The sequence below is a fragment of the Bradyrhizobium sp. AUGA SZCCT0176 genome, from assembly GCF_018130145.1.
GTDB lineage: Bacteria > Pseudomonadota > Alphaproteobacteria > Rhizobiales > Xanthobacteraceae > Bradyrhizobium.
On the sequence record NZ_JAFCMB010000016.1, the window covers coordinates 1 to 114957 of the forward strand.

At 62.7% G+C, this 114957-nt stretch carries 104 protein-coding genes and 1 tRNA gene (1 of these 105 only partly in view); 38 read left to right on the forward strand and 67 right to left on the reverse strand.

Annotation, left to right across the window (positions count from 1 at the left end; all coding sequences use genetic code 11):
• Positions 1-524: 524 nt before the first annotated feature.
• Positions 525-1409, forward strand: coding sequence for a Ku protein (locus tag JQ600_RS27740; protein ID WP_212389983.1), 885 nt, complete (start codon positions 525-527; stop codon positions 1407-1409).
• Positions 1410-1539: 130 nt separating this feature from the next.
• On the opposite strand, the gene JQ600_RS27745 is transcribed toward JQ600_RS27740, so the two are convergent.
• From JQ600_RS27745 to JQ600_RS27780, 8 genes are all read right to left on the reverse strand, one after another.
• The gene (locus JQ600_RS27745; RefSeq protein ID WP_212389984.1) at positions 1540-1770 is read right to left on the reverse strand and encodes a DUF6496 domain-containing protein; all 231 of its coding nucleotides are present in this window, start codon (positions 1768-1770) and stop codon (positions 1540-1542) included.
• A 64-nt stretch (positions 1771-1834) separates the two neighbouring features.
• The gene (locus tag JQ600_RS27750; RefSeq protein ID WP_212266099.1) at positions 1835-2275 is read right to left on the reverse strand and encodes a PTS sugar transporter subunit IIA; all 441 of its coding nucleotides are present in this window, start codon (positions 2273-2275) and stop codon (positions 1835-1837) included.
• A gap of 125 nt (positions 2276-2400) precedes the next feature.
• Positions 2401-3090 (reverse strand): response regulator, encoded by a 690-nt coding sequence (locus tag JQ600_RS27755; RefSeq protein WP_212266098.1) that lies wholly within the window; start codon positions 3088-3090, stop codon positions 2401-2403.
• On the reverse strand, positions 3087-5810 hold the full coding sequence (locus JQ600_RS27760; RefSeq protein ID WP_212389986.1) for a sensor histidine kinase KdpD: 2724 nt from the start codon (positions 5808-5810) through the stop codon (positions 3087-3089). Before JQ600_RS27760 ends, JQ600_RS27755 begins: the two co-directional genes overlap by 4 nt.
• Before the next feature lie 41 nt (positions 5811-5851).
• Positions 5852-6457 carry a K(+)-transporting ATPase subunit C gene (locus JQ600_RS27765; RefSeq protein ID WP_212389987.1) on the reverse strand — a complete coding sequence of 202 codons (606 nt, stop codon included), beginning with the start codon at positions 6455-6457 and terminating at the stop codon, positions 5852-5854.
• A 110-nt stretch (positions 6458-6567) separates the two neighbouring features.
• On the reverse strand, positions 6568-8682 hold the full coding sequence (gene kdpB, locus JQ600_RS27770) for a potassium-transporting ATPase subunit KdpB (protein WP_212389988.1): 2115 nt from the start codon (positions 8680-8682) through the stop codon (positions 6568-6570).
• Positions 8683-8707: 25 nt separating this feature from the next.
• Entirely contained in the window at positions 8708-10411 is a 1704-nt protein-coding gene (gene kdpA / locus JQ600_RS27775) for a potassium-transporting ATPase subunit KdpA (protein WP_212389989.1), read from the reverse strand.
• 116 nt (positions 10412-10527) lie between these two features.
• Positions 10528-10617 carry a K(+)-transporting ATPase subunit F gene (locus JQ600_RS27780; RefSeq protein ID WP_212266093.1) on the reverse strand — a complete coding sequence of 30 codons (90 nt, stop codon included), beginning with the start codon at positions 10615-10617 and terminating at the stop codon, positions 10528-10530.
• A 515-nt stretch (positions 10618-11132) separates the two neighbouring features.
• Here JQ600_RS27780 and JQ600_RS27785 point away from each other — a divergent pair.
• The 6 genes from JQ600_RS27785 (at position 11133) to JQ600_RS27810 (ending at position 15703) form a co-directional block, all read left to right on the forward strand.
• A complete protein-coding gene (locus JQ600_RS27785) occupies positions 11133-11600 on the forward strand; it encodes a hypothetical protein (protein ID WP_212389990.1) in 468 nt (155 codons plus the stop codon).
• A gap of 44 nt (positions 11601-11644) precedes the next feature.
• Positions 11645-11938, forward strand: a complete 294-nt coding sequence (locus JQ600_RS27790) for a hypothetical protein (RefSeq protein ID WP_312011051.1) — start codon at positions 11645-11647, stop codon at positions 11936-11938.
• Positions 11935-12135 (forward strand): hypothetical protein, encoded by a 201-nt coding sequence (locus tag JQ600_RS27795; RefSeq protein ID WP_212389991.1) that lies wholly within the window; start codon positions 11935-11937, stop codon positions 12133-12135. The genes JQ600_RS27790 and JQ600_RS27795 overlap by 4 nt, the downstream gene beginning before the upstream one ends.
• Positions 12136-12317: 182 nt before the next feature.
• Positions 12318-13334 carry a magnesium and cobalt transport protein CorA gene (locus tag JQ600_RS27800; RefSeq protein ID WP_212266089.1) on the forward strand — a complete coding sequence of 339 codons (1017 nt, stop codon included), beginning with the start codon at positions 12318-12320 and terminating at the stop codon, positions 13332-13334.
• A 94-nt stretch (positions 13335-13428) separates the two neighbouring features.
• Entirely contained in the window at positions 13429-14613 is a 1185-nt protein-coding gene (locus JQ600_RS27805) for a LysM peptidoglycan-binding domain-containing protein (protein ID WP_212389992.1), read from the forward strand.
• A 295-nt stretch (positions 14614-14908) separates the two neighbouring features.
• Complete coding sequence (locus JQ600_RS27810) at positions 14909-15703, forward strand: Crp/Fnr family transcriptional regulator (RefSeq protein WP_212266087.1); 795 nt, start codon at positions 14909-14911, stop codon at positions 15701-15703.
• Positions 15704-15859: 156 nt separating this feature from the next.
• Here JQ600_RS27810 and fdhF read toward each other — a convergent pair whose 3' ends face one another.
• The 5 genes from fdhF to mobB all read right to left on the reverse strand — a co-directional run bounded on the left by fdhF (position 15860) and on the right by mobB (position 22682).
• Positions 15860-18625 carry a formate dehydrogenase subunit alpha gene (fdhF, locus tag JQ600_RS27815; protein ID WP_212389993.1) on the reverse strand — a complete coding sequence of 922 codons (2766 nt, stop codon included), beginning with the start codon at positions 18623-18625 and terminating at the stop codon, positions 15860-15862.
• Positions 18622-20331: an NADH-ubiquinone oxidoreductase-F iron-sulfur binding region domain-containing protein gene (locus JQ600_RS27820; RefSeq protein ID WP_212389994.1), complete on the reverse strand. Its 1710-nt coding sequence runs from the start codon at positions 20329-20331 to the stop codon at positions 18622-18624. The genes fdhF and JQ600_RS27820 overlap by 4 nt, the downstream gene beginning before the upstream one ends.
• Positions 20332-20612: 281 nt before the next feature.
• Complete coding sequence (locus tag JQ600_RS27825; protein WP_192740147.1) at positions 20613-20852, reverse strand: sulfurtransferase TusA family protein; 240 nt, start codon at positions 20850-20852, stop codon at positions 20613-20615.
• A gap of 42 nt (positions 20853-20894) precedes the next feature.
• Positions 20895-22148, reverse strand: coding sequence for a gephyrin-like molybdotransferase Glp (gene glp, locus JQ600_RS27830; protein WP_212389995.1), 1254 nt, complete (start codon positions 22146-22148; stop codon positions 20895-20897).
• Between the two features lie 6 nt (positions 22149-22154).
• Positions 22155-22682, reverse strand: a complete 528-nt coding sequence (mobB, locus tag JQ600_RS27835) for a molybdopterin-guanine dinucleotide biosynthesis protein B (protein WP_212389996.1) — start codon at positions 22680-22682, stop codon at positions 22155-22157.
• A 92-nt stretch (positions 22683-22774) separates the two neighbouring features.
• Here mobB and JQ600_RS27840 point away from each other — a divergent pair, with 92 nt between their 5' ends.
• Positions 22775-23665, forward strand: a complete 891-nt coding sequence (locus JQ600_RS27840) for a formate dehydrogenase accessory sulfurtransferase FdhD (protein ID WP_212000353.1) — start codon at positions 22775-22777, stop codon at positions 23663-23665.
• A gap of 1 nt (position 23666) precedes the next feature.
• The gene (gene mobA / locus JQ600_RS27845) at positions 23667-24278 is read left to right on the forward strand and encodes a molybdenum cofactor guanylyltransferase MobA (RefSeq protein WP_212390089.1); all 612 of its coding nucleotides are present in this window, start codon (positions 23667-23669) and stop codon (positions 24276-24278) included.
• 24 nt (positions 24279-24302) lie between these two features.
• Here mobA and JQ600_RS27850 read toward each other — a convergent pair whose 3' ends face one another.
• The 3 genes from JQ600_RS27850 to JQ600_RS27860 are packed head-to-tail and all read right to left on the reverse strand — an operon-like array spanning position 24303 to position 28523.
• Positions 24303-25433 carry an FAD-dependent monooxygenase gene (locus JQ600_RS27850; RefSeq protein ID WP_212389997.1) on the reverse strand — a complete coding sequence of 377 codons (1131 nt, stop codon included), beginning with the start codon at positions 25431-25433 and terminating at the stop codon, positions 24303-24305.
• Positions 25434-25447: 14 nt separating this feature from the next.
• Positions 25448-27397 (reverse strand): molybdopterin biosynthesis protein, encoded by a 1950-nt coding sequence (locus JQ600_RS27855; RefSeq protein WP_212389998.1) that lies wholly within the window; start codon positions 27395-27397, stop codon positions 25448-25450.
• A 13-nt stretch (positions 27398-27410) separates the two neighbouring features.
• A complete protein-coding gene (locus JQ600_RS27860) occupies positions 27411-28523 on the reverse strand; it encodes a molybdopterin-binding protein (RefSeq protein ID WP_212389999.1) in 1113 nt (370 codons plus the stop codon).
• A gap of 205 nt (positions 28524-28728) precedes the next feature.
• Between JQ600_RS27860 and JQ600_RS27865 the strand changes: the two genes are divergently transcribed.
• The gene (locus JQ600_RS27865) at positions 28729-29940 is read left to right on the forward strand and encodes an ABC transporter substrate-binding protein (protein ID WP_212390000.1); all 1212 of its coding nucleotides are present in this window, start codon (positions 28729-28731) and stop codon (positions 29938-29940) included.
• 174 nt (positions 29941-30114) lie between these two features.
• Here JQ600_RS27865 and JQ600_RS27870 read toward each other — a convergent pair whose 3' ends face one another.
• Complete coding sequence (locus JQ600_RS27870) at positions 30115-31092, reverse strand: TAXI family TRAP transporter solute-binding subunit (RefSeq protein WP_212390001.1); 978 nt, start codon at positions 31090-31092, stop codon at positions 30115-30117.
• A 140-nt stretch (positions 31093-31232) separates the two neighbouring features.
• On the opposite strand from JQ600_RS27870, the gene JQ600_RS27875 reads away from it, so the two are divergent.
• Positions 31233-32210, forward strand: a complete 978-nt coding sequence (locus tag JQ600_RS27875; protein WP_249132825.1) for a tripartite tricarboxylate transporter substrate binding protein — start codon at positions 31233-31235, stop codon at positions 32208-32210.
• Positions 32211-32291: 81 nt separating this feature from the next.
• Positions 32292-32367: transfer RNA gene (locus JQ600_RS27880), tRNA-Ile, on the forward strand.
• Positions 32368-32607: 240 nt separating this feature from the next.
• Here the strand turns inward: JQ600_RS27880 and JQ600_RS27885 are convergent.
• The 3 genes from JQ600_RS27885 to JQ600_RS27895 form a co-directional block, all read right to left on the reverse strand.
• Positions 32608-34818 carry an autotransporter domain-containing protein gene (locus JQ600_RS27885; RefSeq protein WP_312017266.1) on the reverse strand — a complete coding sequence of 737 codons (2211 nt, stop codon included), beginning with the start codon at positions 34816-34818 and terminating at the stop codon, positions 32608-32610.
• A 158-nt stretch (positions 34819-34976) separates the two neighbouring features.
• Positions 34977-36140, reverse strand: coding sequence for a hypothetical protein (locus JQ600_RS27890; protein ID WP_212390002.1), 1164 nt, complete (start codon positions 36138-36140; stop codon positions 34977-34979).
• A gap of 181 nt (positions 36141-36321) precedes the next feature.
• Positions 36322-39861 (reverse strand): autotransporter domain-containing protein, encoded by a 3540-nt coding sequence (locus JQ600_RS27895; RefSeq protein ID WP_212490174.1) that lies wholly within the window; start codon positions 39859-39861, stop codon positions 36322-36324.
• A gap of 324 nt (positions 39862-40185) precedes the next feature.
• Between JQ600_RS27895 and JQ600_RS27900 the strand changes: the two genes are divergently transcribed.
• On the forward strand, positions 40186-41391 hold the full coding sequence (locus tag JQ600_RS27900) for a TIGR03032 family protein (RefSeq protein ID WP_212390004.1): 1206 nt from the start codon (positions 40186-40188) through the stop codon (positions 41389-41391).
• Positions 41392-41751: 360 nt separating this feature from the next.
• On the opposite strand, the gene JQ600_RS27905 is transcribed toward JQ600_RS27900, so the two are convergent.
• The 10 genes from JQ600_RS27905 to urtA form a co-directional block, all read right to left on the reverse strand.
• The gene (locus JQ600_RS27905; RefSeq protein ID WP_212266073.1) at positions 41752-41985 is read right to left on the reverse strand and encodes a hypothetical protein; all 234 of its coding nucleotides are present in this window, start codon (positions 41983-41985) and stop codon (positions 41752-41754) included.
• Between the two features lie 55 nt (positions 41986-42040).
• Positions 42041-42481: an SgcJ/EcaC family oxidoreductase gene (locus tag JQ600_RS27910; protein WP_212266072.1), complete on the reverse strand. Its 441-nt coding sequence runs from the start codon at positions 42479-42481 to the stop codon at positions 42041-42043.
• A 481-nt stretch (positions 42482-42962) separates the two neighbouring features.
• Positions 42963-44003 carry an aliphatic amidase gene (locus tag JQ600_RS27915; RefSeq protein WP_212390005.1) on the reverse strand — a complete coding sequence of 347 codons (1041 nt, stop codon included), beginning with the start codon at positions 44001-44003 and terminating at the stop codon, positions 42963-42965.
• Between the two features lie 144 nt (positions 44004-44147).
• Positions 44148-44489, reverse strand: a complete 342-nt coding sequence (locus JQ600_RS27920; protein ID WP_212390006.1) for a zinc ribbon domain-containing protein — start codon at positions 44487-44489, stop codon at positions 44148-44150.
• Positions 44490-44577: 88 nt separating this feature from the next.
• Entirely contained in the window at positions 44578-45807 is a 1230-nt protein-coding gene (gene fmdA, locus JQ600_RS27925; RefSeq protein ID WP_212390007.1) for a formamidase, read from the reverse strand.
• A 31-nt stretch (positions 45808-45838) separates the two neighbouring features.
• A complete protein-coding gene (urtE, locus tag JQ600_RS27930; protein ID WP_212390008.1) occupies positions 45839-46528 on the reverse strand; it encodes an urea ABC transporter ATP-binding subunit UrtE in 690 nt (229 codons plus the stop codon).
• A 70-nt stretch (positions 46529-46598) separates the two neighbouring features.
• Entirely contained in the window at positions 46599-47354 is a 756-nt protein-coding gene (urtD, locus tag JQ600_RS27935) for an urea ABC transporter ATP-binding protein UrtD (RefSeq protein ID WP_192735046.1), read from the reverse strand.
• 11 nt (positions 47355-47365) lie between these two features.
• Positions 47366-48514 carry an urea ABC transporter permease subunit UrtC gene (gene urtC, locus JQ600_RS27940; RefSeq protein ID WP_212266068.1) on the reverse strand — a complete coding sequence of 383 codons (1149 nt, stop codon included), beginning with the start codon at positions 48512-48514 and terminating at the stop codon, positions 47366-47368.
• Positions 48515-48532: 18 nt separating this feature from the next.
• Positions 48533-49459 carry an urea ABC transporter permease subunit UrtB gene (urtB, locus tag JQ600_RS27945; RefSeq protein WP_212266067.1) on the reverse strand — a complete coding sequence of 309 codons (927 nt, stop codon included), beginning with the start codon at positions 49457-49459 and terminating at the stop codon, positions 48533-48535.
• Positions 49460-49596: 137 nt separating this feature from the next.
• Complete coding sequence (gene urtA / locus JQ600_RS27950; RefSeq protein ID WP_212266066.1) at positions 49597-50856, reverse strand: urea ABC transporter substrate-binding protein; 1260 nt, start codon at positions 50854-50856, stop codon at positions 49597-49599.
• A gap of 198 nt (positions 50857-51054) precedes the next feature.
• Here urtA and JQ600_RS27955 point away from each other — a divergent pair, with 198 nt between their 5' ends.
• The 3 genes from JQ600_RS27955 (at position 51055) to JQ600_RS27965 (ending at position 56424) form a co-directional block, all read left to right on the forward strand.
• Complete coding sequence (locus tag JQ600_RS27955) at positions 51055-54426, forward strand: ATP-binding protein (protein WP_212490175.1); 3372 nt, start codon at positions 51055-51057, stop codon at positions 54424-54426.
• A complete protein-coding gene (locus JQ600_RS27960) occupies positions 54416-55339 on the forward strand; it encodes a response regulator transcription factor (RefSeq protein WP_212266064.1) in 924 nt (307 codons plus the stop codon). Before JQ600_RS27955 ends, JQ600_RS27960 begins: the two co-directional genes overlap by 11 nt.
• 290 nt (positions 55340-55629) lie before the next feature.
• Positions 55630-56424 carry a hypothetical protein gene (locus JQ600_RS27965; RefSeq protein WP_212390011.1) on the forward strand — a complete coding sequence of 265 codons (795 nt, stop codon included), beginning with the start codon at positions 55630-55632 and terminating at the stop codon, positions 56422-56424.
• Between the two features lie 185 nt (positions 56425-56609).
• Here the strand turns inward: JQ600_RS27965 and ald are convergent, their stop codons facing one another.
• Positions 56610-57722 (reverse strand): alanine dehydrogenase, encoded by a 1113-nt coding sequence (ald, locus tag JQ600_RS27970; protein WP_212266062.1) that lies wholly within the window; start codon positions 57720-57722, stop codon positions 56610-56612.
• A gap of 134 nt (positions 57723-57856) precedes the next feature.
• Here ald and JQ600_RS27975 point away from each other — a divergent pair, with 134 nt between their 5' ends.
• Positions 57857-58360 carry an Lrp/AsnC family transcriptional regulator gene (locus JQ600_RS27975; protein ID WP_212266061.1) on the forward strand — a complete coding sequence of 168 codons (504 nt, stop codon included), beginning with the start codon at positions 57857-57859 and terminating at the stop codon, positions 58358-58360.
• 121 nt (positions 58361-58481) lie between these two features.
• Here the strand turns inward: JQ600_RS27975 and JQ600_RS27980 are convergent, their stop codons facing one another.
• From JQ600_RS27980 to JQ600_RS28010, 7 genes are all read right to left on the reverse strand, one after another.
• The gene (locus JQ600_RS27980; RefSeq protein WP_212390012.1) at positions 58482-59636 is read right to left on the reverse strand and encodes an ABC transporter substrate-binding protein; all 1155 of its coding nucleotides are present in this window, start codon (positions 59634-59636) and stop codon (positions 58482-58484) included.
• A 22-nt stretch (positions 59637-59658) separates the two neighbouring features.
• Positions 59659-60510 (reverse strand): amidohydrolase, encoded by an 852-nt coding sequence (locus JQ600_RS27985; RefSeq protein WP_212390013.1) that lies wholly within the window; start codon positions 60508-60510, stop codon positions 59659-59661.
• A 26-nt stretch (positions 60511-60536) separates the two neighbouring features.
• The gene (locus tag JQ600_RS27990; RefSeq protein ID WP_212266059.1) at positions 60537-61379 is read right to left on the reverse strand and encodes a shikimate dehydrogenase; all 843 of its coding nucleotides are present in this window, start codon (positions 61377-61379) and stop codon (positions 60537-60539) included.
• 302 nt (positions 61380-61681) lie between these two features.
• The gene (locus tag JQ600_RS27995) at positions 61682-62752 is read right to left on the reverse strand and encodes a TetR/AcrR family transcriptional regulator C-terminal domain-containing protein (RefSeq protein WP_212390014.1); all 1071 of its coding nucleotides are present in this window, start codon (positions 62750-62752) and stop codon (positions 61682-61684) included.
• Positions 62736-63398: a TetR/AcrR family transcriptional regulator C-terminal domain-containing protein gene (locus tag JQ600_RS28000; protein WP_212390015.1), complete on the reverse strand. Its 663-nt coding sequence runs from the start codon at positions 63396-63398 to the stop codon at positions 62736-62738. Before JQ600_RS28000 ends, JQ600_RS27995 begins: the two co-directional genes overlap by 17 nt.
• Before the next feature lies 1 nt (position 63399).
• Positions 63400-65007 carry an MFS transporter gene (locus JQ600_RS28005; RefSeq protein WP_212390016.1) on the reverse strand — a complete coding sequence of 536 codons (1608 nt, stop codon included), beginning with the start codon at positions 65005-65007 and terminating at the stop codon, positions 63400-63402.
• Positions 65004-66032 carry an HlyD family secretion protein gene (locus JQ600_RS28010; protein WP_212266055.1) on the reverse strand — a complete coding sequence of 343 codons (1029 nt, stop codon included), beginning with the start codon at positions 66030-66032 and terminating at the stop codon, positions 65004-65006. Before JQ600_RS28010 ends, JQ600_RS28005 begins: the two co-directional genes overlap by 4 nt.
• A gap of 82 nt (positions 66033-66114) precedes the next feature.
• Here JQ600_RS28010 and JQ600_RS28015 point away from each other — a divergent pair, with 82 nt between their 5' ends.
• Positions 66115-66741: a TetR/AcrR family transcriptional regulator gene (locus JQ600_RS28015; RefSeq protein ID WP_212390017.1), complete on the forward strand. Its 627-nt coding sequence runs from the start codon at positions 66115-66117 to the stop codon at positions 66739-66741.
• A 108-nt stretch (positions 66742-66849) separates the two neighbouring features.
• Here JQ600_RS28015 and JQ600_RS28020 read toward each other — a convergent pair whose 3' ends face one another.
• The 11 genes from JQ600_RS28020 to JQ600_RS28070 all read right to left on the reverse strand — a co-directional run bounded on the left by JQ600_RS28020 (position 66850) and on the right by JQ600_RS28070 (position 77644).
• Positions 66850-67632, reverse strand: coding sequence for a 3-hydroxybutyrate dehydrogenase (locus tag JQ600_RS28020; protein ID WP_212390018.1), 783 nt, complete (start codon positions 67630-67632; stop codon positions 66850-66852).
• A 45-nt stretch (positions 67633-67677) separates the two neighbouring features.
• Positions 67678-68853, reverse strand: coding sequence for a patatin-like phospholipase family protein (locus JQ600_RS28025; RefSeq protein ID WP_212390019.1), 1176 nt, complete (start codon positions 68851-68853; stop codon positions 67678-67680).
• Between the two features lie 30 nt (positions 68854-68883).
• Positions 68884-69684, reverse strand: coding sequence for an acetoacetate decarboxylase (locus tag JQ600_RS28030; RefSeq protein ID WP_212390020.1), 801 nt, complete (start codon positions 69682-69684; stop codon positions 68884-68886).
• Between the two features lie 108 nt (positions 69685-69792).
• Positions 69793-70722 carry an MBL fold metallo-hydrolase gene (locus tag JQ600_RS28035; protein WP_212390021.1) on the reverse strand — a complete coding sequence of 310 codons (930 nt, stop codon included), beginning with the start codon at positions 70720-70722 and terminating at the stop codon, positions 69793-69795.
• 95 nt (positions 70723-70817) lie between these two features.
• On the reverse strand, positions 70818-72035 hold the full coding sequence (locus tag JQ600_RS28040) for an NAD(P)/FAD-dependent oxidoreductase (RefSeq protein WP_212390022.1): 1218 nt from the start codon (positions 72033-72035) through the stop codon (positions 70818-70820).
• 121 nt (positions 72036-72156) lie between these two features.
• Positions 72157-72480 (reverse strand): hypothetical protein, encoded by a 324-nt coding sequence (locus tag JQ600_RS28045; protein ID WP_212390023.1) that lies wholly within the window; start codon positions 72478-72480, stop codon positions 72157-72159.
• Between the two features lie 105 nt (positions 72481-72585).
• Positions 72586-73542, reverse strand: coding sequence for an AraC family transcriptional regulator (locus JQ600_RS28050; protein ID WP_212390091.1), 957 nt, complete (start codon positions 73540-73542; stop codon positions 72586-72588).
• Positions 73543-73592: 50 nt separating this feature from the next.
• On the reverse strand, positions 73593-74543 hold the full coding sequence (locus JQ600_RS28055) for an AraC family transcriptional regulator (RefSeq protein WP_212390024.1): 951 nt from the start codon (positions 74541-74543) through the stop codon (positions 73593-73595).
• 219 nt (positions 74544-74762) lie between these two features.
• Positions 74763-76355 (reverse strand): ATP-binding protein, encoded by a 1593-nt coding sequence (locus JQ600_RS28060; protein ID WP_249136126.1) that lies wholly within the window; start codon positions 76353-76355, stop codon positions 74763-74765.
• Between the two features lie 143 nt (positions 76356-76498).
• Positions 76499-76912 carry a response regulator gene (locus tag JQ600_RS37650; protein WP_212390025.1) on the reverse strand — a complete coding sequence of 138 codons (414 nt, stop codon included), beginning with the start codon at positions 76910-76912 and terminating at the stop codon, positions 76499-76501.
• An 81-nt stretch (positions 76913-76993) separates the two neighbouring features.
• Positions 76994-77644: a response regulator transcription factor gene (locus tag JQ600_RS28070; protein WP_212266107.1), complete on the reverse strand. Its 651-nt coding sequence runs from the start codon at positions 77642-77644 to the stop codon at positions 76994-76996.
• A 441-nt stretch (positions 77645-78085) separates the two neighbouring features.
• Here JQ600_RS28070 and JQ600_RS28075 point away from each other — a divergent pair, with 441 nt between their 5' ends.
• Positions 78086-79018 (forward strand): AraC family transcriptional regulator, encoded by a 933-nt coding sequence (locus JQ600_RS28075; protein WP_212390026.1) that lies wholly within the window; start codon positions 78086-78088, stop codon positions 79016-79018.
• 26 nt (positions 79019-79044) lie between these two features.
• Here the strand turns inward: JQ600_RS28075 and JQ600_RS28080 are convergent, their stop codons facing one another.
• Positions 79045-79971 (reverse strand): catalase family peroxidase, encoded by a 927-nt coding sequence (locus JQ600_RS28080; protein WP_312017267.1) that lies wholly within the window; start codon positions 79969-79971, stop codon positions 79045-79047.
• Positions 79972-80362: 391 nt separating this feature from the next.
• On the opposite strand from JQ600_RS28080, the gene JQ600_RS28085 reads away from it, so the two are divergent.
• Positions 80363-81010, forward strand: coding sequence for a sigma-70 family RNA polymerase sigma factor (locus JQ600_RS28085; protein WP_312011056.1), 648 nt, complete (start codon positions 80363-80365; stop codon positions 81008-81010).
• A 219-nt stretch (positions 81011-81229) separates the two neighbouring features.
• The gene (locus JQ600_RS28090) at positions 81230-82540 is read left to right on the forward strand and encodes an ABC transporter substrate-binding protein (RefSeq protein WP_212266042.1); all 1311 of its coding nucleotides are present in this window, start codon (positions 81230-81232) and stop codon (positions 82538-82540) included.
• 25 nt (positions 82541-82565) lie between these two features.
• On the opposite strand, the gene JQ600_RS28095 is transcribed toward JQ600_RS28090, so the two are convergent.
• From JQ600_RS28095 to JQ600_RS28110, 4 genes are all read right to left on the reverse strand, one after another.
• The gene (locus tag JQ600_RS28095) at positions 82566-83027 is read right to left on the reverse strand and encodes a hypothetical protein (protein WP_212390028.1); all 462 of its coding nucleotides are present in this window, start codon (positions 83025-83027) and stop codon (positions 82566-82568) included.
• 49 nt (positions 83028-83076) lie between these two features.
• Positions 83077-84246 (reverse strand): Gfo/Idh/MocA family protein, encoded by a 1170-nt coding sequence (locus JQ600_RS28100; protein ID WP_212390029.1) that lies wholly within the window; start codon positions 84244-84246, stop codon positions 83077-83079.
• A 43-nt stretch (positions 84247-84289) separates the two neighbouring features.
• Positions 84290-84799 carry a hypothetical protein gene (locus JQ600_RS28105; protein WP_212266039.1) on the reverse strand — a complete coding sequence of 170 codons (510 nt, stop codon included), beginning with the start codon at positions 84797-84799 and terminating at the stop codon, positions 84290-84292.
• A gap of 86 nt (positions 84800-84885) precedes the next feature.
• Entirely contained in the window at positions 84886-88065 is a 3180-nt protein-coding gene (locus JQ600_RS28110; protein ID WP_283814742.1) for an AAA family ATPase, read from the reverse strand.
• A 1054-nt stretch (positions 88066-89119) separates the two neighbouring features.
• Here JQ600_RS28110 and JQ600_RS28115 point away from each other — a divergent pair.
• The 6 genes from JQ600_RS28115 to JQ600_RS28140 all read left to right on the forward strand — a co-directional run bounded on the left by JQ600_RS28115 (position 89120) and on the right by JQ600_RS28140 (position 95321).
• Positions 89120-90376: an amino acid ABC transporter substrate-binding protein gene (locus JQ600_RS28115; RefSeq protein WP_212390031.1), complete on the forward strand. Its 1257-nt coding sequence runs from the start codon at positions 89120-89122 to the stop codon at positions 90374-90376.
• Between the two features lie 237 nt (positions 90377-90613).
• A complete protein-coding gene (locus tag JQ600_RS28120) occupies positions 90614-91495 on the forward strand; it encodes a branched-chain amino acid ABC transporter permease (RefSeq protein WP_212390032.1) in 882 nt (293 codons plus the stop codon).
• The gene (locus JQ600_RS28125; RefSeq protein WP_212390033.1) at positions 91492-92451 is read left to right on the forward strand and encodes a branched-chain amino acid ABC transporter permease; all 960 of its coding nucleotides are present in this window, start codon (positions 91492-91494) and stop codon (positions 92449-92451) included. Before JQ600_RS28120 ends, JQ600_RS28125 begins: the two co-directional genes overlap by 4 nt.
• On the forward strand, positions 92448-93194 hold the full coding sequence (locus JQ600_RS28130; protein WP_212390034.1) for an ABC transporter ATP-binding protein: 747 nt from the start codon (positions 92448-92450) through the stop codon (positions 93192-93194). Before JQ600_RS28125 ends, JQ600_RS28130 begins: the two co-directional genes overlap by 4 nt.
• On the forward strand, positions 93184-93921 hold the full coding sequence (locus tag JQ600_RS28135; RefSeq protein ID WP_212390035.1) for an ABC transporter ATP-binding protein: 738 nt from the start codon (positions 93184-93186) through the stop codon (positions 93919-93921). The genes JQ600_RS28130 and JQ600_RS28135 overlap by 11 nt, the downstream gene beginning before the upstream one ends.
• 62 nt (positions 93922-93983) lie before the next feature.
• Positions 93984-95321, forward strand: coding sequence for a cytochrome P450 (locus JQ600_RS28140; RefSeq protein WP_212390036.1), 1338 nt, complete (start codon positions 93984-93986; stop codon positions 95319-95321).
• Here the strand turns inward: JQ600_RS28140 and JQ600_RS28145 are convergent.
• The gene (locus JQ600_RS28145; RefSeq protein WP_212390037.1) at positions 95299-96999 is read right to left on the reverse strand and encodes an NAD(P)/FAD-dependent oxidoreductase; all 1701 of its coding nucleotides are present in this window, start codon (positions 96997-96999) and stop codon (positions 95299-95301) included. The two genes, JQ600_RS28140 and JQ600_RS28145, sit on opposite strands and share 23 nt — an antisense overlap.
• A gap of 166 nt (positions 97000-97165) precedes the next feature.
• Between JQ600_RS28145 and JQ600_RS28150 the strand changes: the two genes are divergently transcribed.
• Both JQ600_RS28150 and JQ600_RS28155 read left to right on the forward strand, forming a co-directional pair.
• Positions 97166-98755, forward strand: coding sequence for a gamma-glutamyltransferase family protein (locus JQ600_RS28150; RefSeq protein ID WP_212390038.1), 1590 nt, complete (start codon positions 97166-97168; stop codon positions 98753-98755).
• An 82-nt stretch (positions 98756-98837) separates the two neighbouring features.
• On the forward strand, positions 98838-100388 hold the full coding sequence (locus tag JQ600_RS28155; protein ID WP_212490177.1) for a lysozyme inhibitor LprI family protein: 1551 nt from the start codon (positions 98838-98840) through the stop codon (positions 100386-100388).
• A gap of 32 nt (positions 100389-100420) precedes the next feature.
• On the opposite strand, the gene JQ600_RS28160 is transcribed toward JQ600_RS28155, so the two are convergent.
• The 6 genes from JQ600_RS28160 to JQ600_RS28185 form a co-directional block, all read right to left on the reverse strand.
• Positions 100421-101194, reverse strand: a complete 774-nt coding sequence (locus tag JQ600_RS28160) for a sensor histidine kinase (protein ID WP_212266029.1) — start codon at positions 101192-101194, stop codon at positions 100421-100423.
• A 109-nt stretch (positions 101195-101303) separates the two neighbouring features.
• Entirely contained in the window at positions 101304-101741 is a 438-nt protein-coding gene (locus JQ600_RS28165; RefSeq protein ID WP_312011054.1) for a response regulator, read from the reverse strand.
• Between the two features lie 242 nt (positions 101742-101983).
• On the reverse strand, positions 101984-102262 hold the full coding sequence (locus tag JQ600_RS28170) for a DUF1488 domain-containing protein (RefSeq protein WP_192740012.1): 279 nt from the start codon (positions 102260-102262) through the stop codon (positions 101984-101986).
• A gap of 48 nt (positions 102263-102310) precedes the next feature.
• Positions 102311-102499: a hypothetical protein gene (locus tag JQ600_RS28175; RefSeq protein ID WP_212390040.1), complete on the reverse strand. Its 189-nt coding sequence runs from the start codon at positions 102497-102499 to the stop codon at positions 102311-102313.
• 85 nt (positions 102500-102584) lie between these two features.
• A complete protein-coding gene (locus JQ600_RS28180) occupies positions 102585-102884 on the reverse strand; it encodes a hypothetical protein (RefSeq protein WP_212390041.1) in 300 nt (99 codons plus the stop codon).
• Positions 102881-103147 carry a hypothetical protein gene (locus JQ600_RS28185; protein WP_192739933.1) on the reverse strand — a complete coding sequence of 89 codons (267 nt, stop codon included), beginning with the start codon at positions 103145-103147 and terminating at the stop codon, positions 102881-102883. The genes JQ600_RS28180 and JQ600_RS28185 overlap by 4 nt, the downstream gene beginning before the upstream one ends.
• 191 nt (positions 103148-103338) lie before the next feature.
• Here JQ600_RS28185 and JQ600_RS28190 point away from each other — a divergent pair, with 191 nt between their 5' ends.
• From JQ600_RS28190 to JQ600_RS28205, 4 genes are all read left to right on the forward strand, one after another.
• Complete coding sequence (locus tag JQ600_RS28190) at positions 103339-104148, forward strand: transglutaminase family protein (RefSeq protein ID WP_212390042.1); 810 nt, start codon at positions 103339-103341, stop codon at positions 104146-104148.
• Entirely contained in the window at positions 104145-104336 is a 192-nt protein-coding gene (locus JQ600_RS28195) for a hypothetical protein (RefSeq protein WP_192739931.1), read from the forward strand. The genes JQ600_RS28190 and JQ600_RS28195 overlap by 4 nt, the downstream gene beginning before the upstream one ends.
• Positions 104337-104535: 199 nt before the next feature.
• On the forward strand, positions 104536-104940 hold the full coding sequence (locus tag JQ600_RS28200) for a DUF4864 domain-containing protein (protein WP_212390043.1): 405 nt from the start codon (positions 104536-104538) through the stop codon (positions 104938-104940).
• Between the two features lie 140 nt (positions 104941-105080).
• The gene (locus tag JQ600_RS28205) at positions 105081-105458 is read left to right on the forward strand and encodes a rhodanese-like domain-containing protein (protein WP_212000484.1); all 378 of its coding nucleotides are present in this window, start codon (positions 105081-105083) and stop codon (positions 105456-105458) included.
• 154 nt (positions 105459-105612) lie between these two features.
• Here JQ600_RS28205 and JQ600_RS28210 read toward each other — a convergent pair whose 3' ends face one another.
• Both JQ600_RS28210 and JQ600_RS28215 read right to left on the reverse strand, forming a co-directional pair.
• Entirely contained in the window at positions 105613-106848 is a 1236-nt protein-coding gene (locus JQ600_RS28210; RefSeq protein WP_312011055.1) for an MFS transporter, read from the reverse strand.
• A gap of 209 nt (positions 106849-107057) precedes the next feature.
• Complete coding sequence (locus JQ600_RS28215) at positions 107058-108614, reverse strand: amidase family protein (RefSeq protein ID WP_312011057.1); 1557 nt, start codon at positions 108612-108614, stop codon at positions 107058-107060.
• On the opposite strand from JQ600_RS28215, the gene JQ600_RS28220 reads away from it, so the two are divergent.
• Positions 108505-109302, forward strand: coding sequence for a hypothetical protein (locus JQ600_RS28220; RefSeq protein WP_312011058.1), 798 nt, complete (start codon positions 108505-108507; stop codon positions 109300-109302). The genes JQ600_RS28215 and JQ600_RS28220 overlap by 110 nt on opposite strands.
• 224 nt (positions 109303-109526) lie before the next feature.
• A complete protein-coding gene (locus tag JQ600_RS28225) occupies positions 109527-110753 on the forward strand; it encodes an SMP-30/gluconolactonase/LRE family protein (protein WP_212266020.1) in 1227 nt (408 codons plus the stop codon).
• A gap of 402 nt (positions 110754-111155) precedes the next feature.
• On the opposite strand, the gene JQ600_RS28230 is transcribed toward JQ600_RS28225, so the two are convergent.
• The 3 genes from JQ600_RS28230 to JQ600_RS28240 form a co-directional block, all read right to left on the reverse strand.
• A complete protein-coding gene (locus JQ600_RS28230) occupies positions 111156-111410 on the reverse strand; it encodes a DUF3551 domain-containing protein (RefSeq protein ID WP_212390049.1) in 255 nt (84 codons plus the stop codon).
• 144 nt (positions 111411-111554) lie between these two features.
• Entirely contained in the window at positions 111555-111737 is a 183-nt protein-coding gene (locus tag JQ600_RS28235) for a hypothetical protein (protein ID WP_212390051.1), read from the reverse strand.
• Positions 111738-111782: 45 nt separating this feature from the next.
• Complete coding sequence (locus JQ600_RS28240) at positions 111783-111950, reverse strand: hypothetical protein (protein ID WP_212266017.1); 168 nt, start codon at positions 111948-111950, stop codon at positions 111783-111785.
• Positions 111951-112185: 235 nt separating this feature from the next.
• Here JQ600_RS28240 and JQ600_RS28245 point away from each other — a divergent pair, with 235 nt between their 5' ends.
• Positions 112186-112365, forward strand: a complete 180-nt coding sequence (locus JQ600_RS28245) for a hypothetical protein (RefSeq protein WP_212266016.1) — start codon at positions 112186-112188, stop codon at positions 112363-112365.
• A gap of 191 nt (positions 112366-112556) precedes the next feature.
• Positions 112557-113561, forward strand: coding sequence for a dihydrodipicolinate synthase family protein (locus tag JQ600_RS28250; RefSeq protein WP_212390052.1), 1005 nt, complete (start codon positions 112557-112559; stop codon positions 113559-113561).
• A 10-nt stretch (positions 113562-113571) separates the two neighbouring features.
• Here JQ600_RS28250 and JQ600_RS28255 read toward each other — a convergent pair whose 3' ends face one another.
• The gene (locus JQ600_RS28255; RefSeq protein WP_249136127.1) at positions 113572-114675 is read right to left on the reverse strand and encodes a SecDF P1 head subdomain-containing protein; all 1104 of its coding nucleotides are present in this window, start codon (positions 114673-114675) and stop codon (positions 113572-113574) included.
• Between the two features lie 138 nt (positions 114676-114813).
• Between JQ600_RS28255 and JQ600_RS28260 the strand changes: the two genes are divergently transcribed.
• Positions 114814-114957: the beginning of an amidohydrolase family protein gene (locus JQ600_RS28260; protein ID WP_212490178.1), read on the forward strand. Its footprint extends 1062 nt past the window's final position; 144 of the gene's 1206 nt are visible here — the first part of the coding sequence; its start codon is at positions 114814-114816; its stop codon lies beyond the right edge, outside the window.

Genomic DNA, 114957 nt, shown 5'->3' on the forward strand with positions numbered 1-114957 from the left:
TGCACACGAGCATACAGGGCAGCGGAGAACACCCGGCCTTCCCTGCGCAATGGCTTTACGGCTTATGCCGTGATCTCCCCGGAGACGAGTTCTGGGTTGACTCCGTCGCTGCGGTTCAGCTCTCGCCTACCCGACAGCTTGACACCTGCAACGGGTGCCAGGACCACACGGTTTTGCCGTACGCTTATCCACGCCATCGTCGAGGCGTAAACCAGCGTCCACCGCAACCCGCCCAACGTCCGTGACGACGGCCGACGCCCTTCTGAGTAGGACGGGATGGCCAAACACATACCTCTGATTTTCTTTCTGGGAAACAGAAATATTTTTAATTCTGGGGCTTGACATTAATTCCGAAAATTCGAAGTGATTTGCCCGTCGGGTTGTTTTGTCGCACTCAACTGTCATTGCGAGCCAACGGGTCGCAATGACGGAAAGGCGGCGTTGCTCTTGCACAGCAGCAACAGGAACCAAACCCAGCACCAACCGTTGAAGCTCCGAAACCAAAATCCTCGCCGGAGATTGTCATGGTCCCTCGCGCCTATTGGAAAGGCTCGCTGAAGCTTTCCCTCGTGTCATGCCCGATTGCGCTGTACCCGGCCTCGACCTCCGCCGAGAAAACCCGCTTCCACATGATCAACAAGGACACCGGCAACCGGCTGAAGCAGCAGATGGTCGATAGCGAGACCGGCGATGTCGTCGAGAGCGACCAGAAGGGCCACGGCTACGAGTTGAAGAAGGGCGAGTATGTCGAGGTCGAGAAAGAGGAACTGGAGGCGGTCCAGATCGAGAGCAACCACACCATCGACATCGACAGCTTCGTGCCCCGTGACGAGATCGACAAACGCTATCTCAACAACCCCTATTATATCGTGCCGGACGGCAAGGCCGGTATCGACGCCTTTGCCGTGATCCGCGACGCCATGAAGGACCAGGACCGCGTCGCGCTGGCGCGCATCGTGCTCACCAACCGCGAGCACGTCATCGCGATCGAACCGCTCGGCAAGGGCCTGCTCGGCACCACGCTGCGCTACCCCTACGAACTGCGCGACGAGGACAGCTATTTCGACGACATCAAGAGCCCCAAAATATCGAAAGACATGATCGAACTGGCCAGCCACATCCTGGATACCAAGGCGGCGCATTTCGATCCGTCGAAATTCAAGGACGAATACGAAAACGCGTTGAAGGCGCTGGTCCGCCGCAAGGCCTCCGGCAAGCCCGTGAAGGCCGCCCCGCGTGAGGAGAAGGTGGATAACGTCATCAACCTGATGGACGCGCTGAAGCAGAGCCTGAAAGGCAAGGCAGCCACCAAGCGCCGAGCCGGCGCCCCGGCATCGCGCCGGGCCCCACAACGACGCGCGGCCAAGAAGGCGCACCGCTCGGCGGCGCGAGCCCGCAAGGCGGGGTGATTTCGAGAACGCAGCCCACTCATCCGTCATGCCCGGGCTTGACCCGGGCATCCACGACTTCCTTTGGCTTGCAGCAAAGACGTGGATGGCCGGGTCAAGCCCGGCCATGACGAGAATGGGAACGCGACAACTACTTCTTCGCTTTCCGCTTCTTCGACGCCTTTCGCTTCTTGGCGGATTTCCTGGCCTTCTTCGGCACCTTCTTGCCCTTGGCGCGCGCCTCGGAAAGTCCGATCGCGATCGCCTGCTTCTTGCTCTTCACCGTCCTGCCGGAGCGGCCACTCTTCAAGGTGCCAGCCTTGCGTTTCTTCATTGCGCGCTTGACGTCGGCCGAAGCCTTCTTGGAATATTTTCGTGCCATGGATTACCTACCGGTGTTCGGGAAAATAATCGTCGCATTGCACGAAGGTTCCAGCCCGCAACCCTCAGGCCACCGCGGCATGGAGTTCGGCTGAGGTCTTCGCGGCCCGCAGTCGCGCGAGCGTATCCGGCGATCTCAACGTCCGGGCTACCAGCGCCAAAGCGGTGAGCGCTTCGCTCTCCACTGCCGCAGGCAACAGCAGGACGAACACCACGTCCACCGCCCGTCCGTCGATGGCATCAAATTCGATGCCCTGCTTCAGCTTTGCAAGCAGCCCATAGGGCCGCTTCAAGCCCGTCAGCCGGGCATGAGGAATGGCGATGCCATTGCCGGTCCCCGTCGATCCCAGTTCTTCCCGCTTCAGGAGATGCGACGTGACCTGATCAACTGCCAAGCCGAGATTGGCGGCGGCCATGGCCGCCAATTCCTGCAACAGCGGCCCCTTCTGCGAGGCCCGAACGTCGATCATGACGTCGGTTGGCGATAGCAGATCGGAAATCTTCATCGTAACTCCGGGCGGATCGCCGCGTTAGAGCGGGATGACTTCTCTTCGTTTCGTCATCCCTCTCTAACTCTTTGTTTGAGCATGATCTCATCGGAAAACCGGTACCCACTTTTCCGGATCATGCTCTAATCCGGCGCGCGCAGCCGATAGCCTATTCCGGTTTCAGTCAGAACGAATTGCGGGCGCTCCGGATCCGTCTCGATCTTCTGTCGGAGCTGCCGCACATAGACGCGGAGATATTGCGCGTCGGTCAACTCATCCCACAGCTCCTTCAGCAGGAACCGGTGGGTCAGCACCTTGCCGGCATGCTGCACCAGCACGCGCAGCAATTCATACTCCTTGGGCGACAATTTGACATCCTTGTCACCCACCTTGACGATCCGGCGCACAAGATCGACCGAAAGATCGCCCGATCGGAATACCGGTCGTTCGCCATGGACCTGCAACTGGTGCCGAAGTGCTGCGCGCATGCGGGCGAGCAGTTCGTCCATCCCGAACGGTTTGGTGAGATAATCGTCGGCCCCGAGATCGAGCGCCTGGACCTTGCCGGCCTCGTCGCCGCGGCTCGACAGCACAACGACCGGAACGCTGTCGTTACGCCCGCGGATCATGCGCAGCAATTCATGGCCCTGGATATCCGGCAATCCGAGATCGAGAATGATCAATGCAGGATCCTGCGCAAGCAATTCGAGCCCGATCTTGCCGTTGGAGGCTTCCAGGATCTCGTAGCCCTGCGTGCTCAGCCCCATCCGCAGCAGCTTGCGGATCGGCGGCTCATCGTCGATCACCAGGACCTTGATCGGCGCGGCACTCATGCGGCGGTGTCCAGTGCATCTGATACTGCCGGGACCGGCAAGCGGATAGTCAGCACGGCGCCGCTCCGGTCAAGCCGGTTGGCGGCCGAGATCGTGCCATGCATCGCCTCGACAAAGCCGCGCGAAATCGCCAGGCCAAGGCCGGTGCCCGGGCGGACGTGATCGCCCTTTTGCGCGCGATGGAACTTGTCGAATATCATATCCAGTTCCTCGGGCGGTATACCATCGCCTTCGTCAATGATTTGCAGGGATACCCAATCCCTTTCCCGCGAACTCCTGATCGAAATCGTGGTGTCGGCCGGCGCATATTTCGCCGCGTTGTCCAGCAGATTAAAGAGCACCTGTTCGAACAGCACCGCGTCAAGCTGCAGCATCGGCAAGTCCGCGGCAAGCTCAAGCGAAACCTTGTGGCCTCCAAGAATCTTGCTGGCGCGCCGCAGCACGCTGCCGACGATCTCGCCGATATCATGCAGCGCCGTGTTCGGCACCACGGCGCCGGATTCCAGCTTTGTCATGTCGAGCAGATTGGCGATGAAGCGGTTGAGCCGTTCGGACTCGTCGATCACGGTTGCCAGCAGGTCGCGTTTTTCGGTGTCGCTCAGGCCGCTGTCAAGGTCCCGTATCGCGCTTGCGGCGCCGAGCACCGAGGCCAGCGGCGTCTTGAGATCGTGCGAGATCGAGGTCAACAGCGCCGAGCGTAGACGATCCGACTCCACCGTGCGTTTGACGCGGTCCATATCCTCCACCAGCAACACGCGCTCGATCGCCAGCGCGCCCTGATCCATCAAGGCGTCGAGCAACCGGCGCTGATCCGGGGTGAGCAGCGGCCCGGTCTTGTCGTCATCGATGCCGATGACGCCGATCGGTCCGCGTCCGGTTCGCATCGGCAGGAACAGGCGCTTTGCGCCCGGCAGCGTATCGGCGCCGCGCCCCGCGGCTCGGTCGTTGCCCCATGCCCAGTTCGCGGCGGCGAGATCGGCCTTGTCCAGTTGATCTTCGGGCGGATAGCCGGCCTTGACGGTAATGATGCCGTCCTCCGGCAACAGCAGCACCACCCGCACCTTCAACATCAAGGCCGTCTGGTAGGCGGTCGCCCACAACACGTCGTCGAGGGTCGCGGTGCCGGCGAGCTTGCGGCTGAAGGCGTAGAGCGATTCCGTGGTGCGGACCCGGCCAGTCGCAGTCACGGCCTGCGTTCGCACCCGCGCCGCGACGTTGGAAACCAGGATCGCAATCAGCATAAAGAAGAAGAAGGCGGCGATATTGGTCGGCTCGGTGATCGTGAAGTTATAGAGCGGCGGCAGGAAGAAGAAATTGTAGCAAAGCGAGCCCACCACGCTTGCAAATATCGAAGGCAACAGCCCGTAACGGACGGCGGCCCCGACCACGGCCGTCAGGAACACGAGGTCGACGTTTTCGATGCCCAGCCGCGGATGAACCAGCAGGCCGGCACCGAGCGCGATGGCGACGAACAGCAGGGATATTGCATAGGGCAGTGGATCGAACGGCTCCTGCCGTTCGGCCGTGTGCACCGTCTTCTTCGGAACGGGCTCGGCCGCGAGTTCCTCGCCGGCGATGACGTTGACGGTGATATTGCCGGCGCGGCGCACCAGATCGTGCACGACCGAGCCGCGCGTGAGTTCAAACCACAGGGAACGCGTCGACTTGCCGATGATGATCTGGGTCACATTGTTGGCTTGCGCGAATTGGACCACGTCATCGGCAATGCGCCGCCCGACGCCGGGAATGGTGATAGCCTCGCCACCGAGCGCTTCGGCGAGCCGCATCGTATCGGCGAGCCGGTCGCGCTGCTCGTCGGTCAGTTGCAGGCTGCGCCGCGTCTCGATGCTGATCGCCGTCCATTGCGCGTGCAGCCGGTCGGCCAGCCGCTTGGTGTAGCGCACCAGCCCCGCCGATCGCGGATCCTCACTGATGCAAACCAGAACACGCTCGCCTGCGGCCCAGGGCCCGGCGATCGCGTTGGCCTGCATGTGGGTCAGCAGTTGCTCATCGACCCGTTCGGCGGTGCGTCGCAACGCCAGTTCGCGCAGCGCAGTCAAATTGCCCGGTGAGAAATAGTGTTCGAGCGCGCGTTCGGCCTGCTTGGGGACGTAGACTTTTCCCTCCTTCAGCCGCTGGATCAGGTCGTCAGGTGTAAGGTCGATCAGCTCGATGGCATCGGCGCGGTCGAACACCTTGTCCGGCACGGTCTCGCGCACCCGCACATGCGTGATCTGCGCGACCACATCGTTGAGGCTTTCGATGTGCTGGATGTTGACTGCGGTGTAGACATCGATGCCGTGGGACACCAGTTCCTCGACGTCGAGGTAGCGCTTGGGATGGCGGCTGCCGGGCGCGTTGGTATGAGCGAGTTCGTCGACCAGGGCGATCTGAGGGCGCCGCGCAATCAGGGCGTCGAGGTCCATCTCCTCGAGGATCTGGTCCTTATACTCCAGCTTCTTGCGCGGAATGACTTCAAGGCCGTGCAGCAGCGCTTCGGTCTCTGCCCGCCCATGGGTCTCGACCACGCCGACCACAACATCGACGCCGGCCTTGCTCCTGGCGTGCGCGCTCTGCAGCATTTCGTAGGTCTTGCCGACACCGGGGGCGGCGCCGACGAATATCTTGAGCTTTCCGGCCTGATCGCTCTCGCGCCGGGCGGCCTCCAGCAGCGCGTCCGGCGACGGTCTTTTTTCATGATCTTGGCGCTGATTAGCCATGCGGCAATATAGTCATCTCATCCGGCGCGGCCTAGCTCCCGTCATTTGGTTGCGGCGGCATCCAGCGCCAGATTCAGCACCAGAACGTTAACTCTGATCTCGCCGAGCAATCCAGCCATGCGGCCCTGGCTGTGCTCCGTGACCAGCTGGCGAACACGCTCTTCCGGCATCTTCCGCGCCTTGGCCACCCGCGGCACCTGAAATAGCGCCGCGTCCGGCGAAATATCGGGATCGAGGCCGCTGGCAGAGGTCGTGACGAGATCGACGGGGACGGGAGCGTTGGGGTTTTCGGCCTTCAGCTTGTCGACATCCTCCTTGATCCGATCGTTCAGCGCCTTGCTGGTCGGGCCGAGGTTGGAGCCACCGGAATTGGCGGCGTTGTAGGGGGCCGATACCGTCTTGCTGGAATCGGCCGGGTCCGGCGCCGACGTCGCCGAGGGCCGGCCGTGGAAATATTTGTCTTCCCTGAACTCCTGCCCGATCAGGGCCGAGCCGATCACCTTGCCGTCCTTCTCGATCAGGCTGCCTTGCGCCTGCTTCGGAAAGATCACGCCGGCAATCGCGGTCATCGCGAGCGGATAGGCGAGGCCTGTGATGGCGGTCAGCAAGAGCAGCAGGATGATGGCGGGGCGAATTTCGCGAAGCATGATGTGTCTCCTATTTTTCCGTCATTGCGAGCGAAGCGAAGCAATCCATAGTGAGGGACGGGAGAGATGGATTGCTTCGTCGCTTCGCTCCTCGCAATGACGGTTGGGGGTTAAGCCAGGTTCAAGGCCGCGACCACGAGGTCGATGGCCTTGATGCCGATAAAGGGAATGATGATGCCGCCGAGGCCATAGATCAGCAGGTTACGGCGCAGCAGTGCCCCTGCCCCGACGGCGCGATAGGCCACGCCTTTCAACGCCAGCGGGATCAGTGCGATGATGACAAGCGCGTTGAAGATGATCGCCGACAGGATCGCGCTTTGCGGGCTCGCCAGATGCATGACGTTGAGCACCTCGAGCTGCGGATAGAACGCGAGGAACATCGCCGGGATGATGGCGAAGTATTTCGCGACGTCGTTGGCGATCGAGAACGTGGTCAGCGCGCCGCGCGTCATCAGCAGCTGCTTGCCGATCTCGACCACCTCGATCAGTTTTGTGGGGTTGGAATCGAGGTCGACCATGTTGCCGGCCTCGCGCGCGGCCTGGGTGCCGGTGTTCATGGCGACGCCGACGTCGGCTTGCGCCAGTGCGGGCGCGTCGTTGGTGCCGTCGCCGCACATCGCCACCAGCTTGCCCTTGGCTTGCTCGTCGCGGATCAGCTTCAGCTTGTCCTCAGGCGTTGCCTGGGCCAGGAAATCATCGACGCCGGCCTCGGCCGCGATTGCCGCTGCGGTCATCGGGTTGTCGCCGGTGATCATCACCGTGCGGATGCCCATGCGGCGGAGTTCAGCAAAGCGCTCGCGGATGCCGCCCTTGACGATGTCCTTGAGGTGGATGACGCCGAGCAGGCGGCCGTTCCTGGCGACGGCGAGCGGCGTGCCGCCGGCCTTGGCGATTTCGTCTGCGATGGCCTGGAGTTCGCGGGCCGCTTCCGTACCTATAGTCGGCTGGATCGCACGAACCGCGTTGCCGCTGGCCGTGGTCTGCACCGTGCCGCCGCCGATGTAATTGAGGATCGCCTCCACCGCGCCCTTGCGGACCGACGATGAACCGGCGTCGATGCCGCTCATCCGGGTTTGCGCGGTAAAGGGCACGAATGTCGCGGCGAGCTCCTTCATGTCGCGGCTTCGAATGTTGTATTTTTCCTTGGCCAGCACCACGATGGAGCGGCCCTCCGGCGTTTCGTCGGCGAGCGAAGCCAGTTGCGCCGCATCCGCCAATTCCTGCTCGGTCACGCCGCGGACCGGGCGAAAAGCCGTTGCCTGGCGGTTGCCGAGGGTAATGGTGCCGGTCTTGTCGAGCAGCAGCGTGTCGACGTCGCCGGCGGCCTCGACCGCGCGGCCGGACATCGCCAGCACATTGAAGCGCACCAGCCGGTCCATGCCGGCGATACCGATCGCCGACAGCAACGCGCCGATCGTGGTCGGGATCAGCGTCACGAACAGCGCCACCAGCACCACCACCGAAATCGAGCCGCCGGCATAGGCGGCATAGCTCGGGATCGTCACGGTAGCAAATACGAAGATGATGGTGAGGCCCGCAAGCAGGATGTTGAGCGCGATCTCGTTCGGCGTCTTCTGCCGCTCGGCGCCTTCGACCAGCCTGATCATGCGGTCGATGAAGGTCGAGCCTTGCGCCGCGGTGATACGGACCCGGATCCAGTCGGACAGCACCTGGGTGCCGCCGGTCACCGCCGAACGGTCGCCGCCGGATTCGCGGATCACGGGCGCGGATTCGCCTGTTATCGCGGCCTCGTTGACCGAAGCGACGCCCTCGATCACTTCGCCATCGGACGGGATGTTGTCGCCGGCTTCGACCAGAACGATATCGCCGACTTTCAGCGCAGTGCCGGGCACCAGGCGAAAAGTCTTGTCCGAACCCGTCAGCAGCTTGGCCTGGCTTTCGGTGCGGGTCTTCTTCAGCGATTCGGCCTGCGCCTTGCCGCGGCCTTCCGCGACCGCTTCCGCAAAATTGGCGAACAGCACCGTGAACCACAGCCAGAGAATGATCTGGAACGTGAAGCCGAGGTTTGCACTGCCGGTGACGAGGTCACGCACAAATATGATTGACGTCAACGCCGCGACAATCTCGACCACGAACATCACCGGGCTCTTGATCATCAGCCGCGGGTCGAGCTTGACGAACGACGACCTGATCGCCGGGAGCAGGATCTTCGGGTCTGATATCGCCGAGGCCGTCGCTTTTTTCTGCAGTCTTGTGGTTTCCATGGACGTAACTCCGACGAGAGATTGATCAGAACAGATTGTTGGCATTCATGGCGAGGTGCTCGACGATCGGCCCGAGCGCCAGCGCCGGGAAGAAGGTGAGACCGCCGATGATCAGGATCACGCCGACGACGAGGCCGACGAACAGGCCACCGGTGGTCGGCAGCGTGCCGGCCGATGGCGGGATCGACTTCTTGGCCGCCAGCGAGCCCGCAATCGCCATCGCCGGCACGATCATGAAGAAGCGGCCGACGAACATCGAACTTGCCAGCGTCAGATTGTAGAAGAAGGTGTTGCCGGTCAGGCCGCCGAACGCCGAACCGTTGTTGCCGGTCGCCGAGGTGAACGCATAGAGCACCTCCGTAAAGCCATGCGGGCCGGCATTGGCCATCGACGCCACCGCCGGCGGAAACACCACGGCGACCGCGGTCCAGCCAAGATACATCAACGGCAGCACCAGGATCGCGAGCATCGCCATCTTGACCTCGCGCGCCTCGATCTTCTTGCCGACATATTCCGGCGTGCGGCCGACCATCAGGCCGGCCACGAAGATCGCCAGCACGACGAACAGCAGCATGCCATAGAGGCCGGCGCCGACGCCGCCGACGATGATCTCGCCGAGCTGCATGTTGATCAGCGGGATCATGCCGCCGAGCGCGGTAAACGAGTCATGCATCGCGTTGACCGCGCCGCAGGAGGCCGCGGTTGTGATCACCGCGAACAGGCTGGAGGCCACGATGCCGAAACGGACTTCCTTGCCTTCCATGTTGCCGCCGGTGAGCCCGAGCGCACTGAGCGTCGACGTGCCGTTGGCCTCGGCCCAATAGGTGATGGCGACGCCCGCGAGGAACAGCACGCCCATGACGCCGAGGATCGCCCAGCCCTGGCGCTGGTCGCCGACCATGCGGCCGAACACGTTGGTAAGCGCCGCGCCGAGCGCGAAGATGGAAATCATCTGCACGAAGTTCGACAGCGCGGTGGGGTTCTCGAACGGATGCGCGGCGTTGGCATTGAAGAAGCCGCCGCCATTGGTGCCCAGCATCTTGATCGCGACCTGCGAGGCGACCGGGCCGACCGCGATGGTCTGCCTGGCGCCTTCCAGCGTGGTGGCGTCGACATAGGCCCCTAACGTCTGCGGCATGCCCTGCCAGACCAGGAACAGCGTGTAGACCACGCAGATCGGCAGCAGCACATAAAGGGTACAGCGCGTGACGTCGACCCAGAAATTGCCGATGGTGCGCATCGAGGAACGCGAGAAGCCGCGGATCAGCGCCACCGCGAGCGCGATACCGGTCGCCGACGACAGGAAATTCTGGTGCGTCAGTCCCAGCATCTGGACCAGATAGGACAGCGTGCTTTCGCCGCCGTAGTTCTGCCAGTTGGTGTTGGTGATGAAGGAGATCGCGGTGTTGAACGACAGATCCGGGGCGACCGCGGATTGATCCTGCGGATTGAACGGCAACAACGCCTGCAGCCGCATCAGCCCATAAATGATAAGGAAGCCGCCGACATGGAACAGCAGCATCGCGACCGTATAGGTCAGCCAATGCTGCTCGCGCTTCTCATCGACGCCGCCGATCCAGTAAAGCCCGCGCTCGACCGGCCGCAGCACGGGCGACAGAAAGGTGGACTCGCCGTTGAAGACGCGAGTCATGTACCAGCCGAGCGGTTTGACCAGCGCGACCACGATGGCGCAGTACAGGAAAATTTGAATCCAGCCGATGACGGTCATGGTCGGGAACCCTTCAGAATCTCTTTGCAGGCAGCAGCAGGTGAATGAGCGCAATCAGCAGCGCCGAGGTAACGACAAACGCCAGAACGACTTGGACCAGCGTGATCATGGCGTCCTCAGAAGCGCTCGGGCCGCAGCAGCGCGTAGGTCAGGTAGAACAGCAGAGCCAGCGACACGAGCCCGGCGAGCGAATAATCGAAAATCATGTTCCCCTCCCCTCACAACCGTTCGCAGGCATAGGCGTAGCCGATGCCTGCCAGGAAGAAGCCTGCGCCTAGCGCCAGCATGACAATGTCCAGCATGGGATGTTCCTGTGCGAAATGAGCCGCGGACCGAATGGACGGCCTCGCTTTGGATGGCTGAAGTGCCACCTTGCGCATAGGTTTTCGAGATGGGGGCAATGGCGACGTTATAGGAATCTCATAAGTGCCGGTCGTCTTGGCCACTTTACTCTGGCGTCGTCCCGGCGAACGCCGAAACCCATACCGCGTTGTCCCATCGAAAGGGTAGAACGGCAGAGACCTGTCGCAAAATTCTGACGGTGGCTATCGGTCCCGGCCTTCGCCGGGACGACGTGGGGAGGGAGCGCGCCAACATCCCACCCACCACTTATGAAATCTCTATTTCTCTGCTCCTCACCTCATCTCGTTTTCAAATGGCGTTTTGACCACCTTGGGGGGCACGGCTGCCGTATCAGCCGCCCCACAAGTGAGATCACGCCATGTCACTACTTGTAGAATCCCAGAACCCCACAGAACCCGGCGACCGGCTGCGCAATGCCTATGCCGTGACCACTGAATTCCTCTCCGACATCGTCGACCAGACCTGCCGGCGCTTTCCGTCCGTGAGCCAGAGCGGCAAGACCGCCCGCATTGAGCGGCTGATTCAATCCGGCGCCTGGACCGATGCCGCCCTGGCGCTGATCGATCTGGAATTGCCGCAATGGCAGCTGCGCCGTATCGCCTATGACGAAGGCGAGTGGCATTGCGCATTGTCGCGCGAACGCGAATTGCCGGACTGGCTCGATCAATCGGCCGAGGGCCGGCACGCCGACCTGGCGCTGGCTATCCTGAGCGCGTTCGTCGAGGCGCAGCGCCTCAGCGTGCCGTTGCGCCGGCCCAGCGTCCCTGCCGTGCGCAGCGATGCCGGCGCGCTCTATGAGCCGGTCCTGAGCGACAATTTCGGCTGAACGAGCCGGGAATACACAGCTCGCCAAAATGAAAGAATACCAACGTGAAGCTCATCGAACCTCCATCGTGCCGCGCGCCATCCGCAATCGTCTTCATCGGCAGAAACCGCCGCGGCCATTGGGTTGCCCAGGAACAAAACGGCCTCTATGGCGGCCTGTTCGTCAATCGCGCACAGGCCATCAAATACGCGTTGTTCGAGAACGGCCACCATCCCGAAACGATCGTCGAACTGGCCTGCGAAATCGAGCTCGACATGGGTAGCCGCCCAGGCGCGCGGTGCATGTCGCCGCGACAGATTCGCCCGCACATCCGATCTTCAGAAGGAGTGATGACATGACCATGCTGACGCATCCCGGCAGCCGGTTCAAACCGGCTTCCCATCGGTCGGGACGCCGTGCCCCAACCACCACCGCGAACCTTGCGATGCTCAAGCTGATCTGCCTTCGCGCGATTGGTCCCCTGCTGACAGCTGTCGCGATCGCCGGCGTCATCGTCCTCAAGGCTGCGGTCTTCCTTTCGCGCGTCAGCCATTGAGAACGGCCGAACGACCCGTGCGCAAGAATCTGCTACGACATCTGCGTTTGGTCTGACCGGCATCAACGATAACGACATGTGAGGCCGAACATACATTTGACGACAAATTCCCCGGTAGCTAGCCTTGCCGAGAACACGGCGTCGGCGCAGGTTTCAGCTGCGATCATTGAGGGATGGAAACCATGAACATAGCGCCGCAAGCGGACATGCCGAGCGATCCCGTTGCTTCCGAAGGTGTGGTCGCGGCCGGGGCCTATGTCGACGGCCGGCGGGTCGCCAATATCGCCATCGAGGAATCCTCGAGCTGGCGCAGCAAGCCGGGCCATGTGGTCTGGATCGGGCTGCACGAACCAGACATGACGATCCTGACGAGCGTGCAGCAGCAGTTCCAGTTGCATGATCTTGCCATTGAAGACGCGAACAACGCCCACCAGCGGCCGAAGATCGAACAATATGGCGACGGCCTGTTCATCGTGGCACGCACCGCGCAACTCGTAGGCGACAGCATCGCGTTCGGCGAAACCCATCTGTTCGTCGGCGAAGGATATCTCGTCTCCGTTCGCCACGGCGCCTCGACGTCCTACGCGCCGGTGCGCGCGCGCTGCGAAAGCTGCCCGCGGGCGCTGGCCCGCGGCGAGGATTATATCCTCTACGCCATCCTCGATTTCATCGTCGATAATTACTCGCCGGTGCTCGAGACCATCCAGGAAGAAGTCGAAGCGATGGAGGAGCAGGTGCTCGCCAGCGCGATGACGCGGGCGCAGATCGAGCGGCTCTATCTGTTGCGGCGCGATCTGTTGCGCCTGCGGAACGCGGTGGGACCCCTGGTGGAGGTCTGCCGCCGGCTTGAGCATGACAATCTGCCGATGATCCGCCCCACCATGCAGCCGCTGTTCCGCGACGTCACCGACCACGTCCGCACCGTTCAGGAACAGATCGACTCGCTCCGCGAAGTCCTCGCTTTTGCCTTCGAGGCCAGCCTTTTGGTCGGCCAGGCCCAGGAGACCGCGGTCTCCAAGAAACTCGCCTCATGGCTTGCCATCATCGCGGTCCCGACCGCGATCGCCGGCATCTACGGCATGAACTTCAAGCACATGCCGGAACTCGAGTGGGAGTATGGCTACTTCGCCATTATTGGCACGATCCTGACCGTGTGCGCGGGCCTGTTCTGGCGCTTCCGGCGTGCCGGGTGGCTGTAAGCTGGCCGGCCTACCCCTTTTTCTCAACGCAAACGAGTACCAACTTTGCCCGAGACGCTATAGAATGCCGTCGAGCCAGTGATTTGGCTGATGGATGAGCATCATGATTGCGACATCGATGAGTCGAATAGTCGTACCGTCCATGGTTGCGGCATGTAGCGTGGCGGCTATCTTCGCCGTCTATTACGTCCGCCAAGAACCGCGGGTCGATACCAAGGCCGTAACCGCCGCGCCGGCGGTCTCAAAGCCGGCATTGGGTGCCCCAAAGCAGGGTGCGCTCGCAGCGGCGCAAGCAGAAGCAAACGCCGTGACGGCCACGCTGGGCGGACCACCCCCACTGCCGGACAGCGTGCCGTCGTTCGACATTGCCCGCATCGAGCCGACGGGCGAAGCTGTCATCGCCGGCCGGGCCACGCCGGGCGCAGCGGTGGAACTGCTGCGCAACGGCGAGATACACGATCGCGTGGTGGCGGATCAATCCGGACAATTCGTCATGGTTCCGCCCCGGCTTCCCTCAGGGACGTATGACCTGACGCTGCGGGCCAAGGAGCCGGACGGCAAGCAGACCTCATCCAAGCAGAGCGTGACGGTGGCGCTTGAGCCGAAATCAACCGATCGGCCGGTCGTAGCGTTGATGGCGCCGGACAAACCCACCGTCGTGCTGTCGCAGCCGGCTGTGCCAAAGCCGATGGCCGGCGCAGTGGTTGCGGAGACGGTTGAGATCGAACCGGGCGGCAAGCTCCATGTCAGCGGCCGCGCTCGCCCCGGCGCCGCGGTGAAGCTTTATCTCAACGACAGCTTTATTGCGTCGGCAACGGCTGGCGCGGACGGACGTTTTGCGGTCACGATCAATGAGGGGGTCGCCTCGGGCAGCTACCGCGTGAGGCTGGACGAGGTGGAGCAGAATTCCGGCGCGGTGCGCGCACGCGCCGAGGTGCCTTTCAACGTTCCCGACACGATGGTCACGGCCTCCGTGCCGGCACAGGCCACCGCGGCCAAGCGGCTGGACGTTGCCGCTGCACAGCCGCCGGAGCTGGCGGCCGCCATGGCCGCCGTTCTGCCAGACAACAAAGGCTCGCCCTCCACCGTGGTCGTGCCGAAGATCACCACCACCACCGTCTCGCGCGGCGACAGCCTCTGGCGCATCAGCCAACTCTCCTACGGAGCGGGCACGCGCTACGCCGTTATCTACAAGGCGAACCGGGAACAGATCCGCAATCCCAACCTGATTTATCCCGGCCAGGTTTTTGTCGTTCCGGTGCAGGAAGCGCGGCCATAGCGTCTGAGCGAGAGATTGCGCGGCTTTTTAGCTCGCGCTCGATTATGTGCGGCGGTTCTGCTGGACGCGCACGACGACCGTCACGTCGCGGTTGAACGATTATCTCGCTTCACTCCGCCGCGGTCCCAGCTCGGCCTTTTCGGCCCGCACGGCGCGTCGCAGACCTTTCGTGCTTTTAATCATTTGTGACAAGGCGCCTGCGCCTTGGCACGCTTCCCTGCGGGGCTTTGAGGCGGTACAACCCGCCTGTATTCTTGTGTGTAGCGGCTAGAACGAAGTGTAGCGGTGCAGACCAGTGACAATATTTGATCGAATTCTCGACGCGGCCGCGGATAATCTCAGGATAGCGAAAATCCTGGTCCAGCTGGGCCTCGACCCCAACAACATCACCTACGACGCGCTGTTCAATCGCCTGCTGGAGATTTTTCTCCACAATATCACGCTGGCCAACATGTTTGCCCTGGTCGGCGCCATCTTCTTCGTCGCCACCTTGCTGACGCAGACCATGGTGCCGCTCCGCGTCGCCAACATGATCGGTTGCGCATTCTTCGCCCTGTTTGGCGCGCTCACGGCATCCGTCACGACCTTCCTGTTGTATCTCCTGATGGTCCCCATCAATGCGTATCGCCTCCGACAGATGCTCGTTCTGGTGAAGAAGGCCCGCAGCGCAACGAAAGGCGATACGTCGCTGGAATGGCTCAAGCCGTTCATGACCGAACGCAAATATCGCAAGGGCGATATTCTGTTCAAGAAAGACGATGCCGCCCATGAGATGCTGCTGACCGTCACCGGAAAATTCCTGGTGAAGGAAATCAGCGTCGAGCTTCCGCCGGGACGTTTAATGGGCGAATTTGGTTTCCTCACGCCGGATAACCGGCGCACGGCGACGATCGAATGCATCGAGGATGGTCATGTGCTGACCATCACTTATGACAAGCTGCTCGAGATCTACTTTCAGAACCCGCAGTTCGGCTATTACTTCCTGGTCCTGACCAGCCAGCGCCTGTTGGAAAACATTGCGCGACTCGAAGGGATTGTCGCGCAACACAAGTCCTTGCAGCAGGCCGCGGCTGCGAACGGCCCCAACTGAGCAGCGGGACACGCGCGCCGGGGGGCTTTCTAGAGCGGCATGGCTTTTGGTTGAATCCATCGAGCCACGAGTCCCCTCAACCTCTCCCGCTTGCGGGAGAGGGAGTACACCGTCTTCGTGGCAACCAACCCAGCCTAACCTCATCAGGCTTTAGGTCTATTCCGCCGCGGTTCGCAGCTCTGCCCTTTCGGCGCGCACCGCGCAGAACTTGAACTCGGGGATCTTGCCGAACGGATCGAGCGCCGGGTTGGTTAGCAGGTTCGCCGCCGCCTCGGCGTAGCAGAACGGCATGAACACCATGTTCTCCGGCACGTCGCGGTCCGAGCGAACCTTGACCTCGACCGCGCCGCGTCGGGTTTCCAGCTTGATGAAATCGCCGGGCCATACGCTCAGACGGCGCATGTCCTTGGGCGACATGAACGCCACCGCCTCCGGCTCGATCTGGTCGAGCACGCTGGAGCGGCGGGTCATCGAACCGGTGTGCCAGTGTTCGAGCACGCGGCCGGTCGACAGCACCATCGGATACTCGCCGTCCGGCAGTTCGTCCGGCGGAATGACCTTGGCCGGCACGATCTTGCCGCGACCGCTCTCGGTCGGGAAGCCGGTGGTGAAGATGATCTCGTTGCCGGGCTTGTTCGGGTCATCCGCCGGATAGGTGACGGCGCCTTCACGGACCAGCCGCTCCCAGCTGATGTTCTTGAGCGACGGCATCAGCTGCGCCATCTCGGTGTAGACGTCGCCGGGGCCCGAATAATTCCACGGCAGCCCCATACGCTTGCCGACCTCCTGGATGATCCAGAGATCCTGTCGCGCGTCGCCCGGCGGCTTGATCACCTGGCGCGCAAGCTGCACGCGGCGGTCGGTGTTAGTGAAGGAGCCGTCCTTTTCCGCAAAGGCCGAGGCCGGCAGGATGACGTCGGCGTGGAATGCGGTCTCGGTGACGAAGAGGTCCTGCACCACGAGATGATCGAGCATGGCGAGCGCTCCGCGCGCATGCTGAAGATCGGGATCGGACATTGCGGGGTTTTCGCCCTCGATATACATACCCTTGATCTCACCGGCGTGGATCGCGTTCATGATCTCCACCACGGTCAGGCCGCGTACCGGATCGAGTTCCTGGCTCCACAGCTTCTCGAAATTGCCGCGCAGGTCGTCGCGGGAAACCGGCTGGTAGTCCGGCAGGAACATCGGAATCAGGCCGGCGTCGGACGCGCCCTGCACGTTGTTCTGGCCGCGCAGCGGATGCAGGCCGGTGCCGGGACGGCCGACTTGCCCGGTGATCAGCGCGAGAGCGATCAGGCAGCGGGCATTGTCGGTGCCGTGAACATGCTGGCTGATGCCCATGCCCCAGAAGATGATCGACGATTTGGCGCGCGCATAGGTTCGCGCCACCTCGCGCAGGGTTTCGGCCGGGACGCCGCAGATCGGCGCCATCTTCTCCGGCGTGAACTCCTTGATCTTCTCCTCGAGATCCTGAAAGCCCTCGGTGTAGCCCGCGATGTACTGATCGTCGGTCAGGCCTTCGGTGATGATCGTGTTGATCATCGCATTCAGCATGGCAACGTCGGAGCCGGGCTTGAACTGCAGATGTTTGGTCGCGTGGCGCGACAGCGACTGCCGACGCGGATCCAGCACGAAGAGCTTTGCACCCTTCTTCGCCGCGTTCTTAATGTAGGTTGCAGCGACCGGATGGTTGACGGTCGGATTTGCGCCGATCACGATGATGACTTCGGCGTCCATCGCCGCCGCGAACGGGGCCGACACCGCGCCGGAGCTCAGGCCTTCGAACAGCGCCGCCACCGAGGAGGCGTGACACAGCCGCGTGCAGTGATCGACATTGTTGGAGCCGAAGCCGGTGCGCACCAGCTTCTGGAACAGATAGGCCTCTTCGTTGGAGCCTTTGGCGGAGCCGAAACCGGCCAGCGCCTTGACGCCCTTCTCGTCGCGGATCTTCACGAGGCCGTTGGCGGCGATATCGAGCGCCTCTTCCCACGACGCTTCGCGGAAATGCGTGAACGGATTGGCCGGATCGACCTGGTCGTTGGAGTCCTTCTTCGCGTTGGGCAGCCGCACCAGCGGCTTGGTGATGCGATGCGGGTGGTGGATGTAGTCAAATCCAAAGCGGCCCTTGACGCAGAGCCGGTTGTGGTTGGCCGGGCCGTCGCGGCCTTCGGCGTAAATGATCTTCTCGTCCTTGACCTGATAGGTGACCTGGCAGCCGACGCCGCAGAACGGGCACAGCGAGTCGACTTCCTTGTCCGGATAGGTCACGCGGGTCTGGTTCTCGTCCAGCATCACCGACGGCATCAATGCGCCGGTCGGGCACGCCTGCACGCATTCGCCGCAGGCCACGCAGGTCGATTCACCCATGGGATCATCGAAGTCGAACACGATTTTCGAGCCGTGACTGCGATAGGCCATGCCGATGACGTCGTTGACCTGCACTTCCCGGCAGGCGCGCACGCAGAGGCCGCACTGGATGCAGGCGTCGAGATTGACGCTCATCGCGGGATGGCTGACGTCGCTTTCCCAGCGCTCGGCCGCGGGAAAACGGCTTTCGGTGACCTCGACCTTCTCGGCCCAATGCCAGAATTTTGAGTCGGGATCGTGGGAGGTCTCGCGCGCCGGCTGGTCGGCGACCAAGAGTTCCATCACCATCTTCTGCGCCGCGACCGCGCGCGCGCTTTCGGATTTCACCTTCATGCCGACGGTGGGCGTGCGCTTGCAGGATGCTGCCAGCACGCGCTCGCCCTCGATCTCCACCATGCAGGCGCGGCAATTGCCATCGGGCCGATAGTCCGGCGCGGGCGAATAGCACAGATGCGGGATTTCCTGGCCCTGACGCTTCGCCACCTGCCAGATGGTTTCGCCTGCGTTGGCCTCAACCTGCTTGCCGTCGAGTTCGAACTTGATCTTGGTCATTCCGCGGCTTCTTTCGGCACGAATTCTTCCGGAAAATACTTAATCACTGACGTCAGCGGATTCGAGGCCGCCTGCCCGAGCCCGCAGATCGACGCATCGCGCATCGCCTGGCTCAACTGGTCGAGCAGTTCGCGGTTCCAGACCGGGCGCTCCATCAGGATCGTCGCCTTCTGGGTGCCGACCCGGCACGGCGTGCACTGGCCGCAGCTCTCATCCTCGAAGAAGCGCATCAGGTTCAGCGCCGCGCCCCGCACGCTGTCGTGTTCGGACAGGATCACGACCGCCGCCGAGCCGATGAAGCAGCCGTATTTTTCCAGCGTGCCGAAATCGAGCGGGATATTGTCCATCGACGCCGGCAGGATGCCGCCGGATGCGCCGCCCGGCAGGTAGGCGTGGAACGTATGTCCGTCCGCCATGCCGCCGCAGAACTCGTCGATCAGTTCGCGCACGGTGACACCCGCAGGCGCCAGCTTCATGCCGGGGTTCTTGACGCGGCCCGACACCGAGTAGCTGCGCAGGCCGTGGCGGTCGTTGCGGCCGTTGCCCTTCCACCAGTCCGCGCCCTTCTCGACGATGTCGCGCACCCACCACAGCGTCTCGATATTGTTGATCAGGGTCGGCAGGCCGAACAGGCCGACCTGGAACGGATATGGCGGCTTGTGGCGGGGCAGACCGCGCTTGCCTTCAATGCTTTCGAGCAGCGAGGATTCCTCGCCGCAGATATAGGCGCCGGCGCCGCGGCGCATGTGCAGCACCGGTCCGCCCGGCGGCAGTTTTGCGATCTCGCGTTCTAGAATTTCACGCGAGGCCGGATATTCGTCTCGCAGGTAAATATAGACATCGGTCGCCTCGACCACGTGCGCGCCGATCAGCATGCCCTCGAGGAAGCGATGCGGGTCGGTCTCGAGGTAAAAGCGGTCCTTGAAGGTGCCGGGTTCGCCCTCGTCGCCATTGATCGCCATCAGCCGCGGACCGGGCTCGCCGAGCACCGCGCGCCATTTGCGCCCCGTCGGGAAGCCGGCGCCGCCGAGCCCGCGCAGCGAGGCGTCGTCGAGCGCCTTCAGCAAATCTTCCTTTGAAAGCGCACCCGAGCGCAGGCGATTGAGCAGCGCGTAACCGCCGCCGGCGACATAGGCGTCGTAACCAACATAGTCAGGCAGATGCGCATGGGTCTCGCCGGCTTTCGCCGCGGCCAGCACGTTCGAGACGGTGGCGTGATCGACAAAGTGATGGCCGACTTCAGCGGCGGGCGCGGTATCGCAGCGGCCGACGCAGGGCGCGCGCACCACGCGAATGCCGGGGCCTGCCTTGTCCTGCAATTCATGCAGCAATTTTTCGGCGCCCAGCATCGCGCAGGTCAGCGAATCGCAGACGCGAATTGTCAGCGGCGCAATATCCGGCTCGCCTTCCTTCACGATATCGAAATGCGCGTAGAAGGTTGCGGTCTCGAACACTTCGGCAAACGACAGCTTCATCTCGTCCGCGAGGGCGGCGAGATGGGCTGCGGAAATCTGGTGATACGTGTCCTGGATCAGATGCAAATGTTCGATCAAGAGATCGCGCTGCCGCGACCGGTCGCCGAGCAGCTGTTCAATCTCGTACGCGGCGGTCGGATCGACCTGGCGGCCCTTCGGCGTCGCCTTGGCCCGCTTCCGCCCGGCGCCGGGGTGATCGAACGAGCGGACTTTCTGCACGTCTTGAACCATGGAAAACGTCTCGTTCCTGCCTGCATGTTTCCGCGATCATAAATCGTGGCATGCCAGATGCCAAGAGAATTGTCGCGTTTTGATAAGCATTTAAGGCGACACGTCCGGCGCGGTCATGCCGCTCGCCGCCCGGACGAGGCTTCGCGTCGAAGCCATCTTTTCGATCAGCGAATGAGAACTGGAATCGATCTAAAGATCAATAAAGCTGTCTCATGATGCGATAGGGAATGCGCATCGATTTGGTTTTGCAATCAGTCGATACATATTCGAAATGAACTGTCTCAACTGACGCCACCGTCCGCCTTCTCGATCAGGAATACGATTCGGGCCTCCGCCCGCTCCGTGATCTCGACCTTGTCACCGGTTTCGCGGATCAGATTCGGGATATCGATCACCGACAGCGGATCGGTGCAGTGGACTTCAAGCCGCTCGCCAGGTTTGACCGACTTCAGCGCCTTGCGCGTCTTCAGCGCCGGCAATGGGCATTTGAGGCCGGTGAGATCGAGCTTTGTCGTGGTCATCCCGGGAACATGGCGAAGCGGATGCGCATCGTCAATGAGCCTTCAGATCAAGCTGGCATAGGACAGGAAGCCGACGGTCTGGCCAGGCTCGACAAGCGTGATCTCTTCGCCGAGTTCGACAAGGCCGTCGGTGTCGACCAGCGAGGACAACAACCCCGCACCCTCGCGCGGAAACTTCACCGCTTCGAGCGCACCATCCCCGGCCTTGCGCAGGGTGACGCGGACATATTCGCGGCGGGCGATTTTCTTCTTGTAGGCGAAGGCGGCGCGAACCGGCATCGGAACCAGCTTCTGCTGCCGCGCGCCCGACAGGGCAAGAATCGTCGGCCGCACCACGTGAGCGAAGGTGACAAAACTCGCCACTGGATTGCCCGGCAGGCCGATGAACGGTGTGCCGCCGATGATCCCCATCGCCACCGGACGTCCCGGCTTGATCGCCATCCGCCACAGCACGAGCGAGCCCACGCTTTCGACGCTGGCCTTGACGTGATCTTCTTCGCCGGTCGACACGCCGCCGGTGGTGAGGATCAGATCATGGGCGCTGGCGACTTTCCTTAGTGCGGCAGCGAGCGTGGTAGGCTCGTCCCTGATAATGCCGAGGTCGCTGACCTCGCAGCCGAGCCGCGCCAGCATCGCCATGAGCATGAAACGGTTTGAATCGAACAGCTGCGCCGCCGCGCGTGGCTCGCCCGGCGAGACCAGCTCATTGCCGGTAGAGAACACCGCGACGCGGATGCGCCTGTTGACGCCAAGTTCGGTCAGGCCGAATGCGGCTGCCAGCGCCACATCCTGCGGCCGCAGTCTTTGTCCGGCCTTCAATGCCGCGTGACCCAACGGGATATCCTCGCCCGCGGGACGCACATTGGCGCCGGGTTTCAGCCCCGCTGGAAGCACCACCTTGCCGTCGTCGAGGCGAACGTCTTCCTGCATGAACACGGTGTCGGCGCCGTCGGGCATCGGCGCACCCGTGAAGATGCGGACCGCCTCGCCCGGCGTGATCGGCGCGCCTGCGGAAGCGCCGGCCTGAACGCGGCCGGACACCGCAAACGCCTGCTCCTTGTCATCAGGCAGATCGCGGCTCGACACCGCGTAGCCGTCGACGGCGGAATTGGTGAAGGGCGGCAGCGGCAGCGGCGCCGAAACATCCTGCGCGAGTACGCGTCCGTCGGCATTGGCGAGCGGGACGGTCTCCACCTCCTGCACAGCCGTGACCCGCGCTGCAATGATGCCGACGGCCTCATCGACCGACATCATCGGACCGCCGAAGGCAAAGCAATCGTCGGACAATTGCGCCATCGCGAGTTAGCTCTCCGCTTCGCTCTTTGCCAGCACCTCTTCGACCGAAATCGCCGAGCGCAGCATCATTGCGGCAATCGCCTCGATATCATCGAGATGGGCGGTGGGAAGCCTGGTTTCAACCGCGGTATCGGTGGCGAGGCCGACCACGCCGGGATCCTCGGGGAACAGAAACGGCTTGCCGTTGGCGGCGCGGAAAACCTCGATCTTGCGGTGCGGCTCGCGCTTGAAACCCTCGATGACGACCAGATCGACCCGCGACATCCTGGCCAGCAGTTCCGGCAGACGCGGCTCTTCGGCGCCGCGCAATTCATGCATCAGCGCCCACCGCCGCGCGGAAGACACCAGCACCTCGGTGGCGCCGGCCTCGCGATGGCGCCAGGAATCCTTGCCGGGAATATCGACGTCGAAGGCGTGATGGGCGTGCTTGATCACGGAAACCCTCAGGCCGTCTTTCAGCAAATGCGGGATCACCCGCGCCAGCAAGGTGGTCTTGCCGGCGCCGCTCCATCCCGCGAGGCCAATCACTTTCATTCCATTCTCCGCACCCCAGCCGGAACCAGGCTGGGCTTTCTCCTGAGGTGCTTTATATCGGCTGCGAGCCAATGTCATGCTAACCTGCGGAAATGATGAAGATCGACAAAGCCCCCGTCCCCCTGATCGTGCCCAATCCTGATGATCCCAGGCTGACCGAGCGCGTCACCGGGACCGACCAGACCGGCGCCACGGTCGAAATCAGGGTGCCGGTGGAGCGGCCGCTGACGCTGTATTTGAACGCGCAGGAGATCGTCACCATGATGACGATCGGCGACTATCCGGAATATCTCGCGCTCGGCTATCTGTTGAACCAGAACATGCTGAAATATGACGACGTCGTCACCGAGGTCGAATATGACGACGATCTGCAGGTGGTGGTGGTGCGCACCGAGCACCACACCAATTTCGAGGCCAAGCTGAAGAAGCGCACGCAGACCTCGGGCTGCGCGCAGGGCACCGCGTTCGGCGACCTGCTGGAGGCCGTGGAAAGCGTCGCACTGCCGAAGGCGGAACTGCGCACCTCCTGGCTCTACGAGATGACGCATGCGATCAACACCATGCCTTCACTGTATCTCGAGGCCGGCGCGATCCATGGCTGCGTGCTGTGCAAGCAAGGCACCCCGGTCTGCTACACCGAGGATGTCGGCCGTCACAACGCCGTCGACAAGATCGCTGGCTGGATCTATCGCCACGGCGTCGATCCCGGCGACAAGATTCTCTACACCACGGGCCGGCTGACCTCCGAAATGGTGATCAAGACGGTGCGGATGGGAATTCCCATCCTGGTGTCGCGCTCGGGTTTTACGGCATGGGGCGTCGAGCTGGCGCGGCAGGTCGGGCTAACGCTGGTCGGACGCACGCGGGGAAAGCGGTTCATCGCGCTGTCAGGCCAGGAGCGCATCGTGTTCGACCAGAATCTCGCCTTTGTCGAAGAGGAATCGGCGCGGCACAAACGCAAGGGCGAAGACCGTGACGACTGAAATGATTCCCGGCGTGCTGCTCGCCGGCGGCCTGGCGCGGCGGATGGGCGGCGGCGACAAGCCGATGCGCACGATCGGCGGCCGCACCATCCTCGACCGCGTGATCGCGCGGCTGCAGCCGCAATGCGATGGCCTCATTCTCAACGCCAACGGCGATCCCGCGCGCTTTGCGGCGTTCGGGCTGCCGGTCGTCGCCGACGGCGTCGCCGATTTTCCCGGACCGCTGGCCGGTATCCTGGCGGCGCTGGATTGGGCCGCGGCCAACCGGCCGGAGGTCAAGTGGGTGTTGAGTGCCGCGGCAGACTGCCCGTTCCTGCCGCGCGATCTCGTGGCGCGTCTCGGTGCGGCGCTACGCAATGAGAACGCGGAGCTCGCGGTCGCCGCTTCCGACGGCCAGTCGCATCCGGTGATCGGGCTGTGGAGCGTGGCTTTGCGCGAACAACTCCGCCACGCGCTTGTGGTCGAGGACGTCAGGAAGATCGACCGCTGGACCGCGCGCTACCGCCTCGCCACGGTGACCTGGCCGGTCGAACCGATCGACCCGTTTTTCAATGCCAACACCATGGATGACATCGCCGAGGCGGACCGGCTGGCCGCGCTGGATGGCGGTTAGACTGCAGCTCTCTCCACGTCGTCCCTACGCCGCCAGCGGCACGGTCCAGGCATCGTAGCCATAGACCCAATCGGTATCGGTCTTTCCGCTGAGCCATGTATTGGTGCGCGAGGTTTGCTGGATCCGCGCGGTTCGATCCTTGCGGGTTGCCTCAAATCTTCGAAACGCATTTGGCACGCCATCCCGCTCGACGCCGTCGAGGCAGCGCGACAGCACGGCGGCGTCCTCGATCGCCATCGCCGCCCCCTGCGCCATATAGGGCGTCATCGGATGGCAGGCGTCGCCGAGCAGCATCACGTTGCCCTCGCCCCAACGCTCCAGCGCATTGCGATCGACGATCGCCCATTTGTGCACGTCCGGGCAGGCGGCCAACACCTGCTCGACCTGGCGATCGAAGCCCGCAAAAGCCTTGCGCAATTCCCTGACGTCGCCCTTGGCCGACCACGACTCGATCCGGAAGTCCGGCTCCGGCTGGCTGGTGACGAGGTAGATTTCGCTGCGGTCCGGCTTGACGTAGTAGATGACGATGTGCCGGTCCTCGCCCCACCATTTGGTGCAGTCGTCGATTTTTTCACCGCCGAGCAACGCAGCCGGATAAGTGGTTCGGTAAGCGATGCGCCCGGTAAAGTGCACCGGCGAAGTATCGAACAGGATGTCTCGGACGACGGAGTGGATGCCATCGGCGCCGATGACGGCGTCGGCGATCGCAACCTCGCCGTTGGCAAACGAAAGCCGGACGCCCTCGCCGGTCTCGTCGAGTCCGACCAGTTTGTGGTTCAGCTTGACGCATTCATCGGGAACGGCGCTCGCCAGCGCCGCATGCAAATCGCCGCGATGCGCCAGCAGATAGGGCGCGCCAAATTTCTGTTCGGCGCTCTCGCCAAAAATCATGTCGAACTTGACTTCGCCGGTGCGCCAGTCGCGGTTGTTCCAGGAGCGCGGGTAAAACGACTGGCTGCGCAATCTTTCCTCGAGCCCCAGCCCGCGCAGCACCTTCATGGCGTTGCAGCCGATCTGGATGCCGGCGCCCAATCGCGCGAATTGCGAGGCCTGTTCATAGACGGAGACGTCGATGCCGACCCGGCGCAGCGCTGCTGATGACGCGAGGCCGCCCATGCCAGCGCCTATGATTGCAATCGAAAGACGCCGCGTCATCGCCTCCCCGCCATTCAGGCCGGTCGAAACCCGGCTCTTTCCAGCGCCGCGCGGCCTTCCTCCGACGCCAGCGCGTCGAGGAAAGCCTGTACCGCCGCCCGCTGCTTGCGCGCCGTCACCAGCGCGAAATCATAATGCTCTTCGGCAAAGGGAATGAAACCCAGGTCGGACGCATGGGCCACCGGCGCGATGGTCATGCCCCAGTCGGCGCGATGCTGCGCCACGGCGGCGGCGACCGCGTTGTGCGAGCGCGGTTGATTCCAGTAACCGTCGGGCCTGGCACCCGCCAGCAGCCGGTCGATCAGGATGCGCGTGCCGGCGCCCTGGTTGCGGTTGACCATGATGCAGGCGGGATCGGCGAGCGCCGCACGCACCGCGGCCTCGGCGCTCAGGCCCTCGAAGCGCGCATCGCCCTTGCGGAACACGATGCCCTGCATCCGCCGCCAGCCGGGCACCAGTTCAAGTCCGTCGGTGAGATAAGGCGTGTTGTAGGTTTCGGTCTTGTCATCGAACAGATGGATCGGCGCAAAATCGCATTCGCCGCGCTTGGCCGCCGTCAACCCGCCGAGGCTGCCGACCGCGATCGATCGTACCGAAAGCCCGGTGCGCGCCAGCGGCGCGGTGACGAGATCGAGCCCGGTGCAGTGGCTGCCGACGATCACGAGATCCGGCACCCGCACATGCGGCGTGAACAGCGTCACTTCGGCATCAGTGCCTGCCGGCATCTGGTCGGCCAGCGCCTCGATGCGCAGAAAACCATCGGCCTGCGCGAATGAGGTGATCGCGCCCGAGCCCTTGCCGGTGGGATAGGCGATCAGACCGTCCGTTCCCTCGACCAGCGAGACCATGACGAATTCGGTGCGCCCCAGTTCGGAGGCGATCCGCACCGGAATTCTGGCGCTGACCTTGGCGTCCAAACGCGGCGGCAGGCCCGCCATGCGCCGCAGCACCGGCACGATCATGTCGTGGAAGGTGAACATCGCCGAGGTCGGAAATCCCGGCAGGATCACCACCGGCTTGCCGTCGCAAACCGCGAGGCAGAGCGGCTTGCCCGGCTTCAGCGCGACGCCATGCGCAATAATGCCGGGCTTGCCGAGCCGCGCGATGATGCGGTGGGTCACATCTCCCGCACCTTTCGAGGTGCCGCCCGAGAGTACCAGCATGTCGCTGATTTGCAGCGCACTGCGCATCGCAGATTCAAGCTGCGCCTCGTCGTCGGGAATGGCGCCGAGAAATATCGCCTCGCCGCCATTCTCCGACATCGCCGCGGTGACGATCGCGCCATTGGTGTCGTAGATCGCGGCCGGGCGCAGCGGCGAACCCGGCTGCACCAATTCGTCGCCGGTCGAGATAATGGCGACACGCAGCCGGCGCGCGACGGCAACTTGCGCGATACCGCAGGCTGCCAGCATCCCGATCTCGCGCGAGCCAATCATAGTGCCGGCGCGCAGCAGCGCCTCGCCGCGCGCGATGTCGGAGCCGGCATAGGACACGAACTGACCGGGCGAAGCGGCGCGGCGAATTTCGATCGCGCGGGTTCCCGCCGGCTGCGTGTGCTCGACCATTACGATGGCGTCGGCGCCGCGTGGCACCGGACCGCCGGTCGCAATCGACGTGGCGGTGCCCGACAGCACCGGCCGCGTCGGCGCGGTGCCGCAGGCGATCACCTCGTCGTTCAGCATCATCCGCACCGGCGTTGCTTCACCGGCGGAAGCGAGATCGGCGGAACGCACCGCAAAACCATCGACGTTGGAACGATCGAACGGCGGCACATCGATCGGTGCCACGATATCTTCGGCCAACGCGCAGCCGAGTGCATCCGCGAGCGGCCACCGCTCGATGGGCACCGCGCGCGGAAACAACGCGGCTTCAAACCGCGCCAACGCTTCCTCGCGCGACAGGATGATCAAGAACTGGTCCTGATCGACGGGTTCACGGTCTTTCGGCGAGGGTGTACGGGTCATGCCGGCATCCATATCATTCCCGCAGCATATAGCCATCGACGCCGCTGCCTGCAGCAAATCCTTCCGCGCCGCCCGGTACGGTTAACCAGGCCTCGGCGCGGGCGATCGCATCGAGCGACAGTTCGCCGACCGCCAGCGTCACCCAGGCGTCCGCTTTTCGCTCCAGCAGCACGACTTCCGCAATGCCAACCCCGGAGGCGATCTTGCGCGCCAGCGGCAGGTTGAGCGTCTTGCGCGGCCGCCGCCCCGACAGCCGGTCGAGTGCGGGCAACGCCAGCGTCCACCACGCCGCGAACGCCTGATCAGGCGCGCCCGGCAGCACGACCACAGGCGTGTTGCCGATGCGGCCCACCGCCGAGGTGCGGCCGGGCTGCACGGCGATGCCATGGGCGAGAACCTCGCCACACCCGGCCAATGCCGACACCGTCGCGTCGGTGCGGCCGACGCCGCTGCCGCCGACAATCAACAGCAGGTCGCATGCGCCGACGTCGATCGCCGCGACAATCGATGCGGCATCGCGGCCAACAGCGGTAACGGACACCACATCGGCGCCGGCGGTGCGCGCGCTCTCCGCGATCAGGTCCGACGTCACCGAGCCGCCGGGAATATTGACGAGGCGCAGGCGAGGCTGGCGCACCTTCAGCCGCTCTATTCCCGCCGCCCGCGCGATCATGAGGTCACGTGCCAGCACGCGCCGCCCAGCCTCGACCACACTGCTGCCAGCGGCAATGTCACCACCGGCCCGGCGCACGCCCTGCCCCGGGATCGCTTCCGCCAGCACCTGCGGCATCGGGCCTGATAGCTCGACGGAATCGGCATCGAGCACGCAGTCGCAGCCGTCGGGCATCGCATCACCCACTTCGACCCAGAGCGGCAACGCCGCCAATGACAATGGCGAATAGGACGACGCGCCGACGAGATCGCGGGCGCGCAACGCAAAGCCGTCGCTGGCGGCGATGTCGTGCGGCGGCAACGCGTCCGATGGCGGCATGTCGGCGGCAATACAACGCAGCGCCTCCGCTAGCGGCAGTTCCGCAGGCGTTACCGGCTCGACGCCGTGCAACAGGGCGGCGAGCGCCACATCGAGCGGCGTAAGCGAAGTCGGCAGGCGCTGGTTCGGGGTCATGGCCCGCTATGCCCTGAATCGGCCCGAAAATAAACAGAACCCGATACCGCTGGCGGTCGGCCCCTCCTTTCGACCAAGTTGACGTCTGCTCAAATTAGTTGCAATCGGGACCAATTAGCTTTAGTTGCAGATGGGACTAATTGGCGGAAAGCAACCGCCTGAAGACACACACGGCCAACGTGCCGATGCACAGGGAGAAGAGGGGATGTTCGTCAAAAACCTATCCATGCTGGGCGCGCTTGCCGCTGCGATGCTGGTATCTTCAGCGGCGCTCGCACAAGTGTCCGATGAGATCGTCAAGATCGGCGTTCTCACCGATATGAACGGCCCGGCGGCGACGCCGACCGGTCAGGGCTCGGTCACGGCCGCGCAGATGGCGATCGACGATTTCGGCGGCAAGGTGCTGGGCAAGCCGATCAGCCTGATCGTCGGCGACCATCAACTGAAGCCGGATATCGGCGGCGGCATCGCACGGCGATGGTACGATGTCGACCAGGTCGACCTGATCGTCGACGTGCCGGTCTCGGCGGTCGGGCTGGCGGTGCAGAACGTCGCCAACGAGAAGAAGAAGCTGTTCATCACGCATTCGACCCTGGCCGCGGATTTCCACGGCAAATTCTGCTCACCTTACGCGATGCAGTGGGTGATCGACACCCGCTCGCTCGCGGCCGGCACCGCGCAGGCGGTGGTGAAGCGCGGCGGCGATAGCTGGTTCTTCATCACCGACGATTATGCATTCGGCCACGCGCTCGAACGCGATGCCGCTGCGGTGGTCACCGCCAATGGCGGCAAGGTGCTGGGTTCGGTGAGGCCGCCGCTCGCTACTTCAGACCTGTCGTCCTTCGTGCTGCAGGCGCAGGCGTCCAAGGCCAAGATCATCGGCATCGCCGCCGGCCCGCCGAACAACATGAACGAGATCAAGACCGCCTCGGAGTTTGGCGTCTTGAAGGGTGGCCAGCAGATGGCAGCGTTGCTGGCGCTGATCACCGACATTCATTCGCTCGGATTGCCGGCGGCGCAGGGCCTGCTGCTGACGACCTCATTCTACTGGGACATGGACGACAAGACCCGCGAATGGTCGAAGCGCTATTTCGCCAAGATGAACCGGATGCCGACGATGTGGCAGGCCGGCGTCTATTCCTCGGTGATGTATTATCTCAACGCCATCAAGGAGTCGGGTACCGACGAGCCGTTGAAAGTGGCGGCAAAGATGCGCGAAAAGCCGATCGAGGACTTTTTCTCGCGCAACGGCAAGCTGCGCGAGGACAATCTGATGGTGCATGACCTCTGGCTGGTCGAGGTCAAGAAGCCGGAAGAATCAAAGTATCCGTGGGACTATTACAAGATCCTGGCAAAAATTCCGGGCGACGAAGCATTCGGGCCCATTGATCCGGCATGTTCGATGGCGAAGAAGTAGATTCTCGGCGTCGTTGCAACAATACACACCATCGTCGTCCCGGCGAACGCCGGGACCCATAATCCCGGTCATCTGTTGTTGGAAAAAGCCCGTCGAGTATTGTGCTTAACAATAACTGCCGCGGCGTATGGGTCCCGGCTCAAGGCCGGGACGACGTGTTGAGAGAGCAGCGCTCTACTTCACCACCCCAACTTCACGGAAATATTTCAGCACGCCTGGATGAATCAACCCCACATTCGGCGCGGCCGCGGCCGTGTTCACCGCCGTCGTCTCGCAGGCCGGCGGCAGCTTCTTGCACAACGACCCCTCCGCGCCGTGCAACGTCTTCGCCAGCCGATAGGCAACGTCATCCGGCAGGCTTTCGCGCGCGAGGACAAAACTCCATGAGCCGATCGAATCGATCGCCGCCGGCTGGTTCGGGTAGCTGTTGGCGGGCACCGTCAACGGCTTGAGGAAGGTGTGCTTGGCGCGAACCTTGGCGATCTCGCCGGCGTCGGGCGCGATGAAGCGGGCGCCGCCGGGGCTTTCCGCCATGCTCTTGAAGCCAGGCCAGCCGATGCCCGCGCCCCATAGCGCCGCGGCACGGCCGTCCTGCACCATGGCCGGACCGTCGCCGGCGCGGTCGAGATAGATCGACTTGAAATCCTCGTCCTGCTTCAGCCCGATGCCGTCGAGCATGTAGCGCGACAGGATCGGCAGACCCGAACCCCTGGCGCCGAACGCCACCGGCTGGCCGACGAGATCGCGAATGGTCTTGTAGGGGCTGTCGGCGCGCACCACGAACATACCCGGACTGGAATACATCGCGGTCAGGATCTTCAGCCTGGTCGGCGCCCGCCCGATGCCCATGAAGGCCTCGTAGGAAGGCTCCCCGGCTACCAGCGCGATATCGAGCCCGTCTGATTCCAGCAGCGGAATGTTCTCGCTGCTGCCCTTGGTGTTGCGCGGCTCGATCGACAGCGTCGGATCGGCGGCATTCATGACTTCCGCGAACGCATTGCCATACACCGGGAAGCCGCCGCCCGGTGTCGCGGTTCCAAGACTAATCGGGGTACTGATTGTTGTTCTTGTAATGGCCTTGCCTCCGTCTTGCGCCGCAGCGCCGCCCGCCAGCAGAACAACGCCGGCGCAGACAATATGAGCGAGTTTCATGTTTGGCCTCAAGCGTGTTTTCAAGAGCAAGTCTGCTCCCGGGAGGAATGACCAATCAACGCGCATTGGAGGTTGTAGGCAAGCTCGGGCTTTTATGAAAGCATGGCCGCAACGGTAACAAGAAAATGACGGGAAGCATAATGATCCGATTTTCGCGAAAAGCATTGTTTGGTCTGGTTTGCCTTTTCAGCTTTGTGGCCAACACCTCCCCTTCCGCCGCCGCCGATTACCCCACCCGTCCGGTGAAATGGGTGATCGGCTTTGCCGCCGGAGGCCCGGTCGATATCGTCGCGCGTATCATGAGCCAGTGGTTGTCGGACCATTTCAACCAGCAATTCGTGGTCGAAAACCGCACCGGCTCCGGTGGCAATATCGCCGCGGCTGCGGCGATCAGCTCGCCGCCGGACGGCTACACACTGCTGTTCGTCGCGCCCAACAACGCGATCTCGACCTCGCTCTACAAGAAACTGCCGTTTGACTTCCTGCGCGATACCGCGCCGGTCGCCAGCATCATGCAACTCACCAATATGTTCGTGGTGTCGAACGCGACGCCGGCGAAAACCGTTCAGGAGTTCATCGACTACTGCAAGGCGAACCCCGGCAAGATCTCCTATGCGTCATCGGGCAATGGCACGTCGGTGCACATGTCGGCAGAACTGTTCAAGGCGATGACCAAATGCGACATGCTGCACGTGCCCTATCGCGGCTCGGCGCTGGCATTTCCGGACATCATTTCCGACAAGGTGCAGTTGATCTTCGACAATCTGCCGTCGGCCCTCGAACAGGTTCGGGGCGGCACCGTTCGCGCGCTCGGGGTCACCTCCCCGCAGCGCTGGCCGACGGTGCCGGACGTGCCCGCGATCGCCGAAACCGTGCCGGGCTTCGAGTCCGTCGGCTTTTACGGCATCTCGGTGCCGAAGGGCACGCCGCAGGAGGTCATCGATATCCTCAACAAGGCGGTCGGCGAAGCGCTGAAGGACCCCAAGCTGGTGGCGCGGCTCGCCGAGGTCGGCGGCATTCCGAAGCCGATGACACCAGCCGAATTCGGCAAGCTCGTCGCCGGCGAGACCGAGAAATGGCGCAAAGTTGTGGAATTTGCCGGCGTTTCGGTGGATTAACCCCGGCATTGCGGGATTGAGATCATCCCTGTAAACGATGCCCGCACCGTTGCCGGCCGCCTCAAAACGACCGTCGCGGCGGGGCCTGTAGCTCAATGGTTAGAGCCGGCCGCTCATAACGGTCTGGTTGCAGGTTCGAGTCCTGCCGGGCCCACCATAAAATCAGGGACTTATCGATTTTGCTTTTTTCTACGCCGCCAGAAATTCCGACAGAATTTCGGAGACGCGCGTGATCTCATCGATAATATCCAAGTCCTTTCAACGGCGGGTTTGTGAGCCGACCGTGCAGACGGCCTTGCTTGCATGTAATTCTGACAACAGAACAACAGGGCGGCGCAGGATCGGGCATCGTTAGCGATGTCCGCAGTTCCGAACTGCGCCAACAAACGGAAGTCGCCTACCACTGATAGCGAACGACGCCCTTGCCGGCGTAGGATCGGCTCACGTCGGAGAACTCACCCTCGAACGTCGCGGCGGCGGACCAGCCGTTGATCCATTTCACTTCGGCGGACGCTGTGGTGAGCGCCTTGTTGTGCGACTGCGCCGCGCCGTTGACGACAAAGGATGCGCCGGGCAGCGTCTGGAAGGTCGCGCCGATCGAGGGGTCGGTATTGTAGTCATAGGCCCACGCCAGCCGGCCGCGCAGCGTGAGGATCGCGTTCTGCATCGCCCAGGACTTGTCGGTGCGCACACCAATCTCGCTGCGCGGGGCCGTGACGCTCTTCGCGCCGTACGCGAGTGCAAACGTATTGGCGCCGGACAGAACCTGTTCGGCATAGGCGGGCAGCTCGAAGGTGGTGAATTGTCCGGCGGCATAGGGCGTGATGCCGATGCCGCCGATCCATGGGCCGACAAAACGATAGCCGCCCTCGGCGCGGCCGGAGAAGGCATTGGCCTTGAACTCGGCGCGCAACCGGTCGATGCCGGCGATGGTCACGGTGCGATCGGTCGTGACGTCCTGCCAGCCATAGGCCAGCGCTGCCGTCAGATACGCCGGGCCAACATTGTGCCTCACGAAGCCGCCGGCCTGGAACAGGTCGGAGCGGCCACTGCCGAGCGTGTTGACACTGAAACTGGTGCCGCCGCCGGCCAGCGCAAAGCCGGCGATCGTGAACGGCGAGAAGCGATAGTCGGCGCCCACCGCCGTGCCGGCAAGGCGCGAAGTCGCGGTGTTGGAGCCGGGCGCAGCATTGCCGTCTGATGTCTGCGAGCCGCCATAGCCCGCCGCCCACACGCTCCAGCGCTGCTCGAACGACAAGGCGGGCGCCGCCTTGGTGAACATCGCATAGGCGTCGCGGGCAGCAGGCTTTTGCGTCGAAGCGTAACCGTTGGCGGTACTGGTGCCGCCCGCGCCTGGACCATCGCCGCGGCCATCGATAAAGGGATCGGTCAGCAGACCCATGAACTGGTTCATGGCATTAAACGTGGTCGCCTGCGAACCGGTCGCGGACTCGCCCGACGCCTGGGACAGGCTCCCCGCCGACAGCGTCGCAAATACCAGCGGAATGCCGCCTGTCGTGTTGAAGTAAGTAATCAGCGCGTTGGCGACGTTGTTCTGATTGCCGTTGATGGTGCCGGCGGCCGGCGTCGTGAAGGTCAGATGGAGGTTCAGGTAAGCGTGGGTGGCGTCGTAGCTCAGCGAGTCATGGAAATTCGCCGGCAGATTGGTGTTGGCGAGCGTGCCAAAGGTGCCGCTGATGCTGCCGGCCGTCAGGATCGTGTATTGCTTAGAGATGTAGCTGCCCGGCGCAAAGCTGGCGTTGACCGTTGCGCCGCCGAGGGTGGCTACGCCCGAAACATTGGCGAACGACGCCGTCGTTGGGTTGACGTTGACCAGATAGGTCGACGCTGCATTGAACCCGAGCGTGCCGTTGACCGTCATCGACGACCCGGGCGTGCCGGAGCCCGGCGCGAAGGTGCCGCCCGAGACCGACGTGTTGCCGACCGTGCCGGTGCCGCCGAGCGTGCCGCCAGCGTTCACGGTCATGGCTGTACTGGCGAGCGAGCCGTTCATCGCCAGCGTGCCGCCGCTGACAGCGAATGTGCCGATGCCTGCGTTCGCGCCCGTGAGCGTCCAGCTGCCGCTGCCGGTCTTTTCGCCGGCCTCGAACGAGGAGAGCTGGGCGACATTGAAGCTGCCCGATCCGGTGCCGCTCAGGCCCAGCGTGTCGGTGCCCGTGCCGCCGAGCACGTTGCCGTTGATGACGGCGCCCGTCACCAGTTCGAGGCGGTTGGCGAAGGCGCTCGCCTGGTCGAACCTGATGGCGCCGCCGGCGCCACCGTTCACCGTGCCGGCCACCGTGACGGTCGCAGGGCGGCCAAGAGCCTGGATGCCATAGCCACTGGTGCCGCTCACGGTACCGGTGGCGGTGACGGTGAGCGCGCCGTTGCCGCTGTTGCGCGCAAAAATGCCATCGCTGCTGCCGCTGACCGTGCTGCCGGCGGCGGTGGTCACGGTGAGATCGGTGCCGAAGTTCTGCGCGTAGATGCCGCGACCATTGGTGCCGGTGACATTGCCGTTGGCGGTGATGCTGACCGCGCCCGTGCCGGAGTTTCGCGCGCGAATGCCGTTGGTGCCGCTGACCGTCGTGCCCGCGCCGGTGGTCACGCTCAGATTGGTGCTCGCGGCGTAATTGCGTGCGTAAATGCCGGAGTTGCCAGGGCCGGTGACATTGCCGTTGGCAGTGATGGTGAGCGCGCCCGTGCCGAGGTTTTTCGCACTAATGCCGTAGCTGGCGCCGCTGACCGTGGTGCCGGCGCCGGTGGTTACGCTGACCGTGGTACCCGCGGCCGAATTCTGTGCGTAAATGCCGCGACCACCCTGCCGGTGGCGGTGACATCGCCGTTGGCGGTGACGGTCAGCGCGCCGGTGCCGAGGTTGCGCGCGTTAATGCCCCTGTTAGAGCCGCTGACCGTGGTGCCGGCTGCGGTGGTTACGCTGACACCGGTGCCGGGGGCGAAACTGAGTGCGTAAATGCCGCGACCACCGGTGCCGGTAACATCGCCGTTGGCGGTGACGGTCAGCGCGCCCGTGCCGTAGTTGTACGCGGAAACGCCGTTGCTGCCGCCGCTCACCGTCGTGCCGGCGCCGGTGGTCACGGTGAGATCGGTGCCGTTGACGCTGTTCCGCGCGAACATGCCGGGACCATTGGTGCCGGTGACATTGCCGTTGGCGGTGATGGTGAGCGCGCCGATGCCCTCGTTGCGCGTATAAATGCCGATGCGGCCGCTGACCGTGGTGCTGGCGGCGGTGGTCACGGTGAGATCGGTGCCGAAATCCTTCCGCGCGAAGATGCCGTAACCGGTGGTGCTGGTGACATTGCCGTTGGCGGTGACGGTCAGCGCGCCCGTGCCGAAGTTGCGCGCGTAAATGCCGCCGCGGTCGCCGCTGACCGTCGTGCCGGCGCCGGTGGTCACGCTGAGAGCGGTGCCGCTGTTGAGGTTTCGCGCGAAGATGCCGTAATCAAAGGTGCCGGTGACATCGCTGTTGGCGGTGATGGTCACCGCGCCCGCGCCATAGTTGCGCGCATCAATGCCGCGGTAGCCGCTGAGCGCGCCATTGGTGGCGATGGTGACGCTGCCGGGCGTGGCGCCATAATCGGTGATGGAACGGACATGAAGAGCGGTGCCCGCCGCAGCGGTGAGCGGCGAGGCGTCGGTGTCGGTATAGGACAGGGCGCCGTCGCCGGTAATCGTGATCGCATTGCCGGCGGCGGTATTGACGCTGAACCCGGCGACGGTGGAGACGCTGGCGTTGTTGGCGTTGATCGACTGCCCGGTGACATTGGCGCCCGAACACTGGTAGTTCGGTGCAACGGTAGGCACACACTGGCCATAGGCGCGGCGGCCATAGCCGACGGTCGCCGCCGCCAGCATGGTGCCCGACAGCAGAACCCGCCGACGCAACGCGCCTGCATGACCAGAACTCAAGACCCCCACTCCCGTCGCCTGGGCCGTACTCTTATGCTTTGCAGCACAAGCGGCCGTACGCCCCACCCGGCGGCGGTTCCTCGCCAGACTACCGGACCGGCATCGCCCCATCAATGCGAACCCGGACTTTAACGGCGATTACGTTCTGAAATTTTTCTGATATTTGGGTTTCCGCGCCGATTCACCACGCGTATCTAACGCTGCCCTTGGCGGCGTAGCCGGCGGTGGTGTGGGAGAACTCGCCGTCGAAACGGCCTGCGACCGTCCAGCCATTGTGCCATTTCATTTCGGCGCCGAGCGACGCCAGCGCGGCGTCGGCCGAAGGCAGCGCGCCGTTTACACTGAAGGTGGCGCCCGGCAGCGTCTGGAAGGTCGCCGTCGCGGAGCGGTCGGTATTCCAGTCATGTGCCCAGGCCGCCCTGGCCTTGAGGGTGAAGACGCCGCCCTGCACCGGCGTCGCCTTGTCGAATTTCGCGCCGAGCTCGCTGCGCGTCGCGGTGACGGACTTCGAGGCGTAGTTCAGCGCGAAGGTGTTGCTGCCGGAGGTCGCGGTCTCGCCGTAAGACGGCAGATAGAACGTCGTGGTCTGCAACGCCGCATAGGGCGTGATGCCGGCCATCGGCGTGGCATAACGCCAGCCGCCTTCGAGACGCGTGGCCAGCGCCTGCGCCTGGAACGAGGCGTGCAATTTATCGACGCCCGCGATCGTCACGGTGCGGTCGGTCGTGGCGTCCTGCCAGGAGTAGCCGAGCAATCCGGCGACGTAAGCCGCACCCCAATTGTGTTTGGCATAGACCGCCGCGTTGAAGGCGTCGGCGCGGCCGCCGCCAAAACCGTTGGCGATATCGAAGCTCGAGCCGGCGCCGCCGAGCGAAAACCCTGCCTGGGTGTCCGGCGTGAAATGATAGCTCGCCCCGGCAACGGCACCGAAGACCCGGTTGGTCGTGCTGTTGGTGCCCGCGGCCGTGTCGCCGTTGACGCGGCTGTTGCCGCCATAGGCCGAGGCCCACACGGCCCAGCGCTGCTCGAACGATGGCGCACGCCGGTCGCGCGGCGTCACGGCGGCGTAGGCCTCTTTCGCCTCGCGCGAGAGCTTGCGCCTGGCCGAATAGGCGTTCGCGTTATCCTCTTCCTGTGCGAAACCTGTCGCACCGCCCTGACCGGGACCGTCACCGAAGGCGCCGTCGAACACGCCATTGATGAACTGCCCTACCCCGGTAATGCCCGCCTGCGACGTTGACGCACCCGGCTGGCCGGAAGCTTGCGACAAAGCGGGCGCCGACAGCGTCGCGAACGTCAACGGAATGCCGCCGTTGCTGTTGAAGGAATTGATCAGCGCGTTGGCGACGTTGTTCTGGTTGCCGTTGAGGGTGCCGGACGCGGGCGTCGTGAAACTCAGGATCAGGTTGAGGTAAGCGTGGGTGGCATCGTAGCTCAGCGTATCGTGAAAGTTCGCCGGCAGATTGGTGTTGGCGACGGTCGGATTAAACGTTCCGCTCACGCTGCCGGCGGTCAGGATGGTGTACTGCTTGGCGATATAGCTGCCGGTCGCAAAGTTGGCATTCACGGTCGCGCCGCCGAGCGTGGCCACGCCCGAGACGTTGGCGAACGACGATGTCGTTGGATTGATGTTGATGGCATAGGCCGCCGCCGCATTGAAGCCGAGCGTGCCGCTGACCGTCATCGATGACCCGGGCGTGCCCGAACCCGGCGCGAAGGTGCCGCCGGAAACCAACGTGTTGCCAACCGTGCCGGTGCCGCTGAGCGTGCCGCCGCTCACGGTGAAAGCCGCGTTGCTCAGGCTGCCATTCACCGCCAGCGTGCCGCCGCTGACGGCGAATGTGCCGATGCCTGCGTTCGCGCCGGTGAGCGTCCAGCTGCCGCTGCCGGTCTTTTCGCCGGCCTCGAACGAGGAGAGCTGGGCGACATTGAAGCTGCCCGAACCCGTGCCGCTCAGCCCCAGCGTGTCGGTGCCGATGCCGCCGAGCACATTGCCGTTGATGACGGCGCCGGTCACCAATTCGAGGCGGTTGGCGAAGGCGCCCGCCTGGTCGAACTGGATGGCGGTGCCACCGCCGCCGGTTACAGTCCCGGCCACCGTCACGGTCGCAGGGCGGCTGCGAGCCTGGATGCCAAAGCCACTGGTGCCGCTCACGGTGCTGGTGGCGGCGACGGTGACGGCGAGCGCGCCCGTGCCGTAGTTCTGCGCAAAAATGCCGTTGGTGCTGCCGCTCACCGTTGCGCCGGCTGCGGTGGTCACGCTGAGATTGGTGCCCGCGCCGGAATTGTATGCGAAGATGCCGTTATCATTGGTGCCGGTGACATTGCCGTTGGCGGTGATGGTCAGCGCGCCCGTGCCTTGGTTGTCCGCAAAAATGCCGATGTTGCCGCCGCTCACCGCGGTGCCGGCGCCGGTGGTCACGGTGAGATTGGTGCCCGCGCCGGAACTGTATGCGTTGATGCCGCGATTAGAGGTGCCGGTGACATTGCCGTTGGCGGTGATGGTCAGCGCGCCCGTGCCGTAGTTCTGCGCAAAAATGCCGTTGGCGCCGCTGACCGTCGTGCCGGCGCCGGTGGTCACGGTGAGAGTGGTGCCGGCGCCGGTGTTCCGCGCGTCGATGCCGACACCACTGGTGCCGGTGACATCGCCGTTGGCGGCGATGGTCAGCGCGCCCGTGCCGTAGTGGCGCGCAAAAATGCCGTTGGTGCCGCTGACCGTTGTGCCGGCGCCGGTGGTCACGGTGAGAGTGGTGCCGGCGCCGATGTTCCGCGCGTCGATGCCGTTACCAGCGGTGCCGGTGACATCGCCGTTGGCGGCGATGGTCAGCGCGCCCGTGCCGTAGTGGCGCGCATTAATGCCGTTGGTGCCGCCGCTGACCGTCGTGCCGGCGCCGGTGGTCATGGTGAGATCGGTGCCGGTGTTCCGCGCGTAGATGCCGTTAACACTGGTGCCGGTGACATTGCCGCTTGCGGTGATGGTCAGCGCGCCCGTGCCGAAGTTGCGCGCAAGAATGCCGAAGTTGCCGCTGACCGTCGTGCCGGCGCCGGTGGTTACGCTGAGAGCGGTGCCGGAGTTGTTCTGCGCGTAGATGCCGTTAACACTGGTGCCGGTGACATCGCCGTTGGCGGTGACGGTCAGCGCGCCCGTGCCGAAGTTGCGCGCCCGGATGCCGAAGCCGCCGCTGACCGTGGTGCCGGCGCCGGTGGTCACGGTGAGAGCGGTGCCGGAGTTGTTCTGCGCGAAGATGCCGTTACCACCGGCGCCGGTGACATTGCCGTTGGCGGTGATGGTCAGCGCCCCCGTGCCGTTGTTTTGCCCAACAATGCCGGCGGCGCCGCTGAGCGCGCCATTGGTGGCGATGGTGACGCTGCCGGGCGTGCCGGCAAAGTCGCCGTTGGAGCGAACATTAAGAGCGTAGCCCGCCGCAGCGGTAAGCGACGAGGCGTTGGTGTCGGTATAGGACAGGGCGCCGTCACCGGTAATCGTGATCGCATGGCCGGCGGCGGTGTTGACGCTGAACCCGGCGACGGTGGAGACGCTGGCGTTGTTGGCGTTGATCGTCTGCGTGGTGACTTCGGCGCCCGAGCACTGGTAGGTCGAGCCGCCGCTGGGATCGCAAGCGCCATAGGCGCGACGCCCATAACCGGTGACCGCGGCCACCAGCATGGTGCCCGACAGCAGAACCCGCCGGCGCAACGCGCTCGCATTTCCAGAACTCAAGACCCTACCCCTGCCGCCTAGCCATTCATTTTAGTTTTTAGTCCCAGGCCTTTGCGGCACAGGCAGCGAGCGACCCACGCGAGGTAAGTTCTTGAGGGTCAGATTACCGGAGCGGGCGCAGCCTAACAATGGCGGCCGGGTTCTCCTGGCGCGCTATTTTCTGACATTATTCTGATATTTGGGCTTCAGGCCGGGCGCGCGCGCGCATTTTGCCGGAAATGATGGCGAATCGACCCCTTCAACATCGCCAGCGCCTGGGTGTGTGCGCGGTGCAGCGGCAAGAAAGACTGATAGGGTGCGTCAGGACCAACGGGGAGAAGATGCATGAGCGAGCGTGGCCGAGAGTCGTCATCCGTCCTGGACGACGAGGAAAGGCCGGCGCCAGCCGCCCCTCCGGCGAGCACGGAGATCGCGCCCGCCGGGCAAGAGAGCAAGGCTGCCGAGACGCAGTCGACGCCGGCCGAAGAGCGCGTCACCTATTCCATGTCGCCGGGCCTGCCCGGCTTCCTCGGCGCGCAGCGGATCGCGCTCGCGGTCTCGTCCTATCAGTCGGGCAAGTTCTACCTGTTGGGGCAGAACGTCGATGGCGGGCTGCTGGTCGACGAGCGCTTCTTCCGCAAGGCGATGGGGATTTGCGTTCCCGACAAGGACACCCTGCTGCTGGCGACGCTGTTCCAGATCGTGCGGTTCAAGAACGTGCTGAACCCAGGCGAGCAGATCAACAATGTGTTCGATGCCTGCTATGTGCCGCGCGAAACCTACGTCACCGGCGAACTCGACGCGCATGACGTCGGCGTTCTCAAGGACGGGCGCGTGGTGTTCGTCAACACGCTTTACAACTGCCTCGCCACGCCGTCGCAGCGCCACAGCTTCACGCCGCTGTGGAAGCCGCCGTTCATCTCGGCGATCGTCAAGGAGGACCGCTGCCATTTGAACGGCCTCGCCATGGCGGACGGCGTGCCGCGCTACGTCACCGCCGTGAGCAGGTCCGACACCATCGACGGTTGGCGTGACCGGCGTGCCAGCGGCGGTGTCGTTGTCGATGTGCAGTCGGGTGAGACCGTCATCGGCGGCCTGTCGATGCCGCATTCGCCGCGGATCTATCGCGACCGCCTCTGGCTGCTGAACTCGGGCACCGGCGAACTCGGCTGGGTCGAGCCGGACTCAGGCGGTAGCGCGGCCAAATTCCACGTGCTGGCGTTCTGCCCCGGCTTTTTGCGCGGGCTTGCCTTCCACGGCAACCATGCCTTCGTCGGGCTGTCGAAGCCGCGCTATCAGCGCTTCGAGGGATTGGCGCTCGATCAGAAGCTCGCGGACGCCGATTCGGAGCCGTGGTGCGGCGTGCAGGTGATCGATCTCGACAGCGGCGCCTGCGTGCACTGGTTCCGCCTCGACGGCGCGGTGGCGGAGCTCTACGACCTTGCGGTCGTGCCCGGCGCGATGCGTCCGATGTCGCTCGGCTTCGCCAGCGACGAAATCCTCGGGCTGATCACGCACGATCCGCTCGCAGACGGCGCGCTGCCGCGTTGAGCCGTGCAAGACGGACGGAACGCAGACCCGTTCGGGCGAGGCCCTTTTGGCAGTTGGCGGTCTTCCATGCCACCAGAAATCCGGCAGAAACCCCGTGAACAAACGCGCACAAACGTGAATGATCTTGATCGAGAAACACCGATTATGTTCGAATTGCCCGAAAGGGTACTGCGCTCATAACGGTCTGGTTGCAGGTTCGAGTCCTGCCGGGCCCACCACAATGCCGCGCCCGGATTGATATCATTGATTTTTCGAGCCTGAAATTACCACCGCCCCAAAGGTGGTAACGACCCGTTGTTCTAGGCCCGTTCTTTTCGAGGTGCAGATGTACGAGTTCGCTTTGCCCACCACATCGTCGGATCAAGGCCGCGTCCATTGCGCCAGCGCGCGCGCAGCGAGCCCCTTGCGGTCGGCTTTCTTGGTGTAGCTGCGCCATCTGATAGCCTGCGAAAACTTTGACCGCGCTTCGGCACCGCGTCTGCCGCGGCGCGTGCAGACGAAGCGCGGCTCGATGTCGGACAGCCGGACATCATCGGCCCAGCCGTCCGCGTTGGTCTCGACATGATGGCTGCAGCGGTGATCGCGGCAAACCATCGGAGCTTGGTCAGGAACGCCCACCTCTTGCGAGGTGGGCGCTTCGCGTTAATGATCAGTCTTTCTTAGGTGGAATCGGAGCTGCTGTTAGCATTCGGATCTTCCATTTGCCATCTGCTTTGACATAGACGGCGGTCCAAGTACCCGATGCATCCAGCGCATCGCCCTTGTCGTTCTTGCCGGTGATGTGGAATTTGCCCACCGCAGCCGGGGTATCATTATCGACCTGCCACACCTCTTCGACCGTGGAATCGAGCTTGTTAAAACCAGCCTTGAAACTACCGGCATAAGCGGTCGCAACGTCATGCTTCCCGGCCGGGTTGATAAAAACGCCGTCCTTAGTGTAGAGCCCCGCGACGCACGCCGGGTCCCGCTTGGTGTAACAATCCATGTAGGAGATGGCGATCTTGCTGACTTCCTGCTTCATATCGTCAGCAGATGCCCGAGCCGTAAACATTAAGGGGATGCACAACGCCAATAATACTGGACGTTTCATTTCCATTCCCTCCTTAGTGGCGCGTAATTGCACCGTGACGCCCACCGCAATGGGCGCTGCGTTGCAATCCTGTACTTCTTCTAGCCGACTTCATGGGTACGCCGGTCGGCCGATATCGAGAAAGGTCCCGACCGACCGTCACTATGATTTTCGCCGTGCGTGTTGTTTGAGATAGGTCAAGACAACAGGAAGTTGGTGGTAATGGCGCGTAGAAAAGCTCAATGGCTTCAATGGGGCTCTTTGATTACCACCAAGCTTCTAAATACAAGACATTGCAGCGCAGTTTGATATCTGCCGGGCCCACCAGCCTTCGCTCGCGAAGCGAGTGAAGGCTGCCGCGCCGAAGCCCATTTGGGCGAAGGCGGGCGCGGCCGCGAGCTACGGCTCGGCAAGCCATCCAACAAAATATCGCACACCACTGCCAGTCATCGATCCCGGCCCAGGGCCGGGACCGCGTCGTGCGGCGCGCTGTTTCCTCTGTCTAGTAATTGCTCGCGGACTTCTCGTTCGGGATGCCGTCGATTGGGCATTCGTCGGTTCCCGGGGTGGAGCGGGTCATCGCCTCGACCATTTCGCGCGTGCCTTCGGGATCGGCGATCCACTTCGAATAGAAGTCGTAAGGACAGGTAGCAAGGCCCTTCGCGCCTTCGCCGGAATTGATCATGCCGGTGTAGCCGCGATGGACCAGCTTGTAGAGATGGTTCTGCGACTGGTTGTTGCGGCGGGCATCGCGGATCAGGTTCTTCGACAGCGCTGCATACTGGATGCCGTATTCCTCTTCACCGGTCTCACCCAACGTGCGGCCGTCGAAGCCGATGATCGCGGAGTGACCGAAATAGGAATACACGCCGTCGAAGCCCGCGGCATTGGCGACCGCGACATAGACATTGTTGGCCCAGGCCATCGCCTTGGAGATCAGCACCTGCTGCTCCTTGGCCGGGTAAATATAGCCCTGGCAGCGCACGATCAGCTCGGCGCCCTTCATGGCGCAGTCGCGCCAGATTTCGGGAAAATTGCCGTCGTCGCAGATGATCAGGCTGACCTTCAGCCCTTTCGGACCGTCGGACACATAGGTGCAATTGCCGGGATACCAGCCTTCAATCGGCACCCAGGGCATGATCTTGCGGTACTTCTGGACGATCTCGCCCTTGTCGTTCATCAGGATCAGGGTGTTGTACGGCGCCTTGTGCGGATGCTCCTCGTAACGCTCGCCAGTGAGCGAGAACACGCCCCACACTTTCGCCTTGCGACAGGCTTCGGCAAAGATCGCGGTTTCCTCGCCCGGCACGACAGAGGCGGTCTCGTACATCTCCTTGGAGTCGTACATGATGCCGTGGGTGGAATATTCCGGGAAGATCACGAGATCCATGCCCGACAGGCCAAGCTTCATGCCCACCACCATGTCGGCGATCTTGCGGGCGTTTTCGAGCACCTCCGCTTTGGTGTGCAGGCGCGGCATCTTGTAATTGACGACGGCGACGCCGACCGTGTCGTTGCTTGAGGAAATGTCACCGTGAAGCATGGGGTTCGCCTCTCCAGTTCTGGTTATGTTTGCCGTAGAGGCATCAGAGCCTTTTCCGTTCCGATAGAATCGGAACGGGGCTCTATCTTTTGTTTTGACGCGTTTTCTTCACGCGAACCGGTATCCACTTCGCTTGAAAACGCTCTAGTGGCTGATCATCCACGGCCGCGCGGTCGGGAAACTCTTGGCGCCGCTTCTGGTCTGCTTCATCAGCCGCGCCGGCTTCTTGCTTGAACAGCAGCCGCAGCCCGGGGCATGCGAGGCCTTGTACTGGTCGAGGGTCTTTGGCGCGTTGGCGCTGCGTTCGTTGGTGGCATGGGCCTTGCGCTTGTCTGACGGCATGCAGAAGAACGCCGGCGCCGTGAGGATCACGCGCGGCGACTCGGTTTCGCATTGCGGGCAGTCCTGCGGCGCGTCGCATTCGGCCATCGACCGCATGTCGGTGAACGGGCCGCAATCATTGCAGAGATATTCGTAGACCGGCATTGCACTATCCTTGCGCTGACTCGTCGAGGGTGCACGGCGGATGCGGGGCGGCAGATACACACCGTCCCGCATCCTTCTCGCGCAGGGATTACTTGTCCTGTGACAGCGGCATCTGGATGTCGCCCTTGATGTGTTTGATCGGGCCCGCCGACGACGGCATGATGTCGAAGTCGAAAATCTCGGTCGGCAGCCACAGCGTGGCGCAGGCGTTCGGCACGTCGACGACGCCGGAGATGTGGCCCTGGCATGGTGCGGTGCCCAGGATCGAGTAGGCCTGCGCGCCGGAGTAGCCGAACTTCTTCAGGTATTCGATCGCGTTCAGGCAGGCCTGCCGGTAGGCGACGTGCACGTCGAGATAGTGCTGCTTGCCGGCTTCGTCGACCGAGATGCCTTCGAAGATCAGATAGTCCTTGTAGTTCGGCGTGATCGGCGACGGCTTGAACACGGGGTTCTTGATGCCGTATTTGGCGACGCCGTCCTTGATGACATCGACCTTGATGTGCAGCCAGCCGGCCATTTCGATCGCGCCGCAGAAGGTGATCTCGCCGTCGCCCTGGCTGAAATGCAGGTCGCCCATCGAGAGACCGCCGCCGGGCACATAGACCGGGAAATAGATCTTCGAGCCGCGCGACAGGTCCTTGATGTCGCAATTGCCGCCATGTTCGCGCGGCGGCACGGTGCGGGCACCCTCCGCGGCGATCTTGGCCTTGGTATCGCCCTTGGCCTGACCGGCATGCGTGGTCGGCGCGAATGGCGGATTGGCGAGGCCCGGTACGCGGGTCGGGTTGGTCGCGATCAGCTCGGCTTCACGCGCATTCCAGGTCGCCAGCATTTTCGGATCGGGCAGGCAGCCGATCAGGCCGGGATGAATGAGCCCGGCAAAGTTGACACCGGGGATGTGGCGCGACGACGTATAGAGGCCCTTGATGTCCCAGATCGATTTCTGCGCCAGCGGGAAATGATCGGTCAGGAAGCCGCCGCCGTTCTTCTTGGAGAAGAAGCCGTTGAAACCCCACAGGCTCTCCTTGAGCGGGCCGACGTCGAGCAGATCGACCACCAGCAAATCGCCGGGCTCGGCGCCCTTGACGCCGATCGGGCCGGACAGGAAGTGCACGATCGACAGATCGATGTCGCGCACGTCGTCGGCGGAATCGTTGTTCTTGATGAAGCCACCGGTCCAGTCGACGGTTTCGATGATGAAGTCGTCGCCCGGGCTGACCCATTCCACGATCGGGATCTCGGGGTGCCAGCGGTTGTGGATCTTGTCGTTTTCGTAGGCTGACTTGGTGAGATCAACCTTGATCAGTGTATCTGGCATCGATAGCTCCCCTTTCTACAATTGTTACGATTCACACGGACAGATATTTCGAGATCTGCGCGGCATCGACATCGTCGCGCGGATCGTCGCGGACGATCTCGCCGTTCTCGATGACAAGCACGCGGTCGGCGACATCGAGCGCGAAGCTCAAGACCTGTTCGGAGACGACGATCGACAGGCCGCGTTCGTCGCGAATGCGCTTCAAGGTGCGCGCCATGTCCTTGATGATCGACGGCTGGATGCCTTCGGTCGGCTCGTCCAGCAGCAGCACTTTCGGCTTGGTGGCGAGCGCGCGCGCAATCGCGAGCTGCTGCTGCTGTCCGCCGGAGAGATTGCCGCCGCGGCGGTTCTTCATTTCCAGCAATACCGGAAACAGCTCATAGATGCTGCCCGGAACATCCTTCTCGCCGGACACGACGAGGCCGGTTTCGATGTTCTCCTTCACAGTCATGGTGGAGAAGATCATGCGGCCCTGCGGCACGTAGGCGAGGCCCCTGGCGACGCGTTCGTAGCTCGGCAGTTGGCTCAATTCCGTGCCTGCCATTGTCACCGAGCCGCTCTTGGCGGGCAGGATGCCCATCAGCGATTTCATCAGCGTGGTCTTGCCCATGCCGTTGCGGCCCATGATCGCAACGATTTCATTGGGCGCGACCGATACGTTGAGCCCGTGCAGCACCTCGCTCTGGCCGTAGGCGACATGCAGATCCGAAATAGCCAGCATCGACTCGCGCTCCTTATTCCTTGCGCATGATCTTGTCCGGAAACCGGACGACACTTGCCGGGATCATGCGCTAATGGCCCAGATAGACTTCGATGACCTTCGGATCGTTCTTGACGTGCTCCATCGTGCCTTCCGACAGGATCTGGCCCTGGTGCAGCACCGTGACCTTGTGGGCGATATCCTCGACGAACTTCATGTCGTGCTCGATCACCAGCACCGAGCGGCCCTTGATGATGCGGTTGAGCAGTTCGGCGGTCTTGGCCCGCTCGCTGACGCTCATGCCGGCTACCGGCTCGTCGAGCATCAGCAGGTCCGGATCCTGGATCAGCAGCATGCCAATCTCGAGCCATTGTTTTTGGCCGTGGCTGAGTTCATCGGCATAGGTGTCGAGGCGATCCTTCAGGAAGATCATCTCGGCGACTTCCTCGACGCGGTCGCGCACCGCGGCGTCGCGCTGGAAAGCGAGCGAGCCGAACACGGTGCGGCCACGCGGGTAGGAAATCTCCAGGTTCTCGAACACCGTGAGATCGACGAATACCGACGGCGTCTGGAACTTGCGGCCGACGCCGGTCTGCACGATCTGGTTCTCTTTCATCCGGGTCAGTTCCTGACCGCGAAACTGGATCGAACCCGACGTCGCCTTGGTCTTGCCGCAGATCAGATCGAGCACCGTGGTCTTGCCGGCGCCGTTGGGGCCGATGATGACCCGGATCTCGTTCTCCTCCACATAGAAGGAGAGATCGTTGACCGCCTTGAAGCCGTCAAAGGACACCGTGAGCGCCTCGACCGCGAGCAGGAACTCTTTGGGCTGGTGACCGATGAGCATGATCTATCTCCTCATTCTGCCGGGGCGCCGTCGGCGACCGAACTGTCGGTCCACGCCTTGGCGGGTTTTGGTTTGCGCCACGTCATCAGCCGATCGATGCGAGGCTGGACGTGGTCCGCCCAGATCCCGGACAGGCCGTTCGGGAACGCCAGCACCACCGCGATGAACAGTCCGCCGAGGCCGAACAGCCAGAGCTGCGGGAAGGATTCCGACAGGCCGGTCTTGGCGAAGTTCACCAGCAGCGAACCCCACACCGCGCCGAAGATCGACATCCGTCCGCCGACCGCCGTGTAGATCACCATCTCGATCGACGGCACGATCCCGACAAAGGACGGCGACATGAAACCGACATTGAGCGCGAACATGGCGCCGCCGATCGCGGCGAAGATCGCGGCCATGCAGAAGGCGAATATCTTGAAGTTGGCGACGCTGTAGCCGGAGAAGCGGACGCGGTCTTCCTGTTCGCGCATCGCCACCAGGATGCGGCCGAGCTTGGTCAGGCGGATGAACTGCGCGAGCAGGATGCAACCGAACAGCAGGAACACTTCAAAGAAGTAGAGCATGACCTTGGCATGATCCGGCCGGATGTCCCATCCCTTCAGGGTGCGCAGATCGGTCATGCCGTTGATGCCGCCGGTATAGCCCTGCTGCCCGACGATCAGGATGGTCAGGATGGCCGCAACGGCTTGCGTGATGATCGCGAAATAGGTGCCGCCGACACGGCGCTTGAACATCGCGGTGCCGATGATCAGGGCGAACAGGCCGGGCACCAGGATGATGGCGAGAATGGTAAGGGTGAGACTGTGAAACGGCTGCCAGAACAGCGGCAGCGAGGTGATCTGATTCCAGTCCATGAAATCGGGGATGCCGGGGGTGGACTGAATCTTGGTGTTTTCCGGGCTCGATGCCTCGAGCTTGAGGAACATCGCCATGCAGTAGCCGCCGAGACCGAAGAACACCCCCTGTCCCAGGCTCAGAATGCCGCCATAGCCCCAGCACAACACCAGCCCGATCCCGACAAAGGCGTAGGTCAGGTATTTGGCGACCAGGTTGAGGCGGAACACATCCAGCGACAGCGGCAGGATCACGAACAGCAGGGCGGCCAGCGCAACGAAACCGATGAGCTCGGATCGATTGAAAAAGCGTGAGTTGATGATCATGACCGTGCCTGCTTCTTGTTATTTGCGGACCTTGAGGGCGAACAGCCCCTGCGGCCGCAGCATCAGAATTCCGACGATGGCGAGCAGCGTCAGCACCTTCGCCATCGACCCCGACATGAAGAATTCGAGCGTCGACTGCGTCTGCGAGATGCTGAAAGCCGATGCGATGGTGCCGATCAGGCTGGCGGCGCCGCCGAACACGACCACGAGGAAGGTGTCCACGATGTAGAGCTGGCCCGAGGTCGGCCCGGTCGAGCCGATCATGGTGAAGGCGCTGCCGGCGACGCCGGCGATGCCGCAACCGAGGCCGAAGGTGTAGCGGTCGACTTTCTCGGTGTTGATGCCGACCGCGCCGGCCATGATACGGTTCTGCACGACGGCGCGGACCTGGCGGCCCCAGCGCGACTTGTACATGACGTAGGCGACCACGATCGTGATCAGCACGGTCAGACACATCACGAAGATGCCATTGATCGGGACTTCGATGGTGTCGGTGATCTGCTTGGAGCCGAGCATCCATTGCGGCAGCTCGACGCCGACCTCGCGCGCTCCGAATACCGAGCGATAGGTCTGCTGCAGGATGAGACTGAGGCCCCAGGTCGCCAGCAGCGTATCCAGCGGGCGCTTGTAAAGGTGGCGTATCAGCCCCCATTCGACCAGCATGCCGAGCGCGCCGGAGGCCATGAAAGCGAGCACCATGGCGAGAAAGAAGTAACCGGGAAACAGCGCCGGTAGATAGTGCTGAAAGGCGCTGGAGGTGAGCCAGGTAACGTAGGCGCCGAGGATCATGAACTCGCCATGGGCCATGTTGATGACGCCCATCTGGCCGAAGATGATGGCAAGCCCGAGCGCCATCAGCACGTAGACGGAAAACAGGATCAGGCCGGCAAAACCCTGCATGACGAAGATGGAGCCGAGATCGCCAATCGAATAGTCGCCGAACATCGATGTTTCTCCGTGGGGGAAGTCCCGCGCCGCGAGCAAGCTCGCGACGCGGGGGTGTTGGACGCGGATTGACGGTCCACGCCAGGGAGACTCTTGAGAGAGACTCTTGGGGAATCGCGGGAGTTGTCCGCGAGCCTTTATTGATAGCCCTTGGGGAACGGGTCCGGCTGGATCAGGTCGGCGGTCTCGAACACCATGTCGAACTGTCCGTCCAGCTTGGCCTTGCCGACGCGGGTCTTCGACCACAGATGATGGTTTTCGTGGATCCGGACATAGCCTTCCGGCGCACCCTTGAACTCGATGCCGGGCGAAGCAGCCGCGACCTTGTCGACGTCGAAGGAACCGGCCTTCTCGACGGTCGCTTTCCACAGCCACGGGCCGAGATAAGCAGCCTGCGTCACGTCGCCGATCACAGTCTTGTCGCCCCACATCTTCTTGAACGCGGCAACGAACTTTTCGTTGTTCTCGTTCTTCAGCGACTGGAAGTACTTCATGCAGGCGTAGGCGCCGGCAATGTTCTCGCCGCCGATGCCGTCGATCTCGTCCTCGGTCACCGAGATGGTTAGAAGGGTCTGCTTCGCCAGGTCGATGCCGGCAGCCTTGAGCTGCTTGTAGAACGCGACGTTCGAACCGCCGACGACGTCGGTAAAGATCACGTCGGGCTTGGTCAGCTTCAGCTTGTTGATGACCGAGTTGAACTGGGTATGGCCAAGCGGGAAGTATTCCTCGCCGACGACCTTCAGCTTCAGGAAATTCTCGATGTGCTTGCGCGCGATCTTGTTCGAGGTGCGCGGCCAGATGTAGTCGGAGCCGATGAAGTAGAACGATTTGGCGTTCTTCTCCTTGGTGATCCAATCGATGCCAGCGAGAATTTGCTGGGTCGCTTCCTGCCCGGTGTAGATCACGTTCTTGGACTGCTCGAGCCCTTCATAGAAGGTCGGGTAATAGAGCATGCCGTTGTACTGCTCCATGACCGGCAGCACCGCCTTGCGCGACGCCGAGGTCCAGCAGCCCATGATCGAGGCCACCTTGTCGTTGACCAGCAACTTCTTGGCCTTCTCCGCGAAAGTCGGCCAGTCGCTGGCGCCGTCTTCCTGGATGACCTTGATCTTGCGGCCAAGCACACCGCCCATGGCGTTGATCTGCTCGATGGCAAGCTTCTCGGCCTGAATCGAACCGGTTTCGGAGATCGCCATCGTGCCGGTGGCGGAATGCAGGATGCCGACCGTTACTTCGGTGTCGGTCACGGCCAATCCCGTGGTGTTGACGGCCGCAGTCGGCGGCCCGGCGCCGAATGCCAGGCGCGGCAGCAGCGCCATCGCCGGCAAGGCTGCCGCTCCCATCAGCAGTTTACGTCGCAGCGGAGACTGCAGGCCCCGTTTGATTTCGTCTGACATGAGCACCCCATTTGGTTCGAGAACGCGCTTATTGGTGAGGCAAGGATGCTCAGTTTTGTGCACTGCACAGATACGCAAGATTGCGTATACTGCACCGCAAAATAGCGACGTAGGTTTTGGTACGGATTTTGCGGTACGCAACTTGCAAACGATTGATAGGCCCGAAGGGCTCGGTCGTTGGGGGTCAGGAGCAACAAAGTGGCAGGGCGGCAGCGTATAGACCGCGTCAGGCGCCAATACAATCAATGGGTTGCCAACCAGACGCTGGAAGACTACGCGCTGCGCTTCACCGCCAAAAGCGCGCGGCGATGGTCCGCCGCCCGCGTTGCCAACACCGCGCTCGGCGCCATCTCGTTCCTGGCGCTGGAAGCAATCGGCGGCACCATTACGCTCAACTACGGTGCTACCAATGCGGTCGTCGCGATCCTGGTCGTCAGCGTCATCATCTTCCTCTGCGGACTGCCGATTGCCTATCACGCCGCCAAATGCGGCATCGACATCGACCTGCTGACCCGCGGCGCGGGGTTCGGGTATATCGGCTCGACCATCACGTCGCTGATCTATGCCTCCTTCACCTTCATCTTTTTCGCGCTCGAGGCAGTCATTCTCGCCAGCGCGCTGGAGATGTGCTTCGGCATCCCGCGACCGATCGGCTATCTCATCAGCGCGGTCGTCATCATTCCGCTGGTCACGTACGGCATCACTTTGATCAGCCGCTTCCAGCTGTGGACGCAGCCGATCTGGATCATCCTGCACATCCTCCCCTTTGTCGCGATCGCCTACGCCAACCCGCAGTCGTTTACGGAGTGGCGGAAGTTCTCCGGCGAGCACGGCGACGCCGGCGGGAATCTCGATTTGCTGTTGTTCGGCACCGCCGCCTCGGTGGTGTTTTCGCTTGTGGCGCAGATCGGCGAACAGGTCGACTTCCTGCGGTTTCTGCCGCGCGACCGTCGGACCTCGCGGACGTCGTGGTGGATCGCGATGCTCAGCGCCGGCCCCGGCTGGATCATCTTTGGCGCGCTCAAGCTGCTGCTGGGCTCGTTCCTCGCCTACTTTGCGCTCAGCCACGGCGTTTCCACCGAGCATGCGGCCGAGCCCGCGCACATGTATCTTGAAGCGTTCCGTTACGTGCTGTCGCAGCCCGATCTGGTGCTGGCGCTGACCGGCACCTTCGTCATTCTCTCGCAGATCAAGATCAACGTGACCAACGCCTATGCCGGCTCGATCGCCTGGTCGAATTTCTTCTCGCGGCTGACTCACAGCCATCCCGGCCGCGTGGTCTGGCTCGTCTTCAACGTGCTGGTGGCGCTGCTGCTGATGGAAATCGGTGTCTACAAGGCGCTGGAGCAGACGCTGGCGCTTTATTCCAACGTCGCCATCGCCTGGGTTGGCGCGCTGGTCGCCGATCTCGTCGTCAACAAGCCGCTCGGCTTGCGTCCGCAGCACATCGAGTTCAAGCGCGCGCATCTCTACGACATCAACCCCGTCGGCGTCGGCGCGATGACGATCGCGACCATCGTTTCCATCAGTGCGTTCTACGGCCTGTTCGGACCGACGCCGAAGGCGCTGTCGGCTTTCGTCGCGCTCGCAGTCGCCTTTGTCACCGCGCCGCTGATCGCCTGGGCGACCGACGGCAAGTATTACATCGCGCGCAAGCCGAAGCGGAGCTGGCAGAACCTCGAAGCAATCCAGTGCTGTATCTGCGAGCATTCATTCGAGCCCGAGGACATGGCCTCCTGCCCGGCCTATGCCGGCCCGATCTGCTCGCTGTGCTGTTCGCTGGACGCGCGCTGCCACGATCTCTGCAAGCCGCATGCGCGGATTCAGGCGCAGATATCGGACACGCTGGGCAAGATGCTGCCTGAACCGATCTACGCGCGGATCAACTCCCAGGTTGGGCACTATCTCGGCGTCTTCGCGGTTTCCGCAGGGCTGGTCGGGTTGACGCTCGCGCTGATTTACCTGCAGACGTCAGCGACGATTCCGCTCGACGATCTCCAGCTATCCGACGTGCTGTGGAAGGTGTTCTTCGCGCTCACGATCATCATCGGCGTGGTGGCCTGGCTGTTCGTGCTGGCGCAGCAAAGCCGCCGCGCGGCAGAAGCGGAAACCAGGCGGCAGACCACGCTGCTGATCCAGGAAATCGACGCGCATAAGCGCACCGACGCTGAGCTGCAGCGCGCCAAGGAAGTCGCCGAGTCCGCCAATCTGGCGAAGAGCCGCTACGTGGTCGGGTTGAGCCACGAACTGCGCTCGCCGCTCAACGCCATCAGCGGCTACGCGCAGCTGCTGGAGCAGGATTCCAGCCTGCAGACAAAACCGCGCGATCAGGTGCGCGTGGTCCGCCGCAGCGCCGATCATCTGTCCGGCCTGATCGACGGCATTCTGGACATCTCCAAGATCGAAGCCGGACGGCTCTATCTGTCGCGCGACGAAGTCCGTCTCAGCGATTTCCTCGATCAGCTGGTCGGCATGTTCCGGCTGCAGGCGGCCGCCAAGGGCATCGACTTCGTGTTCAAGCGCCCGGCGGTGCTGCCCGTCGTGGTCTTTGCCGACGAGAAACGGTTGCGCCAGATCCTGATCAATCTGCTGTCGAATGCCATCAAGTTCACGCAGGCCGGCAGCGTGCAGTTCGTGGTGCATTACCGCAGCCCGGTGGCGGAATTCGAAGTGATCGACACCGGCCCCGGCATTCAGGCCGGCGATCTCGATCGTATTTTCGCACCGTTCGAACGCGGCGCGCTCGGGGTTTCGCAGCCGCAGACCGGCACCGGACTCGGCCTGACCATCAGCCGGTTGCTTGCCGGCGTCATGGGCGGCGACATCAAGGTGACCAGCACGGTCGGTACCGGCAGCAACTTCCGCATGAAAATCCTGCTGTCTGAGGTCACCAACCCGACGCAGATCGCACCCGTCGGGGCGCCGATCTTCGGCTATCACGGCCCGCGCAGGACGATCCTGATCACCGACGACGATCCGACCCATCGCGATCTCTTGCGCGAGGTGCTGACGCCGCTCGGCTTCATCCTGCTCAGCGCACCGGACGGGCCCGCCTGCCTGGCGTTGGCCCAGCATTGCCGGCCCGATCTGTTTCTGCTGGATATCTCGATGGCCGGCATGGACGGCTGGACGGTGGCGGAGACGCTGCGCGCGACCGGACACCATCAGGCCCGCATCCTGATGGTATCGGCGAGTGCGCTGGAAGCACACGGCGCGCCGCTGGCGCAGCCGTTTCACGACGGCTATCTGATGAAACCGATCGACATTCCCAAGTTGCTGGAAACCATTCGCCAATTGCTCAAGCTCGAGTGGGACTACGAAGCCTATCAAATTATCGTTCCGCACTGGAAGCCCGAGACCGGTTCGCGGCCGTCGGTACAGCATATCGAGGAACTGATCGGCCTCGGGCAACTGGGTTATATCCGCGCCATCCAGCTCAAGCTCGATGAAATCGGCAACGATTTCCCTGAACATGCCGACTTCGTCACGCAAATGCGCGCCTTGATCGACCGCTTCGATCTCGATCAATACATGGCGACCCTGAAGACGTTGCACAGCTATGATCATTGATCCCAAAAAGCGCGACGTCGCCCTCGTCGTCGACGATTCCCCGGAGACGCTGCGTCTGCTCACCGACGCGCTCGATGGTGCCGGCATGACCGTCATGGTCGCACTCGACGGCGCCTCGGCGATGCGGATCGTCGACCAGATCACGCCGGATATCGTACTGCTCGATGCCGTGATGCCCGGGATGGACGGCTTTGAAACCTGCAGACGGCTCAAGCGCGATGCGGGCCTCGTCAACGTTCCCATCATCTTCATGACGGGCCTCGCGGAAACCGAACACATCGTTCGCGGGCTCGAGGCCGGCGGCGTCGACTATGTGACAAAACCGATTGCGATCGAGGAGATGCTGGCGCGGATTCGGGTGCACCTGGCCAACGCCCGGCTGACGCAGAGCGCCCGCACCGCGCTCGACGTTTCCGGCCGCTATCTGCTGGCGGTCAGCGGGCAAGGCAAGATCCTGTGGGCGACGCCGCAGGCACAGAAGCTGTTGTCGGCAACGCTCACCGCCAATGCCGACGACGAACTCGTGCTGCCGGAGCCGGTGCCGCGATGGCTCGAGCAGGCGCAGGAAGGCAAGGCCGCCTCGAAGGCCGCAACGGCGTCGTTTCCCGGCAACGAGCAGCTCCGGCTGCACTATATGGGCAAGACCGGTCCCAGCGAATTCCTGCTGCGGCTCGCCAAGGACGCCAGCGCCGGTACGGCCGCCGAATTCTCCAGCGAGCTTGGGCTGACCACGCGCGAGGGCGAAGTGCTGTCCTGGCTCTCCAAGGGCAAGACCAACCGCGACATCGCACAGATCCTGGGCCTTTCGCCCCGCACGGTGGATAAGCACCTCGAGCAGATCTATTCGAAGCTTGGGGTGGAAAACCGCACCGCGGCGGCGGCGATCGCAGTCAAGGCGAGGGACCTGAAGTAGCGAATTGGAGTTCCCACGGGCTTACCCGTTCACGAGCATCCCGTGGTGGGTGTTCAACAGCGACCTGCCGTTCAGCAACGCGATTGAAGTGCAATCGTCTTTTCGTTGACGATCGATGGCCAGCGTTCGCCCGCTCGAAGTTGGTACTTGGTCCGTGTTTGCACAAGCTAAAACCTGGTCCGAAGAGATAAGGCAGGCCATCTGCTGCTCGCGACCGCTGCTTGCCTTGCCAAAGCGCGGGAAAAACGCACAATTCGCGCGGTTCGGAGTTCATTCGGAGAATAATTGCGATGTCTATTTTTTCTATCAGGACTGCTCTCCTTGCCATCGCAGTGTCTGCTTCGTCTCCTTCCAGTGCAGCTACTTTGTCCGCGCAGTCAGAATTGTTGTGTAGCCCGGAAGGCTTAATGCGTTTAATCCCTCAGTTTAATGCAAATGGGAAATTCACAATTCCTGATCCCAATACCGACTTGCAGACATTCCTTTCAGCGCAACAAGGTCTTTCAAATGCGATTGACATGATCCTGGCTCAACAAAACATAAGCCAAGATCCGTCTGACGTCGGAAGCCTTCCATCCCGGCCGCTAGTATTCGCAAGCAACTGGCTAGCTAGTGAAGTAGGAATACAGACAGATGGAACAAATTTGAATTCTCCTGAGAAAGGAGGAAAATTTGGTGGTAATCGCGTTCAGTCGTTTTTGACCGGACTTACTCCTGTGCCTTTGTCGCAAGGAAGTATGTATGTCATCAAGCAATCAAAGCCGACCTATCCGGCACTTGTTTACCCGATGCCGACGAGCCACCCTTGCGTGAACAGGCTTGTTTTAGGCGCTTACAATACTGCCGGCTCCTGGCCGACCCCGACATATGCTCTTGGCAAGTATCAGCTGGATAACAATGGTCTCCCAATGCGCGACAAACCATTGGTTACCTACTTGATCGTCAATATTTGTCTCGATCTTGGCAAGTCAGCGTTCATCAAAAAACAATCAGTGTTACGCCCAAATGCAATGATCATTCTGGCGCTTCATTGGCCATGCGAGGGCTCAGAATGCGCTAATAATGGAATTGGCCATCAACATTGACTGCTGAATGTCCGCTGTAGGTCATCCGCGGAAGTCAAAGCACGCATCGGCGAGGTCCGCTCTCCCCGCGTCATCGCCAGCCCGGCTGTTCAAGTCCGAAAATGCCAAATCCGGAAGTAATCACCTCGCTCGCAGTTCCGCCTCAGACCGCTTCCGTCCATCGTCGGCAACGTCACCTTGTGGCCTCAAGCCACAGCGCCCTCGATCGGTGAGAATGGCATGCCGAGGCTTCTGGCCACCGGCTCGCAGGTCAGCCGCCCCCGGTAGACGTTCAGACCAGCGCGCAAATGCGGATTCTCAAGCACGGCCGCAAATCCCTTGTTGGCGAGCGCCAGGCCAAAAGGCAGCGTCGCGTTGTTCAGCGCCTGGCTGGAGGTCAGCGGAACAGCGCCTGGCATGTTGGCGACGCAGTAGTGGATGACGCCCTCCACCTCGAAGGTTGGATCAGCGTGGGTGGTCGGGTGCGATGTCTCAAAGCAGCCGCCCTGGTCGATCGCGACATCCACGATCACAGCCCCCTTGCGCATCGAACCCAACATATCCCGCGTCACCAGTTTGGGCGCGCTCGCGCCCGGGACGAGCACCGCACCGATCACGACGTCGGCGGCGAACACCTCTTCCTCAATGCTGTCGATGGTCGAGAATTTTGTCCGAACACGCCCCTCGAACAGTTCGTCCAGCTCGCGGAGCCGGCCTATCGAACGGTCGAGAATGGTGACCTCGGCGCCGAGGCCGACCGCCATGCGTGCCGCGTGCGTCCCGACGACTCCGCCTCCGATCACCACGATACGGGCCGGCTGGACGCCCGGCACGCCCCCGATCAGCAGGCCCCGGCCTCCCGCATGCCGCCGCAAGGCCGCGCCGGCCGCTTCGATCGCAAGCCTGCCCGCCACTTCGCTCATCGGCGCCAGCAGCGGCAGGCCGCCATGGGCATCCGTCACGGTCTCATAGGCGATCGCGGTGCATCCGGACTCGATGAGGCCCTTGGCCTGGTCCGGATCGGGCGCCAGGTGCAGGTATGTGAAGAGAATCTGGTCTTGCCGCAATTGCGACCATTCCGAAGCTTGAGGCTCCTTGACCTTGACGATCATCTGGCTGGACGCAAACACCTCGCGGGCGGAGTCCAGCACTGTAGCGCCAGCCTTGCGATAAGCGTCATCCGTCGCGCCGATGCCGCCGCCGGCATTGGTCTCGACCACGACGCCGTGCCCCGCGGCCACATATTCGCGAACGGCCCCCGGCGTCAGACCGACACGGTATTCGTGCGTCTTGATCTCCCTGGGCACCCCGACCTTCATGGCAACCTCCGCTGTATGGCACGCCTCTTTTCTAGGAGGGAACCGCGGTTGTTTCTCGGCAAACTTGCGCACATACCGGAAAATAGTGCAGAAATTCAACGAAATTTGGCACTATGGCGCAGGATTTTAAACATATGGACCACGACAAGATCGACATGACCATTCTCGCCGAACTCAGCGCCAACGCGCGGGTCAGTCACACCGAGCTGGCCGACCGGGTCGGACTTTCGAGCACCGCGATCGCGCGGCGGCAACGCGCGCTGGAAGACGAAGGATATATCAGAGGCTATCAGGCCATCCTTGATCCGGGCCGGTTTGGCCTCAACACGACCGTGCTGGTCAGAATCGCGCTCAACAGCCAAAGCGACGAGGCGCTGAAATCGTTCGAAGCCGCCGTCGTCAACTGTCCGTCAGTGATCCGCACTTTTCTGATGTCGGGAAACGACGACTATCTCCTGATCGTGCTGGCGCGCGATATCGAAGACTTCGAGAGAATTCACCGGACCGAACTGTCGCGCCTGCCGCTTGTCTCACGCATCCAGTCGAATTTCGCCCTTCGCGAGATCATCGATCGCGCGGTCCCCCCGGCGATCTTCGGAAAACCGGGGCGTCCAGCACGGAAGCAAACCAGAAAATAGGCCGGCGATTGACGAGCGGAAAGGAAAATTGAGGCCGCCCCTGCCGGCAAAGATCGCCCGCAAATCTCATGGACGGCCTTCGGATCAATCAGCCTTCAATCAGCCTTTTCAATCAGCCTTTTCAATCAGCCTTGGAGGGATTGAGCTTCGGCAGCGTTTCCACGATCTTCTGCTTGCCATCGATAATTTCGGTCAGGAAGCTTGCGCGGTCGATGTCGCCTTTCTGGTCCCAGCTCGCCTCCATCAGCATCCCCGGCGCATTCGCGGGCGTCAGCGACAGCCCCTTCATGGCGGCGCCAAATGCCTTGCGATCGAACTTGCCGATCTTTTCGGTGACGTATTTCACCAGATAGACGGCGGTATAGCCCTTGATGCCGTTGTGATCGGGCCGGTAGTTATAGCGCTGGCTGAACTTCCTGGTGAATTCCTCGATCGCGGGGATCGGCGCATCCGCGCTCAGGCCGACATGGCCGCGCGCGCCGTTTGCGGCGGCACCCGCGAGATCAACCACCTTCTGGCTGAGGAGCGTGGTCTCCCCGAACAGCGGCGTGGCCAGGCCCTGCCGCTTCGCCTCGATCAGGAAACGGGCGCTTTCCTCCTCGTTGCAATAGACGAAAATGGCGTCCGCCTTTGCGCCCTTCAGCTTGATGACATCGGAGCCGAAATCGACCTGGCCCTGCTCGGTGGAAAGGTCCACCACCACCTCGATGCCGCGCGCCTTCATCTCCTTGGCGAAACTGTCGCGGCCGCCTTTCCCGAAATCATTGTTGACCCAGACCAGCGCCACCGACTTCACCTTGAGGCGGTCATGCAGATAGTTGGCGATTTTCGGCATGCTGATCTGCTGGCCGAAGGCGGTACGGAACACCCAGGGGTTGCCTTGCAGGGTGATATCGGCGGCTTCGGCGCCCACGATCTGCGGGACTTCGGCCTGCTGCGTCAGCGCCATGTTGACCTTGACCGAACCGGAGTAGATCGGCCCCAGGACGACATAGGGATCGCGGTCGAGAACCTTCTGGACCTGCGCGCGCGAGACGCCCGGATTGCTCTGGGTGTCGAGATGCTCGGTCTCGATCTTGCGGCCCAATATGCCGCCGGCCTTGTTGATCTCGTCGATCGCCAGCACGACACCGTCACGCCAGTTCGTTCCCGACACCGCGCCCGCTCCGGACAATTCGATGACGTTGGGAAGATAGACCGTCGACTGCGCGTGGACGTGTGAGGTCCACAATGACGCAACGATGGCAGCGCAGCTCAGGTACCGGAAATGACGCATGACGTTCTCCCTCTCATTTGCTTTATCTTGATTGATCTGTCCCGCCGCCCGCGAAGCCAAGCAGCCGCGCAGGCGTCCGCCACAACAGTCGTTGCTGATCGTCCCGGTCCGGAAACAGCCGGCTCAGCACCGCGAGCAGCGGCCCATAATCCAGCCGTTCGAGCGCCCGCAGGAACGGCCAATCCGATCCCCAGACACAACGATCGAGCGTGAATGCCTCGACCAGCGCAGCAATGAACGGCCACGCATCCTCGTAAGGATGTGGCTGCCGCGAGAACTTGTAGTAGCCCGACAGTTTCACATAAGCGTCGCGCTCCCGCCCGATCGCCAGCAGCGCCTGGAAAGCCGGCTGCATTAACCCATGCTCGACTGCAGGCCGTCCGCAATGATCGATCACCAGGCGAACCGTCGACTTTTCGATCAGCGGCAGCAGCGCGAGCAACTGATCCTGCTCGACCTGGATCTGCAGAAACAGCCCGAGCTCGACCAGCTTTTCCAGCAGCGGCGCCGTGTTGCGATAATAACCAGTGCCGTGAAACGGGACATTGAAGGCGACCCCGACGATTCCGGCCGCCTTCAGCCGTTCCAGCTCCTGGATGCCGACATCATTCTCGACGACCGCAACACCCTTGAACCGGCCATCACCCAGCTTGATCGCATCGAGCAGAATGCGGCTGTCGGTCCCGTAGCCGGAATTCGTTCCGACGATCAGTGCGTACCTGACATCGAAGGCGTCAAGCACGCGAACGAGGTGCGCCGCAGGGGCGATCTCCTGCCCGCTCGGACGATAGGACGTATCCGCCGCATAGGGAAAGCGAACCGGATCGATGGCGTGAATGTGGCAGTCGATCTTGTTGCCCGTCGGTATCGTCATCGCCGAAAAACTCCTCCGACGGCGCCTCAGAAGGTGGCGTGAACGGCCTTCACAAGCGCCGGCGTGACGTCTGGGAGAACGCCGAACCAGGCCTTGAATGCCAGCCTCGCCTGATTGAGCAGCAGGCCGAGCCCGTTCACCGTCACGCAGCCGCGCTGCCGCGCCTCGGCCAGAAACGGGGTTTCGAGCGGCGTATAGATCAGGTCGGCGACCATGGCGGCGGGCGCCAGTCGCGCCAGGTCGACATCGAGTGCCGGCTTGCCGATCATGCCCTGGTCCGTGCAATTGATGAGCAAGGCAGGCTCGGCCATGGCGGCATTGCGGTCCGCCCAGGCGATGGCGGTGACAGCGCCGCCGAACTCGCTCGCTATCGCCTGCGCTTTCTCTGCAGTGCGGTTGGCGATCTTGATCTGCCGCGCACCGTTCTCCAGCAGCGCCACGACCACGGCCCTTGCCGAACCGCCGGCGCCGAGCAGAAGGATCGGCCCCGCGTCCGCCTGCCAGTCCGGCCTGGCGTCGCGCAGGCTCTGCACGAATCCGTTGCCGTCATTGTTGAAGCCGCTCAGCGTGCCGTCTGCTTCGACGACGATGGTATTGACGGCGCCGATACGCCGCGCGGTTTCGTTGACCCGGTGCAGCAGCGCCATCGCCGTCTGCTTGTGCGGCATGGTCACGTTGCAGCCGCGAAAGCCGAGGGCAACCAGCCCCGGCAACGCCTCCTTCAACCGCTCGGGCTCGACCGCGAGCGGCACATAGGCGCCACGGATGCCGTGAGCATTCAACCAGAAATTATGAATCGTCGGCGATCGCGAATGGGCGACAGGCATGCCGATGATGCCAGCCAGTCCGAAGCCGTTTGGGGTCGACATGCTGCGATGTTGTCCTTCAGTTGGTTATGTCGCAGGAACCCGCACACGCGTCGGATGAACCCGAGGCGATCGCGTCGCTGATTGGGCGTCATCGGGTGGTGGCTACCGCCTTTTGGAACGCCCCAGCTGTCCGACTAGTAAGCGGAATGGCTACCGCGCGCAACTCAAATCCCACTATGGCAAAACCAAATTCGCATTATGAAATAATCCGGCGGGCTGCGCGGGTGGGTACGAAGGGTAGCTGACCGCTGGCGGCGGGGACGACGGCACATACGGCCTCTAGTACGGCGCAGGTAAACGCTTCAACGCAGGTAGACCCATGCGCGGCGGCTGGCCACCGGCAATGGCCCGCCGCCGTTGCGTAAAACCCCTCGCGCGAGGATTGCCGTCTCGTCAGGCCCGGCGCCGTCGAGAAAGACTTTCACCGCGGTGCGGGCGCGCAAATCGATCTCGGAAAGCGTTGGTATCGCGCCGAGCTGAAGCACCGCTTCCAGGTGAATGTTGCCATAGAGCATGCCGAGAAACTGGCGGGCGCCGGCTTCGCAATCCGCTAGATCGATCTCGCCGGCCTGCTTCGCTCTTGCGAGAATTTTTGTCAGGACGGCAATGGCCCGCTTTGGGCCATGCTGCGCGTAGACCCGTGTCGCATTCGGGTAGCGGTCCGCTTCGAGGATGGCGGTGTAACAAACCTCCAGCAAGGCCGGCGTCATCATCGTCTCGAGAAGATTGCGTCCAATGATGATGAGCAATTCCCTGAGCGGCAGGGAAAGCTGGTCGGCGCTGACGCTCAGGGCATTGGACGAGTATTGGCTGACGACCTTGGCGAACTGCTCGACCAGGAGCTGTTCCACGTTCTCGCGCCGCGTTGTCTTCTCGCGGAGCAGTTCCTTGTAGAGACCGTGCGGCGTCCATGTCCAGCTCGGCCGCCCAAGCACGAACGCCGTGATGACAGCGCAATTCGACCAGCCGCGCATCTGGCTTGCTTTACCCGGGACCTGCTCGCGGACGCGAAGGATATCGCCCGTCCCACCCCACCGCAGAAATTTGACGGCATCGGCCGGCGGCAGGATCGTCACCATCATGCGGGTCCACCACGGCTCCACGAGCAGCCAGCTCCCGGTGTTCGTCGGCCGCATGGCAAAGACGTGCTTATGCTTGTGATGGACGAACCGATGCCACCATTGCCGTTTCAGGCCGGGGACGAAGCAAACGATCCAGTCGACGGGCTCGACCGTCACCAGCGATCCATGCTCGTCGGCGCAGTTGGCCAAATCCGACGGGACATCGTCGACGACCTTCAGGCTTGATGGGCTGTCGCTGCTCCGCGCCAGCCAGGACTGGCTCGCACGGGCAGTATCATATGGTGCGTTCATATCTGGCGCTCCTCGCGCTTGCACATCCATGCAGGAACCTTTCAACGCTGGCCTTGACGCGGTCGGCGGCTGACCCGTTCTGGCTCGTCACGGGATTCAGCATCAATGCCTGGTAGAGCGGCTCCCTCAGCAGTCCCATCAATTGCTCCGCGCATACCTGCGCGTCAGATATCGACAGGATCCCTCTTTCATTGGTGTCCGACAGAAACTCCCGCAGCCTCCGTGTGACGATCTCCGACCCTGCCTCGTACACCCGCTTCTTGAGAGAAGGGTTGCGCGCACCTTCGGCCATCATCATCCGGATGAACCCGACCAGGGTGGTCGAATACTCTCGCGAGGCAACGAGTCCGAAGGCGACAAGGGTATCGCGTACATCGTCAAGGGTATTTGGACGTACCCTCCTCACCAATGGCTGCGATATGAACAGGGCTTCGTGCTCGGCAACCGCGACGACGAGATCGTCGATACTTTCGAATGCCGACCAGATATCTTCTTGCGAATATCCGCTTCGATGAAAAATTCCATTGAGGTCGGCGAGCGTATCGCAGGGATCAGCGAGCGTCCCGCTGATCGCCGACACGATGTCGGAGCGAATGTCCGGCCTCGATTCAGCATTATTCGCTCGAGCAGACGCGGGACGTCTCATGTTACGGCTCCTTGCTCAGGGATGACTGCGCCGCGTGCGCTTTCGCGTAGCGGTGGAATCCGATCTTGATGGAGACCAGCACCGGCGCGGCGATGACGAAAAGCAACGCGACGGCATTGAACGCGGTGTCGAAGGCGATCACGGTGGACTGACCGGTGACGGCCCTGCCCAGCAGGCTCGTGGCAGCCCGGCTGGCGGCCACGGCGTCCATTCCCCGCGCCGCGAGCATGGCTGTCATCGCCGTCAACCGCTCGCTGACCGCAGGAACGCCCGCGGTGACGCTGGCGCCGAGCACCGCAACATTGCCCGCGACGTTATGGTCGATCAGTGTCTGCAGTCCGGCTACCCCCATCAGACCGCCAAGCTGGCGACCCGCATTGAAGAGACCGATGCCGGACGCACGTTTGTGGTCATTGAGATTGCTGAAAGCGATCAGCGTGATGGACAGAAACAGGAAGCCAAGGCCCAGGCCGCGCAACAGGATGGCCGCCATCATGTCGTGCGCGCCGCTTTCGCTGGTCGAGCCGGACAGCATCCACATCGCAATCATGATCATCAGGATCCCAAAGGGCACCGTCGCGACCGGAGGAACGCGGCGGGCCTGGAAGAGGAAGGCGGCTATGAGGAGCGTGCCGATGAAAAATGCGCCGCTCGGCAACAAGAGCAGGCCGGCGTCGGTAGGCCTGAACGCGAGAACGGATACGGCAAACGACGGGATCAGGAATGCGCTCCCGAACAGCGCGGCGCCGGCGACAAAGCTGACAATGAAGGCGAAGGAAAAATCTTCCGTCCGGAACAAGGTGAAATCGAGCAGGCCCCAGCCTTTGGCGATCACCTGGTGGCCGAGAAACAGCAGCAGGGCGGCGGCGCCCAGCACTGTCAGCCACAGGATGCGAGGTTCCTCGAACCAGCGCCATCGGTTGCCCTGATTGAGGACATAGGTGAAGCAGAGAAATGCGACTGACATCAGCGAGAAGCCGATACAATCAAACGGACGGCGCACGGCCGCAGCCGGCTTCGGGGCGTCCGCGATCAACAGCAGGCCGGCCGCTGCCAGGGCCACCGGAACGACGCTGACGAAAATCCATGCCCAGGACTGGCTGTCCAGCAACCATCCCTGGAGCGCCGGGGCGATGGTCCCGGGAGCGACGACCGACCCCATCGCGAACAGGGCTTGAAGGATCGGTTGCTGGGCGCGCGGATAGGCGAGAAAAATGATCGCCTGCCCGCCGATAAGCAAGGTGCCTCCGGAGAAGCCCTGAATCATGCGGAGTGCTATCAACAGGTCCAGCCGGGCTGTGATGACGGCAATGCCACATGCCGTGCCCATGACCAGCGTTGAACAAATGATCAGGCTGCGCGGATTGATGCGGGTCATCAGCCAGGGGGCGGTCATGAACCCGATCAGTTTCAGAGCGGTGTATCCAATGTCCAGCCAGGCGGCCTCGTCGGGAGTTGCGTAGGTGTCGCCGATGATATAGCCGCGCCCGAGCGACAGCACGGTGCCTGCGATCGCCTCCGTCAGCGTCGCAAGCACGACCCCCACGACAAGAAGGGCTCCTGTCGCAGATCTGTCGCGGCTCGGCGTGTCGGCGACGGCCATGGTCATGAGCCGCTTCTCCGGTCAATTTCGACACGCGCGGACAGGCCGGGCACGAGGCGGCCGGGCAACGGGTTGCTGGCAAAGCGGATCTTCACCGGTACGCGTTGCACGACGCGGATGAAGTTTCCTGTCGCATTGTCCGCGGGGAGCAGACTGAAGGCAGAACCGCTGCCGGGTGCGAAGCTGTCCACCAGGCCTTCAATCTTCTCATCCGGGTAACCGTCGACCGTGATGCGGACGCGCTGGCCGGGCCGGATATGTTCGATCTGGGTTTCCTTGAAATTCGCGACCACCCACACGTCCTTGACCGGAACGATGTCGAGCAAGGAGGCGCCCGGCGCGACCAGCCGGCCGATGCGGACCTGGCGGTTGCCGATCACGCCATCGACCGGCGCATGCACCACCGTGTTGTCGAGATCGATCTGGGCAAGATCGCGTGCGGCCTGTGCCTGCGCAACGGCCGCAACGGCAGCTTCGCGCTGGGTGGCAAGGACGGCAATGCGCTGTTGCTGGGCCTCCACCATCGCCGACGCCGCCGACACGCCCGCCTCGGCCCTCGACAGCGCCGCGTCGCTTTCATCGACCGCGGCCTGGCTAACGGCATTGGTGCGGATAAGTTCGCGGCGGCGATCGGAGGCCTTGGTCGCCAGATTCCTCTCGGCGACGGTCGAACGTCGCTGCGCTTCGGCCTGTCGAACCAGGGCGTGCTGAAGCTGGATGTCGGCATCCACATTGGTGAGGCGAGCCTGGGCCGCTTCGACATTGGCCACCGCTTGCGCAAGCTTTGCGCGATAGTCCCGATCGTCGATCCGGAACAGGACGTCACCCGCCCGGACGCTCTGGTTATCCTCGACCTCGAGGGTCGTGACGTAGCCCGCAACCTTCGGGGCCAGTGAGGTCACGTCACCGCGAACATACGCATTGTCGGTCGAGGTCTCGCCGATCGAACGCGCCCTCCATCCCGTGGCCACGATCACCACCGCGCCAAGGCACAGCAGCAAGCCGATCGTCTTCTTCTTGTTACGCTGCATGACGGCCTCCGGTAATGGATGTTACCATTTGACGTCTATGGTAATGATCGTTACCAGTCAAGGGATGGATCGGGATGGATGAATGGCTGTGGCTAAGAAAGGGCGCCCGAACGGTCGCCGGGAAGCCCTGCTTCGCGCTGCGGCCGAGGTGTTTTTTGAACAGGGCTACGCGGCGACGAGCATCGACGCGATCATCGAACGTGCCGGTGGTTCGAAACGCACCATCTACAGTGAATTCGGCAACAAGCAGGGCCTGTTCTCCGCCATCGTCAAGGAAAGCGCCGACAGGGTGCTTTCGACCCTGGTCATCGAGCAAACGGAGGGCCACGATCTGCGGGCGACGCTGACGGCGTTTGGTCAGCATCTCATGGGCATTTACATGTCGCCCACCCTGATCGGCATTTACCGAATTGCGGTCACCGAGGCCAACCGCTTTCCTGATCTTGTGAAGTCGTTCTACGAACAAGGGCCCGGCCGGGCGACGTCCCGGCTCGCCGAGGTCCTTGAAGCCGCCAACAAGCGAGGAGAAATTCGAACCGATGATTGCTCGCGAATGGCCGGGCACTTTGTCGGCATGATCCGCGACAACCTTCATCTGCAGGTCGTTCTCGGGCTGCGCGCGGCGCCGTCGGACAAGGAAGCGCAGGCGGCGGTCGGTTCGGCCGTCGAGGTGTTTTTGAACGGTGTTCGACCTGGCCGGAAAAAGTAGGCAGCCTGTTGTCGTCTTCGGCATCGAGCGGTTTACGGAACGGCTGGGCCGAGTGCTGATAGCGATCATCATTTTCTCCGTCATGTGAGGAAATGCACACCGTCCTGCCTAGCGTGCGGTCCAGCCGCCATCGACGGAGATCGCCGTGCCCGTGATCTGCTCTGCCGCAACCGAGCACAGGAACGCGACGGTGCCGCCAAGCTGCTCCGGCGAGGCAAAATCCAGCGACGGCTGTTTCTCCGACAACAGCTCTTCAGCGGCTTGCTTCTGGCTGATGCCGCGTTGGGCTGCGATGTCGCTGATCTGCTTTTCGACCAGCGGCGTGCGCACCCAGCCGGGACAGACCGCATTGCAGGTAACGCCGCTCCCGGCGGTCTCCAGGCCGACCACCTTGGTCAAGCCGACCATCCCGTGCTTGGCCGCGACGTAGGCGGCCTTGTACGTCGAAGCCACGAGGCCGTGCGCGGAAGCGATGTTGACGATCCGTCCCCAGCGCTGCTTTTTCATCTGCGGCACCGCCGCCGCAATGCCGTGGAATGCGGCCGACAGGTTGATCGCGAGAATCGCGTCCCACTTGGCCGCCGGAAACTCATCCACCGGCGCGGTGAACTGGATGCCGGCATTGTTGACAAGGATGTCGAGGCGCCCGAATTCCTCGATCGTCGCGGCAACCAATCCGCGCACGGCCTCGCCCTTCGACATGTCGGCACCGTCGTAGACGACGCGCACGCCGTGCTCGCGTTCGATCCCGCTGCGGATCGCCTCGATCTCGCCAGCATCGCCAAAGCCGTTCAACACCAGGTCGGCGCCGGCCTTCGCCAGCTCCCTGGCGATGCCGAGGCCGATGCCGCTGGTCGATCCGGTGACGATGGCTACCTTGCCCTTCAACATGGGAGTTCCTTTCGGGTGCTTTGAGAGATGAAATCCGCCGGGAGCTCAGTCGCGGCGATGCACGTCATGCGTGACGATGCCAAGTTCCGGTGCCGGCCGGTCGAGGCGGTGCGGGTCGGCCAGGGTGCGACGGATGTCGTCGAGCCCGCTCTGCCAATGCGCACGCATCGCGCTCAACCCGAACTCGTAGTCCCTCGAATGGCCTTCGTAGGTCTTGGACTGGTAGATCAGGTGAACGATATTGTAGGAGCGATGGCGGGCCATGTCGGCGATGGCGCGGATTTCCGGCTTCGCCTTTGCGCTGGCCGGCAGCTCCTCCATGGTCCGCTGCAGCGCCTGACGCATCTTCTGCATCCGCATCACCTGGTCGGTGACGGCGCGCGTGCGGCTCGAATATTGGATGTCCTTCTGCCGGCTCGACACCTCCATCAGGTCCTGGGGAACGCGGCCCCTGGCCGACCAGAGATCGATCTGGAATGTCAGCGTGTCACATGGCTCGCCAGACAACACGCGGGAAAGCGGCGTATTCCAAACCACGCCGCCGTCCCAATAGTGCTCGCCTTCGATTTCAACGGCGGGGAATCCCGGCGGCAGCGCGCCGGAAGCCATGAAATGCTTCGGTCCCAGCCGGCGTTCGGCGGTGTCGAAATAGGTCAAATTGCCGGTGCGGACGTTGACCGCGCCGACGCTGACGCGCACTTCGCCCGAATTCAACCGGTCGAAGTCGACGAGCCGCTCCAGCGTCTGATGCAAAGGCGCCGTGTCGTAGAAGCTGGTCGCGGCATCGCCCGTGAAGAGCGACCAGAGCGGCGACGGAAAGCGCGGCTTGAAGAATCCGGGCTGACCCTGGACCAGGGCCCTCGTCGCCGCCATCCTGTTGCGCACCGAGTTGATGTCGAAGGCAAAGGGCAAGGCATTGGCCAGCCCCTCGCCGGCGGGCCACTCGATCGAAAAGGCACAGATCGTCTCCCAGAACTCGCGCAACCGCTGCACGCGCTCGGCTTCGGGCGAGCCGGCGATGATCGCGGCGTTGAGCGCGCCGATCGAGATGCCGGCCAGCCAGTTCGGCCGGATGCCGGCCTCGTGCAGGCCCTCATAGACGCCGGCCTGGTAGGCGCCAAGCGCGCCACCGCCTTGCAGCACCAGAGCGACGACATCGTACGGCAGCGGCCTGGTTTGCTGCGGCACCGGACTTGATTGTTCTCGCATCACGTTCAGCATTGCCAAAACTCCCTGCATTTGGCCGACCGATCAGCCGGCATTCGCTTCGATCAGAATTTCGGACCCGGTCCCGCGTCGACGTAACGTCGCGCCAGGTGCGAGATAGTCGTGGATCACGGTGCCAAGCCCGAGCGTGAGGTCGGCGACAACGTGCTTGGCGGACAGCACCTGAAGCACCGGCAGCTCGGCGACGGGAGCCAGGGCATGCGAGCAGAGGTCGAGCGCCGCCGGCCCGGTCCATGCGCCCTTTACGGTGATGTCTTCGAGGTGGAAGCGCACGAGCTCGCAAATACGCGCCGTGCCGTCGACATGCGGAATGATCTTGAGCAGGAAGTTGGGTGCGGCGAGTTTTCTGGCTTCGACTGATGTGTCGAGCGCGCGGTGCTTGTAGCCCATGGTGCCGGTCGCGATGCGGACCGAGCCGTAGTTCAGCGTGCCGACCAGCGTGTCGGTCTCGACCGCAAGCTTCGGCTGCGCCAGCTTCTTGGGAAAGCCCCACAGTTCGCGCCCACCAGCAATCGGCGGATGATCATTGAGGAACATCTGATGCACGAAGCTGCCGGCCTCGCCCCGGTAGGACACCGGGATGACCTGACCGCTTTCGGTGTAGTCGCCGAAGCCGGTCGAGTCAGGCATGCGGATGAACTCGTAATTCACCACCGGCTCGGTCAGTTCGAGCGGTTCCGGCACGACCCGGCGCAGCGCCTCGGGATCGGTCCGGTAGCGGATGATGAAGTACTCGCGGTTGATGAACCGGTAGGGGCCGGGTGGAAAGGCCGAGTTCGTTAGCGGCATGGCGAACGCGGTCGCGCGCACGGTTTCGTGTTTCATCGAGGTCGAGCTCCAAAGGGATTTGGGTGTGCGGGCCGCGCTCCGGCGCTGGTAACGCGGCCCGTATCGGATGAAGCGCTGACGACGCGCCTCGTTCGGACCGTGCGGTCAGTAGTCCCAGAAGACCGGCACCCAACGAAAGGCGTCGCCGTTGGCCGCCACATGGCCGACGGACGGGAACGGCAGGTGAGTGGCCACCAGCAACCCGCCGGTTTCAGCCAGCTCCCGCAAAAGACGGATACGAACGCGGGCCGACTCCTCGGGGTCGTGTTCGAAGCCGTTGTACCACTCGGGGTGCTCGAACCCGACCGCGAACACCAGGTCTCCGGCGAACGTCAGCCGGTCGCCGCCGGATGCCACGCGGACCACGCTGTGCCCGGGGGTGTGACCGCCGGTGCGAGTGACGACCACTCCCGGCGCCACCTCGTACTCCTCCTCGAAGGTGCGCAGCTGGCTGCGGTACTCTTTCACGAACCGCTTGGCGGTCGATCGAAGCGCGTCCGGGAATCCGGGCGGCATGGAGACGTGGGAGAAATCGGGCGCCTCCCAGAACTTGACCTCGGCGGCCGACACGTGGATCCGCAGGTCCGGACGCAGCCGGTCCTTGACCCCGTCGACGAGCAGCCCGCCAATGTGGTCCATGTGCATGTGGGTCAGCACCACGTCGGTCACGGACGCAAGATCGATGCCGGCGGCCTCCAGTCGCTTGATCAGCTGCCCGGCCCGCGGCAAGTGCAAGTCCGGGTCGAGCCCAAGCCCAGCGTCGACAAGGATGGTCCGGTCGCCGCTACGCACCACGACCACGTTCAGCGCCCAATCGTAAGCGTCCGGCGGCAGGAACATGTCCTTTAGCCAGGTTGCCCGGACCGCTGGCTCGATGTTGTGCGCCAGCATCGCGGTTGGGAGCGGCAGCACGCCGTCGCTGACCACCAGCACCTCGATGTCACCGACCTGCACCGCGTAGCGCGACGGAACCAACTCGTTGGGGCCCGGTGCACCGGGGTGTGAGGTGTTGGCCAAGCTTGTGTCTAAATTCATGTTTGTCTCCCGTTTCATGGTGAAGGCTACTGGCTGGTCTTGGTTGAGCGGGCCGCGCAGCCAGCGCAGAGCGCGGCCCGTTTCGCGTGAAGGGTCTAGAAGAACCCACTCACATCAGTCACACGCTCCGGATCGGCCGAGGCCAGCGCGGCAGCACGCTCGGCCTTCGGCGGATAGATCCAGACGGTGTTGATTTCCTGCTTGGTCTTCTTGCCGACGTCGCCGACCATCCCGATCTTGCGCTCCCAACCGATCGTGAACAGGGCGCCGGCCTCTCCGAGGTCGAGACAGGTGACGTATCCCTTCTGGTGATAGGGCTTGGTCGGAACGCCGAGCAGTTCCGCGGCGGCATTGTTGCCGGCAAAGGCCCCCATTCGCGTGGCGTGCTGGCACGACATCAGCGCGTAATTGCCGACATCGTCGCTGGCTGCCCTGGCGGCATCGCCGGTGGCGAAGACACCGGGCACCGACGGTACGCGCAAGTCACGGTCGACCAGCAGCCGGCCGAAATTGTCGCGCTCGGCCGGGATCTGCTGGGTCAACGGGGCGGCGCGAATGCCGGCCGCCCAGATCACGGTCTCGGCTTCGATGTGTTCGCCATTGGAAAGCGTGACGCCGGATTTGTCCAGCGAGGCGACGCCGGCGCCCAGCCGGGTCTCCACGCCGACCTTGCGCAGCGCGTCCTCAATGACGGGGCGCGGACCTGCGCCCATATCCGGAGCGATCGCGCTGTTCCGATCAACGATGATGACGCGCGTCTTGGTATCCTTGCCGAGAATTGCACGAAGCCGTGTGGGAATCTCCGTCGCCGCCTCGATGCCGGTGAAACCGCCGCCGGCAACGACGACCGTGTTGCGTCCGTTCTTTGCCGGCCGATCCGCCAGGCCGTGCAGATGCCGGTCCAGGGCGATCGCATCGTCGAGCTGGTCGACACTGAAGCCGTGTTCGGCAAGGCCGGGAATATTCGGACGGAACAGCCGGCTGCCGGTGGCCACGACCAGCCGATCGTAGGAGAGGCTCTTCTTCGCGCCCTTGGCGGCGACGATGTTCACCGTCCTGGCCTTGGTGTCGATGGTCTCGGCGCTGCCTTGCACGTAGACAACGTCGACCGCTTTGAGCACGTCAAGCAGCGGCGCGGTCAGCGTTTCGGGTTTCGGTTCGTAAAGCCGAGGGCGAACCACCAGGGTCGGCTCTGGTGCAACCAGCGCGATCTCGAGCTGTTCGGGGGAAACGCCCTGGATGTCGCGCAGGCGGGCGGCGGAAAGTGCAGCGTACATGCCGGCGAAGCCGGCGCCGATGATGAGGATTCTCATATGGTTGTCTCCTGTGGTTTGATCTTCTCGAAATTCCGCGCGTCACTGCACGGCTCCCCCGTTGGCGGGAGACCTTTGCGATCGATGACGACGCGAAGACGTGAAACGAAGGTGCCAGGCGCTATGGAGGCGAGCAGTCCAGCATTAACGGCATCGGCCGTTCACATACTTCGCGGCAGCTTCTGGAACTGCGTGTCGAGCTGCGTTGAAAGACGATCGAGTGAACGGGATTCGGTGACCAGCTCTTGAAGATCTGGGCACCGTCGTTGATCACGATGGAGCTCATCGGATTTTTACCTAGGGTAGCTTGCGCCGGATTTTCCGCCTCCTCACCCGTCGGTGAGGTGAAGCGCACCGTCAACGAAAGGCCGTACATGAGGGCGCTCGCGACCACCCTTCGTCGTGACGTGATCGCATTTGGGCCGACGAAGTTCTTCCAGGCCATTGGTTATCTCCCTAGTTCTCGGCGTGACCATCGCATGGTCTTTGTCTAGCGGACCAAACCTGTGACTGCCCCAGAGGGATTGACGTAGCTGTAGAGAGATTGCTGTTAACGCGTGCGCCTCCGCCAATCGCTCGGGGTCTCGCCGGTCAGCTTCCTGAATGCCGCGGCGAAGGCGTTTTGGGAGGCGTAGCCAAGCGTCGCTGCGATCGAGACGACCGACGCGTCGGTGTCGCGCAGCATGTTCATGGCCTGCTCGAGACGGTGCTGGCGCAGCCATGCGTGAGGGGAAAGCCCGGTGCTTTCCTTGAAGGCACGGCAGAAATGGAAGCGCGACAGGCCGGCATCCGAAGCCAGCGCCGCAAGAGATACGTCCGCATCGCTGTCCGAGCGCAGGCGTTCGATGGCGCGGCGCAATGCCGTGGGCGCGAGGCCGCCTATGGTCGGCTGCAACGCGATTGGCGAGCCAATGTGCGCAGCCAAGAGGTGAGTGGCCAGGAGGTCTGTCAGCTGATGTCTGAGCAGGGCATCCAGTGCGGCACTGCCTCCAATCATATCCGCCGCGCTCAAGAGCAATCGGGACGCGGTGAGGTCGGGATGTCCCGTCCTTTCCAGGAGATCGCCGGGAGCGGCCATATCGGCTTCGCCGGCGACGCGTTGCAGCGTTGTGGGCGGAAGATAAAGCTGAACGACATTGACGGGGCCGGGAATATCCCATCGGGCGCTTGAGCCGGCGGGAATGATCGTCACAACCCCGGAACGCGCCGTTCCGATCGCAACTGATCTTCCCGAGCGTCGCTCTAGCTGTTGCAGGCCGGTCGGGTAAGTCATGATGACGTGATCAGCCATGGGCTCGACGACGTCATGCAGCGCATTGTGCTTCCAATGCGCGATCGCTCCACTGGACGGATCGGAAGCCAGGCGCAGCGGAGCGGTCTTGAGCACGCGCGCCATCTCCACACCGGCAGGACGCCGGTCGGCATTCGGCAAATCGCGCTGGTGCGCCTTGGAAGCGTCTGGCTGATTCTTCTGCGAAAAATCGCGCGAAATTGGCTTGCAGCTCATGACTTGTCCTCGCCATTGAGGGCGGTCTGTTACCCGCAGAGCGTTCGCTGTTATCGCGTACGCCGTCTCCACTCGCCCGGTGTTTCGTTGGTCAGCTTCCGGAATGCGGCGGCGAACGCGGTCTGGGAGGAATAACCAAGCGCGGCTGCGATCGAGACGACGGATTCGTCAGTGTCGCGCAGCATGTTCATGGCCTGCTCGAGCCGGTGCTGGCGCAACCAGGCATGGGGTGAAAGCCCGGTGCTTTCCTTGAAGGAACGGCAGAAGTGGAAGCGCGACAGCCCGGCATCCGAAGCCAGCGCCGCGAGCGAGACGTCCGCGTCGCTGTCCGAGCGCAGGCGTTCGATGGCGCGGCGCAGCACCGACGGCGACAGCCCACCCAGGGTCGGCTGGAACGTGGTTGGCGAGCCGGTGTGCGCAGCCAACAGGCGCGTGGCCAGCAGGTCCGTCAGCTGATGCCTGAACAGCGTATCCAGGGGCCCATTGCCCTGCATGGCATCGGCCGCGGTCAGGAGCAATCGGGATGTAATGGGGTCCGGATGCCCCGTTCGCTCCAGCAGATCGGTTGGTGCGGCGATGTCGGCTTCGCGGGCAACGCGATCGAGCATTGTGTGCGGAAGATAGAGCTGAACGACATCAACGGGCTTCGGAATATCCCATCGGGAGCTCGATCCTTCCGGGATGATGATCACAACCCCGGGACGAAACGTTCCAATCGCAACCGAGCTTCCTGTCCGGCGCTCCACGCGCTGCATCGTGCCGTTGTAGGCCATGATGACGTGATGGGTCATCGGCTCGACGACGTCGTGCAATGGTTCATGCTTCCAGTGGGCGATCCCGGCACCGGAGGAATCCAGAGCCATGTGAAAGGGCGTGGTCCCAAGCACGCGCGCCATCTCCGCATCGGCAGCACGCCCATCGGCATTCGGCAAGTCGCTCCGGCGCGCTTCAGACGCGGCCGGCAGATCATCCGAAGGTTCGCGCAAGATCGGCTTGCTCATGGTCTCATGCTCGCGTTGGCCATAGTCTCTTATGGGCTTAGATGATGATGGCAAACGCCGCGTGACGGTATCCTGCGGCGAGTCTGATCCCGCTGGCCCGGCGGATAGATCAACCTGTACCTTGGGATAGGGTTGGCGGGACGTGTGTCAAGCCGCAGACAATCGCGTCATGCGGTCGCCGTGCGCGCCAATGCTGAGGTTGGGAGGCGCAATTCGTGGTCAGTCCTCGCAATCCGAATTGATGGGAATTGTGAACTGAAACGCCGCACCTCTTGGGACGTTTGCTGCCGCCCACAATCGTCCTCCGTGATCCTCGACGATCGAACGGCAGACGGAAAGTCCCATCCCGAGGCCGCTCGACTTCGTGGTATAAAATGCTTCGAAGGCTCGCTCGATCGCCCCCTCCGACAGCCCCGGGCCAGAGTCTCGCACCGCAACGAGAATAGCATCAGCTTCAACCCGGGTGCTGATCAGCAACTCCCGAGGCTCGTCGCTTATCTGGCTCATCGCCTCGACTGCGTTTACGATCAAGTTCAGCATCACCTGTTGAATCTGGACCCGACTGCCCTGAATGACAGGTAAACCCTCCGCAAACTGAGTCCGCAATTGAACGCTGTTTTTCGACACTTCACCGCGCGTCAATCCGATAACTTCCGAAATCGTTTCATTGATCTCCAGGCTGTCCTTTCGCGTCGGCTCCTTCCTGACCAATGCGTGCGTCCGGTCGACAACTTCAGTGACACGCATGCCGTTCAGCACGGCTCGGTCTATTGCCTTCTTCGCCCTCTCGACATCCGGCTGCTCGCGAGCGAGGAAGCGCTGAGCGGTTTGGGTATTCAGGAGCGCGGCCGTGATCGGCTGCTTGACCTCATGCGTAATGGACGCCGTAAGCTGCCCCAAAGTTGCCAGCCGATTGGCGTGGGCCAATTCCGTCTGCATGCTGCGGAATCGCCGCTCACTCTCACGCGCTTCCACTTCTGCCCGTCTGCGCTCGGTCAGATCGAGCACAAACGCGACACCCTGGCTGTCTGTCGCTTCAAGGGTCGCGATGCCGATCAACACTGGAATACGGCTGCCATCCTTCCGGATATACTCCTTTTCAAAAGGCTGCACGGCTCCCTTGTTTTTTACCTCGGACATCATCAACGCATCGCGATCACGCCATTCGGGAGGCGTCATGTCCGCCCAGCTCACGCGGCCGGACAGGAGATCGTGCTGATCATACCCAACGATGCGCAAATACTCGCTATTGGCATCAAGAATCCGCCCCTCGTCATTCCAGATGACGATGCCGATGATGTTGGCATCGACGAGGCGGCGAATTTTTGCTTCACGTTGTTCAATCTCCCGCTGCGTGGTTGCAATGGATCTCAAGTCCGCCTGCAGCACGTCGCGCCACTGCAACAGCAGTCTGAGATAGAGATCGCTGTATCCGTTGCTCTTCCTGTCAAGAACACAAATCGTTCCAAAGATCTCGCCATCGGGCCAACTGATCGGCACGCCGAGGTATGAGATCATTCCCAGTTTGATGTCGGGGTTCGATTTCCACGCCTCGTCCTGCAGAGCGTCCGGGACGATCAACGGTCGGCGGGTGTTCATTACAGTCTCACAATAGAGCCCTGTATTGAGACACGCGGCCTCGTTCGGTTCGTAAGGATTTTCCTTGGACTCGCTGGAAACGAGGACTTTGATGTTTGGCGGCTCTACCCTCATGATCAAGGCGGAGGGGACATTCACAATATCGGCCAGAAGATCTGCGATCTCCTGCCATTTTCGCATGATGTCCGCGGGTACCTGCATATTGTGGAGCATGTCAGTCCACCTCGACACGCATGTCCGTTGCGCGCAAATCCTCCGGACGTGATCCCACGTCAGATGCGAAATCGGATAACGCCATCCCGGACGGGAGTGTGAAGGATTGTTCGCGGCCGCCCGGGGCGGCTTTGTGGACAGGACTAGCCATCGGAAGGCCTCTGCCCATCGCAGTCAGGGCCACAGCCGGCGTGCCTCAGGGCGGACTGCAGGTAACGAAAGAGGACGTCGCTGCTTACCGGCTTGGTCAGGTATGCATAGGCCCCACCTCTCATGGCGCGAGATCGGGTCGCCGGATTGGTGTCAGCCGTGACGATAATGACCGGCATCGCGGAACGGAGACTCCGCAAATGCCGCAGCAGGTCAAGCCCGCTATGGCCCGGCATGCTCACGTCGGTAATCAGGCAAGCGAACCGGTCAGGGACATATTCCGCCATGAAGGCCTCCGCTCGATCGAAAGTGCGACACGATAGATCCAGCACCATAAGGAGGTCGGAAAGGGCCTCCCGAACAGCTTCGTCGTCATCTACGATCGCGACCAGGGGCGCTTTGGACAAGCCGATAACCTTCGCTAGCGTGGCCGGCTGACCACACCCACGTCTCGCCCATTGCTGGCCGGGTCGTAACCATCCTTTGGTCTAGGGTGATTTTTGCTCCCGGATATCCGCAGGCAGCAGTTCCCAAATGCGAATGAGCTGCCCGACGGACGCGGCCTGCATCTTCTTCGTCACGTTGCCACGGTGGAGCTTGACGGTGATCTCGCTGATGCCGAGATCGAACGCGATCTGTTTGTTGAGGCGGCCCCTTGCCACTTCACGCATGACCTCGCGTTCGCGCGGCGTCAACTTCGCGTAGCGGTCGACGTGCAGCTTGACGTGCCGGGCGGCGGTCCGTAGCGAAACGTCCTTCTCGATTCCGGCTGTGACGGCGTCGAGCAGCGTCTGGTCCCGGACGGGCTTTGTAAGGAAGTCAATGGCTCCCGCCTTCATCGCCTGCACGGTCATCGCGATGTCGCCATGACCGGTGAGGAAAATGATCGGTCTCGTATGACCGTTCAAGGCGAGATGATGTTGAAGATCGAGGCCGCTTGCGCCGGGCATCCGAACATCGAGGATCAGGCAGCCCGGCCGCTCCGGAAGATCGGCCTGCAACAGTTCCTGTGTCGATCCGAAGCAACATGCGTCGATTCCTACCGACAGCAGAAGTTCTCGAATTGCGAACCGGACGTCCTCGTCATCGTCCACGATCAGGACGAGTGGGCGATCCATATTGTCGGCAGCCATGCTCATGGGTAATTGGGGCAAGGTTGGTAGGGCGGATGAGCGAGCAAGTGCGGTGGTGGCAAGCATTGCTTAGTCTCCTAATCGCTACTGCCCCGTTGCCTGTCGCGGTCGTTCAACTTGAGTCGATCGTTCGGGGCGTGTTCTAAACTCCGTACAAGTACGGCGTCTTTCCTAAAGCCGCCGTCCTTTGTCGGAACCTGCTCCAAGCGCGCAATCGTGATACTAAGGGCTGAGACGCCGCGGACGCGTGCCCCGGTGATCAAGCAGGAAAATCATTGAATTTGCTCCGAAAATCGCCTTCCCGCGATCGTGCCGGTTGATGTCGCAACAGCTTCGCGTGTTACGAGCAAGCCTAGACGATCGCTCGCTGATATCAGATAATCCGGCGCGACCTCGCGATACGATGATGACCTGCCTGGTCCAATTCCGCGCATGAGACCGAACCAGATGATACAGACGGGCGCCTTCGGGCAGAGGCTCGGGCAAATCCTGCATTTGAAGGATGCGCCGCCGTCGCTGATGACGCGGTCACTGCGCGGTGTGCAGCTCGCATTCACTGAAACCCGAAATGACAACCCCGTGCCGGGTCTTTCCGGTTCGTTCGCGCTGGAGGATGCTTTTCTCGTCAGCCTGAAACTTCACGATTTCCCGGACTGCGAACTCTGGGAGAATGGCAAATGCGTGATGAAGGCGGATGTTCCGGCGGGGACGACATATCTGTACGATCTCAAGCGCGATCCCCGCTATGTGATCGACAAGCCATTCCACTCCCTGTTTTTCTACCTGCCGCGCTCCGCGCTCGACAGCCTCACCGAACAGTCCCGCACGCCTCGCGTCGGTGAACTCGCCTGTGATCTTGGTGTCGCCCATGATGACGCGGTCATCCGTCACATTGGCGCCTCGCTGCAGGAAGGCTTGCGCCGGCCGGGCGAGACCAATCAGCTTTTCGTCGATCACATGATGCTCGCCCTCACCGCACACGTCGCGCAGGCGTATGGCGGACTGCGTCCCGACGCCAAGCCGACCCGCGGCGGTCTGGCGCCGTGGCAGGCGAGGCGCGCCTGTGAAAGAATCGAGTCCGATCTGGGCGGGAAAATTTCATTGCAACAAATCGCGGCCGAGTTTGATCTGTCGGTCAGCCATTTTTCACGGGCTTTTCGCAGCTCCACCGGCTTGCCGCCGCACCAATGGCTGCTTCGCCAACGGGTGAAGGCGGCCAAGCAGTTGATGACCGTCCCCGACCTGTCGCTGTCCGAGATTGCGATATCGGCCGGGTTCGCCAATCAGAGCCACTTTACGCGGGTGTTTTCGGCCGCGGTCGGCGTCAGCCCGGGAGCGTGGCGCCGCGAAGCGCAAGATGCCCCGGAAAGCGAGAACTGATCCAGGCCAATGTCGGGCGTAGCGGATCAGCGACGCTTCCCCAGTGAGATGACGTAGGCGGCGCGGCGCGCCGCAAAGATCTCGTCGGGCGGATGAGCGATGCCTTCGGCGAGAGTTGCCGGACTGAAGATGGAGGCGTCGCACGCCTCGTCCGCTTCAACACCGGTGATGACGATCGTGCCCAGCCGCACCGTTTCGCGGGCATCCTCATCCGGCCATCGGATGGTCACGTCCATGACGGGATCGTCGGGGCGGTCGAGCAGCGCCATCACATTGAGCCGGACATCGCCTTTGGCGATCCGGTTCTTGAGGTCGTCGTAAAGGAAATCGGCAGACTTCGCCCTCGCCTGATCCCCGGTCAGCGTTACGTCTCCGCCGACTGGCGCGACCTTGAACTTGATAAACCGCGTCTCGCCTTTCGAACTCGTCGCGGGAAAGGCGTGCACGCCCCAATAGGTCGTGCCGGCAAAACTCCCGGGCAGCGGAAGCGCGGCGATGTAGTTGGCCTGATGCAGCGTTTCGGGATTGGCGGCGGAGAATGCCTTGACTTTCTTCATGTTCGGCTTGCCGCTGGGTCCCGGCATGCGCACCTTGAGGTAAGCCAGCATCTGGTCGAGCGTCCTCGCAAAATGCACCGGAGCGCTTTGCAGGAGCATGTGCGAACGATGATCTTCGCCGCCGAGCCTGAAGCTGAAGCCGCGCAGCCCGCGGTTGTCGGTATCCGCTGCTTTGGGATCGCCGCCGCTCACCGAGAAGCGCGCCAGCACGCGTGATGGCTTTGTGAAGCTTTGCGATCTCGTTATTTCCGGCGCCCGGTCCGACGGAATATAGGTGCCGCGAACGCATCGGCCCTCGGCAAAGCTCGCGCGCGCCTTTGGCGGATGACCGGCTAGCGCGTCCAGGGCGTCGACGATGGACGCGGGTGTGGCCGCGCCGGCTGGGAACTGGACCACGGCGGGACCTTGGGTTTGAGCACACGGAGCGCATTTTAGGCGCTGTGCAAATCGGGCGTCTTTCCTAAAGCGACCATGTATTGTCCGATCCTGCGCCCCATCCCCACTGCACGGGCTCATTCACCCTAGACCAGGGGACTAGAACCACGCACCCCTCGTAGGGTAGCGCAAACGACTCCATGCAACGCATCCTCAGTGCCATCGCGTCAAGAAAATGGAGAGGACGATGCAGGTAAGCGAGCGGCGGCAAGCAGCGGAGAAGCCTGTTTCATTGCCGGATCGGTGTCGGGATAAAGTCCTTTCGCGCGGCTCCCTGCCGACTTCTCCGGCCGCGATCCTGCCTGACTTTATCGGCAAGAACCATAAGTGCCTGGCCGGGCAGTCCGATGCGATCAACGATGGCAAGCTGGCCTATGCCAGCTGCCATGCGACGGAGGCGGAGGAAAGCATCTCCGACGAGATACTTCTCAAGAGCGTTGCGGAGGGCGACAAGACCGCGATGCACATCATGTTCGCCCGTCATCGCGCCAGAGTTCTTCACTTCATCCAGCGCACGGTCCGTAATCCGGGCATTGCCGAGGATCTCGTCAGCCAGGTATTCCTCGATGTCTGGCGTTCCGCGAACAGGTTCGAATATCGCGCGCGGGTTTCCACATGGCTGCTCTCGATTGCCCGTTTCAAGGCGATCAACTCGCTGCGAGAGCGCATTCACGAGAGCATCGATCAGGATGATGTGCACGGAATCGCAGATGCCGGTGACACGCCGGAAATCGCGCTTGATCGAAAGGAAACCAACGGCATTTTGCGCGCGTGCATCGCCCAGCTGTCTCCAGCCCATCGCGAAATCATCGACATGGTCTACGATCGCGAGAATTCGCCCGCTGAAGTGAGCGAAATGCTCGATATTCCTCTTGCCACCGTGAAGAGCCGAATGTTTTACGCGCGCAAGCAACTTGCGAGCATGCTCGTGAATGCCGGCTTCGAGGTCCCAACGTCAACAAGGCGGGGAAAGCAAAGTCATCTCGCGGCTTGCATCTAAAGAGCGGGCACAGCTATCGGCAATTGATGGGCCTTCCGCGGCCGGCCCCCTTGCGACACGTTAAGGGAGGCAGGTTCGAGCGGCGAACATGACGCGGCGCCGCAGCAATTGCGGCCGGGAACGCTGCTATCGCGATCAACCACTCGGCAAAGCCGTTGACATTCCAGCGCATTGTCAAAATACTCGGCCATAACAAAGAAAAATCGATGGGAGGACACGATGCCCACTTCACGCAGAACACTGCTGAAGACTTCTGCGGCTGCGGCCGCTGCATTCAGCTTCGATTGGACACGTGCCCAGGCGCAAGCCGAAACGGTACGCATCGGCCTGATCTACGACTTGACCGGCCCCTTTGCAGCCGGCGGATCGGTTGCCTCCTCGATCGGCGCGCAGATCGCCATCGATCTCGTCAACGAAAAGGGCGGCATCGGCGGCAAGTACAAGGTCGCCGCCGTCGCCGCCGATTCCCAGAGCAAGCCCGAGGTCGCGATCAACGAGGCGGTGCGCCTGATCGACCAGGAGAAGATCGACATCATCAACGGCGTCTATGCGAGCTCGCATGCGGTGCCGCTCGCGGCCAAGGTCGAGCAGCAGAAAAAGATCCTCTGGATCACGACCGCGGTCTCGACCGCCGTGTTCAAGGACAAGAACCTGCAATACGTCTTCCGCGCCCAGATTCATTCCGATCAGTACGGCCAGGCCTTCGCCGGCTTCATCGCCGAGCATGCGAAAGCAAAGCTCGGGATGGAGCCCAAGGACGTCAAGGTCGCGCTGATCCACGAGGACGGACCCTATGGCGTCGGCGTCGCCGCCGCCGACGAGGCCTATTCCAAGGAAGCCGGCCTTCAGGTCGTGCTCCGCGAGGGTTATTCGGCGTCCGCGCCCGACCTCTCGGTGCTGGTGACCAAGCTCAAGCGTGCCAGGCCCGACGTAATCTCCCACGCGGGATACAACCCTGATATCACCCTGTTCCTGCGCCAGGCGCGCGAGAACGGCCTCAAGTTCAAGATGCTGTTCGGCGCCGGCGCGGGCTACAGCCAGCTCGACAAGCTGCGCGCCACCTTCGCCGCGGACATCGACAATTTCTGCAACATCGATCCGGTGCCTGCGCAACTGCTCGATCCGACCAAACTGGCGCCCGGCATCGGCGATCTCACCAAGACAATGATCACACGCTACAAGGAGAAGACCAACGCGACCGACGTGCCGCCGCACTGCTCGATGGGCTTCAACCAGACCTGGATCCTGCTCAACAGCGTGCTGCCCGTCGCCAAGGACAAATACGGCGGCTTCAATCCCGATGCCATTCGCAAGGCCGCGCTCGACGTCGACATCCCGCCGGGCGGCACGATCCAGGGCTACGGCGTCAAATTCTTTCCGCCGGGCACGCCGCTCGCCGGTCAGAACGAGCGTTCGACCCCGGTCGTGATGCAGAATGCCGGTGAGCACATCTCGGTGGTTTGGCCTACCAATATCAGGACGCAGGACCCGGTGTTTCCGCTGCCGAAATCGTCGGTCTACGCGGCGTAGCGTATTTGATCGTTCGGTGGCTTCGTCAAGGGCGCTCGGCGCGGGGTTGCTCGCCCGGGCCGTGCTCGCGAGCGATGAAATCCTCGAGCCATAGCGATTCATTGCCCTCGACGGGAACGCGCGTCGACTGCAAGGGTCTCGTCCAGTTGCACGCTTGTGGGTGATAAAAAACCTCTCGACCACCCTTCGCCAGGATCGCGAAAAAAACATAGCGCTGCCCAGCTTGAAAGAAGAACTCGCAGTCCAGCGTTGCGTAGACGTCCATTAATTTGATGGTGCGAGCGAGCCGTTCACCGCCTTTCCACGCGCGCTCGACCTCGATGAGCCATGCGTGCTGGTCCGCGCGGACAACCTTGCCGGCAAACACGTATTGGGCGCGGTCAAAGCCGGCTTCGGGAGAGACGGGATCGCAGGAACATGCATATGCAGCGCCCGCGCCCCACATCCAAGAGCTAGCCAGGACAAGCAGCCTCGTCAGATTCGTCATCGGAACCTCCAGGCAGCCCGCAGGAAGCGGGGCGTGGGAGATCATCAACTCACAGCGTCACTCTCCGGCCCTCTTCGGCGGCCCAATAGCCGGCGTAGTTGACCTTGATCGTCTCAAAGGCCAGCGCGAGATCTGAGAGTGGCTGCCTCCCCGTCGCAACGCATTCCATGAAATCCTGGATTTCCTGCAAGTAGCCGCGCGTCCATTCTTCCTCAAGGCAGACATATTGCCAGCCGGTCTTGCGATCGACCTTTTCGGTGATGTAGACGCTCGCGAGTTTTTCCTCTGATGTCTGGTAGCTCATCATGTGCGTGTTCGGCGTGATGTTGGCGAACAGCGCGCCGCCGCTGGTATAGGTTTCGATCAAATTGCGCACGCCGCCCGCGATCATGTCGCCGGAAAATATCGTCGCCTTGGTGCCGTCGGAGAAGGTGGCGGTGAGCGTACCCCAGTCTTCGACGTCGACCGGATTGGACTTGATGACGCCGCGTTCGCCCGGTCGCAGGCACGCCGCAACGTTGCCGACGTCGCAGCTGACGCTGGCGACGCTGATCGTCTCACCCCGTGCTTTCGCCTCGACCTGCTTGAGATAAAGCACCGCCGAAAGCGGGTGGCACCCCATCCGGATCAGCGAACCGCCGCCGGTCATCGCCCATTGCGCGGCATGCGCCGCATGCGAGCCGCTGTGGCTCTCCTCACCCTTCATGAACAGGATCTTGTCCCCTGTGGCGCGGAGGATCTCCACAGTCTTGGTCACCGCCGGCGCATAGATCCAATCCTCCGCATACATGAACAGCTTGCCGGTCTTCTCGATCGCCGCGCGCGTGCGCTCCATTTCCTCCAGCACGCGCTTGTACATCAACGCTTTCGGCACATGCTTGCCGATGGGCGCCCTGTCGCCGTCCTGCCCGAAATAGCCCGCGAACGGCTTTTCGCAGACGACATGTTTGCCGGCCTGCATCGCCTCGACGATCATCGAGGCGTGCAGATTGGGCGGCGTGCAGATGTCGATGACATCGAGCTCGCCATCGGCGATCAAATCGCGAAAACTGCGATACGCCGTCGGGATCTGGTGCCGGCGGGCGAACTCAAGGACATGATCGCCCCTCGCCGCGACGGCCCGGACCTCGACATCCAGGCCGTAGACGCGCTTGTACGCATACATATGCAGCTCGGACACAAAGCCGCAGCCGGCCAGACCGACCCTGATCTTTGCCATGATACCTCCAGGAGTCTTGTCTAGCCGGCAGTAATTCGGCCCGCTAGCCCCCCTTCGACGTTGGCGGTTCGTAAGGGCAGACCATAGTGAATTTGAGGGTGGGCTCTCCGCCCATGGTAGTCCATTCTATCTTGAGGTCGTGGGCGGCTGGATCTTTAGCGCCAGCCTCTTTCACCTCGACCGCGATAACGATTTGGATCGGCGGTACCGAGTTAAAACACTTTCGAATCACGGCGTCGGCCAGATCGCACTTTGTAGCAGGCACCGCGGCATCGTCCGGCGAGAGCTGCAGCTTATTGGGTTGCGTCGCGAGACTGTCTCGGGCCGCCAGCATCGATTCCTGCCAAAGTTCGTAGGTCTTTCCGGGCCATTTATCCCGCGGCGTCAGGACGGGCTGATATTCACCCCACTTCATGGTCGCCAGGCTAATGCTTGCATGACCTTGCAGCGTCTTGACGCTCTCCTTCATGGCGCTGGTCGTGTAGTTTTTGTTCATAGCGTCAATAAATTTCGGGTTCTGATAGAACCCGGCAAAAAAGCTCTTCTCAGCCATTGTCACCTCCACTTTGTTTCACTGCCTCAAGAGGCCGTTTCACACCAGACGTAATTGACGATGCCTTCAAAGTTGATGAGCAGCCTTTAGTGTCGAACGGACTCGCCGTTCACCTTGACCAGTAACGCCTCCGCTTTCGCGACAAGAGGCTTATGCTCAAGCCGCTCGGCAATGGCGATACAGTTCCGCAAGCATTGGCTTGTTTGTTCCGGATCAGCCTCCGGCCGCATCGCGAACATCCTCCCTTCCGATAACCATGTTTCCGCTTCGAGACCTTCATACCCTTGCTGGCGAGCTCCAGCGCGAACCGATCTCACGTTTTCCAGCGCCTCCGCAGACGCGTTCTGTGCAAGCGCCAGGTAGTTGGGCGCCCGCAACATGACCGATGAATGACCGACCGCGTGCGCCTGGTCTCGTGCTTCCGTCAAAACGACTTTGGCCTCGTCGATCAGGCCGAGCTCCAGATTTGCTATTCCGCAAAGGCAAGCAAGAATTGGGACGTAGAGTTTTGTTTCGTGTTCCTTGGCCAGCTTCAACGCCTTCTCAAGCTCGACTTTTGCGCCCGCGAAATCACCGCGGTTGAGCAGGATCGAGCCCGAGCAATAACCAACCGACACGCGATCGATGGGTCGGCCGGTGCGATCTGCAATCGCGCGCGCATGCCCCTGAACGGTCTCTGCCTGGTCCCACTCCCCCAACATACTCAGCACGACAGCCCACATCATGTAGCAAAGTATCGCCAAACCTTGCGGGGTGTTGCCGAGCGGAGCCCTGGGATCGGGCCCCGTCAGTTGCTGGCACGCGCGTGCAAACATTTTCTCCGCTTCACGGCACCGGCCCGCGACAAAATAAGCCTGGCCCAAGCCAAACTCCGCGTAGCTCAGCCATCCACGATCGCCGAGTTGCTCGGCCTTGCCGACAGCCTCCTCCCCGGCCTCGATCGCTTCGACGGGCGCGCCATAAAAATTGAGCGCCGCTGCGCGCACCGCCATGGTCGCAACCTTGCGCGCATGGTCCCCGATCGCCGCTGCGCGCGCATCGGCCTCCTTCGCCAGACTCAGCCACTTGTCGACAACGCCAAAGGAAGAAAACGCCACGCGCGACTCAATCCGCAGATCGATGGCAAGCGTCTCGCGCTCGGCCGATAGCGGCGCCTTGTCGAGCGCATCGATCGCAATCCCGAAATATTGCGCGCCCTCGGCCAGCGCCGAACGATCAATACATTTCCTGGCTATGTTGCGGGCGAACAGCGCACTCTTCCGCCAGTCCTTTGCGCCTGTTGCGTGGTATAGAAGAACATCGGACTGGTCGTCCAGGCGACCCGACACTCCAGCCTCGATACTGGCGAGAATTCGCCGATGCAGTTTTTCACGCGCCGCTTCCAGCATGGATTCGTACGCTTCCTGGCGGATCAGTTCGTGCGGGAATTCGTAGACGTGGCTTGGCAACAAACTGACTTCGATCAGGAGTTCGGCGCGATCGAGCGCGGCCAGTTGAGACTGCAGCTGCTCGTCCGGCAGGCCCGTTACCTCCTGCAAGATGCGGGCGGTTGCCTGTGTTCCGACCGCAGCCGCTGTCCGAAGGAGAATCTTTTCATCCCAGCTCAAACGATCGATACGCGCGGCGATCATGCCCTGAATGGTCGCGGGCATGCCCAATCTATCCGGAGATATGTCAACGCTGGCGCTATCGTGGTGCCCGCCGAGAACGACCTGATCCGAAAGACCGCGACACACCTCTTCGATGAAAAGCGGCACGTTGCCGGTATGCCGGAGGATGCGGTCCTTCAAGTCCGTCACCGACGGGGAATGCCCAAGGATATCGTCCAGCATCTCGCGACCGGCGTCGTCGTCCAGCGGACGCAACCACAGACTGACGGAGCTTCGTCGGCTACGCAGCTCCGGCGTTCCGGTCGGCCTGCTGGTGGTCACGATCAGCAACGGATGACGGGCGGTCAGTGATTCCAGGGATTCAATTGGCGCCGCACTCGCACTATCGATCCAGTGCAAATCCTCGATCAGAAGCATGACCCGCGAGTCCTGGGTTATGCGCTCAATGACGGCACGGCTTGCCTCTGCAATTGCCCGACCACGTTGCCTGGGCTCAAGCTTGCTCCAATCCGGATCCGAAACCGGAAGGTCCAGCACGGCATCTATCGCCGCGTGCCAGATCGGCGGCAAACCGGCGAGCGGATCCTCGCCCGGAATCGGCTTGCCGGCCCGCAAATGTGGCGACAGCGCCGATTGCAGAACGTTCTTCAACACGGCAAAGGGCGAGGCTTGCAAAGGCGGGCTGCATTCGGCCTCGATCACGCGCCAGCCGGCCGCCCGCAACTCCTCCACAAACTCGTACACCAGACGCGATTTGCCGATGCCGGGATCGCCAAGCACGGAAACCATTTTCCCGTCTTTCGCGATTCCGTCGGCCACCGCTCTAAGAGACTTCATTTCAGAGTCTCTTCCGACGAAACGCCCGATGCTTCGAGCCTTGCGAACCTGCCAGGTTGAGAGCTGGTGAACCCCGACTACCCTGTACATCGGAATTGGGTTTGCGAAGCCCTTCAGATGCCTCGGCTCCATCGTCTCGAAGTCAATGAACCCTTCGGATAGCAGCCGGCACGCTTCCGAGGCCATAATCTGTCCCGATGGGGCGACAGCCTGCAGTCGTTCCGCCAAGTGCTGTGCTGATCCGCCGAATTCGTAGACGTGGGAGACGTCACTCGAAACGACATAGGCCAGGACGTAGGCGGAGTGCAGCCCCACGCGCACCTGGATGCTCGGGTCGCCAAGTTCTGCAACACGCCGGATCAGTTCGATCGCTGCGTGGCAGGCAAGGCGACTATGGTTATCGTCAGCGCTTGGGGCGCCAAACGCGGCCACCAATCCGTCCCCGAGCTCCTTGCTGACCGTGCCGCGAAATTGTCGAACCGCGGCTCGCATCGCTGACAGTGCGGGTTCGAGGCGGGAGACGGCATGTTCGGGATCGAGGTCCGCAACAATATTCGTCGAGCCGACAATATCCGCGCGCAGAATCGTTACGAATTTGAGTTCGGCCTTGGGTTCGGTAGAGGCCTGGACATCTTCGGCAACAGCACCGCCGCCGTTGATGGTTACGCGTAGCGAGTCTCCGCAATAAGCGCAGAAACTGCTTTCCGGCCGATTGGATTTACCGCAGCTGTCGCACCGCTTTTGCAGCGCCCGAGCCCCGCAGGCCGCGCAGTACTTGTCCCGCTCATCCATTGCCGATCGGCACGCATCACAAAACATAATCGCGTCCTGACGGGATCAGTCGATTATTCGAGTAATTTCTCGTATTTAGCCTTGTATTTAGCTGCCATTCGGAATGGTGACCCATTCCGCCCGCCTCTGCAAGGTTGTTATCCCCGATGAACCAGCGGATTAAGACGGCCTTTTGTCTGCCCCGCGTCTGGATGTGCCGATGGCCACTTTGCGGGGTCAAGCCTTAACCATGTAGGCTCATCGGAGCAGATCGGACGCCGGCAGCCCCCGAACTCTCGGGGTACCCGGCGCAGTCATACCGCCCGACGGAAAAAACCTGACGTTCGGTGGACGGACTCGACATTCATCGCGGATGAGATGGTCACCGCCTTGCTTCAACACCTGAACAGCAGTTGCGCGGCGATCTAGCAATAGACGTTGAGGCTCGACTTTGTTGGCTGCCATGCAACGCTGATAATGGCTTTCGACACCCACGGTCGGTGCAACCGATCAGTGAGGAGAAAGCCTACTCCCCCTTGAGGCCGCATCGCGGACCACCGCGCTCCACTTGCGCGTCTCGCCGTCGATGACTTTGCCGAACTCCGCGGCCGTGCCGCTGCGTGAGCTTCCAGCCCCCGGACCAGCAGCTTCTGTTTCACCTCGGGATCGGCAAGCGCGCGGCCAGCCTCTGCCTGTACCCAAAGGTCAGGCCCTCGGGCCGTGACTTGCCGTAAGCGTTCAGCTCCTGCAGGTCCTTTGAACGCCGCCTGCGCATTGGCGATCAGAAATATCGGCGCAACGACCTTTCAACTCACCGACCGGCCTCGCGCCGGCGGCGCCGCGCCCGTCGGCGGTCCCGGCCGCCGTCCCGCGGCGGGAATGGGCGATCCGCCATATCTGCGCCGGTGGCCGGCCAGCGCCACCAACGGTTGCGGCCGCGTCATTTTCGGATGATCCCCCGAACGTAGGGTCCCAAAGGTTGCATCCGCGTTCCATTGTGGCTTGTGGCCGGGCGCGCTTTAGTTCTAACCTTACAGCAAAAGCGCCATAGAGCGCGGACAGGCGAAAAGAACCAAACAAAACGAGATCTTTGGGAGGATCAATGAAACGCAGGACGCTTCTCGGCGGAACGATCACCGCCGCCGTGCTTGGCCTAACTTTTGGGCTCAACTCAGCCGCACTCGCTCAACAGCCCCCGATCAAGATCGGCATGTCGATGGCACAGACCGGCGGTCTGGCGGGCGGCGGCAAGGCCTCGCAGCTCGGGATCGAGATCTGGCGCGACGACGTCAACGCCAGGGGTGGCCTGCTCGGCCGCAAGGTCGAACTCATCGTTTATGACGACAAGTCGAGCGCTTCGGAAACGCCGGCGATCTATTCCAAGCTTCTGGACGTCGACAAGGTCGATATCCTGTTCGCGCCCTACGCGACCGTGCCCACCGCGCCGCTGATGCCGCTGGTCAAGCAGCGCGGCATGTTGCTGATGGGCAACTTCTCGTTCCAGGTGAACAGCAAGGTTGGCCACGACATGTGGTTCAACAATGCCCCATGGGGACCGGCCGACAGCTGGGCGGCGTCCTTCCTCGAACTCGGCCAGAAGGCCGGCGGCAAGACCATCGCGCTGCTCGCGGCCGACCAGGAATTCGCGCAGAACCTGGCGCTGACCGCACGCGACGTCGCCAAGAAGATGAACATGCAGATCGTGTTCGACCAGGCCTATCCGCCGAACACGGTGGAATTCTCCTCGATCCTGCGTGCGCTCAAGGCTGCCAAGCCCGACATCGTCTATGTCGCGTCCTATCCGCCGGATTCGGCCGGGATCCTGCGCGCCGTGAACGAAATCGGGATCGGCAACAACGTCAAGATCTTCGGCGGCGGCATGGTCGGCCTGCAGTTCGGCGCGGTGATGGAAAATCTCGGCTCCCTGCTCAATGGCGTCGTCAACTACAACACATGGCTGCCGGAACCGAGCATGCAGAACGAGGGGACCAAAGCGTTCTTCGAGACCTATACCAAGCGCGCCATCGAAGCCAAGGTCGATCCGCTCGGCTACTATCTGGCGCCGTTCGGCTACGCCAGCGGCCAGATGATCGAGCAGGCGATCAAGGCAGTGGGATCGCTCGACCAGAAGGCGCTCGCAAAGTATCTGCGCGAGAACGAGCACAAGACCATCGTCGGTCCGATCGCGTTCGCCGCCGACGGCGAGCGAAAGGAATCCGCAACGCTGCAGGCGCAGTTCCGTGGCGTCGTGGACAAGAATATGGACCAGTTCCGCAAGTCCGGCACCCAGGTGATCCTGTTCCCGGCGAAAATGAAATCCGGCGATCTCATCAGCCCGTTCGAGGCTGCCCGGAAATAACCATCGCGGCTGGAGTCCCGTTTCGATTAAATCGAAACGGGACTCTAGATTCCTTATTTTGACGCGTTTTCTTGACGCGAACCGGCATCCACTTCGCTGGAAAACGCTATGATCTCCGGACCATGGTGCGCTGACCCCGGTCGGCGCACCAGCGCCCCGAGCAATTTTGGTGGGAAAGGCAGCGCGTGCGCGAACCGGGAAGGCGGCGGCTCAGGAGCGGGTCAAGGGGGACCTTACGTGTTTTCATTTGAACTGCTGCTCGATGCAGTAGTGCTCGGGGTGCTGCTTGGCTGTTTCTACGCGGCGGTCAGCCTTGGGCTGTCAGTCGCGTTCGGCCTGCTCGACGTTCCCCACGTCGCGCACCCGGCCTTTCTGGTGCTGGCGTCCTACGCCGTCTATGTGCTCAACGAGTTCTATGGAATCGATCCGCTGCTGGCGGGACTGCTGATCACACCGTTCCTCTTCGTATTCGGTCTCGCCGCCTACCGCCTGTACTACGAGACGTTCGAGAAACGCGGCAGCGACGCCGGCGTGCGCGGCATCGCGTTCTTCTTCGGCATCGCCTTCATCATCGAAGTCCTGATCATCCTGCAATTCGGCGTCGACCAGCGCTCGGTCACCGCGCCCTATATCGGCAAGGCCTGGCGGATCGGCGATATGCGGATTCCCTACCGGCTGGTGGTCGCGTTCGCCGTCGCCGCTTTGCTGACGACCCTGCTGGCGCTTTATCTGTCGAAGACCTTCATGGGACGCGCGATCCGCGCGGTCGCCCAGGACCAGGAAGCGCTGCGGCTGATGGGCGCCAACCCGATCCGGATCAAGCAATGGGCGTTCGGCATCGCAACGGCCGTGCTCGGCATTGCCGGCGCCCTGCTCATCATCGTCGCCCCCGTCGACCCGACGCTCGACCGCGCCTACATCGGACGGACCTTCTGCGTCGTCGTCATGGCCGGGCTCGGCAGCATGACCGGCACGCTGGTCGCCGCCATCATCCTCGGCGTCGCCGAATCGATCGTGCTGACCCTGTTCGGCGCCTCCTGGGCGCCGGCCATTTCCTTCGCGATGCTGCTCGGCGTTCTCGCCGTGCGGCCGCAGGGGCTGTTCGGCAGGCGGTCATGAAGCGCAACGGTATCTTTTTCTGGATTGGCGCGGCGGTCTTTCTGATCGCCATTGCGCTGATGACAAAGCTCATCACCAACGAGTACCCCTTCTTCGCCGGCTATGTGATCCTGCAATTCATCGTGCTCGCGGTAGCCTGGAGCATCCTCGGTGGCCATGCCGGCTATGTGAATTTCGGCACCAGCGCGTTTTTCGGCATGGGCGTCTACACGGCGGTGTTCCTGTTCAAGGTGGCCGGCGCGCCGCTCCTGGTGCAGATCGTCGCCGCCGCCGGCGTCGGCGCGCTGATGGGCTTTGCATTGGGCCTATTGACCCTGCGCATGCAGGGCATCTTCTTCTCGATTGCGACGATCGCGCTGACCATCGTGATCGAGACCTCGATCACCAACTGGCGTTATGTCGGCGGCGCGGCCGGTATCCAGTTGCAACGACCGCCGGTGACGTGGCCGTTCTCCGGCTATGTGCAGATGCTGTTCTTTGTCCAGGCGGTGCTCGTGGTGCTGGCGGTTGTGGTTTCGCGCTACATCCAGAATTCGTGGATCGGCCGCGGCCTGCAGGCGCTGCGGGACGACGAACTCGCTGCGGAATGCACTGGTGTGCCGACCCTGCGGCTGAAAGTGCTGGCCTGCGTCGTCTCCGGCGCGCTGATGTGCGCAGCCGGCGCACCCGCCGCGATGTATCTGCAATATGCCGACCCCTCCTCCGCGTTCAACCTCAACTATTCGGTCTCGACGCTGGCGATGTCGCTGATCGGCGGCACCGCGCATTGGGCCGGCCCGATCGTCGGCGCCATCCTGCTGGGCACCACGCAGCAATTGCTGACCGTGACCATCTCGTCGGAAGTGAACGTGCTGGTGCTCGGCGTCATGCTGGTGCTGTTCGTGGTGGCCGCACCGGAGGGCTTGATCGGCCTGCTGCGCCGGGTTCGCGACAAGCGCAGGGAGGGCAAGCAATGACGCCCCCCGGCACCAGCGCACCCCTGCTGCAGATATCAGGGCTTACAAAGCGCTTCGGCGGCTTTACCGCGCTCGACAATGTCAGCGTCGACATCCGCCCCGGCGAACGGTTCGGCCTGATCGGCCCGAACGGCTCGGGAAAGACCACGCTGATCAACTGCATCTCCGGCGCGTTCCGCACCGAGGCCCGCACTGTGGTGTTCCGCGGCGAGGACATCACGCAATTGCCGGCGCATGTCCGCACCCGCCGCGGCATTGCCCGCAGCTTCCAGATCCCGCGGCCGTTCAAAAGCATGACGGTGGTCGAGAACCTGATGGTGGCGCTTGATTTCGCGGTGGCCACGGATCCGCTCGTCTCGGCTGCGCACCGGCACGAGACCGCGATGTCGATCCTTGCCGGCATGGGTCTCGCGTCCAAGGCCGATGCATCCGCCACCACGCTGAGCCAGGTCGAACTGCGCAAGATGGAGCTCGCCCGCGCGATGGCGACGCGGCCCAAACTGCTGATATCAGACGAGGCGATGGCCGGGCTTTCCTCTTCGGAAGTCGACGAGGTGCTTGATCTCCTGATGAGCCTTGCGGACCAGGACATCACCGTCATCATGATCGAGCACATCATGCAGGCGGTGATGCGTTTTTCGCAGCGCGTGATGTGCCTCGACGCCGGCAAGATCATCGCGATCGGCGCGCCGAACGAAGTCATGGCCAACCAGCGGGTGCAGGAGGCCTATCTTGGCACTTAGCCTCGCGATCTCAGGCCTCGATGCCGGTTACGGCGCCGTCAAGGCGCTGCGCGGCGTCTCGCTCGATGTCAAAGCGGGCGAGACCGTCGCCCTGCTCGGCACCAACGGCAACGGCAAGAGCACGCTGATGAAGTGCGTCGCCGGGCTGGTGCGGCCGCAGCGCGGAACCATGCAGCTGACGATCGACGGCACCACGCACGACCTGACCAAATTGTCGCCGGAAGCCATCGTCGATCTCGGCGTCGCGATGGTGCCGGAGGGGCGGCGGCTGTTTCCCAAACTGACGGTACTGGAAAACCTGATGCTCGGCGCCTTCCGCAAGGCGGCCCGACGCGACATCGACAAGAATCTGGCGCAGGCCTTCGAAACCTTTCCGGTGCTGAAGGACCAGCAGAAGCAGCTCGCCGGCACCATGTCCGGCGGCCAGCAGCAGATGCTCGCGATCGCGCGCGCGCTGATGTCCTCGCCGCGCCTGCTCTTGGTCGACGAGCCGTCGGTCGGACTGTCGCCGCTCTTGGTATCGCAAACCATTTCCAAGATCGGCGATCTCAATCAGCGCCTCGGCCTCACCGTGCTGATGGCCGAGCAGAACTTCAACCAGGCGATCCGCATCGCCAACCGCGGCTACATCATCGTCCACGGCGAGATCGTTGTCGCGGCCAGTTCCGTCGACGAATTGAAGGGTAACGACATCGTCAAGCGGCTCTATCTCGGCGGCATAGCCTGATGGCGCAAGACGGCGCGCACGCGTCCTTGTAAAGTCGGCAACCTGACCGGAGAAACCAGCCGATGCGTCTCCTGAGCGAAGACTTCCCCTTGGGCCTGCCCGCCGGACCCGTATTCCCCAGAGCCTATCCCGAAGTCGAGCCGGACGCGCTGTCCAATGTCGAACTGTTTCTGCAGGGACAGCCGTTCGACATCTACGCGCAGCTGCGCGCCGAGGCGCCGGTGGCGTGGCAGCGCGAGGGCAATAACGGCCCCGGCTTCTGGGCACTGACCCAATATAACGACGTGATGCGCGTCGATGGCGATCCCAAAACCTTCTCGTCGCAGAAGGGCGGGATTTTGATGGCCTATGGTCCGCCCGAAACGCGGCATCCGCTGCTGTTCCGCGCCTCCGTCGATGCCATGATCAACATGGACGCGCCCTGGCACCTGCAACTCCGCAAGGAGCACATGCCCTATTTCACGCCGGGCTATCTCACGGGCATCCGGGAGAAAGTGGCTATCGAGACCACGCGGCTGATCGACGGCATGGCCGGCCTTGGCGAATGCGACATGGTCGAGACGCTGTCGTCACGCCTGCCGCTGTTCACGCTGTGCGAAATCCTCGGGGTGCCGGAAGCCGACCGGCCGAAATTCCTCGACTGGATGCACTATCTCGAAGTGGCCGGCCATGTCGCGGCGACGCAACGCAAAAATCCGCAGCCCACGCCCGAGTTCATGGCGTTCGTCAAGGCGTTCAACGAGAACGTCGCCGAGATGTTCGCCTATGGCCAGCACATGCTGCAGAAGCGACGCGCCGATCCAAAGCCCGATCTGATGAGCGCTATCGCGCGCGCCACCATCGACGGCGAATTGCTACGCGACGAATATCTCGACGGCTCCTGGCTGCTGATCGTGTTCGCCGGCAACGACACCACGCGCAATTCGATTTCCGGCTCGATGAAGCTCTTGACCGAATTTCCCGATCAGAAGCGCGCGCTGATGTCCGACCTATCGCTGATGCCCAACGCCGTGGATGAGCTGATCCGCATGATCAGCCCGGTGATCTACATGCGCCGCACCGCCACGGAAGATACCGAGATCGGGGCACAGAAGATCGCGGCCGGCGAGAAGGTCATCATGTATTACGGCGCCGCCAATCGCGATCCCGCGATCTTTCCCGATCCTGACAGGCTCGACATCCGCCGCGCCAATGCGTCCAGGAACATCGCCTTCGGCTTCGGCCCGCATGTCTGCATCGGCAAGCGCGTGGCGCAGCTGCAGCTCGAAGAAGTCTATCGCCAGCTGCTGACGCGGCTGCCGGATATCGAATACGCCGGCGGCATCGAAATGGCGCCGAACAATTTCGTCCACGCCATCCGCAAACTGCCGGTGCGCTTCACTCCGCAGCGCTCGATCTGACCGCTGGCCGTACCGACCGCGCGCCCGACGCAAACACGATGTCTTCATAGCCCTTGGCGACGGCGTCGTTGATGGCGGCGACGTATTTCGGCGTGCCGCCGTTGTAGACGAAGTAGCGGTACTTGCCGTGCTCATGGCCGGGAACGTTGGAATTGTAGCCGGTGAACCACGACTTGGCGTTTCGCATCAGCATGATGGCGTACATCTTTTTCACATGCGCGCTCCAGCGCTCCTGCGCCGCCAAAGTTGGATCGGCGCTGGTGTAGCCGCGATCCCAGATGTGCTCGAGCAAGCCCATGCACCAATTGACGCCGGTCTCGATGCCGCGCGGAAAATTGGTCGAAGCCGAGCCGCTTTGCGGGCCGGTCGGCATCAACAGGTTTGGAAAACCGTGAACGAGCATGCCGAGGAAGGTCGACGGACCGTCCTTCCATTTGTCGTATAGTTTCTCGCCATTGATGCCGGTGATGTCGATCTGGTCGTACGCGCCGGTGATGGCGTCGAAGCCGGTCGAATAGATGATGATGTCGAAATCATAATCGCGCGCCGACGTGCGCAGGCCGGTTTCGGTCACGCGTTCGAGCGGCGTCTCGCTGATATCGACGAGATGTACATTGTCGCGGTTATAGGCCTCGAAATAATTCGTCTCCAGTGGCACGCGCTGCACGCCAAAACCATGGTCCTTCGGAATCAATCTCTCTGCGATGACCGGATCCTTCACGCGCCGGCGGATGCGGTCGGCGATGTAGGCGGAGAACTCGGCGTTCGCCACTTCGTCGGTAAATATCTCGCGGAAATTACTGAGCCAGATTCCGAATCCCGGCTCGTCGTAGAGCTTGTCCCACAGCGCCAGCCGCTCCTCGCGCGTCACCTCGTAGAAACCGCGCCGGTCGGGCTCATGCTCGAAGCCACCGGGGCTGCGGGCGCAGGCCGCGAAGATGTCGTCATAGCGCGACCTGATGTCGGCCATCTCCTCGTCCGAGATCGGTCCATTGTTGAGCGGCGCCGCCCAGTTCGGCCGCCGCTGGAACACGGTCAGTTCGCCGACCTTGTCGGCGATCTCGCCGATCACCTGGATCGCTGTGGCGCCGGTGCCGATGATCGCGACCTTCTTGCCCGCCATCTCGACCGGCTCGTGCGGCCAGTAGAAGGTGTGGAACGAGCGGCCCTTGAAGGTGTCCATGCCTTCCAGCCGCGGCAAGGTCGGCGTCGAGAGCAGGCCGATCGCCAGAATGACGAACCGGCAGGTCAGCTCGCGGCCATCGTCGATCCTGAGCCGCCAGATGTGCTGCGCCTCGTCGAACTGCGCAGCCTCCACCTTGGCGTTGAACTGCATGTATTTGCGTAAATCGAATCTGTCGGCGACATGGTTGAGGTAGCGGAGATTTTCGGGCTGGCCCGAAAAGCGTTCCTTCCAGTGCCACTCGTTGAGCAATTCCCGCGAGAAGGAATAACCATAGGTGTAGCTCTCCGAGTCGAAACGTGCGCCCGGATAGCGGTTCCGGTACCAGGTCCCGCCGAGGTCGGGGGAGCCGTCCAGCACCGTGGCATCCACCCCGAGATCGGCCAGACGCTTGATCTGATAGATGCCGGCCACACCCGCGCCAATCACGATCACTTCGTAATGCGACTTGTCGCGGGGAGCCTTGTCGCGGGGAGCCTTGGTCCCTTCGGTCATATTCCACCCGGTCTTTGTTGTTCTTGGCAACGACGGCGCTTGTGCCCACCATACCAACAATCCGCGCATTGCACTTGCGTCAGGATGCCAGGGTTGCGCCTGATGGCTTTACCTGGCGGGGGCCGTTCCGTACCCTAGCGGTTCCTGTGGCAATGAAAGCAGCAGCATGCACGACCAGTTCACCAACACCCAGCAGATCCGAAAGCCCGCAGTGACTTCCAAAGGCGGCATCGTCGCCGCGCAATCGGGCAAGGCGGCCAAGGTCGGCGCCGAAGTGCTGGCGGCGGGCGGCGATTGCGTCGATGCCGTGATCGCGACGACGTTTGCGCTGGGCGTGCTGGAACCCTGGATGAGCGGGCTCGGCGGCGGCGGCGCGATGGTGCTCTATCGCGCCCGCGAGGACCGTTATGAAGTGATCGACTACGGCATGCGGGCGCCGCTCAGCCTGCGCCTGGAGGATTATCCGCTGAGCGGCGGAGCGGCATCCGATCTGTTTCCGTGGGCGCGGGTCAAGGACGACCGCAACATCCATGGCCCCGGCGCGATCGCGGTGCCCGGCGTGGTTGCCGGCATGGAGGAAGCGCATCGCCGCCACGCCAAAATGCCGTGGCAGGAATTGCTCGCGCCCAGCGTTGCCCTCGCCGGTGAGGGCCTCGCGGTCGACTGGTGGACCACGCTGATGATTGCGAGTGCGGCCGCTGATCTCAGGCGCTATCCCGCCAGTGCGACGGCCTATCTCGTTGATGGATTGCCGCCGAATGCGCCATGGGGGATCAAGACCAAGGTCCGCCTGCCGCAGGACAAGCTCAAGGCCACGATGGCGCATCTGGCAGCGCAAGGTCCGCGCGATTTCTACGAAGGCGATCTGGCGCGCAGCCTCGCCGCCGATGTGCGAAGCGCCGGCGGCGCGCTGTCGGTCGAAGATCTCATCCCGTTCAAGGCCTATCTGCGCGAACCGCTGGCGATCCCCTATCGCGGCGGCAAGGTGTTTGCGACGCCGGAACTGACCGCCGGACCGACGCTGGCGCGTACGCTGCACCTGCTGCAGCAAAATCTGAAACCGGCGAAAAGCGGACCTGACGCCGCGACCTACACGGCCTATGCCGAAGCGCTGCAAACGGCCTACCGCGAACGCCTCAAGGACATGGGCGATGCCGACGGCCGCCGCGCGCTCGGCGCCGAAACGCTGGCGCCGGCCTGCACCACGCATTTCTCGGCCGTCGACCGCGACGGCAACATGGCCGCGGTGACGCAAACCCTGCTGTCATCGTTCGGCTCCAAATTCGTCTGTCCGCAAACCGGCATCACCATGAACAACGGCATCATGTGGTTCGACCCGACGCCGGGCACGCCGAATTCGCTGGCGCCCGGCAAGCGCTGCCTCACCAATTACACGCCGGTGCTGGCGCAGGCGTCTGACGGCCGCCGCACCGCCATCGGCGCCTCCGGCGGCCGGCGCATTCTGCCCGCGGTGACGCAGCTGCTGTCGTTCGTGATGGATTACGGCATGGATCTGGACGCGGCGATCCATCAGCCGCGCATCGACGCCAGCGAAGGCGCCATCGTGATCGGCGACGTGCGCTTGCCGAAATCAACGCGGGAGAGCCTGCGTGCGCAGTTCGATTACGAGGAAGCGCGGATCCAGACCACGCCGATGAAGTTCGCCTGCCCGAGTGTCGTGCTGCGCGACGGCGCCACCAACAGCGGCGCCACCGAGGTGTTCCAGCCATGGAGTGAGGCGGTCGCGGAGAGTTAGGCTCGGCGACCTGAACCCAAACGGCGAGGCCGGCGACTTAAAGCGCAGAGAACGCGCTCCACGTTTCGAGGGCCAAAAGCCAATGCCCGCTTCCCATCGCCTCGCGGTGCTCGCAGTTGCCGCGTCCGTGCTGATGCCTACCGCCTGTTACGCCCTCGATGCATATCTGCGCGCGCTGAGCAGCGGGCCCACCGGACTCAGTCTCTGCGGCAGCGATGGCCCGCTCGCCTCGTCGGATGTCTGCAAGCAGACCGATTACGACGCGCTGACCGCCAAAATCGAAAAGGCGCTGCAGGCTTCCCTTGCGAAGGCGCCAGCCAACATCCGCCCGCTGCTGAAGCGCGACCAGGCATGGTTCAACGAGATCATGCTGAGCGCCGCGGGGCCCATACACGAATTCGACGATGATGAGATCAAGGAGGCCTTTGTCGAGACCTTGCGCCAGCGGGCCACGACGGTGGAAGCCATAAAAGCGGGCTTCGGACGGGCGGGATTTTCTGGAACATGGGTCAACACGTTCGGCAGCGTGGTGATCAGACCGGTTGATGGCGGCCGCTACCGCCTCGCCTTCGATACGCGCGCAGTCTACGGCCTCGGCAGCGACCGGCGCCGGGCCTGCAAGGCCGGCGCGCTCGTGAAGCCGTCTTCCGGCGGATGGTTGACCGGCACGATGCTGCCGGACGACGACGCGCCCGCGAAGGCAGATGACAGGGCAGCCGACACCAGGGCCGAACCGGTCAAACCGATCCCGGTCAAGATGCGCCGCCAGGGCGAGACGCTGCGCGTCGTGCTCGGCGACACCGAACGGCGCGACGAAGACCGGCCCCATTGCGAACATATGTGGCAGATCACCGCGAGCTATTTCGCCAGCGGCAAGCAGGACACCGCAACCGACAAGGTCGATACGGCCTTCGTGGCCCCGACCTTCGACTGCTCCCGCCCCGGCACCGCCAGCGAGGAAGAAATCTGCGCCGACCCTGACATGGCCGAAAACGACCAGAAGCTGAACCGGGCCGGGAAAGCACTGCTGCCGCGGCTCGACGAGGCGACGCGGCGGGCGCTGACCGAAGACCAGCGCAGCTGGGTCAAATCGCAGACCAACCAATATCCGCAATTCCTGCATCCGGCCTGGGAGAAGCAGACCTCGCAAATGCACTACACCGCCGACGCACGCGACAAGCTCGAACGGCTGCAGCGCGAGCGGATCGCGTTGATCGAGGGCTTTGACGACACGCGCAGTGGGCTCGCCGGCACATGGCTGGCGTACAATGCCGTGCTCCAGGTCACCGTGAACAAGGATGGCAGCGTCACGGCCAAGGGCTGGAAGTGGGACCAGGGCGACTGGAAAGCCGGTTGCGACTACGAGATCAGCGGCAGGCTGGTTGATGGCGGTGCTTTCCGTTCCAGCGACGGGCGCAAGAACCCGGATACGCTGGAACGCGATCACGCCACCCTGGTCGTCAATCGCCTCGACGATGTCTTTGCCAAAAAGCGCTGGAACAAGGACGGCACCGAGGACGCCAGCGCCGACGAGCCCAAATGCAGGCGTAACCTGTCGAACTCGTCGACCGCCCGGCTGTTTCCCGCCCGTCCCTCACCGGATATCGACAACATGAACAGCTCGATCCGGTAAAATATCGTGGCAAGCTGACGCGCGCTAAGCGCTCACGATTCAAGCGAGAGCAAGGGAATATCGAGAAAATAGACGAACCCGCTCGGCTCGTACGTCAATCTGACATTGCCTTTGAGTTGCCGGCCGAGCGTCTCGATCAGGCGCGTGCCAAAACTTTGGCGCGTCGGAGCCGCAACCGCCGGGCCATCCTGTTCTTTCCAGGTGAAATGCAGCCGCGATGCCGGCGCATCCTTCGCCCAGCTGATTGCCACGTGACCGGCGGGCACCGACAATGCGCCAAATTTCGTGGTGTTGGTGCAGAGTTCGTTGAGGGTCATCGCGATCGCAATAACCGCGCCCGACGCGATCTGCACATCGGATCCGGCAATCGAAAACCGGGGCCTGTCCGGATTGTCGAACGGCTCGGTCGCCCCCTGCACGATCTTTCGCAGCTCCGCACCGGTCCAGCGCGCCTGCAACAGCAGATCATGGGCCCTCCCGAGCGCCAACAGACGGCCTTCGATCGCTTGCTGCGCATGCTGCGTGCTCGGCGCGTTGCGAAGACTTTGCGACGCGATGGCGCCCACGGTTGCCAGCGTGTTCTTGATGCGGTGATGAAGCTCTTCGAGGATCAGTTTTTGCAGCTTGTCGGCGGCTTCGCGCTCCTTGGCGTCGATGCCGGCCTGCTCAAGCAGCGTCTCGGCGCTGAGCTTGGCCTGTGTCAGCAGCAGCCGGAGACTGACGTTTTCTGCCGCCAGTTCCTCCTGCGGTGACGTCGGATCGGACGCCTCAAGGGAGGCATACGGATCAGGAACTGTTCTGAACATCGACAACGAATACCACCATCTGTCCGGTTCCGGACATTTCTTTATGCCAATGATTCAGCCGTCTGACCGTTACGGTGCAAAGCCATCGGATGTCCGTCTCCTGCCGATTTCAGGCCGGGCCAAGCATTACGCGCATTTCCGCAATGATTTCGTCGGATTGCAGCGGTTTGCCGAAAAATCGGCTGTCCAACGGAATGTCGCTGCCGGACAATTTCAGCTGTCCGGACGCCAGGATGATCTTGATGGGCGGCCAATTCTCGCGGACCGCGTGTGCCAGTTGCAGCCCGTTCATGCTACCGGGCATCTGAACGTCGGTAAGCATCAGCGCGATATCGGATCGGGAGCGGAGGATGGCCATGGCTTCGTCCGCGTCCACGGCCTCGACCGGGACATAGCCGGCGTCTTCCACCATATCGACCACGCGCATGCGCAGCATCATCTCGTCTTCAACGACGAGCACGACGAGCGGAAGGCGGGAATGATCCAGAGGCATCATATATGGCTCAACGGCACGCCATGACCGGGCGCACCTCGCGAACGGCTGCACCCGACGCTCCTAGCAGCGCGAATGCCGCGAACGCCGAGATAGCTTTGGTCATGTTGGGCTGCTGACTGTGGCGGATCGCCAATCCCACTGCGCTTGGGGATCGATTGGCAACGGCGCTGCGGACGCAGAGTTCCGCAACGACGACTTATATTTGCATCTCCGCGCTTGCCAGTTAAGGCAGGCGTCGATCCCGGCTCACGCAGCGACGCTGTCAATTCCGGGCCGCGTCGCGGCCTCGGCCATCAGCCGCGAAAGTCGATGCTGCGCAGGATGATGCCGGGAGGCGTGCCCTCGAACTCCCGCGCCTGGAACTTGCGCGAGGCGCATTGTTCGATCCGGTCGCGCAGCCGGACGAACTGCTCTTCACGCCGTTCCGGCGCCGTCCGCGAAACACGCTCAAGATCGTCCATCGCCGACGCACTGACGGCGCAGGGGACTTCCCTGCCGTCGTCCATCATGGAAAACTTCAGCACCATGCGATCATATTCGTAGCCCCCGATGCTGCCACGCGCGAGCGTCATCGGGCGGTTCTCAAAGGTCGGAACAACCGTACCATCGATTTCTCCCACTCAACCCACCATCGTCTTCTTCTTGACCGGCGGGGGATTGATTTCGGCAATCCTGCGCAGGCAGTCGGCTTCGGAATCATGCGGGCCCGAAACGAAGGTGCCGCTGACCTTGGTCGAGTACCAGCCGGACACGACACCGAGGCGAAGCGATTCTTCTGTCTTGACGTGACGGGGCGAGAGATTTTTCATCAGATACTTTCAGTTTGGCCGTTCGATCTTGCGTCGAACACGCTGGATAAAGTCTTGGTTGGTCGAAGCCGCTTGTTCGTTTTGTTCAGACATCATCGCCGGAGAGCCGGGTGAGATCCGCAAGCACCGCGCTCACGAGGTCGCGGTGATGCGTGTCTGATGGCGCGAGGCTGGCCGAATAGAGGTTGAGCACGTAACGCGCCTTGGCCACCGCCTCGGACCACGAGGCGGCCGGTACGGCCAGGAGCTGGATCTCGACCACGCCCTGCTTGTCGCGCAGCAGTTTCGCGTTGGCCTCGACGTCGGCGAGCACGCGGCGGATGTCGGTTGCCTTCTGCGCCGCCATGCCGCGATGCTTGTCGAGCTCGATCGGGATCTCAGTCACTTGGGCGCGCTCGCGTCGATCCGCTGCGCATCGGACAGATCGACTGAACTGATCGAAATCATTTCCATCGAAGATCGGTGCGGCGCCGCTGCAGGGACCATGATCATGGTGGCGACACGCCGGAAGCACGGGAACGACAGCCCTTCGATCATCTCCTCATCGGTGACGACTTCGTAAGCGCCGGGCGCGAGTTGGCGATCAATTCCCTTGATGCGGAACGGGTGCCTGAAATGAATCGTTTCCCGTCGCGAGCGCATCGTCATGGCAACAGACCTCGTCTGCGCACGGAACCATCGGATTGTTCGGACATCGGCGTAGCGTGCGCGCTTTTGCGGCAATTAGCTATCGTTTTCTCTGTCGAGAGGCGCATTTGGTTGAATAAAGCAGCAAAAGCCTTGTATTCGGTGGTTTCGTAGCCATTTCAAGCAGGTATTCAGCCAAGAAAGTATTTCGAATGAAGCTGCGCGTCGGATTCGAAATGCTTTACGATTTCCCGCAGCCGACACCCATGATCATGGTGCTGGGCACTCATTTCACGCGCGCCTCCGACGTCATCGTGCCGGACTTCCTGACCACCACGCCTGCGGTCGAGATCACCCCCTATCGCGACATGTTCGGCAATTGGTGCAGCCGCATGGTGGCGCCGGCAGGCCGCCTCCGTCTTGCCGCCGATGGCGTCGTTCGCGACTCCGGCCTGCCCGATCCGATGTTCGCCTCGGCGGTCCAGCACGCGGTCGAGGATCTGCCTGCGGACACATTGGTGTATCTGCTCGGCAGCCGCTATTGCGAGACCGACCGCCTTTCGGACATTGCCTGGCAGTTGTTCGAGAAGACGCCGCCGGGCTGGGCGCGGGTGCAGGCGATCTGCGACTTCGTGCATCGCCACATCGCGTTCGGCTACGAGCACGCCCGCGCCACCAAGACGGCGTGGGAAGCCTATAGCGAAGGCAAGGGCGTCTGCCGCGACTATGCTCATCTGGCCATCACGTTCTGCCGCTGCATGAACATTCCGGCGCGCTATTGCACCGGCTATCTCAGCGACATCGGCACGCCCAAGCCCTGGGCCGTGGGGGATTTCGCCGGCTGGTTCGAAGCCTATATCGGCGGGCGCTGGCACATGTTCGATCCGCGCAACAACGTGCCGCGGATCGGCCGCGTCCTGATTGCACAGGGGCGCGATGCCTCCGACGTGCCTATCACCCAGACCTTCGGCCCGAACACGCTGGCGAGCTTCAAGGTGTGGACCGACGAGGTCGCCGCATGAGCGAACCACACCCTGCCCTCAGCGCCGACGAATTCGCCTCCTTGCGCGAAGTCAGCAAGGGGGATGCGCAGCGTGAAATTCCCCAGTTGCACTGGGAACGGCTGGTCGGCCTCGGCTACGCAGTGCGGCGGCTCGGCGAACTCGGCTTGACCGCGTCCGGCCTGCGGCGCCTGGCGAGCGGCCAATAGCCACCTCAATCCCTGGAGCCGCTTGCACCGCTGGCGAGATGGATGCAACTTTCGGCCGACTTGGCCGTAACTCGCTGCATCAGAGCGTTTTCAAGCGAAGTGGAGACCGGTTCGCGTTAAGAAAACGCGTCAAATCAAGAATCTGGAGCCCGTTACGATTTCATCGAAACGGAAGAGGCTCTAGCCAGGGAACACCCGCATGCGCGCTCTTGCTCTGCTTGTCGTTTTCCTGATCGGATTTGGATCGCCGGCCTTCGCCGACGATGTCGCCGCCGCGCAAAGCGTGATCCGCGCGCAGGAGCAGGCTTTTGGCCGCGACGATTCCGCCGCCGCCTATTCTCACGCGGCGCCGTCGATCCAGCAGATTTTTCCGGAAGCCGATATCTTCATGCAGATGGTCCGGCAGGCCTATCCGCCGGTCTACCGCCACAAGAGTTTTGAATTCGGCGAAGCCCGCGCGGCGGGTGGCCGGATTGCCCAGCGCGTCCACATCATCGATGCCAATGGCGAGGCATGGGAGGCGTTGTATACGCTGGAGCAGCAGCCCGACGGCAGCTTCAAGATCACGGGCTGCTCGCTGTTGAAGGCGGGCCAGGCGGTGTGAGACATACGTTGCGACAGAGGGCCGCACCAGGCCTCGACATCGGAATTCGCACGCAGTCCTTTGCCATTGCAACCGCCGGAGGTTTGCGCCTTACTCGCCGCAATGGACGCAACCGCGTCTTGATCCCGGAGGAAACAAAAATGAAAACAGTACAGACGATGCTGGCCGAGGCCGAAGCCGAGGTGCCGCGTATCAGTCCGGATGAAGCGAAGAAACTGGTTGGCCGGGCTGACGTGCTGTTTCTCGACGTCCGTGAACCCGCCGAGGTCGCAGCATCGGGCAAGGTCCCGGGCGCGCTCGCCATTCCGCGAGGACTTGTGGAATTTCGTGCCGATCCAGCTTCCGCGCTACACGACGCGGCGTTCGATCGATCCAAGACGGTGGTCGCCTACTGCGCATCCGGCGGGCGCTCGGCGCTGGTCGGCAAGACCCTGAAAGACATGGGATACAATAACGTCCGCAACCTTGGCGGCTTCAAGGGCTGGCTGGAGGCCGGCGGCGAAGTCGAGAAGGGATAATCGGCACGAGCATGATCCGGACCCGCAGGGCCGCGTTAGCGCAAAGCGGGCACCGGTTTTCCCTCGCGACAAACGCGGAACGCGTTTTGCGCGGAGATCATGCTCACACAATAAGATGGAGCGGGATGACGGTTCGAAGAAACGTCATCCCGATCTAGGCCATCGCCATTCGCTGCCGCGCACGCATCAACAGCAGCACCATGATGGCGATGTTGACCAGGTTCCAGGCGACGCCGTTGGTAAACGCGGCGGCGTAAGAGCCGGTGGCGTCGAAGATCACGCCGGAAATCCACCCCCCGAACGACATGCCGAACACCGAAGCCAGGATCACGAACCCGACGCGTGTAGCTGCCTCCGAAGCCGGCATCGTCTCGCGCACGATGATGGCGTAGCTCGGCACGATGCCGCCCTGGAACAGCCCGAACATCGCGGAGATCAAATAGAGCGAGGTCAGGCCGTCGAAGAACAGATAAAACAGCAGCGCAGTGCCTTGCGCCACCGAGCCGATCAGGAGCGTCGGGATGCCGCCGATCTTGTCGGCCAGGAAACCAGAGCCGATGCGGCTGATGATGCCAAGGCCCAGCATCAGTGACAGCATTTCGGCGCCGCGCGCCACGCCATAGCCGAGATCGCTGCAATAGGCGACGATGTGAACCTGCGGCATCGACATCGCCACGCAGCAGGAGATGCTGGCGAGCCCCAGGATCACGGTGAGCGCATTGGTCGACAGCTTCAGGTCGAGACGCGGCGGCAGCGCGTTGGCGTGGCTGCGGCGCACCCCTGCGCCCATCAGAACGCGCAAACCGATCAGCGCCAGCGTCATCGCCACGGCGGTGAAGATACCGACGGCGATATGGGTGGTGCGCCAGTCGTAGGTCTGCATGCCCCAGTTCACCAGCGACGGCCAGACCGCGCCGCCGATGTAGTTGCCGCTGGCGGCGATCGCGACCGCCAGCCCGCGGTAGCGCTCGAACCAGTGCGAGGCTTCCGCCATCAGCGGGCCGAAGGTTGCCGCCGAAGAAAGCCCGATGGCAAAATGCACGAGAATGTACGGCCAGATCGACCATGACATGCCGGCGACGATATAGCCGAGGCCCAGAATGCTGATGCCAAGCCCGATCGCGGTGACGATACCGTAGCGGTCGGATATTTTGCCGGTTATCACCTGGCCCAAACCGAAACCGAGCATCATCATGGTGAAGGCCAGTGACGCCGTGCCCCTGGTGGCGCCAAAATCCTGCTGCACCACCGGCAGCGCGACCACCACCGACCACATGCCGACGCTGCCGAGCGAGCCGATCAGCACGGCCACGGCAAGCCGGGCCCAGGCTCGGCGCGAGTCGGGAACGAACAGTTCGGAATCTCGAATGAATTCAGAAGAAATGACCACGGCGGGCGCAACTTCTAGCGCAATTGCCTAGAGGTCAAGCCACAATGGCGCGATATTGGGCATGCAGATGTGGAGGGGGTGGTAAAAAGCGCCACCCCAACACGCGCGCCAGAGCCCGTTCCGATGGAATCGGCACGGGCTCTGGATTCTCGTCTTGACGCGTTTTCTTGACGCGAACCGGTGTCCACTTCGCTGGAAAACGCTCTAGCTCACGCCATCTGCTGCCACAATTTTTGCACCAGCACGCCGGCGCGTTTCTCGATCGACGCCGCGGCATCCAGCGCCAGATCCTCGCGATAGCGTCCGGCGATCAGTTGCACGCCGATCGGCTTGCCCTCGTGCAGCGCGACGGGCACCACCGCGGACGGCAGGCCCAGTACATTGATCGCGGAAATGAACCGCAAATCGTTGAAGAACATCTCGGCCACGCGTTCCAGGCTGGTCGTATCCGCGCGCGGCCCGGGCGTCGGCATGACCGTCGTCGGCGCCAGCACGACCGGATAATCCTCAAAGAAGGCTTGCCAGGCGCGAATATGACCGCTGCGCGCGGCTGTCGCACGCATCCAGCCCGGCAGATCGAGCGTGTTCGCCTTTAGCTTGATGCCGCCCCACGCCGTGTGGAAATGCTCCGAGGCTACCGCCAGCATCCCGGCTTCCTGCAGCACGGCGACTTCATTGACGATGATGTCGCACCAGGTCTGCCAGACGCCATTGATATCAGGGACCTCGACTTCGCTGACGCGATAGCCCCCGCGCTCCAGATGGTCGGCGGCCTGCTTCAGCGCCGCGCGCACCGATGGATCGACGTTCATGTCGGCGGGCAGTTTCGCCAGCGCGACCTTGATCGGCCCCTTCGGCTTCGGACCCGCCAGCGGCGCCGGGACCCACCAGGGATCACGCGGATCGCGCTGGCACATCACTTCAAGGCCGAGCCTGACATCGCCGACGCTGCGCGCCAGCGGTCCCTGCGCCGACATCAGATGCGCGAGCATCGGCCGCTCGGCTGTGGCGCTTTGATTGAAGGCGGGGATACGGCCTTGCGTCGGCTTGATGGTGGCGACGCCGTTGCAATGCGCCGGCCAGCGCAGCGAGCCGCCGATGTCGTTGCCGTGTGCGATCGTGCCGATGCCGGCCGCGACCGCCGAGCCGGCGCCGCCTGATGACCCGCCGCAGGTGATCTCGGGATCCCATGGGTTGAGCGTCAGCCCGTGCAGCGGATTGTCCGTGAAGCCGCGGAACGAGAATTCGGGCGTGTTGGTCAGCCCCAGCACAACAGCGCCGGCCTTCCGGAGATTGCGCACCACAGGCGCGTCTGATGGTGCGATGATGTTCATTTGCGAAGGCACGCCATTGGGATTGGGCCTGCCTTCGTAATCGACATTTTCCTTGATCGTGATCGGCACGCCATGCAGCAGGCCTAGTTCGCCGCCTTTCGCACGCGCCTGGTCCGCCGCCCTGGCAGCCTTGAGCGCTTCGTCGGAGAGATCGACCACAACCGCGTTGAGCTTTGGATTGACCGCGCGCATCCGCGCGACGTGAGCCTCCGTAACCTCGACCGAAGAAATCGCGCCGGACCGGATGGCTGCCGCAGTCTCCAGCGCCGACCATTGCCAGACCGGCCCCTTGGGCGTGGCCGGCTTGCGCGAAGGAGCGCGCTTGGCCTTTGCTTTCCCGGTCTTCCTGGCCGCCTTCGCGGCCTTGCTGGCGCGGACAGAAGTTTTTTTGGTCGGTTTTTTCGCGGGCGTCTTTTTCGAAGCGCGCTTCACAACTCTCTTCACAACTCTCTTGGCCAATTCGGTTCTCCTCCAATTGCGCGGCGGAGGTTATGGGCCGAGAGGCCGCGTGTCGAGGCTTGCGCGGCCGACCAACGAGCTTCGCCAATCGATTGATTCAAAAGCGATCGATGCGAACAGGCGCGGTGCAATCGCAAAATGCGCCGGGAGGCTGAACGGCGATCGAACGGGAAAGGCGCATTTCCATCGGCATTTCCGTGATCCGGATCACTTTTTCGAAGGCGCGGATCGTTCAGGCTGCGCGCGGGCTCGGGGCCACCGCCCGGCCGCTTCTAACGGTTTCGTGAGCAGCAATAGTGAAGCAGCTCACGATTGCCGCCGCGCGTCTCGACTTACAAAAGCCAATGCAACGTGGGAGCTGAACATGCCAAGAGACTTAACGAGAGTCCTGCGCCATGATGTCACTCAGCGTACACATAATGATTGGGCGATCGCTATCCCTGTTGGATTGGTGATCGCGGGCCTGCTGGGCTTCGTCGCCTTTTATCCGAAGCCAGCACATGTATCCAAAGCCGGACAGGCTGAAACCGTGGGCATGGTCGCCGCGAAGCCGGAGCCAGTCCCCGCTGCAAGGAAGCCGGTCCGCTACGAAGCGACCATCGAAAACTGGAAACGCTACCGCGCGGCAACCAAACCTGCCGGGAATCCTCCGGCGGATTGAGCCCTCCTGATCTGCGAGCGGACCAGCGGAGCGCCAGCATCCTGGCGAACCGCCCGGCGCGCCGCCGCCTTCCGACGGACAGAGATCAACAGGGTAAGCCATCTTGCACTGCATCCTTCAGCCCCGGGCTGCGCCGAAAGGTGCTCGCAACCGAGGCCGGGCCGGCATAGCCTTGCACCCGCTTGGCCGGATCAACCGGCCGGCGCATATCCTGGGAGGAAGTGATGACACGCGACGTGCAGCGCGATCCGCAATCCATGATTTCACGACGAACGCTCGTCCACGGCCTGGCGCTCGCCGCCGGGGCCACCGTGGCGGGGGCCGGCACCGCGCTGGCCCAGCAGGGCGGCGCGGTGGGGCCGCCATCCGTGGTCACCACCCCGCCGCGCGATTTCAGTCCCCGAGGCGCGCCGACCACCTATTTCTGGGACCCCGATATCATCGCGGTCGATCCGTCGTTCAACGACCTCGCCCAGCCCAACGCGCCAATCCAGCGTCTCCATACCGGACTGCTGTGGGCCGAAGGCCCGGCCTGGAGTTCGCAGGGCCGCTATCTCCTGTGGAGCGACATTCCCAATAATCGCCAGATGCGATGGACCGAGGATGACGGCCGCGTCAGCGTATTCCGCACCCCGTCCAACAATTCCAACGGCAACTCGTTCGACTTCCAGGGCCGGCAGCTGTCCTGCGAGCACCTCACCCGCCGGGTGGTGCGCTACGAGCACGACGGCACCGCGACCGTGCTCGCCGATAATTTCGGCGGCAAGAAACTCAACTCGCCGAACGACGTCGTCGCCCATCCCGATGGCAGCTACTGGTTCACCGACCCGCCCTATGGCGGCCAGCTCTATGAGGGCGAACCGGACGTTGCGGGCGGCCCCAGCAATCCTGCCGGCAAGCTCAACCCTCGGATCGGCCAGCCGGCCGGCTTCGTGCCTGGCAAGCGCGAGCTGCCGACCAATTGCTATCGCATCGACCCCTCAGGCCGCGTCGACCTGGTCGTGACCGAGGAGCAGGTGCCCGATCCCAACGGCCTGTGTTTCTCGCCCGATTACAAGAAGCTCTACGTCGCCAGCACCGGCAAGGGGCCCGGCGATACCGGGCCGGGCGGCAAGGGCGACATGTTCGTGTTCGATGTCGGCACCGACAACAAACTGTCGAACCACAAGCGGTTCAGCGACTTCATGGTAGATGGCGTCAAATGCGGACCGGACGGCGTGCGCTGCGACGTCAACGGCAATGTCTGGGCTTCCAGCAATGCCGGCCGCGCCGTCGGCTATAGCGGCGTGACGATATGGTCACCGGACGGCAAGTTGATCGGCCGGATCCGCCTGCCCGAAGTGTGCGGCAACGTCTGTTTCGGCGGGCCGAAGCGGAACCGCCTGTTCATGGCCGCGAGCCAGTCGCTCTACGCCGTGTACACCGCAACCCAGGGCGCCGGCCCGGGCTGAGCCGTTCGGCACCGCGCGAAACAGCGCAAGGAGAAGCCGGCGCAACCCGCCGGCTTCTTCATGCCGCACAGTCCTCGACTTCATCTTGTCTCGACATTTCTTGTCTCAAGAAATCTTTGGGGATGCTCACGGCTGTGCGCGACCATGCGCATGCGTGGGGTCTCCGCAGTCATACGGAGGCAAATTGTGGCTCCATTGTGCAATAGTGAACAGACGCCCCAGCGTATTTCGCTATCAATGTCTGAGTTTCATCACGAAAGAATTTTCAAACTAGGGCCCGGCCGGTGTGCCGGGCTTTTGCATATTCGCCTTCGTTCCGCTGGTGGGTCAGGCGCTACGCCCTGCCCGTCGCCCGGTCAGATGCCGCGCCCCAATAGCAGGGCGGATCGAACCCAACAGTCCTCAATAGTCGCGGCGAGGCTTTTTAGTGCGCTTTCCGCCCTCGTAATAGGGATTGACGACGCATTGTGCGGCGCGGCCGGATGCCGACATATTGCACTGTGGGATCGAGGTGTAGCCGCATTCGAAGTAGAAATCGTTCCGGCCTGTGTAGACCTGAAGGCAGACGGGATATTTCGGATCATAGGTCTGGGCGTGCGCCGACGGCGCTGCCACAGCCGCCGCAATCGCCAACGCGGCCAACATCAGAATGCGCATCAGAACTCCTTCGACGGCAAAACTACCCTCTGCCGGGATAATCCCGCGCGGGTGCCGGTAGTTCCTCTCGGACAAGCCGCGCATGCCCGATCCGGAAACCCCGACGCTACGAACCCCGCTGCAGGCCAGGCTTACTTGTCGAGATTACTTGCCGATATTTCTGATGATTGTGCTGGTCGTATCGTTCATGGCGCGGAGCATGGTGGTGGTCAGCTGCACGGCCATATGCCGCTGAGCCATCATGCTTTGCAGACTGATCATATCCAGCTCGCCGCCACACACCCGGTCGAGCTCGGTTGCTGACAATTCGTGCACAAGATTAGCCATGTTGTTTCCCCCAACTGGATGTACCGGCCGGTACTAAACGTTCGATCAGCGGATCGGGAAGATGTCCTTCCACGGGGTCGGCTGCAGCGGCTTCGGGAACAGCACTTTCAGGATGTCGGGAAAACGGATGCAGCCACCTTCGATCACGCCGCCGGCCACGATCTCCAGTTCCTCGATCGCCAGTTCACGGTTTTCGGTATTGCGCTTGGTCATCACATTTCTCCATCGGTTAAGAATGAGGTGAAGAGCGTTAGTGCTCGTCATGACGCAACACTAGGCTTGCCGATCGCGGATCACCGTGACGATCGTCACATGAGCCGGAATGACCGGTGCGGATGAGGCCGATGCTTCAAACCGTGACTTACCTCACGGCACGTCGCTCGCGCGAACCTAGCCTGCCCTGTCTGACGATGCGGATGGTCCCTTCGTCCCACGACAGGAGACAGACATGGAATCCGGGCAAATCAAAACCAGACCGCTCAGGGAAACCGAACTCGACACGATCGCGGGCGGCCGGACTTGTAACCACGGTCCGCCCAGGATGGAAGTGAGCATACCGTTCGGCGGCCAGGTGCTGGTGATCTGGGCGACCTCCACCTGCTCCGGCACCTACTGGTACGTGAAGTAATGCGCAGGCCGGCTCCTTTGGCGGCCCAACTTCCCGCTGATTGTCCGTCCGCGACAATGATGGCGCGCCAGAACCGCCGCGCTTTCGCGGACGCGTGGCCGCGTTGTTGATCGCGACTGGTTCGCGTCTCGTGGCCGTGATAGTTATTGCGAAACGGTCAAGTTTGAAAAAAAACATGACGGGAGATCGCCATGGCTTACTCCAAAGAGGCTTACCCCAAAGAGGCCCACTTCAAAGCGGCGCGCTTCAAGGACTTCGTACCCCAGGGGGTGATCCCCGCGGTGCTGCTGCCGTTCCACGACGATCTCGCCATCGACGAGTCGAGCTTCCGCAGCCATCTGCGTGACGTCGCTGCTGTCGAGGGCCTGTCGGCAGTAACGATCAATGCGCATTCGACCGAAGTGGCCTCGTGCACATCCGATGAGCAGAGCCGGGTGCTTGACATCGCAGGCGACGAGATCGGCGATCGGCTGCCGTTGATCCACGGCATCTGGGCGGACGGCAGCCTCGAGGCGGCGCGGATCGCAAAGCGCGCGCAGGCCGGCGGCGCTTCGGCGCTGCTGGTGTTTCCGCCGGCGCCCTTCACGCTCGGCCAGACCGCTGACATGGCGCTCGCGCACTTCAGCACAATCGCGGCGGCCTCCGATCTGCCGCTGATCGTCTTCCAGTATCCGCTGGCGACCGGGCAAGGTTATCCCGCGGCGACGCTGACCCGCCTGCTCGACGAAATCCCCACCATCCGCGCCATCAAGGACTGGTCGCAAAGCGTGCCGCAGCACGAGGCGCATGTAAGGATGCTGCAATCGCGAAAGCAGCCGGTCACCGTGCTCTCCACCAACAGCGCCTGGCTCTTGAGTTCGCTGGTGCTCGGCTGCAACGGACTATTGTCGGGAAGCGGCAGCGTGATCGCCGATCTGCAGGCCCGGCTGTTCCGCGCGGTCGAAGCCTGCGACCTTGCCGAGGCGCGGCGGCTGAACGATCGCATCCATCCGCTGATGGCTGTGTTCTACGCCGATCCCTTTGTCGACATGCACAACCGCATGAAGGAGGCGCTGGTTCTTCTCGGCCGCCTGCCGCGCGCCGTGGTGCGGCCGCCATTGGTCAAGATCAGCGAGCCGGAGATCGCGCGGATTCGCGAGGCGCTGGTGGCTGCAGGTCTGCTCGATGAATCCGGAAAGCGGCGCGAAGCTGCCTGACGTGGTCTCGCTACTGTTTGCCGGCGGTCGCGACCGCTTCGACGACCTGCTGATCGACGACGCTCAGGCGCCCCGGCAGCGCCCCTGAACGTACCAGCATCGCGACGTTGTTGGCGTCTTCGATCGTAAAGTTGCCCGATATGATCGCCGAGCCGCCGGTGATCGGCTCGCTGATGATCGACTCCGACAGCACCTGGTCGTCAACGACGATCGCGAACGGCTTTGTGATATTCTCCTGCGTGATGGTGGCGAAGCGCCGGGCGCCGCGCGCATTCAAGCGGAACGACGCGATCGGCTGCTGCGTCCGCGGGTCGATCAAGGGCGACGCGTCGATGATATCGTCGCCTTCCATTGCGACCTCCTTCAGGACCACAGAAGGCTCCCTGGTCTTGAAGTGGTAAAGAATTTCGGATGTCGGTGGCAGCGGACCTTTCTGAGCCAGCGCGGCGATCACGGACACATCGACCAGGCGAAACGTCACCCGCCCTCGCTTGCCGAGCAGCGCGCTCACGCGTTCGGGATCCCTGACGCCCGGCAGCAGCACACGAAGCCGGTCGGCCCCGTCGGGCTGCTGGCTGGCGTCCCTGATGCCTGCGTTGCGCAGGCGTTGGTCGATCATCTCGCCGGATTGCCTGACCAGTTCGCGCAGGCGCTCGGCGAACCCGGCCTCCGTCGGCATCAGGCGGATCAGCCCGTCACCGCTGTCGGCGACGCTGATCGTCTGTGCGCTGTAAGGCAATTCTTTCGTGGATGGCACCAGCTTGGCCAGCACGCGTTGCCGGTCCTTGGGCTCGGCAATCCGGACCTCGACGCCGCCGTCGCGCATCGCCAGACCGGAAAACGGAATGCGCCCTTCCCGCACGGTCCGATACAAATCATCGCGCAGCTCCGTCACGACTGCTTCGCGCAACGCGGCGCTATCGACCTTGAACAGAATCTTGGAGCCGCCTTGCCTGGCCAGCGCCTGCTCGGCATTGGCCGCAATCGTCGCGCGCATCTTGTCGACCGCCTGCGCGTCATCGGACGTCGCGCGCGGCGCGGCCACCGCCGAACACGCGGCGGACGCCAGCATGAAGGCGACGATAAACCCTGCCTTCTTGCCTCGCGCGTACATGGTCTCAGCATCCTCTCATCCGGCGGCACGGATGTGCCAGTCCTTTAGTGCCGGAGGGGCGCGCCGAGGTTCAAAGCCCTTGCCAAAGGCCCAGGGCCAATATGAACTCCCGTAGCTACTCAGGCTGGGAGACGTCGCGTGAGCCCGATCGATACGCTGTTCACCAACGCAAAATTCGCTGACGGTTCGCTCAATGATGTCGCCGTTGCGAACGGACGCATCAGCTCCGTTTCGAGGCCGGGAACCCAAATCTCCGTGGGTGCGCCGACACGCGATCTCGGC

Coding starts and splice junctions, on each gene's coding strand:
- JQ600_RS28205 (WP_212000484.1), top strand. CDS start 105,081: ATGAAAACAGTACAGACGATGCTGGCCGAGGCCGAAGCCGAGGTGCCG.
- JQ600_RS28190 (WP_212390042.1), top strand. CDS start 103,339: ATGAAGCTGCGCGTCGGATTCGAAATGCTTTACGATTTCCCGCAGCCG.
- JQ600_RS28075 (WP_212390026.1), top strand. CDS start 78,086: ATGATACAGACGGGCGCCTTCGGGCAGAGGCTCGGGCAAATCCTGCAT.
- JQ600_RS28240 (WP_212266017.1), bottom strand. CDS start 111,950: ATGACCAAGCGCAATACCGAAAACCGTGAACTGGCGATCGAGGAACTG.
- JQ600_RS27960 (WP_212266064.1), top strand. CDS start 54,416: ATGATCATTGATCCCAAAAAGCGCGACGTCGCCCTCGTCGTCGACGAT.
- JQ600_RS28160 (WP_212266029.1), bottom strand. CDS start 101,194: ATGTTCAGAACAGTTCCTGATCCGTATGCCTCCCTTGAGGCGTCCGAT.
- urtD (WP_192735046.1), bottom strand. CDS start 47,354: ATGCTCATCGGTCACCAGCCCAAAGAGTTCCTGCTCGCGGTCGAGGCG.
- fdhF (WP_212389993.1), bottom strand. CDS start 18,625: ATGACCAAGATCAAGTTCGAACTCGACGGCAAGCAGGTTGAGGCCAAC.
- JQ600_RS27860 (WP_212389999.1), bottom strand. CDS start 28,523: ATGACCCCGAACCAGCGCCTGCCGACTTCGCTTACGCCGCTCGATGTG.
- JQ600_RS28250 (WP_212390052.1), top strand. CDS start 112,557: ATGGCTTACTCCAAAGAGGCTTACCCCAAAGAGGCCCACTTCAAAGCG.
- JQ600_RS27795 (WP_212389991.1), top strand. CDS start 11,935: ATGACCATGCTGACGCATCCCGGCAGCCGGTTCAAACCGGCTTCCCAT.
- JQ600_RS27870 (WP_212390001.1), bottom strand. CDS start 31,092: ATGAAACTCGCTCATATTGTCTGCGCCGGCGTTGTTCTGCTGGCGGGC.
- JQ600_RS27785 (WP_212389990.1), top strand. CDS start 11,133: ATGTCACTACTTGTAGAATCCCAGAACCCCACAGAACCCGGCGACCGG.
- JQ600_RS27760 (WP_212389986.1), bottom strand. CDS start 5,810: ATGGCTAATCAGCGCCAAGATCATGAAAAAAGACCGTCGCCGGACGCG.
- JQ600_RS28170 (WP_192740012.1), bottom strand. CDS start 102,262: ATGACGCTCGCGCGTGGCAGCATCGGGGGCTACGAATATGATCGCATG.
- JQ600_RS28095 (WP_212390028.1), bottom strand. CDS start 83,027: ATGACGAATCTGACGAGGCTGCTTGTCCTGGCTAGCTCTTGGATGTGG.
- mobB (WP_212389996.1), bottom strand. CDS start 22,682: ATGAAAGTGATTGGCCTCGCGGGATGGAGCGGCGCCGGCAAGACCACC.
- JQ600_RS28100 (WP_212390029.1), bottom strand. CDS start 84,246: ATGGCAAAGATCAGGGTCGGTCTGGCCGGCTGCGGCTTTGTGTCCGAG.
- JQ600_RS27800 (WP_212266089.1), top strand. CDS start 12,318: ATGAACATAGCGCCGCAAGCGGACATGCCGAGCGATCCCGTTGCTTCC.
- JQ600_RS28150 (WP_212390038.1), top strand. CDS start 97,166: ATGCACGACCAGTTCACCAACACCCAGCAGATCCGAAAGCCCGCAGTG.
- JQ600_RS27855 (WP_212389998.1), bottom strand. CDS start 27,397: ATGACCCGTACACCCTCGCCGAAAGACCGTGAACCCGTCGATCAGGAC.
- JQ600_RS27985 (WP_212390013.1), bottom strand. CDS start 60,510: ATGACGATACCGACGGGCAACAAGATCGACTGCCACATTCACGCCATC.
- JQ600_RS27755 (WP_212266098.1), bottom strand. CDS start 3,090: ATGAGTGCCGCGCCGATCAAGGTCCTGGTGATCGACGATGAGCCGCCG.
- JQ600_RS28225 (WP_212266020.1), top strand. CDS start 109,527: ATGACACGCGACGTGCAGCGCGATCCGCAATCCATGATTTCACGACGA.
- JQ600_RS27875 (WP_249132825.1), top strand. CDS start 31,233: ATGATCCGATTTTCGCGAAAAGCATTGTTTGGTCTGGTTTGCCTTTTC.
- mobA (WP_212390089.1), top strand. CDS start 23,667: ATGATTCCCGGCGTGCTGCTCGCCGGCGGCCTGGCGCGGCGGATGGGC.
- JQ600_RS27990 (WP_212266059.1), bottom strand. CDS start 61,379: ATGTCGACCCCAAACGGCTTCGGACTGGCTGGCATCATCGGCATGCCT.
- JQ600_RS28040 (WP_212390022.1), bottom strand. CDS start 72,035: ATGAGAATCCTCATCATCGGCGCCGGCTTCGCCGGCATGTACGCTGCA.
- JQ600_RS28055 (WP_212390024.1), bottom strand. CDS start 74,543: ATGAGCAAGCCGATCTTGCGCGAACCTTCGGATGATCTGCCGGCCGCG.
- JQ600_RS28005 (WP_212390016.1), bottom strand. CDS start 65,007: ATGACCATGGCCGTCGCCGACACGCCGAGCCGCGACAGATCTGCGACA.
- fmdA (WP_212390007.1), bottom strand. CDS start 45,807: ATGCCAGATACACTGATCAAGGTTGATCTCACCAAGTCAGCCTACGAA.
- urtA (WP_212266066.1), bottom strand. CDS start 50,856: ATGTCAGACGAAATCAAACGGGGCCTGCAGTCTCCGCTGCGACGTAAA.
- JQ600_RS27740 (WP_212389983.1), top strand. CDS start 525: ATGGTCCCTCGCGCCTATTGGAAAGGCTCGCTGAAGCTTTCCCTCGTG.
- JQ600_RS27995 (WP_212390014.1), bottom strand. CDS start 62,752: ATGAACGCACCATATGATACTGCCCGTGCGAGCCAGTCCTGGCTGGCG.
- JQ600_RS27975 (WP_212266061.1), top strand. CDS start 57,857: ATGGACCACGACAAGATCGACATGACCATTCTCGCCGAACTCAGCGCC.
- JQ600_RS28175 (WP_212390040.1), bottom strand. CDS start 102,499: ATGAAAAATCTCTCGCCCCGTCACGTCAAGACAGAAGAATCGCTTCGC.
- JQ600_RS28050 (WP_212390091.1), bottom strand. CDS start 73,542: ATGAGCTGCAAGCCAATTTCGCGCGATTTTTCGCAGAAGAATCAGCCA.
- JQ600_RS27745 (WP_212389984.1), bottom strand. CDS start 1,770: ATGGCACGAAAATATTCCAAGAAGGCTTCGGCCGACGTCAAGCGCGCA.
- JQ600_RS27920 (WP_212390006.1), bottom strand. CDS start 44,489: ATGCCGGTCTACGAATATCTCTGCAATGATTGCGGCCCGTTCACCGAC.
- JQ600_RS28155 (WP_212490177.1), top strand. CDS start 98,838: ATGCCCGCTTCCCATCGCCTCGCGGTGCTCGCAGTTGCCGCGTCCGTG.
- JQ600_RS28255 (WP_249136127.1), bottom strand. CDS start 114,675: ATGTACGCGCGAGGCAAGAAGGCAGGGTTTATCGTCGCCTTCATGCTG.
- JQ600_RS27805 (WP_212389992.1), top strand. CDS start 13,429: ATGAGCATCATGATTGCGACATCGATGAGTCGAATAGTCGTACCGTCC.
- kdpB (WP_212389988.1), bottom strand. CDS start 8,682: ATGGAAACCACAAGACTGCAGAAAAAAGCGACGGCCTCGGCGATATCA.
- JQ600_RS28200 (WP_212390043.1), top strand. CDS start 104,536: ATGCGCGCTCTTGCTCTGCTTGTCGTTTTCCTGATCGGATTTGGATCG.
- JQ600_RS28195 (WP_192739931.1), top strand. CDS start 104,145: ATGAGCGAACCACACCCTGCCCTCAGCGCCGACGAATTCGCCTCCTTG.
- JQ600_RS27905 (WP_212266073.1), bottom strand. CDS start 41,985: ATGGTTTGCCGCGATCACCGCTGCAGCCATCATGTCGAGACCAACGCG.
- JQ600_RS28125 (WP_212390033.1), top strand. CDS start 91,492: ATGAAGCGCAACGGTATCTTTTTCTGGATTGGCGCGGCGGTCTTTCTG.
- urtE (WP_212390008.1), bottom strand. CDS start 46,528: ATGCTGGCTATTTCGGATCTGCATGTCGCCTACGGCCAGAGCGAGGTG.
- JQ600_RS27765 (WP_212389987.1), bottom strand. CDS start 6,457: ATGCTTCGCGAAATTCGCCCCGCCATCATCCTGCTGCTCTTGCTGACC.
- JQ600_RS28070 (WP_212266107.1), bottom strand. CDS start 77,644: ATGAGCATGGCTGCCGACAATATGGATCGCCCACTCGTCCTGATCGTG.
- JQ600_RS28185 (WP_192739933.1), bottom strand. CDS start 103,147: ATGACGATGCGCTCGCGACGGGAAACGATTCATTTCAGGCACCCGTTC.
- JQ600_RS28130 (WP_212390034.1), top strand. CDS start 92,448: ATGACGCCCCCCGGCACCAGCGCACCCCTGCTGCAGATATCAGGGCTT.
- JQ600_RS28110 (WP_283814742.1), bottom strand. CDS start 88,065: ATGTTTTGTGATGCGTGCCGATCGGCAATGGATGAGCGGGACAAGTAC.
- JQ600_RS28060 (WP_249136126.1), bottom strand. CDS start 76,355: ATGCTCCACAATATGCAGGTACCCGCGGACATCATGCGAAAATGGCAG.
- ald (WP_212266062.1), bottom strand. CDS start 57,722: ATGAAGGTCGGGGTGCCCAGGGAGATCAAGACGCACGAATACCGTGTC.
- JQ600_RS28045 (WP_212390023.1), bottom strand. CDS start 72,480: ATGGCCTGGAAGAACTTCGTCGGCCCAAATGCGATCACGTCACGACGA.
- JQ600_RS27750 (WP_212266099.1), bottom strand. CDS start 2,275: ATGAAGATTTCCGATCTGCTATCGCCAACCGACGTCATGATCGACGTT.
- JQ600_RS27965 (WP_212390011.1), top strand. CDS start 55,630: ATGTCTATTTTTTCTATCAGGACTGCTCTCCTTGCCATCGCAGTGTCT.
- JQ600_RS28015 (WP_212390017.1), top strand. CDS start 66,115: ATGGCTGTGGCTAAGAAAGGGCGCCCGAACGGTCGCCGGGAAGCCCTG.
- JQ600_RS27910 (WP_212266072.1), bottom strand. CDS start 42,481: ATGAAACGTCCAGTATTATTGGCGTTGTGCATCCCCTTAATGTTTACG.
- glp (WP_212389995.1), bottom strand. CDS start 22,148: ATGGCGCAATTGTCCGACGATTGCTTTGCCTTCGGCGGTCCGATGATG.
- JQ600_RS27850 (WP_212389997.1), bottom strand. CDS start 25,433: ATGACGCGGCGTCTTTCGATTGCAATCATAGGCGCTGGCATGGGCGGC.
- JQ600_RS27915 (WP_212390005.1), bottom strand. CDS start 44,003: ATGCTTCACGGTGACATTTCCTCAAGCAACGACACGGTCGGCGTCGCC.
- urtC (WP_212266068.1), bottom strand. CDS start 48,514: ATGATCATCAACTCACGCTTTTTCAATCGATCCGAGCTCATCGGTTTC.
- JQ600_RS28035 (WP_212390021.1), bottom strand. CDS start 70,722: ATGAATTTAGACACAAGCTTGGCCAACACCTCACACCCCGGTGCACCG.
- JQ600_RS28145 (WP_212390037.1), bottom strand. CDS start 96,999: ATGACCGAAGGGACCAAGGCTCCCCGCGACAAGGCTCCCCGCGACAAG.
- JQ600_RS28010 (WP_212266055.1), bottom strand. CDS start 66,032: ATGCAGCGTAACAAGAAGAAGACGATCGGCTTGCTGCTGTGCCTTGGC.
- JQ600_RS27820 (WP_212389994.1), bottom strand. CDS start 20,331: ATGGTTCAAGACGTGCAGAAAGTCCGCTCGTTCGATCACCCCGGCGCC.
- JQ600_RS27980 (WP_212390012.1), bottom strand. CDS start 59,636: ATGCGTCATTTCCGGTACCTGAGCTGCGCTGCCATCGTTGCGTCATTG.
- JQ600_RS28000 (WP_212390015.1), bottom strand. CDS start 63,398: ATGAGACGTCCCGCGTCTGCTCGAGCGAATAATGCTGAATCGAGGCCG.
- JQ600_RS28235 (WP_212390051.1), bottom strand. CDS start 111,737: ATGGCTAATCTTGTGCACGAATTGTCAGCAACCGAGCTCGACCGGGTG.
- JQ600_RS28230 (WP_212390049.1), bottom strand. CDS start 111,410: ATGCGCATTCTGATGTTGGCCGCGTTGGCGATTGCGGCGGCTGTGGCA.
- JQ600_RS28030 (WP_212390020.1), bottom strand. CDS start 69,684: ATGAAACACGAAACCGTGCGCGCGACCGCGTTCGCCATGCCGCTAACG.
- JQ600_RS27825 (WP_192740147.1), bottom strand. CDS start 20,852: ATGACCACGACAAAGCTCGATCTCACCGGCCTCAAATGCCCATTGCCG.
- JQ600_RS28245 (WP_212266016.1), top strand. CDS start 112,186: ATGGAATCCGGGCAAATCAAAACCAGACCGCTCAGGGAAACCGAACTC.
- JQ600_RS27780 (WP_212266093.1), bottom strand. CDS start 10,617: ATGATTTTCGATTATTCGCTCGCCGGGCTCGTGTCGCTGGCTCTGCTG.
- JQ600_RS28020 (WP_212390018.1), bottom strand. CDS start 67,632: ATGTTGAAGGGCAAGGTAGCCATCGTCACCGGATCGACCAGCGGCATC.
- JQ600_RS28140 (WP_212390036.1), top strand. CDS start 93,984: ATGCGTCTCCTGAGCGAAGACTTCCCCTTGGGCCTGCCCGCCGGACCC.
- JQ600_RS28105 (WP_212266039.1), bottom strand. CDS start 84,799: ATGGCTGAGAAGAGCTTTTTTGCCGGGTTCTATCAGAACCCGAAATTT.
- urtB (WP_212266067.1), bottom strand. CDS start 49,459: ATGTTCGGCGACTATTCGATTGGCGATCTCGGCTCCATCTTCGTCATG.
- JQ600_RS27840 (WP_212000353.1), top strand. CDS start 22,775: ATGATGAAGATCGACAAAGCCCCCGTCCCCCTGATCGTGCCCAATCCT.
- JQ600_RS27900 (WP_212390004.1), top strand. CDS start 40,186: ATGAGCGAGCGTGGCCGAGAGTCGTCATCCGTCCTGGACGACGAGGAA.
- JQ600_RS27865 (WP_212390000.1), top strand. CDS start 28,729: ATGTTCGTCAAAAACCTATCCATGCTGGGCGCGCTTGCCGCTGCGATG.
- kdpA (WP_212389989.1), bottom strand. CDS start 10,411: ATGACCGTCATCGGCTGGATTCAAATTTTCCTGTACTGCGCCATCGTG.
- JQ600_RS28115 (WP_212390031.1), top strand. CDS start 89,120: ATGAAACGCAGGACGCTTCTCGGCGGAACGATCACCGCCGCCGTGCTT.
- JQ600_RS28090 (WP_212266042.1), top strand. CDS start 81,230: ATGCCCACTTCACGCAGAACACTGCTGAAGACTTCTGCGGCTGCGGCC.
- JQ600_RS28025 (WP_212390019.1), bottom strand. CDS start 68,853: ATGCTGAACGTGATGCGAGAACAATCAAGTCCGGTGCCGCAGCAAACC.